Raw genomic sequence first — 114,582 nt, 5'->3', positions numbered from 1 at the left:
TTCGAACAGGATCGTCCCCGCCTGCTTCCTGATGAGACCAGACAACGCAAGCAGCGTCGTCGACTTGCCTGCGCCGTTGGCCCCCACGAGCGAGGTGATCTCGTGCTCACGCAACGAAAAGTCCACGCCCTTCACGGCCTCGATATGCCCGTAGGCGACCTTCAGGCCCTTCACTTCGAGCAGCGCGCTCATGCCTTGTCCTCCGCGCCGACTGCCAGTGCAGCCGCATCATCATCGTCGTCGCGGCCCAGATAGGCCTCGATCACCTGCGGGTTGTGCTTGATCTCGTCGGGCTTGCCCTCGGCAATGATCTTGCCGAAGTTCAGCACCGCGATCCGCTCGCACAGCCCCATCACGAAACGCATGTCGTGCTCGATCATGAAGATCGTGTACCCGCGCGCCTTGATGTTCTCGATCTCGCTCATGAGATCGACCTTCTCGCCGGTGTTCATGCCGGCGACGGGCTCGTCGAGCAACAGCAGCTTGGGCTCTGTCGCCAGCGCACGCGCGAGTTCGAGCTTGCGCTGATCGCCGTATGAGAGATTGTCGGCAATGTCATGTGCCTTGTGATCGAGCCTCACCCACGACAGCAGTTCGTGCGCGCGCTCGCGCGAGCGCTTCTCCATGTCGCGAAAACCCGGCAGCGAAAGCAGCAGGCCGGCCGGACCGTAGGTGAGATGACGATGCATGCCGACCACCACGTTCTCGATCAGCGTCATCTCCTTGAAGATGCGGATGTTCTGGAACGTGCGCGCGATGCCGCGCTGCGTGATCAGGTGTGGCTTCTGGCCCACGAGACTTTCGCCGTCGAACGTGATGCCGCCCCCGGTCGGCTGCAACAGGCCCGTGATCAGGTTGAATACGGTCGTCTTGCCGGCGCCGTTCGGGCCGATCAGCCCGAAAATCGTGCCCTGCGGCACTTCGATGTTTACGTCCTGCAGAACGTGCAGGCCGCCGAATCGCTTGGAAATATTGGAAAGCTTGAGCATGTCGTGTCCTCCTTCCGCTCACGAGGAAGAGGCCGAACGCGTCTTGCCGGCCCGGAACCAACGGCGAAAACGCATCGGGTCCCAGATGCCCTTGGGCAGGAACAGCACGATCAGCACGAGGATCAGGCCATTCACCACAAGACGGAAATCGTTGAACGCGCGCAGCAACTCGGGCAGCAACGTGAGAATCGTGCTGCCGAGCACCGGGCCCACCAGACCATTGATGCCGCCGAGAATCGCCATCGTCAGAATCTCGACGCCACGATCGAAACCGAACTCGTTCGGCCCGATGAAGAACGTCAGGTGAGCGTTGAGCGCGCCCGCCAGGCCGGCCAGCACGGCGCCCAGCACGAAGGCCAGCATCTTGTAGCCCGTGACGTTGATGCCCATGAGGCCGGCAGCCGTCTCGTCTTCCTTGATCGCCTCGAAAGCGCGGCCGATCTTGGAGCGGCGCATACGCCACAACACCGCCAGCACGATCACCACCGCACCGGCCACGTGCCACCACTGCGTGAGCTGCGGAATGCCGTTCAGGCCAAGCGCGCCGCCCGTGAGGTCTTCGGTGTTGAGAATCAGCACGCGCACGACCTCGCCGAAGCCGAGCGTCGCCATCGCGAGATACACGCCCGACAGCCGCAGCGTGGGCTTGCCGATGATGAACGCGATGAGCGCCGGGGCCGCCATGCCGCCCGCGAGCGACACGGCAAACGAAGTCTCGTAGTTCATCGTGAGCAGGGCCGCCGTGTAGGCGCCGATGCCCATGAACGCCGCATTGGCCATTGCCAGCATGCCGCACGAGAGCGTGAGATAAATCGACAGGGCCAGCAGCGCGTTGGTGCCGAGTGTGAGCACCAGGTTGCTGTAAACCGCCCAGAAATTAGTGAACCAGTCCATTGCGCCCCCGTGATTACGCTTTGCGTTCGAGCACTTTGCCGAACAACCCCTGCGGACGCACCAGCAGGATCAGAAACAGCAGGCCGAACGCCACGGCGTCGCGCATGTTCGAGCCGATGTAAGCCACCGACAGCACCTCGGCAAAGCCCAGGAACAGCCCGCCGATCATCGCGCCGCGAATATCGCCCATGCCGCCGAGAATGATCACGGCAATGCCCTTGTGCAGCATCGGCTGGCCCATGAGCGGGAACACGGCGTTGGAATACAGACCGATCAGCACACCTGCCATGCCGCCCAGACCCGCGGCCGCGAACGAGGTGGCGAGAAACAGCCCTTCGACGTTGATCCCGAGCAGATACGCCGCCTTGGGAGACTCGGCAACGGCGCGCAGCGCGCGGCCGAGTTGCGTCTTCTTGATCGTCGTGATGAGCACGGCCATCAGCGCGAACGAGATGAAGATGATCGCCATTTCGAGCGCCGTCATGTGTACGCCGGCCACGGTGATCGTGTCCTGCGAGACGACGTCGTATGGAAAGCGCAGGTTCTCGGCGCCGAAGATGCCTTGCACGCCGTTGTTGAGCAGAATGCCCACACCGATGGTCGCGATCATCGGAATCAGGTGAGGCGCGCCGCGTTTGCGCAGCGGCTTGAGCACCAGCACGTCGATGATGAGTCCGAGCAGGCCGGCCGCCACGACGGCCACGATGATAGCCGCCCACAGCGGCAGATGCAGACGGACGACGGCTTGCAAGGCGGCGTATGCGCCGACCATGAAGACCGCGCCGTGCGACAGATTGATGACGCCGAGAATGCCGAACACGAGTGTGAACCCGAGCGCGAACAAGGCGTACACGCACCCGAGGGAGAGCGCGTTGACGAGTTGCTGTTCCAGCATGGTGTGTATTCCAGCCTGAGGGACGGGGGCGCGCGCCGCGCGGGGGTGCGGCGTGCGCCAGAAACGCCGATGGGCGTAGCGCCTTTCGGCCCTACGCCCATGCGGACTTCTTCAAGTACTGCCGGGCTGCTTACTTCTCGATGACGTACTTGCCGCCCTTGGTTACGCTCACGATCGGCGCCTGCTGCGCGTCGTAGCCGGCCGGCTTGCCGTTCTTGCCCATCGCCTGACGGAAGGCGAACGCACCGGTCGCGCCGTCATGCTTGACCTTCGGCAGCGCGTCGCGCAGCGCCTTGCGGTCGGCTTCGAGGTTGCCCGAGATCTTCACGTTCTTGAGCGCGCTCGCGGCAATGTACATGGCGTCGTAGGCTTGCGCGGCGAACTGGTCCGGGGCCACGTTGTACTTCGCCTTGTAGGCGCCGATGAACTTCGTGTTGGCCGGCGTGTTGTTCTCGATCGACCAGGGGCTGCCCACCCACAGGCCGTCCGAGCTGCCCTTGGCCAGATCGAACACCTTGACCGAGTTCATGCCGTTGCCGCCGATGAACGGCACGTTGATACCCAGTTGGCGAGCCTGCACCATGATCGGCGCCCCTTCGGCGATCAGCGCCGACAGCACGATGGCGTCCGGGTTGGTCGCCTTGATCTTGGTGAGCTGCGCCTTGAAGTCCACGTCGCCCTTGGCGAACGTTTCCGTCGTCGTGACCGGGATCTTCAGGTCTTCGAGCGCCTTCTTGAAGTTGTCGTAGCCGCTTTTGGTAAACACGTCGTCGTTGCCGTACAGCACCGCGACCTTCTTGATGCCCGTGTGCTTGGCCGCGACCTTGATGGTCTCCGGCAGTACGTCGGCTTCGGTCACCGAGTTGCGGAAAATGAAGTCGCCGATCGACGTGATGCCGTCAGCCGTGTTCGACGTGCCGAACGCCACCGTCTTGCCGGCCTGGGCAATCGGGTCGGCCGCCTGGGCCGAGTTCGACAGCGTCGGGCCGAACACCATGAGCACCTTGTCCTGGAAGATCAACTTCTTGAAGACGTTGATCGCCTCTTCCTTCTTGCCCTGCTCGTCCTCGATCTGAAGCACGAGCTTGTTGCCGTTGATGCCGCCGGCGGCATTGATCTCGTCGGCCGCGAGCTGGAAACCGTTCTTGATGGCCGCGCCATACTGCGCGGCACCGCCCGACAGCGCCTCGGCCACGCCAATCTTCAGATCGGCCGCGTGAGCCGCAGCCACCATCCCCGTCGCGACAAGTGCGCACAGCAACTTGGTCATGGTGCTTTTCATGAGTCCTCTTCCTCCAATACCTAGTCTCTAGTTATGAGAAGGCGCGCCTTATGGGCGCGCCCATTACCCTAACTACCGTGTCGGTTCTCAAGCCGCGGCTTAAGAAAACTCCTAAGCATAACGCAAACTGCTGGCGACGGACACGACAAAAGGGGTTTTGCCCCGTTTTGGCGCATAAATGCAACGCACTTATGGCGCCATAACGGCTTTTTGCAGCATCAATGACCGGCGATGGTCATTTGTTCAATCAGGATTGACCCGACCTCCTTGGTGCCGCGCACGAGCGTGTCGGCGCCGATGGCGACGATCTGGCGGAACATGTCGTTCAGGTTGCCGGCGAGCGTGATTTCCTCCACCGGATACTGGATCTCGCCGTTTTCCACCCAGAAACCGGACGCGCCGCGAGAGTAGTCGCCCGTCACATAATTCACGCCCTGCCCCATCAGCTCCGTGACGAGCAGGCCTGTGCCGAGCTTGCGCAGCATGGCGCGGAAGTCGTCGTCCGGCGCGGTCAGCTTGCTGTACATGCGCAGGTTGTGCGAACCGCCGGCATTACCGGTCGTCTGCATGCCCAGCTTGCGCGCCGAGTAGGTGGAGAGGAAATAGCCCTGCACCACACCGTCGCTCACCACGTCACGCGCGCGCGTTTTCACGCCCTCTTCGTCATAGGGCGCACTGCCCATGGCGCGCGGCACGTGCGGGTCCTCGTGGATGCCGACGTGATCGGCGAAAACCGGCTTGCCGAGACTGTCGACCAGGAACGTCGCCTTGCGGTACAGCGCTCCGCCGCTCACGCCCTGCACGAAAGCGCCCAGAAGGCCGGCGGCGAGGGGCGCCTCGAAGAGCACGGCGCACTTGCGCGTGGACAGTTTGCGGGCATGCAGACGCGCCAGCGCGCGCTCGGCGGCGTAACGCCCGACCGCTTCGGGCGAGGCGAGGTCCTCGGACGCACGCTTGGACGAATACCAGTCGTCGCGCTGCATGTGGCTGCCCGAGCCCGCGATCGGCGAGACGGACAGGTAATGGCGGGAATACGGGTAGCCGGAGAGGAAGCCGCGTGTCGTGCCCAGCATGAACTGCGAGTGCTGCGCCGAGACGCTCGCCCCTTCCGAATTGCGGATGAGCGGACTCACGTCGAGCGCCGCCTTCTCGGCGCGGCGCGCCAGCTCGACCGCATCGTCCGCGCTGATGCGCCACGGATGGAACAGCGAGAGCTCCTGCGGGTGCATTTCGAGCAGTTCGGCCTCCGCCAGCCCCGCGCAATCGTCTTCCGCGGTGAAGCGGGCAATGTTGTAGGCGGCGTCGACGGTGTCATGCAGCGCCTTGCGCGAGAAATCGGACGTGCTGGCGTTACCGCGACGCTGACCGATGAAGACCGTCACGCCCACGAGCTTGTCGCGGTTGCGCTCGATCGTCTCGACTTTGCCGCGCCGCACCGAGACCGACAGTCCGTCGCCCTCCGAAATCTCGGCAGCGGCGTCGGTGGCGCCGAGCGAGCGGGCGTACTGCAATACGTCGCTGACGATTTCCTTGAGTTGGTCCTGAGTGTGCGTGAAGTGCTGGGTCGCTTGAGACATCGGCGCGATTGGGTCAGTAGCTGAATGGGAACCGCCATCTTAGCGCGACTTACTCTCCGTCGCGCGGCGGCCATGCAACTATTTGGCGGCCGCGCGCCGCGCTACAATAGCGCCCATGACGCACATTCAACGCTTTAACCGTATCGCCCACAGCGAGCTTTCCGAGCAAGGTCCGAGCAAATCCCAGCGCAAGCGCGAATCCCATGCCTTGCAGGACCTGGGCGAAGAACTGGTCAATCTGGCCAAGGACGCGCTCGCCCGCGTGCCGATGCCCGAAAACCTCGAGCAGGCCGTGCGCGAGTGCCGCAAGATCACCGCCCACGAAGGCCGGCGCCGCCAATTGCAGTATGTGGGCAAGCAAATGCGCTCGCTGCACGAATCCGAAGTCGAAGCGATTCGCCGCGCGCTCGACGCCATCAAGGGCGTCTCGAAGGCGGAAACCGCCAGGCTGCACTCGCTCGAGCGCTGGCGCGAACGCCTTCTGGCCAGGGACGAAGCCCTCACCGAGTTGCTGGCCCAGCACCCGCAGGCCGACGCCCAGCAATTGCGCACGCTCATTCGCAACGCACGTCGCGAGCAAGCGGCGCAAAAGCCGCCCAAGGCCTTTCGCGAGCTGTTCCAGGCGCTCAAGGATTTGCTCGTGAACAGCCCGGCCAGCCCCGAAACTTCGGAAGACGCCGATAGCCACCTGCCCGAATTCCCAACCCGCGAGGAAGACTGATGGTCGCGCGCTCACATCCGGACGAACTTCGCGTCGGCCTCGTATCGATCAGCGACCGCGCGAGCCAGGGCACCTACGAAGACCAGGGCATCCCGGCGCTGCAGACGTGGCTGGGCAGCGCGCTCACCTCGCCGTGGGTCGCCGAGACGCGCCTGATTCCCGATGACGCCGAAGGCATCACCGCGACACTGATCGAACTCGTCGACACGATGCAGTGCGACCTCGTGCTCACGACCGGCGGCACGGGCCCGGCGCGGCGGGACGTCACGCCCGAGGCCACGCTGCGCGCCGGCACCAGGGAGATGCCGGGGTTCGGTGAGCAGATGCGCCAGATCAGCCTGCGCTTCGTGCCGACGGCCATCCTGTCGCGGCAGGTGGCGGTCATTCGCGAAACCGCCGATCACGCGGCGCTCATCATCAACCTGCCGGGGCAGCCGAAGTCGATCAAGGAAACGCTGGAAGGCTTGCGCGACGCGGACGGAAAGTCCGTGGTGGCCGGAATTTTCGCCGCGGTGCCCTACTGCATCGATCTGATCGGCGGCCCGTACATCGAGACGAACGAGGCCGTGTGCAAGGCATTCCGTCCGAAGAGCGCCATTCGCGCGCCGAAATCCGTCTGACGGGATCTTCGCGGGCCCGGCGCGCTCGGCCTGCCAGCATGGCGCCATGAAAAACGCCAGCGTCATGCGCTGGCGTTTTTCCGGTGTTTCGCCGGGTGTTTCCGCATTAAGCGGCCGCGGCAGGCGCGACGCGCCTGAGCCAGCTCCCACGTCTGGCGGATCAGGCCGATCAGGCGGATCAGGCGGATCAGGCCGATACGATCGCCGCGCCGGACTCGGGGCCGCCAGGCACCGAGGTCCTCAGGAAGTGCTCGCGGTAGTACACGAGCTCGTCGATGGACTCGTGGATGTCGGCCAGCGCCGTGTGTGCGGCGCGCTTCGTGAACCCCTTGTAGACGGCCGGCTCCCAGCGGCGGCACAGTTCCTTGAGCGTGCTCACGTCCAGATTGCGATAGTGGAAAAACGCTTCGAGCTTGGGCATGTAGCGCGCCATGAAGCGGCGGTCCTGGCAAATCGAGTTACCGCACATCGGTGACTTGTTGGGCGGCACGTATTGGGAGAGAAACTCGATCAGCCGGGCTTCGGCCGTCGCTTCGTCGATCGTGGACGCCTTGACGCGATCGATGAGGCCCGAGCGGCCATGCGTCGACTTGTTCCAGTCGTCCATGCCGTCGAGTACCGCGTCCGATTGGTGGATGGCGAACACCGGGCCTTCGATACGACGTGTGAGCGCCGAGTCCGTGACGACCACCGCCACTTCGATGATCCGGTCGCTCTCAGGCTGCAGACCAGTCATTTCCATATCGAGCCAGACCAGATTGAACTCGGCGCGCGCAAGCGCCAGTTCGCTCTCGGCTGGCGTGGAATTTTGGGACGAAGTGGCGGACATGATCGGAGGACTCTGGAAAACGCGTCGGTGGACGGCCAGCCAGGCGCCTGGCCGGTCGAAAGAACTTATAATTCTCGCATACTTCGGATTCTTCTTAAGCGCATGTTCACCTATCTCTTCGTGATCTTCCTGCTGGCGATGGTCATGACCAAACTGTGGCTGGCCGCCCGCCAGATCCGCCATGTGGTCGCGCACCGGGCCGCCGTGCCCGCGCGGTTCGCCGATACGATCACGCTGACCGATCACCAGCGCGCCGCCGACTACACGGTCGCCCGCACCCGCCTGGGCATGGCGGAGATATTCGCGCAGGCCGTGCTGCTCGTGGCGTTCACGCTGCTCGGCGGGCTGAACGCGCTGCACATCGGCATTTCGGAATGGCTCGGGCAAGGTTACGTCGGCCAGATCGCGCTGATCGGCGCCGTGCTGCTCGTTTCCGGCATCGTGGACCTGCCGTTCACCTATATCCGCCAGTTCGTGATCGAGCAGCGCTTCGGCTTCAACCGGATGTCGCTCGGTCTGTTCATTGCCGATCTTCTCAAGGGCACGGCCGTGGGCATTGTGCTCGGCCTGCCGCTGCTCTTCGTCGTACTCTGGCTGATGGAGCGCGCCGGGACCCTGTGGTGGCTGTACGCATGGGTGGTCTGGGTCGCGTTCAACCTGTTCGTGCAGTTCATCTTCCCGCACGTCATTGCACCGATGTTCAACAAGTTCGAGCCGCTCTCGGACGCCTCGCTGGCGCAGCGCATCGAAGGCCTCATGCAACGTTGCGGCTTCGCGGCGCGCGGGCTGTTCGTGATGGACGGCTCCAAGCGCTCGGCGCACGGCAACGCGTATTTCAGCGGCTTCGGGCGCGCCAAGCGCATCGTGTTCTTTGACACGCTGATCGAGCGGCTCTCGCCCGCGGAAATCGAAGCCGTGCTCGCGCATGAGCTCGGCCATTTCAAGCGTCGCCACATTACCAAGCGGCTGGCCGTCGCTTTCGCGCTTTCGCTCGCGTTTCTCGCGTTGCTGGGCTGGCTCGCCGGCCGCACGTGGTTCTATACGGAGCTGGGCGTGATGCCGTCGATGACCGGCAGCAACAACGCACTGGCGCTGGTGCTGTTCTTCCTCGTGCTGCCGGTGTTCGGCTTCTTCGCCAGCCCGCTGAGCAGCCTGAGCTCGCGCAAGCACGAGTTCGAGGCCGACGCCTTCGCCGCGAGCCAGACCGAGGCCGGCGATCTGGTCAACGCGCTGGTCAAGCTGTACCAGGACAACGCCTCGACGCTCACGCCCGACCCGGTCTACACGGCGTTCTACTACTCGCATCCTCCGGCCTCCCAGCGCATCGACCGTTTGCTGGGGCACGCATGAAGCGCGGCGTGAAGGGCAAGGCTTCGCCGGTTGCCGTGACCGCGCAGCAGGCGCGCCGCCACGGACGCGTGACGGCGGCACACGGCCGCCACTACCTCGTGGAAGCCGACGATGGCGAGACGGTGCTGTGTTTTCCGCGCGGCAAAAAGAGCGAAATCGCCGTCGGCGACGAAGTGCAATGGGCGCGCACGGGCGACCAGGGCGTGATCGAGGAGATTCTGCCGCGGCGCAATCTGTTGTACCGGTCGGATCAATTCAAGAGCAAGCTGTTCGCGGCGAACATCGATCAGCTGGTCATCATGCTCGCGACCGAGCCGTATTTCAGCGAAGACCTGCTGGGCCGGGCGCTCGTTGCCGCCGAAGCCAACGAACTGCGCCCGCTCATCGTCCTGAACAAGACGGACGTCACGCACGCCGTACCGGCCGCCCGCGAACGACTGGCGCCGTACCGCGCGCTGGGCTACGAAGTGCTGGAACTGTCGGTGCGCGCCGATCCGAAAGCCGCGACGGCCTTGCTGCAGCCGCGGCTCGCGCACCAGGCCTCGCTGCTGCTCGGACAATCGGGGATGGGCAAATCGAGTCTCGTGAACCTGCTCGTCCCGGACGCCGACGCCGCGACGCGCGAGATCTCGACGGTGCTCAATTCCGGCAAGCATACGACGACCTTCACGCGCTGCTTCCATCTGCCTGAAGGCGGCTTGCTGATCGATTCGCCCGGGTTCCAGGAGTTTGGCTTGCACCATCTCAAGGAAGGTGCGCTGGAGAGGGCCTTTCCCGAGTTTCGTCCGCTGCTGACGGGTTGTCGGTTCTACAACTGTCACCACCTGAAGGAGCCGGGCTGCGCGATTCTCGAGGCCGTTGCGGCGGGCCGCGTCTCGGCACAGCGCCATGCGCTCTATGCGCAGCTCGTGCATGAGTCCGAGCAGCAGATTCCGTACTGAAACGGTCTTCGCATGTCGCGCCGGACATGAAAAAACCCCGCCTCGGCGGGGTTCTTGCCATCGAATGGCAGCGTATCTTGACGCGGCGCGTTCGCACCGCCAGCCGTCAACCGAGCCATACGGCCAGCGTGAGCAGCAAGAGGAGCAGCATCCACAACAAGACGGCGCGCCAGACCAGACCGACGGCCGCCTGAAGGGTACGCGGCGTGCACTCACTGCCGACGGGCAGGACGGCGTCGTCGCCTTGATTGAGGGCGTCGACACTCGACACCTCCGCCAGCGGCCCGGCGAGTCGCGCGCCTAACGCGCCGCTGCCCGCGGCAAGCAGAATCCCCTCGTTCTCGTTCGGCCATTGCTTGGCGTAATGACGCCATGCGTAGATCGCGTCCTCGAAGTTGCCGACGATCGCAAAACCGATTGCGGTGAGCCGCGCGGGAACCCAGTCGATCACATAGAACGCCTTGCGCGCGAACGCGCCGAAGCCCGGGCTGCGGTCCGGCGCCGCTTCCGTCCAGCGACGCGACAGATACTCGGCAAGGCGGTAGAGCACCGCGCCCGCCGGGCCTATTGGCATCAGGAACCAGAAGAACACGCCAAAGACGTGGCGATGCGACGCGATGACCGCATGCAGCAGCGTGTGGCGCACGATCTCGTCGACCGGCATGTCGACCGTGTCGACGCCGATCCACTGGCGCAGGATTTCGCGCGCCTCGTTTGCGTTGTCGTTGTTCAGGGCAACGTGGATATCGGTGAAATAGTGGCTGAACTGACGAAAGCCCATCGTCAGATAGACGATCAGCACGTTCCACGCGAAGCCCAGAAAAATATTGACCCGCATCAGCAGGTAATAGATGAGGCCGACGCCAAGCACGAACGGCAGGACCACGACGAGCCATGCCAGCACACCATGACGCGGCTGTCCGGCATCGAACGTTTGCGATGTATGGGCCGCGTGGGAGCGAATCAGGTTGTAGATCGGGTTCTGCGTGGAGAGGGCACGCACCTGCTCGAGGATCAGCGCGAGGAGTACCGAAAAGAATGTCATGCGTGCGATCAGATCATCGGACGGAATGGTGTAACGATAGCACAGCTTCTCGTGGATACCCGCCCTGCGCGCCGTCGCGGCGCGTGCGTCCGCCGGTTCGGGCAGACATCTTGCGCGATCGATCCGTTCGTCGCGTCAGGCCCGCAGCAGCTGGTAGAAATTCCGCAGCATGGCGGCCGTCGCCCCCCAGATGAAATACTCGCCGCCGGTCGCCTTCGGATAAGGCATCGAGTAGAAGCGGCGCTCGCCCATCTGATAGTTGAAGAGGCGTACCTGATGGTTCGTCGGGTTCATCAGGAACTCCAGCGGGACCTCGAAGATTTCCGCCACTTCGCCGGCGTCGGCCACGAGATCGAATGGCGGCTTGAGCAGGCCAATCACGGGTGCGATGCGAAAGCCGGTGCGCGTCACATAGTCGGGCAGACTGCCGATGACCTCCACCACGCCGGAGTCCAGGCCGATCTCTTCGCGCGATTCGCGCAGCGCGGTGGCAATCGGCGTCGGATCGTCAGGCTCTCGGCTGCCTCCGGGGAAACTGATCTGTCCCGCGTGCGTGCTCAGATGTTGTGTACGCTGTGTGAACAGAACCGTCGTACCCTGCGGGCGCATGACCAAGGGCACCAGCACCGCCGCGGCGCGCGGCGTAAAGCGTGCGGAGGGAGCGACCTCCACGATACTCGCGTCCGGCGTCCAGAGCGGCGGATGCGCGAGTCGGTCTCGCAGTGCGTCGGGCGCGAGCCGCTCCGCCGGCACCGAAGGCTCACCCTCGCCTGTCGAGACGATGGGCAACGCTTCAGGATGCAGGATAAGAGGTGGCGCCACGTAGACCTTGGAAGGAGGGAGAACTCCGCTATTTTAGCGAGGAAGACAAAAGTGCGTGCACGCGAAGAAAAACCGAATCCCATGGCAATTCGTGCGATACCGCGCGCATGATGCGGCGCCGCAAGACGCCGGTTTCGGAAAGCTCGTCCATACGAAAAAAGCACCCCGGAGGGTGCTTTTTCCATGCGGCTTTGGCTGCGCCCGGCCACGAGGTCGCCAGGCGTAGCGGCGTCCGACTTACTCGGCAGCAGCGGTCTTGCTCTTGAACGTGAGCTTTTCCTTGATACGTGCCGACTTGCCCGAACGCTCGCGCAGATAGTACAGCTTCGCGCGGCGAACGTCACCACGACGCTTGACTTCGATGCTGGCGATCAGCGGGGAGTACGTCTGGAACGTACGCTCGACGCCTTCACCCGACGAAATCTTGCGAACGATGAACGCCGAGTTCAGACCACGGTTACGCTTGGCGATCACGACGCCTTCGTAGGCCTGCACACGCTTGCGGTTACCTTCCACCACGTTCACGTTGACGATCACGGTGTCGCCCGGGGCGAATTCGGGAATCGTCTTGTTCGCGGTCAGACGCGCGATTTCTTCCTGCTCGATCTTTTGGATCAGATTCATTTACCACTCCTTGTGCCATCGTATCGGCGTTTCATACCGGCATGCCGGCCCCGACAGAGGATGGGTTCAAACCGAATGCCGTCCCCATGACGACACCCGCTGCCTTACTTGGCCGACGAGTCGGCCTTCAGGCTTGCCAGCCACGCCTCGTCGGCACGGCTGAGCAATCCGTTGGCGCGCGCGCTCTCGATCAGGTCGGGACGCTTGCGCCATGTGTTGGCCAACGCCTCGCGACGTCGCCATTTTTCGATCTCTGCATGGTGCCCGCCCAACAGCACGTCCGGCACCCGCACCCCTTCGTACTCTTCCGGCCGCGTGTAGTGCGGGCAGTCGAGCAGTCCGTTCACGAAGCTGTCCTGCTCGGCCGACTGCGCGTCGTTGAGCGCACCTGGCAATAGCCGGATCAACGAGTCCATCAACGCCATCGCGGGCAGTTCCCCACCCGAGAGCACGAAGTCGCCCACACTGATCTCTTCGTCGACGACACGATCAATGAGACGCTGGTCGATCGCCTCGTAACGCCCGCACAGCAGAATCAGTCCCTTCTCCTGCTGACTCAGTTCCACCACGCGACGATGCGTGAGCGGCTTGCCCTGCGGCGACATCAGCAGCACTCTGCCGCGTGCGACGCCCGCTTCGGCCTGCGCCGCTTTCGCCGCGGCGATCGCGTCGTCCAGCGGCTTGGCCAGCATGACCATGCCCGGACCACCACCGTAAGGACGATCGTCGACCGTACGATAGTTGTTGTGCGTGAAATCCCGAGGATTCCAGAACCGCACATCGTAGCGAGACTGCTTCAGCGCCCGGCTGGTGACGCCCCAATCGGTCAGCGCCCGAAACATCTCGGGAAAGAGCGTGACGACGTCAAACTGCATCAGACCGGATCCGTCCAGAGGTGCCCGGACATGCAACGGCCGGGCAATCAATCAGCAACAATCGGCAACTCAGTAATCGAGGCCCCAGTCGGCCACAATACGCCCCGCGTCGACGTCGACGGTCTGCACGTACCGCCCGACGAACGGGATCAGCCGCTCGGCCGTCTTCGCCGGCTTTCCGTCCACGGGCGCCGTCTCGTAGGCGACGCGCAACACGGTATGAACGCCGTTGTCGAGCAGTCCCACGACCTTGCCGAGGACTTCGTCCTGCAAATTCGTCACCTGGGCGCCAATGAGATCGACCCAGTAGAACTCGTCTTCACCCGCCGTCGGAAAGGCACTGCGCGGCACCCAGACCTGAAGGCCCTTGAGCGCCTCGGCCGCCGTCCGGTTCGCGCTGCCGCGCAGTTGCGCGACGACCGTTCCGGAATGCCCGCGGCTATGTAACACGTGAGCCATCGAATAAGTCGACTCACCGGGACGCCGAAAATACCAGCGGTCCGCAGACAGGAGCCCTTCGCCTTCGCCCGTGTGCGGTTGCACCTTGATCCAGCCGCGAATTCCATAGGCATCGCCGATATAGCCGAGTTCGACGAGATCGTCGGGCACCTCGGATATCGGAGCGAGCACCTGCTCCGCACGCTCACCGGCAGCGCCGGCTTTCAGCGGCGCCCGCGCACGTGTGGGTCGATCGGAACGAACCATGCCAATCCAACGTTGTGACGAACACACGGCGATGCCCGCTCCCGATCGCTCCGGAGCAGGCACCGCCGTTCGATTCTTGTGCTATCGGCAGACCGACAGCAATGCGTATCTGGCTAAACGCTCAGGCAGCAGCCTTGGCGCCTTGCTTGATCAGGCGAGCCACGGTCGGCGACAGTTGCGCGCCAACGCCTTGCCAGTACGTCAGACGGTCTTGAGCGATGCGCAGACCTTCCGTGCCTTCGGCAGCGACCGGGTTGTAGAAGCCAATACGCTCGATGAAGCGGCCATCGCGGCGGTTACGCGAGTCGGTTGCAACGATGTTGTAGAACGGGCGCTTCTTCGCGCCGCCGCGAGCCAGGCGGATAACGACCATAATAAATCCTTGTGAATCCAGAGGTGTTCGGACAGAAAACGCGTGATTATAGCGCAAAACCCCCGTCAAAACAAACACTTCGCCAGACCGCCGGCACACCCCGCCAAGCCGCGCCCGTATTGGCCCCCGCACCGCAGCAATCCGGGCACGGCAGCCACTGGTCTACAATGCACGAATCCTTTGTGTAAAGCGAGTCCTGCATGCGACGATTTGCCGATGGATGTCTGCTCCGCTCGCCGCCACGATGGGCCTTGCGGCCTGCCACACCCGGCGCCCGCCTGTGGCGTCGCACGCGATGGCTGGGCGGGTTGCGTTTCGCGGGCCTGCTTGCCGCATGTCTTGCCGCCGCGCCTGTACCGGCGGCCGCGCGAGACGCCCTGCCCATCGAACGTCTCTCGCTGCCTCCCGGTTTCCACGTCGAAGTGCTCTCCGATCAGGTCCCCGGCGCCCGGGGCATGGTACTCGGCCCCAGGGGCACACTGTTCGTGGGCAGCCGCGCGCAGGGGAACGTCTACGCCATCACGCTGGATCCCTCCCGCGCCTATGCGGCGAAGGTGCGCACCGTCGCGGCCGGTCTGAACATGCCCATCGGCGTGGCGATGCGCAATGGCAGCCTCTATATATCGGCCGTCTCTCACATTCTCAAACTCGACGACATCGAGAACCGGCTCGACAAGCCGGGCAAGCCTGTCGTCGTATACGACAGGCTTCCGGCCGAAAGCCACCACGGCGGTCGTTATATCGCCTTCGGCCCTGATCAGCGGCTCTACGTCGGGGTCGGCGCGCCGTGCAATGCCTGCAAGCGCGACGAAAACCGCTACGCCATGATCGGAAGCATGAAGCCGGACGGCAGCGACTGGCGGGTAGCGGCTCGCGGTGTACGCAACACCGTTGGCTTCGACTGGCAACCGGGCACCGGCACACTTTGGTTCACGGACAACGGCCGCGACCTCCTGGGCGACGACGTGCCGGACGACGAGCTCGACCGCCTGGCCCGCGCCGGCGAACATTTCGGATTTCCGTATTGCCACGCGGGCGACGTTGTCGACCCGGAGTTCGGCCAGGAGAAACCCTGCGCCGCCTTCTCTCCACCAATGACCAAGCTGGGCGCGCATGTCGCCGCACTAGGCATGCGGTTTTATACAGGCAAGCAATTCCCGGAAGACTATCGGGGCAGCATCTTCATCGCGGAACATGGGTCTTGGAACCGCGCCCGCAAGGTCGGCTATCGGGTAGTCCGCGCCGTGCTCGACGCCAAAGGCAATGTCACTCGACAGGAGGTTTTCGCACAGGGCTGGCTCGGCAGCGACGAGTCGGTCTGGGGACGTCCCGTCGACCTCCTCGCGCTCCCCGACGGTTCCTTGCTGATCAGCGACGACTACGCCGGCGCGATCTATCGCATCACGTACCGCAAACCGTGAAACATGGCCATGCAGGCGACTCACTGCGATTCCCACCGTCCATTGCCCTGCAAAGGGGAACCGGGACCGCGCACTGCCGGTCAACGCTTCACGGTATTCGCGGCACCATCAGGACATTCCACTCCCGGTTCATCGCAACCGCTTCGCCGGCCGCCCTCTTCGCCACTACGAGCCAATCCCATCATGACTCAACGCCGATTCTCGTTCCTGCCTTCGTCGCTTGCTTCCTATCTGGCGGCTCTGATCGTGCCGGCGGCCATGCTGGCCGGTTGCGCAGCGCCGTCCGGCGGGGGCGCCAATCCATCGTCGGCGTCGCCAGACGCGTCGGCCGCAGCCACCGCACCGGCCGACATTCTCGGCACCTGGCAGTTGATGAAGTGGGAAGGCCCCGGCGACATCCCGAGCCTGCCGGAAGGTCGCTCGATCAACCTGACGTTCAATGACAAGGACGCTTTTTCCGGCACCGGCGGCTGCAATCGCATCTTCGGCCAGTACAAGATCGGCCCGGGCAAAGGACAAGTGACTCTGCAGGCACCGGCCGCCACGCGCATGGCATGCCCGGATTCGATGGCGTTTGAAGACCGTTATCTGAGGACGCTGCCACGCGTAACGCGCTTCGAGCGCCGCGATACGCAGTTGATGCTCAGCACTGCGGACGGCGAGACGCTGACATACGCGTCGCAGACGTTGCTCAATCGCACCATTGCGGCCCCCGCCGGAAACCGGAAGACGGAGGACCGGATCCTCGACGTCGACTCGAAGATGGCGGACTGCGTCGGCGTCGCGCCGCGCAAATGTTTGCGGGTGCGCGATGCCGACGACTCGGGCAAGGCGCAGTGGGAACTCTGGTATGCCCACATCGATGGCTTCGAGTGGAAGCCCGGCGTAGAATACCGCGTGAAAATCCACGGTGAGCCGGTGGAAAATCCGCCCGCAGACGCGTCGAGCATGCGCTGGACGCTCGTCGAAGTCATTCGAGAAACGCCTTCCCGTTAACGCCTTCCGATGAACGCAGTCGCTTATAAATCCAAGACCCTGACCGCCGGACTCGCCATGCTGTTCGGAACGCTCGGACTGCACCGCTTTTACCTTTACGGTCTTCGCGACCGTTTTGGCTGGGCCCATGTCGTGGGCTCGGCATGCGGCGTTGCGGGCTGGGGACTGCTGGTGACGAGCGAGCTGCGTTCCCCCGCCGGCTGGGTGCTGGCGATCCTCGGCGCAATTTCGTTGTTCTCGGCCTTTCTTGCCGCCATCGTCTACGGTCTGCGTCCCGACGAGCGCTGGGACGCCCAATTCAATACGAGCGCGCACCGGAAGTCGCGCTCGGGGTGGACGGCGGTCATCATCGTGGCCGTCTCTCTGTTTGTCGGCGCCATGCTGATGATGGTCGGCCTTGCCGTGGCGTTCCAGACCTATTTCGAAACGCACGACACGCCCAACCGCCTGTCGCAATAACGTTTCGCCGTGACCACGACCTCCTTTCCTTTCCTCAAGCCGACGATCGGTTTCATCGGTGCGGGCCGCGTCGCGCGCGCCATGGCCGTTGCGGCATCGCGCGCCGGCTACCACGTCACGGCCGTCGCAAGCCGGCAACTCGACGCCGCGCAACGCATCGCGACAGCGCTGCGCGAGTGCGAAGCGATGCCAGTTGAACGAGCGCAGGACATGAACACGGTCTTCGGCCGCGCCGACCTGGTATTCCTGACGGTCCCGGACGACGCCATCGCCGCCTGCGCCGCCGCACTGTCCCCCAACGCCGGTCAGGCACTGGTCCATTGCAGCGGTGCGTCCGAAGTCAGTCTGCTCGCGCCAGCTACACGACGGGGCGCGCACATAGGTGGCTTCCACCCCCTCTTTCTCTTTGCCGGATCGGACAACGACGCCGAGCGCATGTCCGGCTGCTCGATCACGATCGAGGCGGACGCCCCGCTGAACGACACGCTGCAATCGCTCGCCCGTGACATGGGCTGCCGCGCCGTGTCGATTCCTGCCGGCGAGCGCATGCGCTACCACGCCGGGGCCAACTACGCGGCGAGCTTTCTGCTGTGCCTGCTCGATGAAGCGGCTGCGCTCTGGCGAGCCGCGGGCATGCCGGAGGCCGACGCGCAAGCCGCCGTGTGGCCGCTCGTCATGGGCACCCTCGACGCCGCCCGCGAACGCGGCCTGCCAGGCGCGCTCGCCGGTCCGGTGTCGAGGGGGGACGCCGGCATCGTAGCGCGACATACGGAGGCGCTGGCCGCCCTGGGCGGAAACCATGCGACGCTGTACTCCCTGTTGACGCTGCGTGCGATCCACCTGGCACGCCAGCGTCCGAACGTCGACAGCACCGCGCTCGACGCGATCGCCCGAACCATCGCCCCCTATCTGCCTCCCACCGTGTCTCCCGCCCCAGGCAGCGACGCATAACGCTGCGCAGTTCCACCAGGCCATTGCCATCCAGGCGGCCTCGCAAGGCCAGTCCGCCCATCCGCCCCATTGCCACCGTCGGACCGGCGGATCGGTTGCGTGGCGCTTCAGGTCCGTCACGCTCATCGCCCCTATCGTCCCTATCGCCCCTATCGCCCCTATCGCCCCTGCCACGCCTGTCATGCCTGTCATGCCTGTCATGCCTGCCTGTCTGCCATCGCACATGATTGCCCTCCCGTCCAAATACTGTACAAAAACACAGTATAATGAGGCACATTGCAAGCGGACGCCCGTTTTCTGTGTCCGGACTGTTTCAAAGGAGACGAGCCATGGCTTCCTCATTCGCGCCGCCCCCGTCGCGCAAGGGCCGCGGCGCTACCGCGAATCTCGAATCGCGCTTCTCGGCCTGGCATCGCGAGAGCGACGAAACGCGCCACGAATCGGACATGGCCCAGGAATGTGAGGTCAAGTTCGTGACACAGGTGGCCGTGGAGAACGCGCGCACCATCATTTCGCGCAATACATCGCCAGATATCCCCTTCGATCGCTCGATCAACCCCTATCGCGGGTGCGAACACGGTTGCACCTATTGCTTCGCGCGTCCGACGCACGCCTATCTTGGGCTGTCCCCCGGACTCGATTTCGAAACACGGCTCTACGCGAAGCTCAACGCGGCCGAACGGCTCGACGCGGAATTGCGCAAACGCGGCTATCAGCCTTCGCTGCTCGCCCTTGGCGCCAATACGGACCCTTACCAACCGATCGAGCGCGAATATCGCATCACGCGCAGCATCCTGGAAGTGCTCGAACGCTTCGGCCACCCCGTTGGCATCACTACGAAGTCTGCGTTGGTCACGCGCGACATCGACATTCTGTCCCGCATGGCCGAGCGGGGGCTCGCACGCGTGTTCATTTCAGTGGGAACGCTCGACGCCAAGATCGCAAGGAAGATGGAGCCGCGCGCGAATACACCGGCGCGTCGCATCGAGGCCATTCGCAGGCTGACGGCCGCCGGGATTCCGACGGGGGTGATCGTGGCGCCGATCGTGCCCGCCCTTACCGACTTCGACATCGAGCGGGTCCTGAGCACGGCGGCGGAAGCCGGTGCGACATACGCGGCTTACGTGATGTTGCGGCTGCCGCTGGAGGTTCACGACATCTTCGTAGCCTGGTTGGAAGAGCACTACCCGCTGCGGGCGCGTCACGTGATCAGCCTCATCGAGCAGGTTCGCGACGGCAAGCACAACAGCTCGGAGTTCGGCACCCGAATGAAGGGCACGGGTTTGCATGCGCAACTGATCCGCCAGCGTTTCCACCTCGCGGCGCGCAAGCTCGGACTCAACCAGGCGCGCCCGCCCCTGCGCAACGATCAGTTCAAAGTACCAGCCCCCGACCACCCGCAGTCCGCGCACCGCAGCCGCCACGCCCCGCGCGCAGACAGCCAAATGCCGAGGACGGAAAAATCCCGTACTGATGATGCGGCGGCCGACGCCAATCCGCAGATGCGCCTCTTCTAGTGCGTTGATCGGCGGCCTTGGCCGCCGGATCGGGCCGGGTCCTCGCGTATTCGCCCGCTCACACCCCGTGCGCGCCAAATGCGCCAAATGTGTCGAACGCATCAAACGCATCAAACGCGACGAACGCGCCCAGCGCGCCCAGCGCACCCAGCGCGCCAACGCGATCTGCCGCCACCGGCCTCACTCCTCGACGTGAATCGTGAGCGTCTCCTTGATCTCCTCCATCACGACGTAGCTCTTCGACTGCACGGCGCCCGGCAGCTGCAGGAGGATGTCGCCAAGCAGTTTCCGATACTCGGACATCTCGCGAATACGCGCTTTGATCAGGTAATCGAAGTCACCCGAGATCAGGTGGCACTCCATCACCTCGGGAATGCGCAGCACCTCGCGTCGGAACTGATCGAACATGTTGCCCGACTTGTGATCGAGCGTGATCTCGACAAACACAAGCAGCGCCGCGCCTAGCGCCGCGGGATTTACCCGGGCGAAATACCCCATGATCACGCCATCGCGCTCCATGCGCTTGACGCGCTCGATGCATGGCGTGATCGACAGACCGACCTGTTCCGAGAGGTCTTTCATCGACATCCGGCCGTCCTGCTGAAGCAGCGCGAGGATACGCCGGTCGAGCCGGTCGAGCGTGCGAATCGATTGCTGCTGAACTCTCATGATTTTTTCCTGAATTCAGGAGATATACATTAACTAAATCTACGAATCCGAGAATAGCATGCCAATTATTACTGGATAACTATGGTTTCACAGGAGTCAACGCAATGAAGGTCATCGTTCTCGGTAGCGGCGTCATTGGCGTCACCAGCGCCTACTATCTGGCGAAGGCCGGGCACGACGTCACGGTGCTCGATCGTCAGGCGGGTCCGGCGCTCGAGACCAGCTTCGGCAACGCCGGGCAGATTTCGCCGGGCTACGCCTCGCCGTGGGCGGCGCCGGGCATTCCGACGAAGGCCATCAAGTGGTTGTTCCAGAAGCACGCCCCGCTGGCCATTCGGCCGGACGGCACGCTCACGCAGCTCAAGTGGCTCTATCAGATGCTGCGCAACTGCACGCCCGAACGCTATGCCGTCAATAAGGAACGCATGGTGCGGATCGCCGAGTACAGCCGCGACTGCTTCCGCGCGCTGCGTGCAGAAACCGGTATCCCCTACGAAGGCCGTCAGGCCGGCACGCTGCAGCTCTTCCGCACGCAAGAGCAACTGGCCAACGCGGCGCGCGACATCGCCGTTCTGGAGGAAGCCGGCGTGCCGTTCGAACTGCTCGACAGCGCATCGCTCGCCACCGCCGAACCGGCACTCGCGGCCGTCTCGCACAAGCTCACGGGCGGTCTGCGCCTGCCAAACGACGAGACCGGCGACTGCCAGTTGTTCACCACGCGTCTGGCCGCCATGGCTGAAGCGCTGGGGGTGAAATTCCGTTACGACATGCCGATCGACGGCCTGCAATTGGCAGGCGACCGAATCGAAGGCGTGGTGTGCGCGGGCTCGATGCAACGCGCGGACGCCTATGTCGTCGCGCTCGGGTCCTATTCCACGCCGTTCCTGAAGGGCATCGTCGACATTCCGGTGTACCCGCTCAAGGGCTACTCGATCACCGTACCCATCGTGAACGCGGATCGCGCCCCTGTCTCGACCGTGCTCGACGAGACCTACAAGATCGCGGTCACGCGCTTTGACGATCGCATCCGCGTCGGCGGCATGGCCGAAGTGGTCGGCTACGACAAGTCGCTCAAGGCGGCGCGCCGCGCCACGCTCGAAATGGTCGTGAACGATCTGTATCCGGGTGCCGGCAACACGGCCGAAGCGACGTTCTGGACGGGGCTGCGCCCCATGACGCCGGACGGCACCCCGATCGTAGGCGCCACCGCATTGCGCAACCTGTTCCTGAATACCGGGCACGGCACGCTGGGCTGGACGATGTCGTGCGGCTCCGGCCAACTACTGGCCGATCTGATGTCGGGCCGGCGACCGGCGATCCTGGCCGATGATCTTTCGGTGGCGCGCTACAGCGGCGCCCTCGACGCGCAGGCCCAACCGGCCTTCGCCTGATGTTGAAAACGGCACCTTCGGGTGCCGTTTTTGCTTGCGCCGTCCATTGCTTTGGACAGCGCGTTCGCGTGACTGGCGGTGGCATAAGAACAGGAGACGCATCATGAAGATCGGTGTACCCAAGGAGATCAAGAACCACGAATATCGCGTAGGCATGACGCCCGCAGCCATACGCGAAGTGGTGGCACGCGGGCACGAGGTCTGGGTCGAGACGCAGGCCGGCGCCGGCATCGGCATGGACGATTCGGTCTATACCGCCGCCGGCGCCCGCATCGCCGCCAATGCCGCCGATGTCTTCGAGCGGGCCGAACTCATCGTGAAGGTCAAGGAGCCGCAGGCCGCCGAGCGCGCCCGATTACGCCCTCACCACACGCTATTCACGTACCTCCATCTCGCCCCTGACGCGCAGCAGACGCATGAGTTGATCAAGAGCGGCGCCACATGCATCGCTTATGAAACGGTGACGTCCGCCACTGGCGGCTTGCCGTTGCTCGCGCCCATGTCGGAAGTGGCCGGCCGCATGTCGATCCAGGCCGGCGCGGCCGCACTGGAGAAGACGCACGGCGGACTGGGCCTGTTGCTCTCGGGAGTACCCGGCGTGGAGGCGGGCAAAGTCGTCATCCTCGGCGGGGGTGTCGTCGGCACCAACGCGGCGACCATCGCCGTCGGCCTGGGCGCGCAGGTTACGGTCATCGACAAGTCGGTCGAAGCGCTGCGCCGCATCAGCGCGCAGTTCGGCGGCCGCGTGCAGACCGTCTACTCGACGCAGCACGCCATCGAAACGCATCTGCGCGACGCCGATCTGGTCATCGGCGGCGTACTGATTCCGGGCGCCGCGGCGCCCAAGCTCATCACGCGGGCCATGCTCGGACTGATGCGCAAGGGGGCGGTAATCGTCGACGTCGCGATCGACCAGGGCGGCTGCTGCGAGACGTCCCATCCGACGACGCACGCCGATCCCGTCTACATTGTCGAGGGCGTGGTGCACTATTGCGTCGCCAACATGCCCGGCGGTGTGCCACGCACGTCGACCTTCGCGCTCAACAACGTGACGCTGCCGTTCATTCTGCAACTGGCCGATCGCGGCCCGGTGGCGGCAATGCGCGCCGACCCGCACCTGTTGGCCGGTCTTAACGTCGCGCGCGGGATGGTGACCAATCATGGCGTGGCCGACGCCCTCGGACTCGCCTACCACGACCCACATACCGTGCTGGCGCATCTGCCGGCAGCCGCCTGAGCGCGGCATTGTCCGGAGGCTGCCGGACGACTTCCCGTCCGGCGCCTGTGCTGACGGCAACATCGGCGCGACATCGGCCGCATCGATTGACAGCGCTTCACCGTGATCGGCCCAAGGTCGTGCTTTGGACATGGGGACACTCCCTTCGTTATACTTCCCCCATTCTCGACGGCGCCTGCCGCTCTCCCCGGTCATCGGGCTCGCGCTGCCGCGCAGCAGCCTGCCTGCCCCAAGCCGTCAATGTCCATGATCAAGTGATGAACGCCGACCCCCAAGAACTCGACAAATTCAGTGAATTGGCCCACCGCTGGTGGGATCCGCACAGCGAATTCAAGCCGCTGCACGAAATCAATCCACTCCGCCTCGACTGGATCGAGCAGCACGTACCGTTGCAGGGCAAGCGTGTGCTCGATATCGGCTGCGGCGGCGGCATTCTCTCCGAATCCATGGCACGTCAGGGCGCTCGCGTCAAAGGGATCGACCTGTCGAAAAAGGCGCTCGGCGTTGCCGATCTGCACAGTCTCGAAGCCGGCCTTTCCATCGAATATGAAGAAATCTCGGCCGAAGCGCTCGCCGCGCGCGACGCCGGGACTTACGACGTGGTGACCTGCATGGAAATGCTCGAACACGTGCCCTCGCCCGCGTCGATCGTGGCGGCCTGCGCCACGCTCGTCAAACCGGGCGGCCATGTCTTCTTCTCGACGCTCAATCGCAATCCGAAAGCCTGGCTGCTGGCGGTCGTCGGCGCGGAGTACGTGCTGCGCATGCTGCCTCGCGGCACCCACGATTACGCCAAGTTCATCCGTCCGTCGGAACTTGCCTCGTTCGCCCGCGCCAGCGGTCTGACAGTCCGTGATCTGCGTGGCCTGACGTACAACCCGCTTACCAAGCGCTACGCGATCAATCGCGATACCGACGTCAACTACATGGTCGCGTGCACGCGCGATGCCTGATATGTTCGAGCCCCCTGCCGGAGTCCTTTTCGACGTTCGAAACGTGCCGCACCTGCTGGGCGGCCGGGTGCGCGCCGTGCTGTTCGATCTGGACGGCACGCTGGCCGACACGGCGCCCGACCTTGTCGCCGCCGTCAACAAGGTGCGCACCGATCGCGGCCTGCCGCCCGGTCCATACGAGACGCTTCGCCTGCAGGCGTCGCACGGCGCTCGCGGCCTGATCGGCAGCGCCTTTGGCGTGACGCCCGAAGACGCCGCGTTCCCCGAACTGCGAGACGCCTTCCTCGCCAACTACGAAGCCGCCCTGTGCGTGCAAAGCCGCCTGTTCGACGGCATTCCCGCCTTGCTTGCCGCGCTCGAGGCGCGGGGCATTCCGTGGGGTATCGTCACGAACAAGGCCGCGCGCCTGACCGCGCCGCTCGTCAAGCGGCTCGGCCTGGCAGACACCGCAGCCTGTGTAGTTTCGGGGGACACGACACCGCACAGCAAGCCGCACCCTGCGCCCCTGTTGTACGCAGCCGAGTGCATTGGCGTGGCGCCCGCCGACATCGTGTACGTAGGCGACGACCTGCGCGACGTCCAGGCCGGCAAAGCCGCCGGCATGGCGACCATCGCAGCAGCATACGGATATTGCGGCGATACGCTCGCGCCCACGCAGTGGCAGGCCGACGCGGTCGTCGAACGCGCGGGCGCGATCGCCCCGCTGGTGATGTCGCCGGCCTGACGCCGGTTTCCGTCATCTACCGGGAAGGGCCGCGGCGGTTGCCGCCGTTACGGCCGGTCCCGGGTCTGTCCCGCTGCGCATCTCAGGCGCGGCGTGCTTCACTGGCTGCTTACGGGAGACCGCATGGCCGAGCAAGCGAACGATCGCAATCCGAATTCGAATGTCGCCGCGGGCGGCCCCCGCCTGCAGCAGGGTCTGGCCCGCGCACAAGCGTTGGGCCGCGACCCCAACGTGCGCCGTCGTGCGCGCAAGACCGGCCTGTGGACCGTTGGCGTTATCGCCGTCTTCGGTGTGATCAGCTATTTCACGGTGCCGGCGGTGCTCAAGCACTACGCCGTCGACAAGCTCTCGGCCTACCTGGAACGGCCGGTGAGCGTGGGTGACGTCAGCTTCAATCCATACACGCTGCGTCTGGATCTGCGTCAGGTGCATATCGGCGACAGGACGCCCGGGCAACCGTTCGTGGACGTCGGCCTGCTGCGAGTCAACGTGTCGTGGGGGTCGCTGTTCCGCCTGGCGCCCGTCGTCGACGAGCTCTATCTCGAGACGCCGGTCGTCAACATCGTGCGCACGGCGCCACAACGCTTCAATTTCTCGGACATCATCGACCGCGCGACGTCCGGGCCGCCATCGCCCGAGCCCTCGAAGCCCGCCCGTTTCGCGCTGAACAACGTCCACATCAAGGACGGCACCCTCCGTTTCGACGATGCCGTGCAGAACGAAAAACACGTCATCGATCACCTGCAGGTCGGCGTGCCGTTCATCGCCAACCTGCCGGCCGACACCGATATCTTCGTACAGCCGCTGCTCCAGGCCTCCATCGACGGCTCGCCGCTGCATATCTCGGGTCAGACGAAACCGTTTGCCGATTCGCTCGAGTCGACGCTCGACATCAAGCTCGACCGGCTCGACGTGCCGAAATACCTCGGCTACTCGCCGGTCACGGTGCCGGCACAGATCAAGAGTGGCGCGCTCAGCACCGACCTGAAACTGCGCTTCACGCGCGACAGGAACGGCGCGCACGTATTGCTCACCGGCACGGCGCGGCTGTCCGACGCGGTTGTGAACGAGGCCGGCGGCGCGCCGCTCGTCTCGCTCAAGCAACTCGACGTGAAGCTGGGCAAGGTGGAGCCGCTCAGCAACGTCTACCACATCGACAGCGTGCGAATCGACGGTCTGGACCAGCGCGTCGTGCTGGAGAAGGACGGCTCGGTCAACGTGACGCGGGCATTGCTGCCCGAGCGCCCCGCCATCCGGGCGGTGAGCAAGGCAGTCAACCAGGCCGCCGCCTCGCCCAAGGCGAGCGAAGCCGCGAAAGCCGCCCCGAAGGTGCCCGCCGAACAGACCGCACGCCCCGCCACGCCGGCGTCGGCTGCCGAGGCTGAGCAAACCAGGGCCCTCGCCGCCGCGCAGCCCGCACCGCTCGACCTGTTGGTGAGCGACGTCTCGCTCGTGAACGGCAAGGCCCACCTCACCGACGAGCGCGGCGCCAAACCGGCGAGTGTCTCGCTGGAAAACATCGCCATCGGGGTGAAGCAGTTCTCGACGCTCGGCAAGACGCCGGCAACGTATGACGCGTCGATCGGCATTCAGAGCGGCGGTTCGGTCAAGGCGCGCGGCCAGTTCAGCCTCCCCGCGTACAACGCGAGCGGCGAACTGGATGCGCAGTCCATCGCCCTCGCGCCGCTGCTCCCGTTTGCGCAAGGCGCGCTCGCCGGCGACCTCAAGAGCGGCACGCTCGGCGTGCAGGCGAAGTTCAGCGCGGCCTTCGCGCCCGACAACCAGCCGAACGTCCAGATCGAGCCGGCGAGCGCAACGCTCGAGAAGATCGAGTGGCTCACGGGCCGCAAGGGTGACGCGCCGCTCAAGCTCGCCAAGGCCGAGGCGAAGCTCTCGCACTTCGATCTCGGGGCGCGCAAGGCGACGCTCGATGAACTCACCGTCACCGGGCTGGACGTGTCCGCACGGCGCGACAAGGACGGCACCATCAACCTGCTCGCGCTCGCCGGCAATGGCGAGCCCAGGGCGGGCGCGCCCAGGCGCGGCGACATCAACGCTCGTGTCGGCACCGAGCGCGGTCGACGCACGTCGGCACGGGCGACGACCGCACCGAAGGCGCAAGCCGCCAGCGACTGGCAGTGGAAGGTCGGCAAGGTGGCGATCGAGAATGCCAGCGTCGGCTTCGAAGATCGCGCGGTCAAAGGCCGGCCGATCAATGCGAAGTTCGCGCCGCTCAATGTGAAGGTGCAAGGCGCGTCGCAGGACATGGGCAAACCGTTGCAGCTCGAAGTGACCGGCACCCTCAACAGGAAGGGCACGCTCAACGCCACGGGCACCGTCACCCCGCAGCCGCTCTCGGGCGATTTGCAGCTCAAGACGCAACAACTCGACCTGGCCGCCTTCGATTCGTACATGAGCGACGAGTTGAACGCGAGCATCGCCAGCGCCCTGCTCTCGAGCAGCGGTCGCACGACCTTCGCGATGAAGGGCGATACACCGCAGGTCACGTACCGCGGCGACGCCACGCTGGGCAACGTGCGCCTGCTCGACAAGGTGACGGCAGACGACTTCGTGCGCTGGAACGCGCTGTCGGTGCAGCAGATCAATATGGCGATCGGCAGTGGCAAGCCGAACGTGCAACTGGGCAGCATCGCGCTCTCGCGCTTCTACGCGCGGATCATCGTGAACGCGAACGGGCGCCTGAACCTGGCGGACGTGGTCGGCAACAAGCAGGAGGCGCCCCGCTCGCTCACGCGCGCCAGCGAGGGCGTGCCGCTCGACGGGGCGCCGGCTAAACCCCCGCTGGATGCGGCTGCCTCGGCGGTGGAAGCGGGCCAGCCCACGGAGCTCGAGAAGAAGCAGCAAAAGCCGGGTGAGACGACCGTGCAGCGCGGCCCCGGCTACGGCACGGGCAAGGCGTTGCCGGCGGACGTGCACATCGGCCGGATCACGCTGCAAGGCGGCAACATCAACTTCACGGACAACTTCGTCAAGCCGAACTACTCGGCCAATCTGACAGGCATCGGGGGGCGCATCGGCGCCTTCGGCACCGCCACGACCGAACCGGCGGACGTGGCGCTGCAAGGCAAGGTCAACCGCAACGCACCGATCGACATCAACGGCAAGATCAACCCGCTCGCGCCGATGGCGTTCGTCGACCTGAGCGCGAAGGCCGACGGCATCGAACTGACCAACCTTACCCCTTATTCGACGAAATACACGGGTTACCCCATCGAAAAGGGCAAGCTCACGGTCGACGTGCACTATCTGCTCGATCAGGCGAAGCTCACGGCGAACAACCACATCTTCATCGATCAGCTGACGTTCGGCGATCACGTGGACAGCCCGACGGCGACCAACCTGCCCGTGCGGCTGGCGGTGTCGCTGCTGAAAAACTCGCGCGGCGAAATCGACGTGAGCATTCCGATTTCCGGCTCGCTCGACGACCCGCAGTTCAGTCTGGGCGGCGTGATCTTCCGTGCGGTGGTGAATCTCGTGGTCAAGGCGGTGACCGCGCCGTTCAGCCTGCTGGCCTCGGCCTTCGGCGGCGGCGAGGAGGAACTGGGCTACGTGGAATTCGCCCCCGGCAGCGCACGCCTGACGGCGGACGACGAGAAGCGTCTCGAGACGCTCGTCAAGGCGCTGAACGACCGTCCGTCGCTCAAGCTCGACATCGTGGGTCGCGTGGACCCGGCCAAGGACACCGACGGGCTGCGCCAGGTGGCAGTCGAGCGCGCGATCAAGGCGCAGAAGGTGAAAGCGATGGTCGGCAAGGGCGAGAGCATCGACGTCGACAGCGTGAAGGTGACGCCCGAGGAGCGCAGCAAGTACCTGACGGCCGCCTACAAGGCGGCGGACTTTGCGAAACCGCGCAACATGATCGGGTTCACCAAGTCGCTGCCGGACGACGAGATGGAAAAGCTCATGGAGACGAACATCAAGGTGAGCGACGACGATCTGCGAGCGCTGGCCGAGCGCCGGGCGCAGCAGGTGCGCTCGTGGCTGGACGGCAAGATCGCGGCCGACCGGCTCTTCGTGGTGGCGCCGAAGCTCAACGCCGACGGCATCAAGGACAAGGGGGCGACGACGCGGGTGGACTTCGCACTCAAATGAGCCATTTATGTCATAATTAACAATTCCACGGGGCCGACATGGTTTCGACGTGGGTAGCGAAGCGATTCAGGGCATACCGAGGACCCGTCACCTCGTTAATCAATGGGAAATTAAGTAACTGCTAACGACTCTCGTTACCAGCTGGCTGCCTAAGGGCGCCTCCCTCGCACTAGCTCTCTGACGGGCTAGGGTAGCAATACCAGGCGAGGTCATATACGTCAGATAATCTCCGGTGGTGCCATGACGCCGGGGCCGAAAACCAAGTGGATCGCCGTTGCGTAGCGTGTTCGTCCGCGACAAAACGGTTAAATCAAATGACTGAACTAAGTATGTAGAACTGGTCGTAGAGTACTTGCGGACGCGGGTTCGATCCCCGCCGGCTCCACCACCTTCCCGTAAAAAAACGGACCTTCGGGTCCGTTTTTTTTATGCCGACGCGAGGCTCGCACAGCCCCGTCCCGCCTCATCGGCCGAAGTAGCGAACCGACGCCCAAAGCGTCAGACCGACGCCCACGGCCCATACCATGGCAATCACCAGGACGGCCGCGCGGCTGACCGGCCGGTCGGCCGCGGCTGCCGCCGTCGCCCGGTGCTCCGCCATGATTGCGGGGGGCACGAGTTTCACCACCATCAGAATGCCCAGCGGCACGAGGATTACATCGTCCAGCAGACCGATCACCGGAATGAAATCGGGAATCAGATCGATGGGCGAAAGCGCGTAAGCCGCGACGAAAATCGCCAGCGCCTTGGCGTACCAAGGCACGCGCGGATCGCGCCCCGCCAGATACAGCGCGTGCGCGTCGCGCTTGACCGTCCGCGCCCACGTCTTCAGTGTCCCAAGCCGGCCGCTCACCGCCCCTTCCCCGCACTCGGCCCGAGAAACGGAAACGGCGCCGACACCTCGAACTCGCCCGAGACTTCTCCACTGAACGTGTTGCGCTGGTCCTTGCCCAGCGCGAGCTTCCTCACTGGCGCGCCGGCCGCGAAATCGAGCCGCTTCAAGTCGACCCAGAACGTGTTGGGCGTGAGCGCGGATTCGAAGAAATACAGCATCCGCTTGTGATCGACGACAGTACGCCAGCGCGTCGAGGAAATGTTGGGCTCATCCGGCGTCGTAATGCCGTATGGCACCGATGCGTTTCGAATCACGCCGAACACGCTCGCCAGCGCCTCGACCGGATCTTCCGCCTTCGGAATCGCATTGATGTAGAACGACGCGCGCGCGAACCGATCCGCCGACCGATTCGTCCCCGGCAGGAACGTCGTGCCGCCAACCTGCCTCCAGTACGCGCTCAACGCCAACTGTTCATCGAACGTGGGCGAATTCGTCATCACCTGGTACTGACGACCGTGGTGAATCACCTGCCGCCCCCCGATGTATTCGACGATGGCGCTGTCGCCCGTCCTGTCGGACATCGACAGATGCAGCGTCGCCAGCCGGCTCTCGCCCGGCACGTTGTCCGTGACGATCGTGAACGGCGTCTTCTCCAGCGCGGCGACCGCTTCGCTCACCGTCGCAAAGTTATCGAGCACGTACTGCGCCCACGCGGCGATCGTCAATCCCGGCCTGGCAGTGCCGTCGAACTTCGGATATTGCGATTCCACGAGCCACAGCAACTGAGCCGAAAGGCCCTTTTCGTTCACGCCGTCCGTCGTGGACACGTCGTAGCCGGTCGCTACCACGCTGCCGTACTTCGCCGTCCAGCGAATCGAGTTCGGCCCCGCCTCGCCGGCGCGGGCAATGCCCCGCGGCAGCACGTAGAGGTTGGTCGCCACGTCGAGCTTCCAGTCCATCGAACGAGCGGTGATCACGTCGCCGTTCGCGCCGAGATAGACGACGCGCGTGCAGGCGAAGGCCGGCATGGGAGACAATGCAAGCGTTGCCGCGGCTGCAACGAGACACGGCAGGGTTCTGGCAAGCAGGCGCGGCATGGCGAGTCCTCGGCGGGGAAAGGATGCACGGGAGCCGCCAGTATAACGATGCAATCGGCCGCCCCGTTCCGCCCGGGCCCGGACACGCCTCGCCAGTTCAGTCCACCACGATCGGATACAGCGACGCGACGAGCAACGCCGCCGCGACACCGTTGAAGATGCGAACCGAGCGCGCATCGGTGAGCACCCGGCGCATCGCCACGCCGAACCCCGCCCACAGCCCGATGCACGGTGCGCACAAGATGCCGTAGATCAACGCGAGCAGCATCACGTCCGGCAGGTGCGATGCGTTCGGCAAATAGGTGCTGATCGCGCCGACGGACATCACCCATGCCTTTGGATTGACCCACTGGAACGCCGCCGCCCCGACAAAGCGCATCGGGCGCTCGCGCCCGCCCCGCTCGCCGTCGATCGGTCCCGAGCGTGCGAGATGCCACGCCAGCCACAGCAGATAGGCTGCGCCCACGTACTTGAGCACGGTATGAATCACCGGAAAGCGGGCAAAAACGGAGTGCAGCCCGGCGCCCGTCAGGAAAACCATCAATGCGAATCCGAACGCAATGCCCGCCAAATGCGGCAGCGTGCGCACGAATCCGTAGTTCAGGCCCGAGGTAAGGATCATCATGTTGTTCGGCCCGGGCGTCACCAGTGTGATGACGGCGAAAGCGCAGAAGGCGAGCAGTTGTTCAGTGGACATGTTCGAGTGGCATCAAACCGCGCCGGCGCTGCATCGATGCAGACGCCCGGCGTTCGCGGAGTGACAGCATAGACAGGCCCCGCCCAGGAATCCCGGTACAGTCCGCCAAAAGCGGACAGGCCTGTACCGGTCGCCGACCATGACAGTTTCCGCACGGTCGGCAAGGCGGACTGGACGAGGCCACCGGGTCGCCGGCGGTGCCGACGGTGCCGACGGTGCCGGGACGAAAACCGCCGTCACGGCGCCGGCACCTTGGCGGCCGCTCCCGAGCGTTCCACGGCAAAACGCCCGGCCTCATGCGAGAATTGACGGCGTCCGAACCAAGCCGTCGATTCCGGCGCCACGTTCTGCGCACGCTCGACATTCCACCGATGCCGCCCCGTCTGCCACCGCTCTCCGCCCTGCGGCTGTTCGAAGCCGCCGGACGCCACCAAAGCTTCAAGCGCGCCGCCGCGGAGCTGCACCTCACGCCGAGCGCCGTCAGCCACGGCATCGTCGGTCTCGAGCAGACGCTCGGTGTCGCGCTTTTCGCCCGCTCGCCGCAAGGCCTCACGCTCACGCCCGAAGGCGTGGACTACCTCGCCTACGTGACGGAAGCCTTCTCGCTATTGCTCACCGGCACCCGACGGCTGCCCACACCGGACGCCTCGCGCGCCATCGCGCTCACCTGCGCCCCAACGCTCGCCTTGCGCTGGCTGCTGCCGCGCCTGGGCGAATTCCTCGCCCGCATGCCGAACGTCGACATCACCGTCGACACTTCGCGCCGCCAGGTCGGCTTTCCGACGGACGGCTTCGACTTCGCCATCCGCCTGTCGCGCGCCCCCGTCGCCAGCGATCGCTGGCACCGGCTGTTCGGCGAGCGCTTCGTGCCCGCCTGCAGTCCGGCCTTTCTCGCCGAACATGGCGACGCCGACGGGCGCCTCGACCTGCGCGCCGCCACGCGCATTCACGTGAGCAGCGCCAGCGAGGACTGGCAGGGATGGATCGAAGGCGCCGCGATCGAGGACTTCGATGCGCGCGGCGGGCTGAGCTTCGACAGTATCCAGATGGGTCTCGACGCTGCCATGGCCGGCCTCGGCGTGGTCATCGCCCGCCGTCCGCTGGCCGATACGTATTTCGAGAGCGGCGCCCTCGTGCCGGCCCACGACATCGTCACCCAGGCCCAGAGCGCCTACTGGCTGATCTGCGCGGATGACATCGAGCCGCATCCCGAATGCGTGGCGTTCCGTGACTGGCTCATCGAACAGGCCGCGGCATCGGTGCCTGTCGAAACCGCTTCAGGTGAATAAAATTCACCTGCATGCACGCATTACTCCTTTGCCAGCCGGGGGATGCACTGCAACACTATGGTGAGGAGGACTCACCATCATGACGAAAGTTGCCGTTCCCGCATCGCCCTCGCTGCAAGGCCGCGTCACGCTCATCATCCTGGCCGGCGCACTCGTGCTGAGCGCCGCCATGGGCACCCGCCAGACATTCGGGCTGTTCATCAATCCGTTTTCCTACGACCGCGGCGTGCCCGTTACCCTCGTCGCGTTCGCCATCGCGCTGCATAACCTGGTGTGGGGGTTCGCCCAACCGTTCGCCGGCGCAATGGCCGACCGCTACGGCCCGGCGCCCGTGGTGGCCTTCGGCGCCTTCGCCTTCGCGGGCGGGCTTGCGATGGCCGCGCTCGCGCCCTCCGGCGTGTGGCTCGTCATCGGGCTTGGCGTGCTCGTCGGGCTCGGCATCAGTTGCACGACGTTCGGCGTGGTGCTGCCGGCCGTCAGTCGCGCCGTATCGCCCGAAAAGCGCACCATGGCCATGGGCCTCGTGAGCGCCGGCGGCTCGCTCGGACAGGTGGCGCTGGTGCCCGTGGCACAAGGGTTGCGCTCGGCCTTCGGCGTCTCGACGTCGCTCTTCGTGCTCGCGCTGATCCTGTGTTGCGCCGCGCCGCTCGGATTGCTGATGACGTTGCGCCGCCGCGGCAGGGCACCGGAGTTTGTCGCCATGACGCCGCCCGCGGCGCCGTCCACGATGGCGCGCGAACATGCCGCCAACAGCACGCCGGCCGCCAACGACAGCGACTCGGTGACGTTGCGCCACGTTTTGCGCGAGGCGCGCGCGCATCGCGGCTATCAACTGCTCACGCTCGGTTTCTTCACCTGCGGCTTCCAATTGGCCTTCATCGGCACTCACCTGCCCGGCTACTTGCTGATGTGTCACATGCCGATCGGACTGGGCGCCACCGCGCTTGCCCTGATCGGGCTGTTCAACATGGCGGGGAGCTGGGCCTGCGGCTGGCTGGGCGGACGCTACCGTCAACATCACGTGCTCGGCTGGCTTTATCTCGTGCGCGGCGCCGCCATCGCGCTTTTCTTCCTGTCACCCAAGTCGAGTGCCAGCGTGGTCGTCTTTGCGGCCGTGATGGGCCTCACGTGGCTCGGCACGGTGCCGCTCACGAGCGGGCTGGTCGCGAAGGTCTTCGGCACCCAGCATCTGGGCACGCTGTTCGGCGTGTGTTTCATGAGCCATCAGGTCGGCTCGTTCCTCGGTGCGTGGCTTGGCGGCTACGTGCTGGACGTCACCGGCTCCTACAACCTGATCTGGGCCGCTACCGCGATTCTTGGCGTCGTCGCTGCCGCGCTCCATTTCCCGATCGACGACGCCAGCATCGTCCGCCCCACGCGCGAGCCGGTGCCTGCCGGCGTCTGACCGATGCGCCGACACACGAGTACGGCCGATGACAGGTGATCACGGACGTTCACCACGGTCCAGTCGATCAAAGGCGGTGGGCGCTGGCGAGCCGGAAGATTTTCGTCCAGCGCCTGGCCATCGCGCGATCCGCCATGGGTACGCACCACTCGGCCTGCGCGTGGTGGGCAAGCGTCATCGCAAGAGACCAGCGGCCCCCCTCGCTCATGGGGCGCGCCGACGTCACGTCGGAAAAGACGAAGCGCACCTCACGGCCGTCCACGCGCAGCGCGCCCATCTTGCGATCGGCATCGAGCGCGAGTTCACCCCACTCGCCCGCCACGCGCACCAGCCGCTTGCCGTCGCGCCGCACGCCATGCACGGCGCGGTACCGGCGAACCGCATCGGCCGCGAGCCCGGCGACGCCGAGCCCACACGCCACGATCGCCGCCACGGCAGCGAGCGTGCCGAAGTGCGCCGCAACGACCCCATAAAGCCGCACCGCGCCATAGGCAATGCCCGCCAGAATGACGAGCCCCAGCAGAATGAATGGCACGACGGCCCTCCTCGCAATTGCGTTCACCGAATGACAAACCCCGCCGGTGGAACCACCCGGCGGGGCTACATTTCACCACAGGTCGGCAACAGGCGCCGCTGCACCGGACACGCCCGGCATCACGGCCGGGCAGGCGCCGGAACAGTGTCCGAGCAGTGCCGGAGCAGCGCCGGAGCAATACCGACGCATACCGATGCAATACCGACGCCAGACCGGCACGATACGGGTGCGGCGGCCTCGCGTCCTACGTCACCCCCGCACCCCGGCACGTCGCGACATCACCGCTGTGGCTGCGGCGCGGCGCCCACCTCCTTGCGCACCTTGGCGACTTGCGCCGCCGTCACCGCGGGCGCCTTGTTGCCCCAACTCGTGCGCACGAACGTCAGCACGTCCGCCACGTCCTGATCGGTCAGACGATCGTCGAAGCCGGGCATCGCGTAGTACGTCGGCGCCGAGCGCGTCGAGGGCATCTGCGCGCCGCGCAGCACGATGTGGATGAGCGAGGTCGGGTCGGCCGAGTTCACCGTGGAGCTCAACGCCAGCGTCGGGAACGTCTGCGTGTAGCCCTTGCCCGTGCTGCGGTGACATGCCGCACAGTTGTCGATGAACGTGAGCGCGCCGTTGCTCCTGTCGGAGCCCGCACGCAAGGCCCTGGCCGCCGTCTCGTCGTAGGCCAGCGCCCTGGCGTTCGGGTCGACCGGCCTGAGCGTCTTCAGATACTTCGCCACGGCCGCGAGATCGTCGTCGTTCATGTGCTGCGTGCTGTGCTGCACGACGTCCGACATACCGCCGAAGGCGGCCGAATGGTCGTTGCGCCCGCCCTTGAGGAACGCCACGATGTCACCCTCGCTCCAGTTGCCGAGGCCGTCGGTCGGATCGCCGCGCAGGTTCTTCGCGAGGAAATTGTCGACCACCCCGCCGGACAGGAACACGGTGCTGTCGTCCGTGAGCGCCTTCTCCTGCAACGCGAAGCCGCGCGGCGTATGGCACGCGCTGCAGTGGCCCAGCCCCTCGACGAGGTAGCGTCCGCGCGAGACCGGATCGTTGTCGGTCGAGGCCGCGTCGCCCACCACCGGCGGCGCGAACATCTTGCGCCAGAGCGACAGCGGCCAGCGCATGGACATCGGCCACGGAATGTCGGTGGCCTTGTTCGCCTGCGCGACCGGCTGCACGCCGTGCATGAAGTACGCGTAAAGCGCCTTCACGTCGGCCGGACGCACCTTCGCGTAGGACGTGTAGGGCATGGCCGGATAGAGCGTCGAACCGTTCCTGGCAATGCCGTGACGCACCGCCTTGTCGAAGTCCTCGAGGCTGTAGCTGCCGATGCCGGTGTCCTTGTCCGGCGTGATGTTGGTCGAGTAGATCGTACCGATGGGCGACGCGATCGGCAGGCCGCCCGCGAACGGCTTGCCCTTGGGCGCCGTGTGACAGGCCGCGCAGTCGGCGGCGCGTGCGAGGTATTCGCCCTGCCGGACGAGTTGCGCCTGCGGATCGTTGGCTGCGCTCGCCTGCCCGCCGGCAGCGCTCACCGCGGAGGCCGCGACCGAAGGCGTGGGCACCGGCGAGACGGCCGCGCCCGCAGGCTGTGCGGCACTCTGCGCCCACACGGCGAACGCCGCGAGAGCGAGCGCTCCCGTGGCGCAGACGGCAGCGGAGCGTTTCATCATCGTTTTGCGGATCATGGGGCGCTCCTCAAGCTTGCACCAGCGGGCCGGCGTTCTTGAGGTACTGCTCGCGAATCGCCTTCGCGGACCAGTACGCCAGCGCCGCCACCACGCCCGTGGGGTTGTAACCCATGTTCTGCGGGAACGCGGACGCCCCCATCACGAACACGTTTGACACGTCCCAGCTCTGCAGATACTTGTTGACCACGCTGTTCGACGGGTTCGTGCCCATGATGGCGCCGCCCGTGGTGTGCGTGCTCTGATAGATCCGCGTGTCGTAGTGCGTGCTTTTCTTGCGAATCGCGCGGAACACCTTCTCCGGGTTCATCGCGCGACCGACCTCCTCCATCCGGTCGCCCATGTAGCCGAGCATCGCGTACTCGTTGTCGTGCCAGTCGAACGTCATGCGCAGCAGCGGCAGCCCATACGCGTCGCGGTACGTCGGATCGAGGTCGAGGCAGGCGTCGCGATACGACATGACCGAGCCGGAAATGCCGATGGTCATGTAGCGCTGATACGCGTCGGCAATGCCTGCCTTCCACTGACTGCCCCACGACGGCGTACCGGGCACCGTCGGCGTCATCTTGATCGGGCGGCCGCCGTAGCGCACATGGCGGATGCTCGCGCCCCCGATGAAGCCGAGCGGTCCATGATCGAACTGGTCGCCGTTCAGGTCGTCCATCGACACGCCGCCCGCGCCCGTGCCGATGAACGGATTGAGCTGCGTGCCCTTGGGCAGCAGCACGTTGATCGCGCCATTCATCTGGTAGGCGTAGTTCTTGCCGACAACGCCCTCGCCGGTCTTCGGATCGTATGGCTTGCCGATGCCCGAGAGCAGCAGCAAACGCACGTTGTGCAACTGGTACGCGGCCATGATGACGATGTCGGCCGGTTGTTCGACTTCGCGCCCCTGCGCATCGATATAGGTCACGCCGGTGGCCTTCTTGCCGTCGCCGTCGAGGTTGACCTTGGTGACATACGAGTGCGTGCGCAGTTCGAAGTTGGGCTTCTTGAGCAGTACCGGCAGGATGGTCGTCTGCGGCGAGGCCTTCGAATACATGTAGCAGCCGTAGTTCTCGCAAAAGCCGCAGAAGTTGCACGGCCCGAGGCGCACGCCGTATGGATTCGTGTACGGCTGCGACGTGTTGGCCGCCGGCGCCGGATACGGATTGAAGCCCACTTCCCGTGCGGCCTTCTCGAACAGCGTTGCGCCATAGGTGTTCTGCAGCGGCGGGGTCGGATACTCGCTCGAGCGCGCGCCTTCGCGCGGATTGCCGCCCGGCACGATCTTGCCGTTCAGATTGCCCGCCTTGCCCGACGTGCCGAACACTTTCTCGGCGAAGTCGAAATGCGGCTCCAGTTCCTCGTAGCTCACGCCGAAGTCCTGAATCGTCATGCCCTCGGGGATGAATTTCTTGCCGTAACGCTCCTCGTAGTGGCTGCGCAGCCTGAGCTCCTCGGGCAGGATCCGGTAGTGCATGCCGTTCCAGTGAAAACCCGCCCCGCCCACGCCGTTGCCGAGCAGGAACGAGCCGTTCTGGCGATACGGCACGGCGAGATCGTCAGGCGTGTGGCGAATCGTCACCGTCTCGCGCGCGAGTTCCTGAAAGAGCTTGCCGCGCACGGAATATTCGAGTTCGTCGATGACCTTCGGATACTGCGCGTCGGTGGGTGTGTCGCGCATGGCGCCGCGCTCGAGCGCCACCACGTTCAGTCCCGCGTCGGTGAGTTCCTGGCCGAGGATGGCCCCGGTCCAGCCGAAGCCCACGATGACGGCATCGACCTTGTCTTTCTTGATTGCCATGGTTCAGCCCCGCTTTCCGGAAATCGACACGGGCCCGTATGGGTACTTGACGTTAGGCTGGTCCACCCAGTCCATGAAGTCGGCGCGTGCGCCCGGAAAGCCCACGAGCTTCCAGCCGACCATGTCCTTGTTGCCGCCGTGAATCGGATCGGACAGGAAGCCTTCCTTCGTATTGCCGAGCAGGTACGAGAAGAAGGTGCGCGCGGGCACGCTGTCGAATTCGATCTTGCCGTGCTCCAGATCGCCAAGCACGGCCTCCTGCGTCGCATGGTCGAGATCGGCGAACACCTTGCCGTGCTGCTTCTTGCAGTAGGCGTCGCAGGCGGCGATGCCGTGGCGGTAGATGTCGCGCGGCACGAGGCTCAGCTGATACCCCATCTCGGGCGGCTGATCGGTGTGGAACGGTCCCTGCATATACCAGAGCTTGCCGTGGCCGAACGGCGTTTCCATCTGGCGGTCGATGAACTGCGGGACGTCGGCGGCCAGCGCGCCGGGGCCGAGATCGTCGGCGGGAATCAGACGATCGACCGCGGCGTTGACGAAACGCCATTCGTCGGCAGTGAAGTACTTGGGTTCATACGAGGTGTTCGAAGCGGCGGGGGCAGCGGGTTTGTCGCTGCTACAGGCGGACTGCGTAAGCGTCGCGCCGGTGGCAAGAGTCGTGGCAGGCACGATCGCCAGCACCTGGCGCAAAAAGCGCCGGCGCGGTTCCTTGTCCTGTGACATGGAGTTCTCCGTTTTTTGGGGGGACGGGACGAATCACGCATGACAGTCAGGCAGTGGCTCGCCATGCGTGAAGAAAACCTGACAGGCTATTCACCTCGCGTAGCGCAAAATAACGCGGCCATTCTACTTACAAGTTCCCTACATGGCAAAGTCGTGTTTGTTGCGAATGTTGCGCAAGTCTTTGACGGAAAAGGCTTGCAAATAATTAAAATATTTACTATGACGCGCGCGCGACGTGTTCTGGCACACACAACGACAGCGGTGGACTCAGCGGTGATTTTTCGACATTGCGCGCCATCCGATCATGCGCGGTTGCCGCTCGCCAATGCCGGGCGACAGGGTGAGGCATGAAAAACGCCGTCCCACGACAACGGGGGACGGCGTCTCGAAACTCGCCGCTTTCGATGCGAGCATCGTGCCTCGCAATCGAAATCGCAGCGCCTGACTTCCCTGACGCTTCCTGACTCCCACTTACTCCCTGATGGGCGGCATCGGCCGCATCGACGACGGCCTGGAGCGCGCAGGCGAGACGGGTGAGACCGTGGACACCAATGTGGGCGATGTGGGCGATGTGGCCGATGTGGCCGATGTGGCCGATGTGGACGGGGTAGCGGCATGCCTGGGCGATGGCGTCAGCGGCGTCGGCACCGACATGACCCGCGCACGCTGACTCGCCCGTTTGCCGGCTTCGGCGTGCCATGCAAGCACACGATCGGCCTCTTCCTCGAACTTGTCCGGACGGCGGGTTTGCTGCATGTCGCCAACGCTGCGAAGCCCAGGCAGCGCGCGCGGCCGCGCAGACGGCGGGCCGTCGCGGTGCCGGCCGCTTCGCGCCGGGCCAGACCGCGGTTGCGCCTCGTCGACGGGCGAGGACTGCGCCACCGGCGGTCCCAGCGGCGGCGTAAGCGCTTCCGGCGTCAGGTCGTCAACGCACGAGGCACGGCGATGCGTGCCTTCCGATGGCATCATCGCCTCGCGAGGCGCCGCGCGCGCCGGCTCGTGCGCGTCTCGCGACAACGACGGCTCCGCGGGGCCGGCGAGCGGCGTTTGCGCCACTGCATCGGGCGCGCTGTCGTCGACGGCGAGCGCCGGCGCCGCTGCCCGGTACGATCGGGCCACGCTTTCACGCATCGTTTCGAGCAGACCGAGCCCCACGCGTTTCGCGTTTTCCAGTTCGCGGATACGGCCGCACAGCCACGATTCGTCCCGCGCCGTCTCGAGCGGGCCAGCCCAGCGCGCGTCACCGAGCAGCACCGTGCTTTCATGACGGCCGAAGCCCTGATCGCGCAGGGTCTGCAGCGTGACGGGCTCGTTCGGCGAGTGCCCCAGCATCATCGCCAGGGCGGCCGCTTCGCGACGCGCGCGCCGCACGCACGCCGGAAACATCGAGCGCGACTTCGCCGGCTTCAACATGCACTTGTCGCCGCGCAGCGCAAGACGCAACGGCACCCGCTCGCCCGCCCTGCCGACGATGTCCTCGGCCTCACGCGTCATGTCGTTGAGCAAGAACAGGTCCCGCCGCTCGCAGGTCAGTTGCGCAATGCGGTTGCTGATCGATTTCGCGGTGTGGACGAACATCGTGTCGCGCAGATCCGTCGCGTGTGCCAGCATCGCCAGCCTGGCGGCGATCTGGGCGATCGTCCTGCCTGCGGCTTCCGGGGCGGCGTCGTTTGCCGGGTCCCCCGGCGAAAGCGCGGAAGTCGCCCTCGACGCAGACTGCCGTGCGAGCCAGGTGCTCAATCCGGCGATGGCCTTCACCTGTACCTGACACGCCCCCATGGGGAACGCGCGCAGGTGCGGGGCATCGGAAACGCGGCCTGCCCGGCCGATGTCGTGCAGCGCATCGTGACGATCGCCTTCGAAGCGCCGCCTGGCATCGATATCGGTCAGGAATGACTTCTGCCAATTCCGCAGCCTGCCGCTCACCGCGTCGCAGGCCGCCGGCCCCGCCTTCATGGCCATGGCCGCATGGCAATCGCGTCCCAGGTCGGCGAGCCACGCGTGGTACGACACCTGCATCGTCCCGCCGGGCGTGCTTCGGCGGCGCACGGGACACGCGCCCCACGGACGCGTCGGCGACTTCGAGGCGAGCGGGCTCGTCTGACCCAGCCGTTCGAAATCCGAACCGAAGCTGTCGTGCAGGTCGCCGGACTTCGCACGATGGTTGAGTGTCACGACAGGCGGTGTCACCTGCGAAGAAAAAATTCTTGGAAATCCCATAACGTCGTCTCCTGATCGCAAGACCACCGGGTCTTGGCGCGAGGAGACTAGTCGCGCGTCGCGTCATGGGATGTCGAATGTGGCGGAAGGCTTCTGATTGTGGAATCGCTCGATGGCTTTCCCATACGAGCGTTGCGCCCCGCACACGGCGCAGCGCCGCGCGTCGAACGACGCGCGCCTCAGAAGCGCGCCAGCAGTTGTCCGAGCAACGCCGCGCCTTCCTTGCCCTTGGCCGAGTCCGCCCACAGGCGGTCGATCATGGCCCGGTACATGCCCACGCCGTCGGGCGACGTCGTGATGGTGGCGATGCCCGTGCGCAGATTCGGCAGCTCGCCCAGGCGAAACGGCGACACGGCGACATAGGCTTCGCCCTGCGCTTCGAAGATCTGAAAGGTCTCGTTGGGCATGTTGTCGCTCACGATGCCGATCTGCACGCCTGTCGTATCCGCTTCAAGAAATTCGACGATGCGCGCCACTTCGCGGCGCGCAGCCATCTTGCGCTCGAGCTGCACGCCGGGCGGCAGGCCCAGACGTCCGACCAGTCCGTGATGCAGGAACTGCTCGATCTGGCGCAGTCCGATGAGGCTCGTCACCGCGAGACGCTGACGCGAAAAGCTCGACTTGCGCTCCTGCAGGATGCCGAGCACGCGATCCATCGTATTGGTCCAGTGGCGATCGGCCAGCCGCGGCGGAATGCTCTCCTCGAGCATGTGGCGCAACCACATGTCGTAATCGTCGGACGTCAGCAGGAAGGAAATCGGGTCGAAGTGCGCGACGATACGCTCCGAGCGGCTCTCGAGCTGCCGCATGCGCTCGAAGTAACTCACCGCGGAGTCGTGGTACTCGACTTCCACGCCGAGCAGGTTGGCGAGCGACACGCCGAGCAATGCCGCGAGCCGCTCCAGCGTATCGATCTTGACGATCTCGCCGCGCTCGAGCTTGTAGATGGCCGCGCGCGAGATGTCGAGCTGCTCCGCCACATCGTCGCTGCGCAACTCCGCGGCCAGCCGATAGGCGCGCAAGCGCTCGCCGATGGCGCGAAAGTTGAAGCGCGGGCCCCTCAGCGCCCGGGATGTCGTCGCAGCTCGATTCAAATCGCCTCCTGTTGGATACCTGTTGCACGCGGCATGCCGGTGCATGCGCCCGGTGACGGCGCCCGCGCATGACGGTGCCGGGATTATACCGGGGCATCGGAGCCCCGGACGGGGGCGCGCGTCGCGCCGCACGCGCGGCCGACTGTCGCGCGCACCCCACAACGGTCTGTCGAATATTTTTTCGATTGTCTATTTTTTTAGACACCGGCACGATCGCGATCACGGATTCCCCCATCCGATGGGAATACCCTGCACCACGGGGGCGTTCCGCCCCTTTCGGGGATGACCGCGTGCGCCGGCAGTGGTAGCCTGCGCGCCGTCCACAAATTTGTACAAAACATAGAGGGAATGATGAAAACCTGGCACAAGGTGGCTGGCGCCGCCGCGATGGGCGCCGCGGCGCTTGCCTCCCCGGCGCACGCGCAGTCGAGCGTGAGCTTCTATGGGCTTGCCGACGCCTACGTCGGCTCGGTGAAAAACCCTGGCGGCAACGCCGCCGTGGTGCAGCAAGGCGGTGGCATGACCACTTCCTACTGGGGCCTGTCCGGCACGGAAGACCTGGGCGGCGGCAACAGTGCGCTGTTCGTGCTGGAGAGCTACTTCCAGCCGAACAACGGCACGTATGGCCGCTTTGCCGGCGACAGCTTCTTCTCGCGCAACGCCTACGTCGGGCTGTCGAACACCACGCTCGGCACGCTGCGCATCGGGCGCATCACCACCCCGCTCTATCTCGCGACGATCCAGTTCAACCCGTTCAACAACTCGTACACGTTCTCGCCGATGATCTTCCACACCTACAAGGGTCTGGGCACGCAGGGCGTGGTCGGCGACTCGGCGTGGAACAACGCGGTGGCGTACACGTCGCCGGGCTATGCCGGCTTCGCCGGCACGCTCATCTATGCCACGGGGAACAGCGCCGCGGACCATAGCGCGAAGAAATGGGGCGCGGCGATCACCTACGCCAATGGACCGTTCGCCGCCGCAGCGAACTACCAGTACGTGAACTTCAGCAACACGCCGGGCGACTTCGGCACGCAATTGCCGGGGGTCGTCGGGCTCACGAATCAGAACACCGCGCAACTCGGTCTCTCCTACGACTTCGCGGTCGTGAAGGTCTTCGCGCAGTACATGCTCGTGGCGAGCCAGGCGGCGAGCGGCAACTTCCACGCCAACACGGGGCAGCTCGGCGCCTCGGTGCCGCTTGGCCGCGGCAGCGTGCTCGCATCGGTGGCCTACACCGGCTCGAGCGGCTCGGGCGACAACCAGCGTCGCACTACGTGGGCGCTCGGCTATGACTACCCGCTGTCCAAGCGCACGGACATCTACGCGGCGTACAAGTACGACCACATGAGCGACCTGTCGACCGGGCAGACATACGGCGCCGGTCTGCGCATGAAGTTCTGAACACGCGCGGCAGCGCGATGGCGAGATGGCGAGATGGTGCGATGGCAGCACCCGTCGCCCGCGCGCCCGGCGGCACGGCCGCGTCGCAGACCGACGCAACCATGCATCCGCACGCACGAACGTGCCTCCGGATACGTTGCGGGAGCCGGCGAACGCATTGCGTTCGCCACGCTCGCCGTCGATTCGCCTCAGGGTTAGCCCCGATAATTTTCGCCTTGCCCGCCTCGCCGGGTTCGTTTAGTCTAAATATTTAGACACATGGAGAGCATGATGGATCTGCAGCTTGCATGCGCCTGGTTGCAGCGCGACACGGCCGGCCTGTCCGACATCGAGGATTTCGCGGCGCGTTGTCTGCACGCGTCCCGCACGGCAACGCGGGAGTCCGCCGCGCTGTTGCTGCTGGCGCAAGCGGCCCAGACGTTCGCGGAACGTCAGTCCGGCGTCGCCGCGAACGGCGAAACGTTCCATGCGTTTCTCGCCCGCTGCAAGGGCCACGCCACGATGTTGCGCGACGCGGCCGCCGCCTCGGACGCCAGTTTCCTCGCGGCGCTCAATGCTTTTGCGGCCCAACTTTCCTCCGAGGTCTACGCGTGAGTTCGCAGGCGGCGGAAAATGGGTGCGGGACGGTGCCGCGGGCGCGCGAGGGCGCTCGATTCTGCGCAGTGCAACGGCGCGCCATGCTTTCTGTCCGGCACGGCGATGTCGCCGGGCTGGCCAGCGCGGACCATTCGTTGAATTTTTTTATCTTGTTTGTCTAAAAATTTAGACATTTTTATTGCAGGCACCTGAGCACCACAGCCCGTTCGGCTTTGTCGAGGGCTGCGCCGACGGCTTCATCGCTGCACACGCGCCAGCGCGTCCGATTCAGCGTTCGTATCCCTCGGCAACCGCCTCACCGCCCAATCCGAACCGACACAGGAACGACCATGGAAGCCAAGCTCAACACGCCGAGCGCGCAACGCGCCAATACGGCCAGTGCCGACACCGTTACGCCGTATGCGTGGAAAGCGCTCGCCGGCTCCGCCATCGGCTATGCGATGGACGGCTTCGATCTGCTGATCCTCGGCTTCATGTTGCCGGCGATTACGGCCGGGTTGCAGCTCTCGCCCGGACAGGCCGGCGCGCTCGTGACCTGGACGCTCATCGGCGCCGTCGCCGGGGGCATTCTCTTCGGCGCACTATCGGACCGCTATGGCCGCGTGCGCATGCTCACGTGGACGATTCTCCTCTTCGCGGTGTTTACGGGGCTGTGCGCGCTCGCGCAGGGGTTCTGGGACTTGCTGGTGTATCGAACGATCACCGGCATCGGTCTTGGCGGCGAGTTCGGCATCGGCATGGCACTTGCCGCCGAAGCGTGGCCTGCCGCAAAACGCGCGCGCGTATCGTCGTATGTGGCGCTGGGCTGGCAGACGGGCGTGCTCGCCGCCGCGCTCCTCACGCCGCTGCTGCTCGCGCACATCGGCTGGCGCGGCATGTTCTTGGTGGGCGTGCTGCCGGCGCTCGTGGCCTGGGTGCTGCGCAACAAGCTGCACGAGCCGGAAGTCTTCGTGCGGCGCACGGGCGGCGTGAGCGGCGGCCACGGCAGCGCCAACGCCTTCCGGCTGCTGGTCAGGGACGCGCGCACGACCCGCGTGAGCCTTGGCATCGTGATCCTGTGCTCGGTCCAGAACTTCGGTTACTACGGCATCATGATCTGGCTGCCGACGTTCCTGTCGCAGAAGCTCGGCTTCTCGCTGACGAAGTCGGGCCTGTGGACGGCCGCGACCGTGCTCGGAATGATGTTCGGCGTGTGGGCCTTCGGGCAATTGGCCGATCGCATCGGCCGACGTCCGACCTTCCTGCTCTATCAGGCCGGCGCGGTGGTCATGGTGATCGCATACGCCCAGTTGACCGATCCGACGGTGATGCTATTCGCGGGCGCGCTCATGGGGATGTTCGTCAACGGCATGGTCGGCGGGTACGGCACGCTGATGTCCGAAGCCTATCCCACGGCGGCACGCGCCACGGCGCAGAACGTGTTGTGGAACATCGGGCGCGCCATCGGCGGACTTGGCCCCCTCGTGGTCGGCGCGCTCGCCGCCCGCTACTCGTTCCAGATCGCCATCGCGCTGCTCGCCAGCCTCTACGTGCTCGACATGCTCGCCACGCGCTTCCTGATTCCCGAACTCAAGGGCGCCGAACTCGAGTGACGCAACGACGCCCATCGCCGTCCCCTCGGCGCCCTTCACACCTTGATACCGTTTTCCCCCGGAGCTTTCCCATGTCAGTTGCCACACTGACGCGCCTCGACACCGCCCGCCCGGCGGACCGAGATGCGTCGAGCGCCCCCGAAGTGCGTGCCACGCGCAAGGTGGCCACGCACCGTTGCCGGGTGCTGGCGCACCACGCGGTGAATGCGCGTTACCGCTATCTCCGTCTGCAGGCCGAGGCGCCCGTCGCGCTTGCCACGCAGCCGGGTCAGTTCTATCAGCTCAAATGCCCGGTGACCGAGAGCGACGCCCCGTTCCTGCTGCGCCCGATGAGCGTCTACGGGACCGGCCCCGAGCCCGATACGATCGAGTTTCTCTACAACGTGACGGGCGTGGGCACGCGCGCGCTCGCCACGCTGGGCGAAGACGCGTCGCTCGACATCGTCGGCCCGCTCGGCAACACGTTCACGTTCGATCCGCGCTGGCAGCGCGTAATGGTCGTGGCGCGCGGCGTGGGTCTGGCCACCATGGCCCCGCTCGTGCAACGCGCGGCGGCGGCCGGTGTGGCACTGACCGTGATCATGTCCGCACGCCGCCAGTCCGATCTGATGCGCGACGAGTTCCTGCGCTCGCCCGAAGCCCGTGCGCTTGCCGACGTGCATTGTGTGTTCGACAGCGACGGCTCGTCGGCCGTCGACGCGCTCGAGCCGCGTGTACGTGCGCTGCTCGACGCCGCGCCTCACGACGCCGTCTACACCTGCGGCTCGCATCGCGTGCTGATGCTGCTCCAGCGCGTGCTCGCGAATCGGCCGCAGATCACTGCCGAAGTGGCGATGGAGCAGCGCATGGCGTGCGGCATGGGCGTATGCCTGTCGTGCGTGCGGCTGTTCGAGTGCGGTGGCGACAAGCAATTCCTGCGCGTGTGCCGCGAGGGCCCCGTGTTTCCGATTCGCGACGTCGTCGGGGAGGTGGACTTTGGCTGATCTTTCCGTGCGCCTCGGTGCGCTCACGCTGCGCAATCCCGTCATGCCGGCCTCGGGCTGCTTCGCTGTCGAATATGCCGAAGCGCTCGACCTGAACCGGCTCGGTGCGCTCGTCGTCAAGAGCGTCTCGCCCGCGACACGTGCGGGCAACCCCACGCCACGCGTGGCGGAGACCGCCAGCGGCATTCTCAATTCCATCGGGATTCCGAGCAAGGGGCTCGACGTCTACCGGCGCGAAGTGCTGCCCGCCTACACGCGTTTCGATACGCCGGTCGTGGTCTCGGTATCGGCCGATACCGCGGAATCGTTCGGCGAGGCCTGCGCCGCGCTGTCGCTGCCCGAGGTCGCGGCCATCGAGGCGAATATCTCCTGCCCCAATCTCGAGGCCGACGGCATGGCGTTCGCGATGCAGCCCGAGAGCACCTACAAGGCCGTGAGCGCCATTCGCCGCCGCACGTCGCATCCGCTGTGGGTCAAGCTCACGCCCAATGCGGGGCAGATCGCGCCCATCGCCCGCGCCGCCGAGGACGCCGGCGCCGACGCCATCGTCATGGGCAACACGGTACTCGGCATGGCGATCGACGTGCGCACGCGCAAGCCCAAGCTCGGCAACGTGATGGGCGGCCTGTCGGGCCCCGCGATCAAGCCGCTCGCCATCCGTCTGGTGCATCAGTGCCATCGCGCGGTGCGCATTCCGATCATCGGTTGCGGCGGCATTGCAACGGCCGACGATGCCATCGAATTTCTGCTCGCGGGCGCGAGCGCGGTGCAGGTCGGCACGGCGTCGTTTCGCGACCCGGCCGTCATGGGGCGCATCGTCGACGGGCTCGCCGCATATTGCGATGCGCAGGCCATCGAGCGGATCGCCGCACTCACCGGCGCCGTGGCGCTCGACGCACAGCTCACCGACCGCTGGCTGCGCTTCGCGCAACAGTCGGGATGACGACCGGCCGCACCGCCGCAACGCCACATCACAGCAACGCTACGCGTCGACAAAAACGCAACCCTCGCGACCGACGTCGCGAAAAGAAGCACAGTCATGGAACTCACCGCGCTGGCCCCACTGGCCGAGCAACTCTTCTCCGACCTGCGCCGCCTCGGCAGCGACGGCGTCGGCATCACGCGCGACAGCTACGGCGAAGGCGAGAACGCCGCCGCGTCGTATCTCACCGATTGGGCAGGTCACCAGGGGCTGACGGTCACCCGTGATCGCGCCGCCAACCTCGTCTTCACGCTGCCCGACGACACGGGCGACGCCCCCGCCACGTGGATCGGCTCGCATCTCGATTCGGTGCCGCAAGGCGGGAACTACGACGGGCTCGCCGGCATTGTCGCGGGCCTGCTCTGTCTCGTGGAGCAGCAACGCAGCGGACGCCGCTGCGGCACACCGGCGCGGGTACTCGCACTGCGCGGCGAAGAGAGCGCATGGTTCGGCAAGGCCTACATGGGATCGAGTGCGCTCTTCGGCAAGCTCAACGACGCCGACCTCGCCATGCCCCATCGCACCCACGGCCGCACGCTCGCGCAATGCATGGCACAGGCCGGCGCCGATGTCGAGGCGATTCGCAGCGGCGCCGTGCTGTTCGACGCGGCGCGCGCGAAGGCCTGGCTGGAGTTGCACATCGAGCAGGGCCCGGTCATGATCGCGCGCGGCATGCCTGTCGCGATCGTGCCGGGCATTCGCGGCAATGTGCGGCATAACCGCGTGTCATGCGTTGGCGAAGCGGGTCACTCGGGGGCAGTGCCGCGCTGGCTGCGCCACGATGCCATGTTCGCCGTGGCGGATCTCATCACGCGTCTGGACGAACATTGGCGCGCGCTGCTCGAGCGTGGCGTCGATCTCGTGGTGACGACCGGCATCGTCGGCACGGACCCCGCGGAGCACGCCATCTCGCGCATTCCGGGCAAGGTGGACTTCAGCCTGGAAGTGCGCAGCCAGAGTCCGGATACGCTCGATGTGTTCTACGAGCTCATGCGCACCGAGTGCCGCGCCATCGAGCGCGATCGCGGCGTGCGGTTCGTCTTCGACCGGCGTCTGTCGTCCGCGCCCGCGACCATGGACGCTCATGTATCGTCGCTGCTGGCCGAAGCTTGCCGCGCCCTCGATTTGCCGCAGGAACGCGTGCCGAGCGGCGCGGGCCACGACGCGGCGATCTTCGCCAACGCGGGCATTCCCAGCGGCATGGTGTTCGTGCGCAACGCGAACGGTTCGCACAACCCGCTGGAGCACATGGAAATGGAGGATTTTCTGCGCGGCGTCCAAGTGCTCGCGGCCGTCACGCATCGCCTGTGACCGCATTGCGCGGCATGCGGCGCAGGAAAACCGAACGGGCCGCACCGATGCGGCCCGTCCGACCCGACTCGTCCCGCGGAGCGATCAGGGCGCGAGCGCGATGACTTCCGCGACGGCGGCCGTGAGCTTCTTCGCGTATGGCACATGCAGAAATTCGTTCGGGCCGTGCGCGTTGGATTTCGGACCGAGCACGCCGCACACCATGAACTGCGCCGTCGGGAAACCGGCCTGCAACGTATTCATCAACGGGATCGTGCCGCCTTGCCCGATGTAGGCCACGTCCGCGCCGTAGTGGCGCTGCGACGCCGCATTGAGCGCCGCGGTGAGCCACGGCGCCACGTCCGGCGCGTTCCATCCCGACGCTGCGCCGGCATCCGGCTTGAACGTCACCTTCGCGTTGTACGGCGGGTCGACTTCGAGCAGCGACTTGAGCTCGGCCACGGCCTGCGCGGCGTCGACCAGCGGCGGCAGACGCAGCGAGAGCTTGAACGCGGTACGCGGACGCAGTACGTTGCCAGCATCGGCCAGCGCCGGCAGCCCCGCCGCGCCCGTCACTGACAACGACGGACGCCACGTCGAATTGAGCAGCGCCTCCTTCGGATCGGTCGTGGTCGGAAGAACAGACAGGCCGTCCTGGCCGCAGGCCCACGGCACCTTCTTCCAGACGTCGTCGCCCAGGATCCGAGCGGTCGCCTCGGCTTCCTTCAGGCGCTGCAGCGGGATCGGGCTGTGAAAACCCTCGGGCAGCACATTGCCGCTGCCCGCGTCTTCCAGCCGCTCGAACAACTGCCGCATGATCCGGAAGCTCGACGGCGCAATGCCGCCATAGCCGCCCGAGTGGATGCCCTCGTCGAGCACCTGCACCTCGAGGCTGCCCGAGATCAGGCCGCGCAGCGAGGTCGTCAGCCAGAGCTGATCGTAATTGCCGGCGCCCGAGTCCAGACAGACGACCAGACCGACGCGGCCCAGCCGATCGCGCAGCGCATCGACGTAGGGCAGCAGGTCGTAGCTGCCCGATTCTTCGCAGGTCTCGATCAGCCCCACGCAGCGCGGGCGCGCCACGCCCTGCGCATCGAGCGCCGCGAGCGCCGTCACGCTCGAATAGATGGCATAGCCGTCGTCGGCGCCACCGCGGCCATACAGCTTGCCGTCTTCGAATTTGGGCGTCCATGGCCCGAGATCCTTGCGCCAGCCGTCGAACTCGGGCTGTTTGTCCAGGTGGCCGTACAGCACGATCGTCTCAGTGCTGCCCGAGCGCGTGGCCGGCGCCTCGAAAAAGATCACCGGCGTGCGGCCTTCGAGACGAATCACCTCGAGCTTCAGTCCCTTGACCGGCTGGCGCTCGGCCCACTGGGCCGCGTCGCGCACCACGCGGTCGATATAGCCGTTGCGCGCCCAGTCGGCGTCGAAGCCAGGGCTCTTGGCGGGCACGGCAATGTAGTCGGTCAGCGCGTGGAGAATCTCATCGTTCCATTTCCGTTCGACGAATTCGCGCAACGTCGCGGTGTCGAGCGACGGCTGGGTCGGGGTGACGATATCGTTCATGGGGATCCTTGGAGGCTGTGTCGGCGTTCTCGACGCGACGTCGGGGACCAAAGCGCGCCGGCGGTTCGCGACAGCGTGGCAGCATGAGAGCGCGAGAGCGGCGCGCCGTATGGCGTCATGATAGCCATTTCCGCGCGCTCATGGCGACCGGGCAACGCTCTGGCCGGAACTGCCGGAGGAATGCGGCGGCCGATGCAGGGATCCGCCGGCCGCGGCAGCGAGCCGCGCCGGTCGGGACGCAGGAAACGGGCAACGGGAACAACGGGGACAACGGGGACAACGGGGGCACGGGAGTCAGTCGCCCGTGCCCGGTGGCCCGAAACGGAATACGATCTCCCCGGCCGCCCCGCTCGCCTTGACGCAGGTGGCGAGCTGGGTGCCCTTGCCGGCTACGTCCAGAGACTGCTCGGCCTGCGTGCTATTGCACCGCCAGGAAAAAGTGATCTGGCGGGCGCAGAGGTTGGTCACCTCGTAGCGATAATGGGTGACGTCGGCCGGCAGCGCCCGGATAGCCCCGCACGCGCGCCCTGACGCGTCGACCGGTTCCGCCGGCGCCGTGGCAGAAGGCGTTTGCGCGTGCACGAACGCACTCAGCGCCACGCCGGACAGCCCCAGCGCGACCACGCGAACATGCCGCATTCCGGACATCAGATCCAGCGCCATGCGATCGCGATGGCGCCAATGACAACCCCGATCGAAATGACGCCGCCGAACCATGCCAGTTGTGCGCGCCGTGCCCGACGGCGGCTCGACTCCGAAGTGTCGTAGAAACGACCCAATCCGCCCGAGTACAGCTTCTCCCAGCGAATTTCCATGACGCACCTCACAAAACAATCAAAGCGGCCCGCGTGACTGATCTTTTTTCTTCTTTATCGAAACTTCCGAGACGCAAGACAATCCGGAGCATCCGGCGATTTCCGATACCGGAAATACCTGAAATTCCGACATAGCGCCGTCGCTTCAAGATGTCACTATTCTTGTGGAATTGCAATAGCGTGAACTTGCCGAATGGTGCGGAGAAACCACGAGAAAGACGTCGTCATTGGCGATGGATATCGACGCAACCGACGCACGATAAACGGATTTAACATCCGTCTGCCCGGGACTTTAACGGCATTTCACGCGAAAACATGGAAAACGGGCGCTGCCCAACATTTCCCGACGCTGCAACGGCTGTAACAAAACGTTTCAATTCCGTGCGCGAGCCGGTTTGAAATGATCCAGGCAAAGCGCTCAAGGCAGAGCGGGCGCCGAAACGCCGCCGGCCCGGACGGGTCCGAGCGGGCGCGCCGATCCGGGCACGAGGTGAGGAGGTAAATGAGGCAACGTGGTGCGGCAATCCGCCGGAGGCGGCGCCGCACACGAAAAGGAAGATGGGTGACTTAGCGTCCCAGGAAGGCCGCGCCTACTGACAAGAGGACGAAGCCGCCGACACTACAGGCGATCGCGATTGCCAACAGACGTTGAAAGAGTTGCTCGCGCTCGGTCGCGCTGCGATGGGAACGGGGTGCTTCGTGATGAATCGTTCCCCAACCACTCGAATACACTTTTTTCCAACGGATGTGCATAAGTTACCTCGCGTTGTTTAGTGTTCGTAGCCTTGCCGGTCATCGACTCACGCTATCGGAATCGACGAGACGCATGAGTAGTATGCGCTTCGCTGACTTGCCGTAAACCCCTCATCCGTGCTGCGTCGCGGCATGTCATGCGCGGACTTCGCGCCGAATTCGAGACAATTCGAGGCGGGACAAGTCGCCCCGGAAAACCGTCACCGTGACGCGATTGCCAATTTATGCGCGAGCGTGTCAATGCGACAGAATGTCGCAGGTGCGACAAGTTGTCGCGCAACCCGCATGAACCGTGGAATTCACCGGTCCGGCGCCGGTGGCGGTGCGACGCACGTCGCACCCGAGGCAATGGCCCTGTGCGGCCCGTCGGGGGCGGCCCGAAGGACAGCGCAGCCCGCACGAAACGCCGTCGTGCACCGCAACATCGATTCTTCAAATATTCGGCCAATCGCGGGTAAATCCGGGGGGGCGGCGCATTCCTTGCCAACGCGGCAAGCGCCGCCGAGCCCCTGAACTCCCCTCCGAGGCCTCTCATGCAGCCGCAGCGGTCCGATCGACGCCGCTACGATTCGAACGGATTGTCGACCCGCCGTGCCGTCGCGCGGCCGGCCGGTGGCGCATGCTCGGGCAGATCGGCGCCGGCCAGCTCGGTCACCACCGCGTCGAGCACGGCCTTGAGTGCCTGGGCGCGGCGCAGGCCTTCGGCGTCGCGGCGGATCTCGAGGTTGCCGAATACGGCCACGTGATCGGCATGATTTTCGACGTTCAGTTCGCCGATCGAGAGCGCGTCGGCGTCGTTGGCGAATGGGGTGAACGTGGCGTTGGCTGATGGCGATGCGGACATCGGTGACTCCTGAATCGGGGGAAATCAGTCGCGGCAGTCGCGGGTTCGGGCAGTGCGGCCGGGCCGCCCTCCGCTTAGCGGAGGATCGCACGCAAGACGTCGAGCACCGTCTGCACTTCGCGATACGTCGGCACGTCCGGCTCGCGGCGGCGCTTACCGCCACCGCCCGCTGCCTTGGGCGCCGGCAGCCGCATCGCGGTGTTCTTCACCTCGGCGGGCATGCCGGGGAAGAAATCGATGCCGGCCAGCTTTTCGAGTGCCGCTACGCTCACCACAGAATAATCGCCGGTCGCTTCGTTGGCCACGAGATACGCGCCGGCCTGCTCGCGCTTCGGATCGTAGACGACTTTGAACAGTTGTGTGGGCACCATGACGCGATCGCCGATCTGCGCGATCGTCTTGCCCTTGAAAAGCGGCCCCGTGATCACGAACAGTTCACCGCGCTGCTGTGCGAGCCGGCGCACGCTCGCTTCGATGCCGGCCCACAGATAGCGGTTGTTCTCGCGGTTCTGCGGCACCATGTTGGACAGCGAAAAGCTCTCGGCCTGCGCCTGCGCATCCGGCATGTCGGCCGAGGGCGCCATGTGTCCGCGGTCGTAGCCGGAGCGCACGTAATCTCGCAATTCGGCCCGCTCGTCGGGCGGCAGACGCGACTCGGCGTGAAAGTTGTCCACGCGCCCGATCTCGCGCGCGTCGTTCAGACTCGCTCGCGTCAGGCGTTCTGCGGACCACAGCGGCGTGCGCGTCACGCCGGAGTGCATGACGGCGAACGCGCTGAAGCACACCTCGCGCGCCTGGCGGGCCACCGCCGCGTTGGTGATGTCGGGCGCCGCGCCGGCCCAGTAGTGATCGCCGCACGCCGTGGTTGCGGCGACGGCCTGACTCGCCAACGGCGGGAGAACCGAGAAGGCGGTGAACGCGACGAGCGAAATGGTGGAAAAGGGGGAGGCGGAGGCGACCGCCAGCGAGATTGCCAACTGCCCGGCCATCGCGCGCAAGCGGCTTGCGCGCACTGCGGTGGCCGTCCATCGAGACTGCTTCATCGCACTGCTGAGGGTAAGACTTGAGGGGGTGCGATTGTAGCGGATGAACGGCTATTCGGGGACGACGTTCGCCGCGCCGTAAGCCGCGCATTGCAACGTTTGCGAGGGGCCGAGATTGTCGCACTCGTCTGCCTGCGCGCTCGGCGCCCACGCCTGCGCAAGAAGGAGCAGACACAGCGCCACTACAAGCATGACGAGCAACGTTTTCATCACGGCGTCCGGGTCGGAATGCCGCATTGTATGCGCGGACGCGGCGGTGCGCCCCGCTTGCCCGCCCACGGAATTGTTTCGTTTCGTTACCGGCGAATCGACTCAGCTTTTAGGAACGTCCCCTCGTTCGGCGACGAGCGCCGCCAGCGGCTCGCTGTACGCGCCGCGCGCGCGCAGACCCTCGACCACGCCGATACGGTCCGGCATCGCCCGGTTCTGCGACATCTTGAACTTGCCTTCGATGCGCCGGATCGGGATCTCCACGCCGACGATCGCGCGCAGCATGCCGGCAATGAAGTCGGCCGGCGCGTCGCCCACCGCCCACGGCGCCGGCAGCGATTGTTCCTGCGAGTGTGTAAGGGCCTCCAGAAAACGCCGCAGCCATGCGGGGTCGTCGATCACGCGCGGCTTGCCCCACGCGTGCACGGCGGCGTAGTTCCATGTCGGCACCACCTTGCCGTGCTCGGCCTTGGCCGCGTACCAGGACGGCGAGATGTAGCCCTGCGGCCCCGTGAACGCGACCAGGCACTCTTGCGCCTCATGCAGGCACGCGACATGCGGATTGGCCCGCGCCAGGTGCGCGCGCAGCGTCCCGAATTCCCCTTCGGCCGGATCGATCAGGAACGGAATCGGATCGGCGCTCAGCCCCGCTGCGCCGGCGCTCACGAGCAGGCCGAGCGGGTGGGCGCGAATGAGGTCATGCAAGACCTCGGGGCGTTCCTCGGTAAAGGCGGCGGGCTGGTACATCTGCGACTCCGGACAAGGGTGGCGGGCATGGCGGGCATGGCGGAAATAACGCGTAGGGTACGTCCGCCCCTGGCCCTCGGCAAAGACCCAAAACAGATGATTATTTTGGAGCCACCGGCCATGCGGCCGCCCGGCGCATGGCCCGCGAATCAGGAAAGCGTCAAAGGAAGGATTTGGCCTGATCGAGAATCCTGCCGCAGACCTGCCGCGTGATCTGCTCCTTGAGTCCGCCGCCATTCAGATCGACGGTCTTGCCGTCGGGCGACGACAACAGTCCCTTGGCGCCGTCGAGATAGCCGGGGCTCGCGGCGGGCGAGCCGGACTGCGCACCGATCTTGCCGAGGAGCTTGTCCTTGACGTCGGTGGCCGAGCTCAGATTGGCCCCGTTGAGATAGTTGTTCTTGATGCAGAACTGCAGCACGCCGGTAGCGTTGCCGATGCTGCCCGAGGTGAGCGACCCGGTCGAGCCCAGTGCGCCGAGGCTGCCGGCCAGCCCGCCGGCACTACCGCCGGCACTACCGCCCGCACTACCGCCCGCATTACCGCCGCTGCCGCCCCCGCCAATGGCGTTCTTGAGCATGTCGAGCTGCGCGTTCGCCGGCAGCGGCGTGGCCAGCGTCAGCATGAATGCGAGCCCTGCCGCGCTCGCGAGCCCCATGCGGGATCTCCGGGTGGCGCCAACCTTGACCGAACCTTTCATGCGTCGCGACATACGAACCTCCGTGATATGGATGTGGATGTGGCGTGGGCGGGGTGGACCCACTATAGCAGGACACCACGTCACTCCCTTCACATTGCCCTCGCGCCGTCGGCGCGCCGGCGTGTCAGACGCGTCGGAACAACGGCGCAGCCGTCTACGCCATCCTTGCCGTCTCCACCGTCTCTGTCGTCTCCGGCACGTCGACGCTCGCGTCGACGCCCGCGTTCTCCCCGAGCAGGAATACGAGATGATGCCCGGCAAGCAGTTCGATACGGCGCTCGCGCGCGAACTCCTCGACACCGTCTTCGAACGTCCCCGTCGTGATCAGCATGCCGCGCGCCGCGCCGATCTGCTGCATTTCGGCGAGCATCGCGCGCGCGGCGCCCATGCCCAGACGGTGGCGGTGGCCCGTCGCCCGGTGAATGTGCACGACCACGTCGCCGCCGAAGATCGGGTGCGGGTCCCATGCCCGACAGCTCAGCATGCCATTCTCGCCCGGCAGCAGCGGCGGGCCCTCGAAACCATGCGAGCGCAGCAGGTGGAACATGACCTGCGTGAAGTCCTTGTCGGAGAGCGTCGCCAGGTTAAAGCGCCGATCGACGGCGACCTTCTCGTCCGTGATCGCCTGCGTCATGTCGACGCCGGCCACGGGCGTGACCGGCTGCAGCGCCTCGGGCCGCGGCGAAAGGCGCGCTCCCAGCGCGGCGAGATGCGCTGCGGGGTCGCCCTCGGCCAGCGCGAGCGCGGCGAAGTCCGCGCGCGCCGCGTGTACGCTCGCCAGACATGCGCGCGCCTCGCCCTCGCCGGCGTATATGTTGAAGACGATGGCGCTCACCTGCCGCAGCGGTTGCGCCGAGAACAATTCGTGCAGCGAGCGAAGCAGGATCTGGCGCAGTGCGCTGGCGTATACCTGGGCGCGCATGGCCTCGCCGGCCGGCACGCCATGCACCGCGCCCTCGGCGGCGTTGTAGTGATAATCGAGCGCGGTAGGCACCATGGCGTCGATGGTCGGGACGTCATAGCCCACGGCGAGCAGCTTGAGGTTCTCGACGTAGTGCGCGGCCAGCGTCTGCGTGAACGCTTCGGGATACGGACTGCGGCTCAGCACGATACGCGCGTAACCGGTGATGGCGGCCGCCTCGCCTCGTAACAATGCGCCCTCGAACTCGGCCACGGCGGCGTTGTGACGCGCGCTCTCGGCGCGCGCCGCTTCGGTCGCCTTTTGCTGCGCGATCTGTAGAATCATCGAGCCTTGCGCGCGACGTATCTTCGACGCTTCGTACTCGCGCTCGGCGTGTACGAACTCGCTGCGCGCCTTCGCCACGGCCTGCTCGTAACGCGCCGACGCGCCGGGCATGGCCAGCGCGAGTCGTCCCGGCTTCTCGGGCGCGAAGGTCTCCCATTCGGGCTTGGCGAGGATCTTGGGCAGGCGACGGGTGTCGAGCACCGGCGGCGTGTTGCTGGCGCGCAGGTCGGCTGGCGGGATACGCAGATCGCGCGCAAGGCCGTCGGCGAGCAGGCGCTCGAGACGCGCCACTTCGTAGCGCGCCCGTGCGCTTCGGGCGGCCGCATCGGCCTGCCCCACGGCGAGTTGCAGACGCTCGCGCGCGGCGGCGTCGACAACGCCTGCCTCGTCGAGGGCGCGCTGCGCCTGATCCAGAGCCCGCACCGGCGCCAGCGAGCGCGCCTCCGATGCGGCGCGTTGTTGTTCGCGCGTGTGTGCGGCGCGCCAGAATTCGCGCGCCAGACGGTCGATGACGACCTCGAATCCCCGATCCACTACTGCCCCCGCATGCGATATTGGTATTGTTTTGCCCAACGAAAAACGATCTCGGAGCGACGCCGCCGGGCGGCACGTCATACTCGACGTCAATACCCGACGCAAACTTCCGACGCTTACATCGGCCCCGTATCTCCGACGATGACGTAGGGGACGATTGTAGGACGATGCCGCCTCAACGAGCAAAGAAATCTTTCCGTCCCTTGCGACCCGAGCATGTCACGAACGCAACGCCGGCGCCCTGATCGTCATCAAATCGCCACGGGACGGGGGCAGTCTGCGGGGCGGCGGCATTGGGGCGCATCCCGGCGCATCCCGGCGCATCCCGGTGCTCCCCCGGTGCTCTTCGGTGCTTGTCAGCGTTTCCCCGGGGTTTCCGGACATTTCCGGGCGTTCACCTTCTCCTTCGGCTCTGCGGCGCCTGCGCCCCCATACCTGCCATGACTCGATCCGTTCCGGACCCGCGTGCCACCGCGTCTTCCCCGCCCCGCCCTCCCGGCGCTTGCGTCGCGTGCCTGCGCGCCGCCCTCGCGTGCCTGCTGCTCGCGCTCGCCGCCATTGCCTGGATCGACCGTCCGGTGGTGGACGCCGCACACGTCTACACGCAAGGCACGCGCTGGATCGAGCGCATTGCCGAGCTGCCCTCGCCGCTTTTCGTGCTGGCATGGCCGACGTTCGCCGTTGGCGCAGCGGTGCTGCTCCGGCGTCGCATGTTGCCCGGATGGGCCGCCACGCTGTGGCTCGCCGGCGGCGCGGTGGGCGTCGGCAGCGTGCTCAAGCAAGTGCTGAAGTTCCTGTTCGGACGCACATGGCCCGCCACTTGGATTCGCGACAACCCGTCGTATCTGCGCGACGGCGTCTTCGCGTTCAACTGGTTCGGCGGCGACGGTGCGGCCTACGCCTCGTTTCCCTCCGGGCATCTCACGGTGATGCTCGCCTTCGCCACGGTCGTGGCGCTGCGGCATCGGGTGCTGCGCTGGCCCTGCGCCATCGCCGTCGCCATGACGGGGTTCGGCCAGATCGCGGCGGCCTACCATTGGGTCAGCGATGCATTGGCCGGCGCGGCGCTCGGCATCGCGGTCGGCACGGCCTTCGTCGCCGCATGGGAGCGGTGGGGGCCGCAAGGGCAGCGCGCGGCATGAGGCGCACGGTCGCCGAGCGTCCCACAACAGCCGGTTCCCTATTGCCAGCAGGCGCGATCACCGGATAATGGCGAATTCAGAATCCAGAACCCGATAACAAAAGCCGTGGGCGGCTCACCGCCCACGCAACAACACCGAGACCGCCCCGCGACGGCCCCATCCGCGCCCTCGCCTTGCCAAGCCCTGCGGACCCGCATCCGGCGACGCAGCGCGCCGTCCAAGTCGCTCCCACGCCCGTTCGGCCCATGTGGCCGCGCGCCGCGCGGATTCGCCGACATGACGCCGCTCCTCTGGCCGCAATGTGCGTTGCAAGATGGGTCCGCCGCGCCCGATTCATGACTGTCGACACGTTGCTCCCTCTCATTGCCGGCGCCTGCATCGCCGGCTTCGTCCAAGGCCTGTCCGGCTTCGCGTTCAGCCTCGTCGCCCTGTCGTTCTGGGCCTGGTCGCTGCCGCCCACGCTGGCCGGCCCGCTCGCGGCATTCTGTTCGCTCGTCGGCCAGATTCTCGGCCTGCGCGCGGCACGACGCGCCGTGCCGCTCGGGCGCCTCGCCCCGTTCGTGCTGTGCGGGCTGTTCGGCGTGCCGGTCGGGGTGTGGATTCTCCGTTACCTCGACCCGGTGTGGTTCCGGGCCGGCATCGGCGCGGTGCTCGTCGTCTACTGCTCGATCCTCCTGCTCTGCGCCCATCTGCCGCGCATCTCGCACGGCGGGCGCGCGGCAGATGGCGTTGTCGGCTTCATCGGCGGCGTGATGGGCGGCATCGGCGGTCTCGTGGGCGTGGTGCCCACGCTGTGGTGCACGCTGCGCGGATGGGACAAGGACATGCAGCGCGCCGTGATGCAGATCTTCTTCATCGTCATGCACACGCTGACCATCACGCTGTACGCCGTACACGGCGTGATTACGACCGAGACGCTGCATGTCTTCGCGATCGCGGTGCCGGCGATGATCGTGCCGACGCTGCTCGGTGCGTGGGCCTACCGGTTCCTCTCCGACCATGTGTTCCGGCGCATGGTGCTCGCCCTGCTCGCCTGCTCGGGCGTGACGCTGCTCGTCGGCACCGTACCGGAACTGCTCGCGCGCTAAGGGGTGCGCCGACCTGGCCGCCACGCCCACCCCGGCCGTCACAAACGGATACACTTCGGCGCATACGGACGGCGGCAAGCGGCGGTACGATGAGGAATCTCCCCCCACACCGCTGCCATGCCTGCCGTTGCCTCGTTTCTCGATCGTGCCGCCGCGGGCAACGCGCTGGCCGAAGTGCTCGCCTCGCACGAGTTGCTCGCGCGTTGCGCGCCGCCGCTCGTGCTCGCCATTCCGCGCGGCGGCGTCCCTGTCGCACTGCCCGTCGCACGTCAGTTGAACGGCACGCTCGACGTGCTGCTCGCCCACAAGCTGCGTGCGCCACACCAGCCCGAGCTCGCCATCGGCGCGGTCGACGAGTTCGGCGGCATCTTTCTCGCCGACCACGCCCTCTCGCTCGGCGCCACCGGCGTGTACCTCTCGCATGAAACGGCACGGCAGCGCGCGCTCATCACGCAGCGGCGCCAGGCCTACACGCCGGGCCGCGGCGCGCCCAACGTCCATGGGCGTCCCGTGGTGCTGGTCGATGACGGCATTGCCACCGGCGCGACCATGATTGCCGCCTTGCGTGCGATGCGGCGTCTTGGCGCAACGCCGCTCATCGCGTGCGCGCCGGTCGGCGCCCGCGACGCGATCGCGCGACTGGCCACGCTCGCCGACGCCGTCGTGTGTCTCGAGACGCCGCAGCCGTTCTACGCGGTGAGCCTCGCCTACGACGATTTCGTGCAAACCGACGACGCGACCGTCATCGCCCTGCTCGGCATGGCGGCCGACCGTTCCTGATCGCCACCGACTGCCCTGATCGCTCTCATCGCTCTCGTCGCCCTCTGCGCCCTCGGTGCCCTCGGTGCCCTCGGTGCGCTCAGTGCGCTCAGTGCCAGGCACGTCCGGCCCCGGCCGTAGCGGCGGCCCCCGCGATTGCACTACACTTGAGCCTGATGCGCGCCACGGTCCATTGCATGAACACGCGGGCCCGGCGTGTCGCCTGCGCCGCCTCTTGCCCCTCAGTGTCGATGGAGCCTGTGATGACGACGTCCCTGATTCTGAACGTGATCGGCCCGGACCGTCCGGGGCTGGTCAACGCGATCGCCGATCGCGCCACCGCCGCAGGCGCCAACTGGCTCGAGAGCCGTCTCGCCAATCTGGCCGGCCAGTTCGCCGGCATCATCCATCTGCAGGTTCCCGACGATCAGGCCGAGCCGCTCACGAAGGCGCTGCATGCGCTGCAGACACACGGCCTGCGCATCGCCGTCACGCACGCGCAAAGCGCCGCCGAAGACCCCGCCGCGCGCACGCTGCAACTCGATCTGGTGGGGCAGGACCATCCGGGCATCGTCAAGGAAATCTCGCATGTGCTTTTCTCGCGCGGCGTGAGCATCGACGAGCTCGCGACCGAGTGCGTCGAGGGGTCGATGTCGGGAGGCACGCTGTTTCGCGCCACGGCGCGGCTTCGCGTGCCGGCGAGCGTGACGACCGAGGCGCTGCGCGACGTTCTGGAGAGCCTGGCCGACGACCTCATGGTCGATGTCGAACTCGATTCGCCTGCCGGTGCGTGAGCGCGCACCGATGAAGCGCGCCTTCCTGTTCGTCCTCGGGGCGGTGGCGGTGATGGCCCTGCTCTCGCTGCTGCCACTGCCGTTCGAGCGCCAGACGCATGTCGTCACCGTGGTGACGCTGCGCGCGCCGCCGCAGGCGGTCTACGACTATGTGACGACGCCCGCGAACTGGCCGGCCTGGCATCCGGCATCGCTCGCGGTGCAAGGCACGACGGACCGCCCGCTCGCGCTCGGCGACGAGGTGGCCGAGGAATTCCGCCTCGCCGGCCGGCACGGCATCCTCCATTGGCGAGTGATCGAAGCGAAGCCGCCGCTGACCTGGCGGGCCGAGGCAGAAGTCAATCGGCGCCCCTCGGCACAAGTGCGTTACACGCTGACGCCCGACGGCTCCGGCACGCGCTTCGAGCGCGACTTTATCTATCGCACGCCGAATCTGCTGTTCCTGATACTCGACCCGCTCTTCGTCGGTCCGCGCATGCGCGCCGAATCGGCGCAAGGCGCCCGGCAACTGGCCAGGGTGCTCGGCGCTTCGGCCTCTGCGGCCTCTGCGGCCTCCGCGGCCGCGCCGGCGGCGAGTCCGGCAAATCCGGCAAGCCCGGCCATCCCGGCCATCCCGGCCACGGCCGCCAGCGCAGCGCGGGCGCAGTGACGCGGCGCACGTTCGCCAGCCTTCGTCCGCCGGTTGTCCTTTGGTTGCCCCTTCGGGATTTGCCCGTCGCGCTCGGCGAGCCCTTCGGCGCGGAGCGCCGCGCGCCTTACTCGTTGAACGTTGCCGCCATGGTCTCGGCCGCTTCCTGAAGGTCGGGAAGATACGTCATGAGCTTTTCGAGCGTGGTGTGCTGCGCGCTCGCCTGTACGGCGATGGCCGCGCATGCACGGTTGCGATCGAGCATCACCGGCACGGCCACGGCGATCATGCCCGGCACGTGCTCTTCGTTGTTGGTCCCGATGCGGCGCTTGCGAGTGTCTGCCAGCTCGTTGCGAAGATCTTCGAGATCGGTGATCGTGTTCTCCGCACGCGGGCGCAGCGGCAGGTGCGCAATGAGCTTTTCTCGACGCGCGCGCGGCAGGTACGCCAGCAGCAGCTTGCCGCTCGCCGTGCAATGCAGCGGCACGCGTGAGCCCGGCGAGAGCTTGAGCTGGCGCGACCATTCGGTCTCCACACGGTCCAGGTAGACGAGGTCGTCGCCCGAGAGCATCGACAGGTTGCACGTCTCGCCGAGCTTGTCGACGAGTTGCTGCAAAATCGCGTGGCGCGCGGCCGCGGGCCCGGCGTGCATGAGCGCGTTGACGGCCATGGCCCGCACGCGCGACGACGGCTCGTAGTGACGGCTGCCCGCCTGGCGCGTCACCAGCCACGCGGCTTCGAGCTGCTTGAGAATGCGATGGACGGTCTGCTTGGGCAGACCGATGGCGGCCACGATCTGCGCCAGTGTCATCGGGGCGCCCGCGGCGCTGAGGATTTCGAGAATGCGAAATGCGCGGACGGCCGCGGCGTTCGACTGATTACTCATGTCGGTGTCGGATATCGGGGTCGAGTTGTCTTCTAGGTCGTTATCGCTCGCGGCGGTCTCCCTTGGCCCAGGCATTCTCGGGCACTTCGAACGCCACCGCTCCAGCCCGCTCCCGCGCTGCTACGTCAACGTACCGCCGTGCCGTCGCGCCGCGACGTCCCGTTTTCCGAATTCTAGTGCCAATTGCCAAACCCTGACGATGCGTGCTATCCCCGGGGTTTCCCCGATATCCAAAACGTATCCAACGCCCGCCGACGCCCGCCGACGGCCGGACGCCGGACCGGCGCGCGTCAGGCCTTGCCGCAGAGCACGCGCAGACGATGGATCAGGCTCGACGTATCCCAGCGCGAGCCGCCCAGCGCCTGGACCTCGCCGTAGAACTGATCGACCAGTGCCGTCACCGGCAGCGACACGCCGTTACGCTGGGCTTCGGCCAGACACAGGCCGAGGTCCTTGCGCATCCAGTCGACCGCAAAGCCGAAGTCGAACTTGCCGTCGATCATCGTCTGACCGCGGTTGTCCATCTGCCAGCTCGCCGCAGCGCCCTTGTTGATCACGTCGAGCACCAGCGGCATGTCGAGGCCGGCGCGCTGCCCGAAGTTGATCGCTTCGGACAACCCCTGCACGAGCCCCGCGATGCAGATCTGATTGACCATCTTGGCGAGTTGGCCGGCGCCGGCCTCGCCGATGCGCGTCACGGCGCGCCCATAGGCGCCCAGCGTGGGGGCGACGCGCTCGAATGCCGGCGCGTCGCCGCCGCACATGATGGTGAGCACGCCGTTCCTGGCGCCGGCTTCGCCGCCCGAGACAGGGGCGTCGACGAAGTGCAGCCCCTTCTCGCGCGCGGCGGCGTAGAGTTCGCGCGCCACGTCCGCCGAGGCCGTGGTGTGGTCGACGAAGACCGCGTCGGCCTTCATGCCGGCGAAGGCGCCCTGCTCGCCGAGCACGATACTGCGCAGGTCGTTGTCGTTGCCGACGCAGGCGGCCACGATGTCGGCGTCGCGGACCGCCGCGGCCGGAGTGGCCGCGCAGGCGCCGCCGTACTCCTTGACCCATTGCTGCGCCTTCGCGGCGGTCCGGTTATAGACCGTGACCGTGTGGCCGGCGCGCAGCAGGTGGCCGGCCATGGGATAGCCCATTACGCCCAGGCCGAGGAAGGCGACACGCAAAGCAGGAGTCGGGGAAGTGGGGGAAGTCAATTCGAGGGCCTCGCAGGTGGTTTCGCTTGGTGAGGACCGAAAGGCGCGCGCGAACAGGCGTGCGCGCCCGGGTCGCATGGGAATTTCAGGGGGCTTGCGAGCCGTCATTATAGAGACGGGCGACGCGCCCACGCCAGCGCCGTCGCCCGTCACACGGGGCATTGCCGCCCGTTTGCCCCAATTTGGTGCACCCTCTCGCCATCAAAAACACACCGTAAGCGCTCGATCGTTGCCGAGGTTTGAAAAATTGTGTTTCCGTGACTGGCGTTGTTGCCCGGTTCCGATACAATGCGCGGCATGGCTGATTTTGATACCAGTTGGTCAATTCGCGTTTACTACGAGGACACGGACGCCGGAGGCGTCGTCTTCTACGCCAACTACTTAAAATTCTTTGAACGGGCCCGCACCGAGTGGCTCCGTTCGCTTGGTATCGAGCAATACGAACTGGCCCGCCATACCGGCATGATCTTCATCGTGCGCGCCACTGCCCTCGACTACCTGAGCCCCGCCCGGCTCGACGATCTTCTCGACATCCGAAGCCGCATCGACCGCGTTGGCGGGGCTTCGGTGGACTTTCACCAGGAAGCCTGGCGTCACGCGCCGGACGGCACCAGCGAACTGTTGGCGCGCGGCACCATCAAAATCGGCTGCGTAGCCGCCCGCACGCTGCGCCCTGGAAAGATTCCGGCGCACGTGCGCCTTGCCATGCAGTCGGCGGCGACAACGGCCAATGCCGCGGCGAACGCCTGATTCCAAGAACAAGCATTCCGGTCAGTCAATCACCACACCATGCCCGATCAAGACCTTTCCATCATTTCGCTGGTCATGCATGCCAGCGTGCTTGCCCAGGCCGTCATGGGCCTGCTGCTGCTGCTCTCGCTGCTGTCGTGGACGCACATCTTCCGCAAGATCTTTGCGGTGCGCCGCGCCCGCACCCAGACGGAGCGCTTCGAGCGCGATTTCTGGTCCGGCGGCGATCTGCAGGCGCTTTATCAAAGCGCGCTGAACAACCGCCATCAGACCGGCGCGCTGGAACGAATCTTCGAATCGGGCATGCGCGAATACATCAAGGCGAGCGAGAAGGGCCTGAGCGATCCGCACGCGATCCTCGACGGCGCGCGCCGTGCCATGCGAGCTTGCTATCAACGTGAAATGGACTCGCTCGAGGCCAACCTGCCGTTCCTCGCGTCGGTCGGTTCGGTCAGCCCGTACATTGGCCTGTTCGGGACCGTGTGGGGTATCATGAACGCATTCCGCGGCCTGTCGAACGTCCAGCAAGCCACGCTCGCCAACGTGGCACCGGGCATCGCGGAGGCGCTGGTGGCCACGGCCATCGGTCTGTTCGCCGCGATCCCCGCCGTGGTCGCCTACAACCGCTTCGCTACCGACATCGACCGGCTGTCGATCCGCTTCGAGAGCTTCATCGAAGAATTCTCCAACATCCTGCAACGGCAGATTCACTAAGCACTCCGGGAGCGCCGAGACATGGCAGGTTCTATGCGCAACGCTCGCCGCGGCCGTCGCGCCATGGCGGACATCAACGTCGTGCCCTACATCGACGTGATGCTGGTGCTGCTCGTCATCTTCATGGTGGCCGCCCCGCTGGTGGCGCCGTCGATCGTCAATCTGCCGAGCGTCGCCAACGCGAGCCCACAGCAGCAGACGCCGCCGGTGGTCGTCAACATCGAAGCGGACAATCGCATGCTCGTGCGCTACAAGGATGGTCAGAACACCATCGAGCAGCGCATGAGCGCCGGCGACCTGACCGGCTTCCTGCAAGGCCGCCAGGCGGCCAATCCGGACCAGCCGGTCGTCATCGCCGCCGACAAGTCGGTGCGCTATGAAAGCGTCATGAACGTGATGTCCGATCTCAAGGCCCAAGGCGTCAAGCGTGTGGGCCTGCTCGTCAAGCAGAAATGAGCACCACCGTAGGCCGTTCCGACCGTCCCATCGGTCCGCGCAAGGATGAGCGCGGCACGGGGCGGGCATTTCTTCTCGCGCTGCTCATGCACGCGCTGCTATTCGCGCTGCTCTTCTATGGCATGCGCTGGCAGAACAGTTCCCCCGCCGGCTCCGAAGCCGAATTATGGACGCCGGAAGAGCTCGCGCAGCCCACACCGCAGGTCGTAACGCCGCCGCCGACGCCCGCACCTCCGGCCGTTGCCGTGCCGGCGCCGCGCCCCGAAGAGGACGCCGACATCGCGCTGCAGCAGAAAAAACGCAAGCAGGAGCAGGAAGCGGCCGAACAGGCGCGCCTGCTCGAGGCCGAGCGGCAAAAAGAAAAAGCGCGCCAGGAAGCGCTCAGGCAAAAGCAGCTGGCCGAACAGCAGGCCGCCGCCGAGCTCGCCCGCAAGAAAGCGGCGGACGAGGCGGCGCGCCAGCAGAAGCTCGCCGAACAGAAGAAGGCCGACGAGCTCAAGCAGCAGCAACTGGCCGAGGCGCAGAAGAAGGCCGACGCCGAGAAGAAGGCCGACGCCGAGAAGAAGGCCGACGCCGAGAAGAAGGCCGCCGAAGAGAAGGCAGCCAAGGCCAAGGCCGCGCAACAGGCGGCGGCGCAAAAGGCGGCCGAGGCCGCGCGCAACGAACGTCTGGCCGCGCTGCGCGGCATGGCCAACGGCACGCCGGGCGCCAACGGCAACGGTCTGGGCACGCAAGCGGGCGGCACGGGCGCAGGCGGCGGCGGCACGTCGACGGCCGGCTACGCCGAGCGCGTGCGCGCCAAGGTCATGCCGAATATCGCCTACGCCGGCGACACCACCGGTAATCCGCTGGCGATCGTCGCGGTGCGCATCGCCCCGGACGGCAGCATTCTGTCGATGACGCTCACCAAGTCGAGCGGCAACCCCGCCTGGGACGCCGCGGCCATGGCCGCCATCAAGAAATCAGACCCCTTGCCGCGCGGCGTCGACGGCAAGGCTCCGCCCCCGAACCTCGACATCCGCCTCCGCCCCAAGGGGTGAGCTGTTGCCAAACGGGAACGAAAACCGAGCGATGCGAGTCCATTTTCATCCGGATGTGGTAAAAATGCCTCTTGCACCGCGTCAACTGACCAATCGAACGCATGCGAATTTCCAGTAAATATGCATGGCGTGCGCTGGTGGCCACCTGGCTCACCGCGGCTTGCACGATCGCCCATGCGCAGACCCCGCTTACCGTCGAGATCAACGGCGTCGGTACCAACCGATACCCGATTGCCGTGTCGAACTTCAAGGGCACCGCGCCGACGGACGTCGTCTCGGTCGTCAAGGCCGACCTGACGAACAGCGGACGCTTCAACCAGATCGACACGGGCGGCGCATCGGTCGGTGTGGACGATTCGGTCGATCTCGGCACATGGCGCGCCAAGGGCGCCAACGCATTCGTCTCGGGCACCATCGCACCGGCCGGCAACGGCAACTTCCAGGTCAGCTTCCGTCTGTACGACGCCGTCAACGGGCAGCCCCTGGGCGGTCTGGCGCTCACGTCCTCGGCGGCCAACCTGCGCCTGACGGCGCACAAGATCGCCGACTACATCTATCAGAAGCTGCTGGGCGATCGCGGCGTGTTCGCCACGCGCCTGTCTTACGTGCTGCACACCGGCAACACGTACCAGTTGCAGATCTCCGACTCCGACGGCCAGGACGCCCGCGTGGCGCTCAACAGCCGCGAACCGATCATCTCGCCGGCATGGTCGCCGGACGGCACGAAGGTCGCCTACGTCTCGTTCGAGAGGCGCAAGCCGGTGGTGTACATCCACGACCTGCCCTCGGGCCGGCGCGCGGTGCTCGCCAACGAGCGCGGCAACAACTCGGCACCGTCGTGGTCGCCGGATGGCAGCAAGCTCGCCGTGGCGCTCTCGCGCGATGGCAACACCCAGATCTATCAGGTCAACGCCAATGGCGGCGGCCTCAAGCGTCTGTCGCGCAGCGGCGCGATCGACACCGAACCGCAGTATTCCCCGGACGGCAAATGGATCTACTTCACGAGCGATCGTGGCGGTGGTCCGCAGATCTACAAGATGCCGGCCGGCGGCGAAGGCGAAGGCGGCGCGCAGCGCGTGACCTTCAAGGGGAGTTACAACGTCAGCCCGCGAATCAGCCCCGACGGCAAGTTGCTCGCGTTCATCTCGCGTCAGGGTGGCGGATTCAAGCTGTGCGTGCAGGATATGAGTACTGGCGATGTTACGGCTCTGACCGACACCGGCCACGACGAGTCACCGAGTTTCGCCGCGAACGGCAAATACATTCTTTATGCAACGCAGTCGGGAGGCCGCAAGGTTCTCGCGGCAGTCTCGGTGGACGGGCAAACCCGGCAGATTCTTCAGGTCCGGGGAGGGGAAGTTCGCGAACCCTCCTGGGGCCCCTTCATGCAATAACATCAACAGCAACATCAATCGGAGGCTCATATGAGTTCCCTGCTTCGTAGCATCTTCGCCATCTCCTCGCTGGCCGCTCTGGCCGCTTGCTCCTCGGGTGTGAAGCTCGACGACCAGGCTAACGCCAACAAGGGTCAGACCACGACCGACGCGCGCGCCGTCACCCCCGTCGACGCCTCGGCCGCCGAACTGAACAACCCGAACGGCCCGCTCGCCAAGCGCAGCGTGTACTTCGGCTTCGACAGCTATGCCGTCGACAGCCAGTACTCGCCGATGCTCCAGGCGCACGCCAACTTCCTGAACAAGTACTCGCAACGCAAGGTGCTGCTCCAGGGCAACACCGACCCGCGCGGTACGAGCGAGTACAACCTGGCGCTGGGTCAGAAGCGTGCCGAAGCCGTCCTGAAGACCATGACGGCCCTGGGCGCCAACGCCAGCCAGATGGAAGCCGTTTCGCTCGGCAAGGAAAAGGCCACCGGCACCGACGAAGCGACCTGGGCACAGGATCGTCGCGTCGATCTGGCTTATTGATTGAATCGTCATGACGTCTCGTTTGCTTAAAAACCTGATTTGCGCGGCGACGCTCGGCACTGCGGTGCTGAGCCCGCTCGCGCATGCCGGATTGTTCGACGACGACGAGGCGCGCAAAGCGATCCTCGATATCCGTAGCCGTCTGGATGCGGACAAGCAACGGATCGAGGGGCTCACGCGCAACGTGCTGGATTTGAACAACCAGATCCAGCAGTTGCAGCGTGATCTGGCCGACCAGCGCGGCCAGAACGAAGATCTGAAAAACCAGCTTGCGAACCTGCAGCAAAGTCAAAAGGACTTCTACACCGATCTCGATGGTCGTCTGAAGAAGTTCGAACCGCAGCAGATGACCGTCGGCGGTGTCACGGGCACCGTCCAGCCGGGCGAAAAAGACGTCTTTGACGCCGCGCTGACGAAATTCCGCAACGGTGACTACAAGGGGGCGCAAACGGCATTCCGGACCTTCGCAGCCAAGTACCCTGACAGCCCGTATCAACCCGAAGCGCAGTTCTGGCTTGGCAATGCGCAGTACGCCAACAAGGATCTGAAGGGTTCGACCGCGACGCTGCAGGCGATCGTGACGAAGTACCCGACGAGCCCGAAGGCCGCCGAGGCCATGCTGGCGATTGCCAGCAACCAGGCGGAATCCGGGCAGACTGCGGCAGCGAAAAAAACGTTGCAGGAATTGATGGCCAAGTACCCGGACACCGAATCCGCAGCGGAGGCCAAGAAACGTGCGGCCAAGCTGAAGTAGAACGCCCCTCGGCCGGCTGCGCGAACCAGCCTGCCGTGTGAGGACACTCGTCAAACGAACGACGCCGCCTTCAGGGCGGCGTTGTCGTTTCCGGGCGTCGGGCGAGACCTCAAGTAGAATACGGACTTTCCAAGCGTTCGAGGCGCGGCGCCTGAAGGGGATGCGCGCGGGCCGATGGCTCGCGTGGCATGGCGAGCGCGCCCATGACGGGTCCGCGCAAGGCCTGCGCGGCGCGTCCGACAATAACAAAGCGACCACGCCCCGTGGCTCGCACAAATGCACCGAACGGCCGGTCGCGGCCGATACGTCTCTTTGCCTCCAGTCTCATGACCGACGTCGATCTCACCGCCCTCTCCCACACCGTCGTGTGGCTCACCTTTGGTCTTGCCTTCGTGTTCGGCGCCGTACTGCAGCGCACGCATTTCTGCACGATGGGCGCGCTCTCCGACATTGTGAACATCGGCGACTGGAACCGCATGCGCATGTGGTGGCTTGCCATCGGCGTGGCGACCATCGGCACCGGCGTGCTCGCCTCGCAAGGCGTCATCGATCCCGTGAAGGCCATCTACACGACGCCGCGCTTCACATGGCTGTCGTATCTGGTGGGCGGCTGGTTCTTCGGCTTCGGCATGGTGCTCGCGTCGGGTTGCGGGAGCAAGACGCTCGTGCGCATCGGCGGAGGCAACCTCAAGTCGCTGCTCGTTTTCGTGATGATCGCGGTGTCTGCCTACATGACGCTCAAGGGTGTCTTCGCGGTCCTGCGTGTGGCCGCCATCGACAGTGTGCAAACGACGTTTGCCACCTCGCAGGATCTGCCGACCCTGCTCGGCGGCGCCTTCGGCGGCGACGTGCATCGCGCGCAACTCATTCTGGGCCTGATCGTCGGCGGCGCCTTCGTCGCGGCGGCCGTGGCCCGGCGCGAATTCTGGACGTTCGACCACCTGCTCGGCGGCCTGGTCGTGGGCGCGATCATCGTGGCGCTGTGGTACGTATCGGGCAAGGTCGGCTACGTCGCCGAGAATCCGAACACGCTCGAGGAGAGTTTCGTCGCGACGAACTCCGGCAAGATGGAAGCGCTCTCGTTCGTGTCGCCGCTCGCGTACACGATGTACTGGCTGATGATGTGGAGCGACACGAGCAACGTGATCACGCTGGGCATTGCGAGTGTACTGGGCGTGATCGCGGGGTCGTTCGTTTATGCGCTGGTCTCGCGCACGTTCCGCTGGGAGGGTTTCCAGGGAACGGAAGACACGGCGAACCACATGGTCGGGGGCGTGCTGATGGGCTTTGGCGGCGTGACGGCGCTGGGCTGCACGGTCGGCCAAGGCCTGTCCGGCGTGTCGACGCTGGCGCTCGGCTCGTTCGTCGCGATCGCCGCGATTCTCGTGGGCGGCGTCTGCGCATTCAAGTACCAGATGTGGCGCATTGAACGCAGCGTTTGACCGGATATTGCGCATCGCGCGGGAAATTGCGTCGAAACGGACATATCTGAGTCGCACACATCTTGACACTATAACGAGCACGACGCTATAATCTTTTTCTTCGTTGGGTCGTTAGCTCAGTTGGTAGAGCAGCGGACTTTTAATCCGTTGGTCGCAGGTTCGAATCCTGCACGGCCTACCAGAATACGTAAGGGGTTGCGAGAAATCGCAGCCCTTTTTTGTTTTCCGCCCTTTCCCCCATTCTTGCAACTGCCCTTTGGGGCCCATTTGGGTCGCGGGCCCCGATCGTGCGGGTGACGACGAAGTCCGCCTTCGATGGCCGCCGCAACCCGCCGCTCAGGCTTTGGGCCGACGCAGATCGAACATCGGTCCGATCTCGGCATAATCGCCGAGGTAGCCCGCCCGCATGACGGGATGCGCCTTCGCCGTATCGAACAGGCCGTCCTCGCCCAGGTATTCGCGGCGGATATGCACACCGACCACTTGCCCCAGCGCCAGCCAGTTGTTCATCGGTTTGCCCTCCAGGTCGTGCATGCGCACGATTTGCAGCAGCCTGCACTCGAGTGACGCCGGCGATTCGGCCACGTGCGGTACGGCGACATTCACGCCGGGCGCCTTCGTGAGGCCGGCCAGTTCGAACTCGTCGATCTCGGGCCCCGCCGGCGCGGACGTGCGGTTCATCTGCCCGACGAGCGACTTGCTCGTGAGATTCCAGACGAACTCGCGCGTGGCTTCGATGTTGGCGATCGAATCCTTGTAGCCTTCGCTGCAAAAGCCGATGATCGGCGGGAATGTCGCGAACGCGCCGAAGAAGCTGTACGGCGCGAGGTTGACCCGGCCCTCGGCGTCGCGGCTCGAGATCCAGCCGATCACGCGCGGCGCGACAATGGCCTTGAACGGATCGTGCGACAGGCCGTGGCCCTTGGCGGGGTCGTAAAAGTGAACGTCGTCGTTGGACATGGCAGAAAGCATGAAAAGAGATGCGCGACAGATGTAGGCGAAAAATTCAAGCGAGATGATGCCAGGGTTCGCGGCGCGGCTCGCCCGTGCAGGCCGCGAATATCAGCGTGCCGCCCCGCGCCCGAGGCGCAAAATCAGATCGCGGTGCGCGGGCCACCGTGCGGCCAGCGCCGCCGGGTCCGCCATCTCGAAATCCTCGAATGCGAAGCCCGGCGCCACCGTACAGCCAACTAGCGAAAAGCGCGACGCCGGTGCCGGCTGCGCGGCAAACCAGTGACCGGCACGCACCACATGCTGCAAACGTTCGCCCGCCGAAATGCGGCTGCCGAGCGCCGTCGTCGTCAGTGCGCCATGAGCGTCGATCTCGTGGACCCAAAGCGCGTCGCCGAGATGGAAGTGCCATATCTCGTCGCTGCGAATACGATGAAACGCCGAGAAGTCGCCCGCTTCCAGCAGATAGAGAATCGCGGTGCTGACGCTGCGCGGGCCCGAAAAGCCCGGCGGCAACGCGTTCGCCTCGATCGTATCGGCCGAGCGATACGTCTCCCGATAAAAGCCGCCCTCGGGGTGCGGTTGCAATGCGAGTGAAACAACGAGCTCGGCGGCAGGCGTCATGGGCACTCCAGAGTCGATGCGAAAAACGGCAGCAAACACCCCACACGATAGCGCATTGCCGCCGGACTCTGCTGATCGACCCGGCGCATACGCGGCGCGGTTCATTGAACAAAACAGAGATTCCGACACGTAAAACCGCGTGCGGCGTCGGGCAGCGGCACCAATGCGCGCCAGACCCGCGCAAATCAAGGGGCGGACGCCGGCGCTCCCACGGCCCGACGCGAATCGTCGATTTGTGCGACGATTCGCTTGTTGCGTCGCGTCAGGGCGGCGCGTTTTTCATTGTCCGCGCCGCAACGGCGCCGTCCGACCATGCCCGCCAAGCTCAAGATTGATTTTGTCTCCGACGTCGCCTGCCCGTGGTGCGCGATCGGCCTTGCCTCACTGAAGACCGCGCTCGGGCGCCTGGGCGACGAGGTCGACGCCGACCTGAGTTTCAGTCCGTTCGAACTCAATCCCGACATGCCCGTCGACGGCGTGCCGCTCGCCGACTACATGGCGCGCAAGTACGGCCTCTCGCCAGAGCAGATGGCGCAGAACCGCGCGAACATCAGCGCCCGCGCGGCCGCCGAAGGCTTCCCGATGCGCCTCGATCTGCGCACGCACGCCTACAACACGTTCGACGCGCACCGCCTGCTGCACTGGGCCCAGACGATCGGCAACGACAAGCAGCTCGCACTCAAGGAAGCGCTGTTGCGCGCCTATTTCGTCGAAGGCAAGCGCACGAGCGATCCGGAAGTGCTGGTCGAGGCCGTGCAACGAGCCGGGCTGGACGCGGCCCGTGCGCGCGAGATCCTGGCCTCGCACGAGTACGCCGAGCAGGTGCGAGCGCTGGAGCGCCACTACCAGAATCTCGGCATCCGTTCGGTGCCCGCCATCATTTTCAACAATCGTCATCTCGTGAGCGGCGGCCAACCGCCGGAAGTCTTCGAGCAGGCCATCCGCCAGATTCTGGCCGAGGGCTGATCGCCATGTCGTCGCATCCTCCAACCGCCGACGCAACGGCGGCCGGCGCGCCGCTGTCGGTGCAGCCCCACGAGCCGCCGGCCGCCGGCCGCGGCCTGGCCATGACGGCGATTCTGCTCGCCGTCTCCCTCGCCAGTCTCGACACGGCCATCGCCAATACGGCGCTGCCACAAATGGCGCTCGATCTGAAGACCACGCCGTCGGCGTCGGTGTGGATCGTCAACGCGTACCAGCTCGCGATGGTGGCAACGCTGCTGCCGTTCGCCTCGCTCGGCGAGCGCGTCGGCCACAAGCGGGTGTTCATGGCGGGCGTGGCGGTGTTCCTCGTGGCGTCGCTGCTGTGCGCGCTCTCGCCGACGCTCGGCTTTTTGGCAACGGCGCGCCTGCTGCAAGGCGTGGGCGCGGCCGCCGTGATGAGCGTAAACATCGCGCTCATCCGCTTTCTCTATCCGGCGCACCAGCTCGGACGCGGCGTGGGCCTGAACGCGCTCATCGTCGGCATCTCGTTCGCGGTGGGGCCGACGATCGCATCGCTCGTGCTGGCGTTCGCGAGTTGGCCGTGGCTGTTCCTGATCAACGTGCCGACGGGGCTGCTGGCGCTGGCGTTCTCGCGACGCAATCTGCCCGACACGCCGCGCAGCGAGCACCGGCCCGACATGGTGGCGGCCCTGCTCAACGTGGGGACGTTTGCGCTGCTGATCTTCGCGCTGAGCCAGAGCGCACAGCAAGCCGACTGGCATCTCACGCTCGCATGCTTCGTGGGCGCGCTCGTGTTCGGCTGGGCGCTGATCCGGCGCGAGCGCGGGCATCGCGCGCCGATGCTGCCGGTCGACCTGCTGCGCCTGCCGGCCTTCGCGCTCTCGACCGTGACGGCCATCTGTGCGTTTGCGACGCAGGGCCTCGGTCTGGTGTCGCTGCCGTTCTATTTCGAGAACGTGCTGCATCGCAGCCCGATCGAGACCGGCTTCCTGATGACGCCATGGCCGTTCTTCGTGGCGGCGATCGCGCCGGTGGCGGGACGTCTCTCCGATCGCTACCCACCCGGCGCACTCGGCGCCATCGGTCTGGCCATGCTCAGTGCGGGCATGGCCTTGCTGGCCATCATGCCGGAGCACGCACAGCTGTGGGATATCGGCTGGCGCATGGCGTTGTGCGGTCTGGGCTTCGGCTTCTTCCAGTCGCCGAACCTGAAGGCGTTCATGCACAGCGCGCCGCCCGAGCGCAGCGGTGGCGCGAGCGGCATGGTGGGCACCTCGCGACTGCTCGGCCAGGCGACGGGCGCCGCGCTGGTCGCCCTGGCGCTCGGTCTGGCGGGCACGCACGGCTCGACCTGGGCACTGGCGTGGGGAGCCGTGTTTTCCGCGGCGGGGTGTATTGCGAGCGCAATGCGGTTGATGGGCAAGCGCGCGCATTGATCCCGTCCGGCGTCAGTGGGATGCAAAGCGCCGCCGGGTGCGGGGCTTTGCCGGGGGCCTTTGGGAAAACGTGGCGGCCAGTCGCGTTGGGGCAGTTCACGACGGGCAGCGCTCGACAACGCCGGTATTTCGTGGCGCGCTCGCCGTCGGAATGTCATTCAGACGAACATCGAACCGGGACACGGGTAACACGCCGTTTTTTGCGGCGATGAGCTCCGCCAAAATCGACACCGCGATCTCCGGGGGCGTTTTGCTACCGATGCCAATGCCCGCGGGCCCTCGAAGTCGCTGTATTTGTTCTGCCGACAGGTCAAACTCTCGCAGGCGTTCGCGCCGCGCAGCATTGTTCCGCCGTGAACCAAGCGCTGCGACGTAAAACGCGGGGCTCCGGAGTGCTTCCATTAGCGCCAGGTCATCCAGCTTTGGGTCGTGGGTCAACGCGATGACTGCCGTTCGGACTCGTGATGGGCGCTACCTTGGCCTGTGTGATGTATGCCTTCGGCGTCACGGGCGACATTGTTTTCCTGTGCGCGGCGTTGCTGGGAATGGTGCTGGGCGCCGAGTTCGACGTATTGCGTTTTTTACTGAAACGCTATTTCGGAATGAAAGCGGCGCCCAGCCAGTGATATTGCCGCTTCGGACGTTCAACATTCGCACGTCTAGGCTGGCCTTGGCGATGAGGCAAGCCATGTCGGTCTGAAAGGGTCGTTACGCACAAAGCGATGCTCGTGCAGTTTCAGAGCGACACATGGCAAGGCAGCCGCTGGGGCATCCAGGGCTTGGAAGAGCCGGGTGGCGGATTGAAGGCCCTGTTCCGTCACGAGAATGGCTTCACGGTCAGGGCGGGAGCTCGACCTCTGGACACCGTTACGTCATGACGGCGCAAGGGATGGCGATGCCGACAACGACACCGATGGCTGCGCGTTCGTCCTGCGATTACGCCGCCTGCGCAGGCAGTGCGGGCACGTGCATCACGCGCGGTGGCGGCAGCCTCGTGACGGCGTGCATCTGCGCACGCAGCCAGTCGCGTGGACTGGCGCCGGTCTTGCGCCGGAACGCCCGCGCCAGCGCCGACGCACTGTCATAGCCCACTTCCTCGGCCACGCGTGCGATCGGCTGACCGTCGCGCAAGCGCTTCTGCGCGAGCCCGATACGCCAGTCGAGCAGATAGTCCGCAGGCGACTGCCCCACGATTTCGCGGAACTGCGCCGCGAAGTTGGCGCGTGACATGTTGGCGGTGCTCGCCAGCGATTCGACGGTCCAGGGCTCGCCCGGCTGGTTATGGATGACGTGCAGCGCACGTGCAAGACGCGGATCAGCGAGCCCGGCGAGCATGCCGTGGCTCACGATACGCTGCTCCAGCACATGGCGCAGCAGTTGGATGACCAGCAGCTCGAACAGCCGGTCCATCACCGCGAGACGTCCGCACTGGGCGCCGAACGCCTCGGTGAACAGCCAGTTCAGCGTGAGCTCCAGCGTGGAGACCGATTGGGTCGGAAGCACGAGATACTCGGGCAGCGCGGCCACGAGCGGATTGTTGTGGCCGCCGTCGAACGACAGCGACCCGCACACGAGCTCGGCGCGCTCGCCTTCGCCGGCCAGCAGTTGGTGACGGTTGCGGCGAGGAAAGAAGATGAGCGACGGCTCGAGGATGTCCTGCCGCGAGCCGTCTTCGAGAACCAGTTCGACTTCGCCGGCACGCAGCAAATGCAGATGCCCGCCGTCGTGGGCGTCGACACCATAGCTCACAAGGCCGCACAGGCCGCCGCTGTGGAATACGCCGGCGCGAACGCCGAAATTCGAAATCAGGGTGGAGAGCCGATCCATGACGCACTCATGACGTTAACCCGGTGCGCCAATTATGGAGGATTTATCCAGGCTTTGCTGCGACCGGCTCCGCCCTGCGGCACCCCTCATGTATCCCTCATGCGTCCCTCATGTGCGCCTGCGCACCTCTTATGCAGCCCTTGCGGCTGCCTTATGCGCGGCCATCGTTCGCATCCACCGCCGTACCGATCTCCGAGCGGACATCCGCACGCGAGCGGCCTACCGACGTGCGCTGCTGCAGTAGCGAGGGATAGGTGTCGAGCGACTGGTCGAGCCGGCCGGACGCGCGGGCCTGGCGCAGTTCCTCGCGCACCTGCGCGCGCGTGAGCCCCTGCGAGGCAGAGGGTTGGCCGGCATCGGCCACCTGCGTTTGGGCAAACGCCGGCGCGCAGGCGAGCGTGGCGGTAGCAATGAGGGCAGCGGCAAAAAGACGAGCGTTCATGATGATTCTCCTTTCCGTCGGCGTTTCGCGCTTAGCGAATGCCGGGTGTCATTCCGTCGGGCGCCGGTTCCTGGCGTTGGGTTCGGCGCCGCTTGGCATGATTGAAGATTACGAAAGGACCGCTCTGATTTCGCGGCAGCGCGTCTGCAAGATGCAACCGATCGTCCAGAAGTCGCCGTCGCCATTGGCCTACCCTATCGGCACGATAGAGAACGCCGATGCCACCCGTTGCGGGAGGGGAAATTGGCTGAGAAGATGGCAACGCCGGCGCGCCGACGCCGGAGTCGATGGAAAGCCGCCCGATCAGGTCGTGGCCGTGCGCCGCTTGACCTTGATGTCGGTGATCGGAATGGCCGCCGCAGCGTCGCCGAGCAGGCGGCGTAACACACCGGGTCTGTCGACCAGATCGGCCAGCGTGTATCGATCGAGTACGTCGAAGTAGGCGCGCAGCGCCTCGCCGAGCACGCCGCGCAGGTTGCACGCCGAGGTGATGACGCAGGCGTTCTCGCCCTGATGAAAGCACTCGACCATGGCAAAGTCGGGCTCCATCGCCCGCACCACTTCGCCCAGCCCGATGCGCTCGGGCGGCCGCCCCAGGCGAATGCCGCCCGAACGGCCGCGCACGGTATGCAGGAAACCCAGCTGACCGAGCTTCTGCACGATCTTGACAAGGTGATTCTTGGGAATGTCGAAGGCGTCGGCCACCGCCTGCACGTGCACCAGCTCGTCGGGATGTACCGCAACGTAGATCAAGGTGCGCAGGCTGTAATCAGTGTGGTCGGTGAGTCGCATGTCACGGCCCAGACATCGGCGGGAACGGGCGGGCGGCATACCGGTGCGCCGCTCAGCATAAGGATGCGAGGCAGTTTAACATGGCCCGCGCAGGCATCTTATCGCCGGGCGGCGCCGGCGAGCGCGGCCGGGAGCACGAACGCAGGCGGTTGGGAGAGTCGGAGCCGGTCGGCCTCGTCGCCCGGCGCGAGGCCGGGCTATGGAACGAACGCCGCTCACCAGCGCACCGTCACACCCCCCATCCAGGAATTGTCATACGTCTGTGGATTGAGGCCGCGCCGGTAGCCAGCGTCCAGGTCCAGCCAAGGCTTCGGGCTGTAGATGGCTCCGACGATCATGAACGCCGGATGGGTGCGTTGCGAGAAATCGGGATTCTGCTGCGTGCCGACGTCGACGATCAGTTGCGTCGAGGGCAGCACCCGGTAGAGCACCGCGCCCGACACCTTCCACAACGATTGACGCTGCCCCTGGCGATTCGGCTGATAGGCAGCGCCCGCGTTGAAAAGAAAGGTCCAGTCGTCGAGCACGTACTGGGTGAGGAGCGTGGCGCCGCCATTGACGCGGCCGCTGCCGAGGCCCCGCTGGTCGTTGCCGGTCGGGAACGTGAGATACGGCTTGAGACCGATGCTCAACGCGCCGTCGTCGTAGACGCGCCATTTCGCGCCGGCCTCCACGTCGCCGAAGCCGCTGCCGGCCGAATCGGAGCGGGTCTGGACATTGGTGTACGGCGCGTTCACGTACAGATCCAGCGTCTCGCCCACGCCGCGCGTGAGCGTGCTGTTCCACAACGTCTGACGCCCGGTGTCGGGCTGCTTCGACGTGACTTCGCCGTTCGATTCGAATTGCCAGCGGCCGTTGCCTTGCGTGCCGGTGTCGTCGGTCACTAGCGGATGGGCGGCGAAGGCGCTGAGCGGACAGAACAGCGCAAGGCAGGCCAGACGGGTCATTGCTTTCATCATGAGTCGTTCTCTGTCTTGACTTGTGCCACCCGGGGCGTGATTTGCCCCCGGGTCGCGTGTGAGTGGGATGCCCCCGGGAAGGCAGGGCGTCATGGATGGCTTCTTCGAGAGGCGGGAGTCGGCGACGACTCAGAACCAGCGGCCGAAGCGGCGGATGTAGATCGTCTTCACGGTCTGTGCGAGCGCGATGTAGCCGAACATGGTCGCCACCAGCCAGTAGAAGTACGAGTACGGCAGGCTGACGAAACCCAGCGCGCTTGCGAACGGCGAATACGGCAGCCAGCACGCGATGGCGATTGCCACCGTGGTCGAGAGCATGATCGGCAACGCCGGCGTGCTCTGCAGGAACGGGATCTTCTGCGTGCGCAGCAGATGCACGACCAGCGTCTGCGAGACCAGTCCCTCGATGAACCAGCCGGAGTTCATGATCACCTGACCGGCATCGCCGCCATGGGCGTGATACAGCGCGCCGGCGCCGAAGACCGTCCACATCAGCGCATAGGTCGTGATGTCGAACACCGACGAGGTGGGGCCCAGCCACAGCATGAAGCGGCGGATGTTGCCCGCATCCCACTTGCGCGGTTTCTTCAGGAACTCCGGATCCATGCGGTCCCACGGCAGGAACATCTGCGAGATGTCGTACACGAGGTTCTGGATGAGCAACTGCATGGCGAGCATCGGCTCCCAGGGCAGGAACGCGCTCGCCACCAGGACCGAGAACACGTTGCCGAAGTTCGAGCTGGCCGTCATGTTCAGGTACTTGAGGATGTTCCCGAACGTCTCGCGGCCCTTGATCACGCCTGCTTCCAGCACCATCAGGCTCTTCTCGAGCAGGATGATGTCGGCGGTTTCCTTGGCGATGTCGGCGCCGGTGTCCACCGAGATGCCCACGTCGGCGTCGCGCAACGCGGGGGCGTCGTTGATGCCGTCGCCCAGAAAGCCCACGGTGTGGCCGTTGGCCTGCAGCGCCTTGACCACGCGTGCCTTGTGCAGCGGTGCGAGCTTGGCGAAGACGGTCGTGCGTCCGACCGCCTCGCGCAGCGCCTCGTCGCTCATCGGCTCGATGTCGCTGCCGAGAAGCGGCGTGCCCGGCTCCAGTCCGACCTGACGGCAAACCTTCATCGTGACGATAGGGTTGTCGCCGGTGAGCACCTTCACGCTCACGCCGTGATCGCGCAGCGCGGCGATGGCCGGTGCGGCCGAGTCCTTCGGGGGATCGAGGAAGGTGAGAAAGCCGCATACGGTGAGCCCGGCCTCGTCGGACGTCTGGTATTGCGCCTTGGTCTGGCCAGCCGGAATGTCGCGCGTGGCCACGACAAGCACGCGAAAGCCGTCTTCGTTGTATGCCTCGGCGCGCGCGAGCAGCATGGCGCGCGCCGTGTCGTCGAGCACGCGCACGCCCTGGGGCGTTCTCACGTGCGTCGACACCGAGAGCATTTCCTCGACGGCGCCCTTGGTGACCATCAGGTGCTCACCGCGCTCGTTGGCGACCACGACCGACAGACGGCGACGCTCGAAGTCGAACGGCAGTTCGTCGATCTTCGCGAACGTGCGCGGCTGCACCGACTCACCGATCTCGTTGGCGCGGCGGATGATGGCCACGTCGATCAGATTGCGCTGACCGCTCTGGTGATAGCTGTTGAGCCAGCCCAGACGCAACACGTCTTCGTGCTCGTCGCCCGTCACGTCGAGATGCTGCTCCAGAATGATGCGGTCCTGCGTGAGCGTGCCCGTCTTGTCGGTGCACAGCACGTCCATCGCGCCGAAGTTCTGTACGGAGTTCAGCCGCTTGACCACCACCTTGCGGCGCGACATCGCCAGTGCCCCACGCGCGAGGTTGGCGCTCACGATCATCGGCAGCATCTCCGGCGTGAGACCCACGGCCACGGCCAGCGCGAAGGTCAGCGCGCTCAGCCAGTCGCCCTTGGTCAGGCCGTTGATCATGAACACGACCGGCACCATCACGAGCATGAAGCGGATGAGCAGCCAGCTCACGCTGTTCACGCCGCGATCGAAGCTCGTCTCCACGCGCTTGTGGCTGACCACGTTCCTGGCCAGTGCGCCGAAATAGGTGTCGCCGGCAGTCGCGACGACCACGCCCGTGGCCGTGCCGCTCACCACGTTCGTGCCCATGAAGCAGATGTTCGAGAGATCGAGCAGGCTGGCGTTGCCTGCCTTGCCGGCGCTCGCGGCCGAGATTTCGGCGGACTTCTGTGCGACGGCGCCCAGCGTGTCGTACTTCTCGACAGGCAGCGCCTCGCCGGTCAGCACGGCCTGGCTGATGAAGAGGTCGCGCGACTCGATCAAACGCAGGTCGGCCGGGATCATGTCGCCGGCCTGCAGCGTCACGATGTCGCCCACGACCAGCTCGCGCATGGCGACTTCGTGACGCTCCGGCTTGCCCGATACGGTCACGCGGCGGCGCACGCTCGCGGTCGTGCGCACCATCGCCTTGAGCTTCTCGGCCGCACGCAGCGAACGAAACTCGGAGAAGAAGCGCAGCAGTCCGCTGATCGTCACCATCGTGAGCAGGATGATGATGCCCTTGTAGTCGTGATCGTCGGGCGCGGCGAAATAGACGTCGGTGAAAAAACTGATGACGGCCAGCACGAGCAGCACCATCACGAACGGATTGCGGAAAGCGCCGAAGAGCTGCACGATCCAGTGCGGTGGCTTGTCGTGGGCGATTTCGTTGGGGCCGTAGCGAGTCTGCCGCTGGCCGACTTCGGCGAGCGGGAGGCCACGCAGATCGGTGCCCAGTGTGTGGAAGACGTCGTGCAGCGGCTGGGCGGCCAGCCGGGTGACGGCGTCCGGGCCCGAGAGCGGGCGGTCTGCCTGTGTCGAGTGTTCGACGAAGCCACGTTGCTTGTGGCGCGAACGAAGGTTCTTGGTCATGACGATTTCCTGGCGCGGCTTATGCTGGCATGGCGGCCGGCCGGCATCGTCAGGCGCTACCGAAAATCGTCTCTCCGGAAATAAGCGCGAACGCACCCAGCCGCGCCGCGCGGCGCGCGGTCGGTGAAAACGGAACGGCAAAGGATTGGCATTGGATTGCCCGCCGGAGAGTCGTGCGTCGCGCGCACGATTCCGGCGGGCCACATTCGGCTACTGTCGTCGTCCATATCGGCTCCTTGTGGTATTCGGTTACGCTCGTTCGGCAGCGGCAAGCGCCCTGCCCCGGCTAGCGCTCGGCGCCGGTGTCGCGCCGCTCAGGCGTGCGCGGCCGTGGCGGCTGCGCACGCGCTGCACTGGCCATCGTCGGACCAGAACACGCGGCGCACGCTGCGCTCACCCGACAGACGCATGACGAGAGACGTGAGCGAGGCGCGCGAGGCCTGCGGGCAATCGAGCGTGACCGTGGCCGAGGCCACGTCGCGATCGCTCCAGTGCGTAATGCTCACGTGCGTGGCGCGCAGGCCGAGTGCGGTGAGATCGATGAACATCTGCTTGCGCAAGGCGCCGAGCGCCTCGGCCAGACAGACGATGGTCAGACGCGACACCGGCGTGGTGCGCGTCGGGTGGCTCTGGAAAGCCTGGAACGTTTGAAAAGCACGCATGGTTTCCTCGCATGGCAGCGAATCGCCCAACCGCGGGGGGATGGACGGCCGGCGCGTACCTGCGCGTCGTGGCATGCGGGAAAACGCACGCGCAACGACAGCGCCCGTTACGGGCACGGCGGTGGAAATTTCTGCGGGAATGACGCCGGGAAGATTACGCTCGGGCGAGCGTTCGGGTGGCGCAAGACACCGCATCCTGCTTGAGGACGCGGCACAGGGAATGGCTGTGGATCCTCAGGCAATCAGTCGATCAACGGTCGACTACAACTGGCATCGGTATTCACGGACAAACCCCTCGAATGAAGACAGGGCGGATGGTAACTGAGCCGAATTTGAAGCGTCAAGCGGAAATTGCTGCGCCGCAACCAGTGCGGTGCCATGGTTTGCGCATCGCCCTCGCCGCCCGCACCGGCCCGTTGCGAGGCCCATCGCGAGGCCCGGCGCGAGATTCAGCGAGATTTAGCGGGACTCAGTGGGATTGGCGGGACGGGTGCGGCGAAGGCAAAGCGCAATGCGATATCGGCCATCTCCCAAAACCGATATGGCGCCGACGGGACATTTCACGGCGTCGCCGCGGCGCTCACTCGTTCTCTTCGAAGTAGTGGCCGAACTTGCGCTGCTTGGTGCGGATGTAGCGTTCGTTTTCCTCGCGCATCGGGATATCGAGCGCGACGCGCTCGCACACCGGGATGCCGTGCTTGGCAAGGGTGTCGAACTTCTTCGGATTGTTGCTCATGAGGCGCACCGAGCTTACGCCGAGAATGCGCAGGATAGCGGCGGCGGAGTCGTATTCGCGGGCGTCGTCGGGCAGGCCCAGATCGAGGTTCGCCTCGACGGTGTCCCGCCCCTGCTCCTGGAGCAGATACGCCCGGATCTTGTTGCTCAGGCCGATGCCGCGCCCTTCGTGACCGCGCAGATACAGCATCACGCCGCGCCCGGCCTCGGCGATCTTGCGCATGCCGGCGTCGAGCTGTTCGCCGCAATCGCAGCGGTAGGAGCCGAAGACGTCCCCCGTCAGGCACTCCGAATGCAGACGCACGAGCGTGGGCGTGTCGCCGGCGACGTCGCCCATCACCAGTGCCAGATGTTCGTTATCGCTGCCTTTGACGCGAAACGCGTGAGAGGTGAAGGTGCCGTAGCGGGTCGGCAGCGTCGCCGATGCGACGAGCTCGACACACTCGCCGGCGTCGCGCGCGGTCGTGGCGGAGGCAGTACCAGGGGACTTCATGATGACGTTCAAACGGGCCGAAATTGGGAATGGCGAGCCACCGGGCAGCGGTGGCGTGCGCTAGGAGTGTACCGCCATTTCGGTTTTTCGGCCGGCCGCGCCATGCAACACACTGTTGCATGCGGCCAGCGGCGCGTGCGCGTATTGCGCAAAAGCGCGGTGGCGGAGGGCAGCCGGAGTCGAACCGACCTGGGAGCGGCTGACGCCCCCAACCGGGTTTGAAGCCCGGCCGCATCACCGGATACGGATGCCTTCCCTGGGATGAAGCATGAACGATACTTTCGAGACCTACACGACGCCCCACACGACACCGGGGCGCTGAACGTGCAGATCGCCAACGCGGCGAGTATAGCCCGCACGATCGAAGAACTCCAGAATCTGAATGGCGCGCTTGCGCCCGAGCCCGGTGGCATCGCGAAACGCCCCCGCCTCCACCTTGCCGTCGGCCTGCACGATCAGGTCGGCGAGCGCTCGCACACACGCGTCGTCGTAGAACAGGTCCTTCACGATCTGATGAACGCGTCCCTGGCGCGCCAGCTTGCGCAGCACCGAGCGCACCCGGTCTTCATGCACGTTCAGCTCGCGCCCCATGTCGCGCACCCACGGCGGATCGAAGCGCCCCTGCGCCACCCGCGGCAAGAGCGCCTGCGCCAGTACCGTCTCCTCGTCCGTCATCTCGACGCGGTGCGACGGCAGGTGCAGCCATGCGCCCGTTCGCGCCAGCGCGCCGTCGGTCAAGAGCGCCTGCACGATCACGCGCCAGCGCGACGCCTCCAACGTCGGCCACGTCATTCGCCCCAAGCGAGCCACGTCCAGGCCCGGCTCGTCCGGCACGCGTGCGTGGTAGTCGCGCAGCGCCTCGAGCACGCGCGCACGCAACGTTTGCCACGCCGGCGGCGCGAACGCGAGTGACTGGCTCTCGGCGCCGGCAAGCACCACGGCACTCGACGGCCACCGCCATTGCCCAGGCGGCAAGCCGGTAATCGCCACCACCTGTGCGCTCGTCAGGCCAAACGCCGACTGCGCCAGCAAGGCATCGAGCCCGCCGTCGTCGAGAAACGCCGCCATGGCATCGAGCCACGCCAGCCGCGCTGGCGAGCGCCGCTTGCGCTCCGGCGCCGCCGGATCGAGCACACGCCCGCCGCCAACGGTCGCCGTCGCCTGCGGATTGCGCACGATGAAGCGATCGCCCGGCATCGTGCAGACCGGTGTGTCGAACACCAGTTGCACGCGCATCTTGCCGCCAGGCGAGAGCGTGTCGCCGTCGAGCAGCACCGTGCGGGCCTGCACGTGCGTCGTGCCCAGATGCACGTGCAGCGGAAACCATTGCGAGAGCGGCGCATTGCCGTCGAGCCAATGCAGTTCGACGTCGACATGCCTGGCGGGCTTCGATAGTCCGGCCGCGACGATCCAGTCGCCGCGCCCGAGCTGATCACGCTCCACGCCCACGAGGTTCAACGCGCACCGCTCGCCCGCGCGCCCGGCCTCCACCGGCCGGTTCTGCGCATGAATGCTGCGCACGCGAGCGGGCAGCCCCTGCGGCATCACCGTCAGCGTATCGCCCACGCGAACCGTGCCCGCAAAGGCCGTGCCTGTCACCACGGTGCCGTGACCGGCCAACGTGAAAACCCGATCGACGGCAAGACGAAACACGGCGTCTTCACGACGCGCGACGTGAGCGGCACGGTCCGCCGTCCCCTCGCCTTGCATCGCCAGCGCCGCCTGCACCAGATGCTCGCGCAGCGCCGCAGTGCCCGCGTCCCCCGGCGTCGTCGCCGACACCGGCACGATGGCTGCCTGCGCCAGCGGCGTGCCCGCGAGGAACTGCGCGATGTCCCGCGCCACCTGCGCGAGCCGAGTCGCGTCCACGCGATCGGCCTTGGAGAGCGCCACCACGCCGCGCCGCACGCCGAGCATCGTGAGAATGGCCAGGTGCTCGCGCGTTTGCGGCATGATGCCGTCGTCGGCGGCGATCACCAGCAACGCATAGTCGATGCCGACCGCGCCGGCCGCCATCGTGTGAATCAATTTCTCGTGCCCCGGCACGTCGATGAAGCCGAGCACCTCGCCGTCGGGCAACGGCGTGTATGCATAGCCGAGTTCGATCGAAATGCCGCGCGCCTTCTCTTCCTTGAGACGGTCCGTGTCGACGCCGGTCAGCGCACGAACGAGACTCGTCTTGCCGTGATCGATGTGCCCCGCCGTACCGACGATCATGCCCGCAACTCCGCAAATTGCAGCGCGAGACGCGCTTCGTTGTCGGGCGCCAGGCAACGCAGGTCGAGCCACAGCGTCTGATCGGCGATGCGGCCGATGACCGGATACGGCAACGCACGCAGCGCCGCTTCGAGCTTCGCCAGCGCACGTCCGCCGCCGCGCTTGCCCCCGCCCGCCGGTGCGATCGCCAGCCCGTAGCTCGGCAACTGCTCGACGGGCAGCGCGCCGCTGCCGATCTGGCTGACCATCGGCGCCGGGGCGACGGTATAAGCCTCGCCCAGCGCTTTCGCGAGTACCGGCGCAAGGCGCTCCGCCTGGGCGGCCATCTCGGCGCGCGAGCGCGTGAGCAGGCGCAGCGTGGTGAGCCGCTCCGGCAGATGCTCGGGATCGCGGTAAAGGCGCAGCACCGGCTCCAGGGCGGCCAGCGTGAGCTTGCCCACGCGCAGCGCGCGCTTTAGCGGATGCCTCTTGATCTTGGCGATGAGCGCCTTGCGGCCCACGATCATGCCCGCCTGCGGGCCGCCCAGCAGCTTGTCGCCCGAGAACGTGACGAGGTCCGCCCCGGCGGCGATCGTCTCTTGCACGGTCGTCTCGTGCGGGAGTCCCCAGCGCTCGAGCGGCGCGAGCGTGCCGCTGCCGAGGTCGACCGCTACGGGAACGCCGTGCGGCTTCGCAATCTGCACGACCTCCGCCACGCTCACACTTTTCGTGAAGCCCGTGACTTCGTAGTTGCTGCAATGCACCTTCATGAGCAGCGCCGTCTTCTCGCCGATGGCATCGCGATAGTCGGCCGCGTGCGTGCGATTGGTCGTGCCGACTTCGACGAGCTTCGCTCCCGCGTGCGTCATGATGTCGGGAATGCGAAACGCGCCGCCGATCTCCACCAGCTCGCCGCGCGAGACCACGACTTCGCGGCGTTTCGCGAGCGTCGCCAGCATCAGGAGCACGGCTGCGGCATTGTTGTTCACGACGGTCGCGGCCTCGCCGCCGGTCAGCTCGCACAGCAAGGGCGCGATGAGATCGTCGCGGTCGCCCCGCCCGCCCGTGGCGAGATCGAACTCCAGATTCGCCGGCGACGTGAGCGCCTGCATGACGGCTTCGAGCGCCGAGTCGGGCAGCAACGCCCGGCCGAGATTCGTGTGGAGCACCGTTCCCGTGAGGTTGAACACCGGGCGCAGAGCGCTCCGGTTGCGCGCCGCGAGCGATTGCGAAACACGCCCCGCGAAGGCCGCGGATGTCACCGCCTCACGCGCCAGCGCGCCGGCCAGCGCAGCGGCGCGGCACTCGTCGAGATCGCCGCGCAATGCGGCGGTCACTTGTGTGCGGCCAAACTCGGCGAGCAGCGCCTGGAACTCGGGCATGCCCAGCAGCCGGTCCAGCGACGGCAGATCCGACGCCCTGGCCAGCTCACGATCATGCTCGACCATTCGCTTACTCCTCGGCGCTTTGCCAGAGCAACGGATTGCCGTTGGCCCGGGCATACCCCGCTTCCCCCATCAGCACGTCGAGGGCGAGGCTCGCGAGATCGTCGGCAACGGGCTCGACGAACGGGTCCTTGTCCTGGTAGAAGATCTTGCGATAGCTATGGCAGTCGTCGCACGATTCGGCGCGAATCGGCGAGGACGCCACGCGCCTGGCCGCCTCATCGAGTCCATGGCGCTTAGTGCGCCCCTCGGCGGGCGCTTCGCCTTCGTCCGCCGGCGCTGATTGCGCCGATTGCCCGGATGACGCCGGTTGCCCGGATTCCACATCAAGCGCCTTAGCGACCTTAGCGGCCTTGGCGTCGAGCGCCGCGGTGTCGCCGGCCGCGTCGACGACGTGATAGGCGACATGCTCGCTCGCTTCGCAATGCGAGCACTTCACGCGCACCATGTGCCACTCGGTCGAGCACAGACCGCACGCGAGATAGCGATAGCCCTCGTGTGGGCCGCCAATGCGCACCACGCTGGCCACCGGCAGCGTGCCGCACACCGGGCACACGTTGGGGACGTCGAGCATCGGCACTTCGCCCGCGTCGAAACGGCTCGCCACGCCCGTCCACAGCACTTGCAGCGCCGCCATCAGGAATGGCGCGCTGGCCGGGTCCACGCCCTTGCCGTGGCCGGCGAGCAGCGACTGCGCCGACGCGTCGAGCGCCGCGGGATCCGCGTTGCGAATCCTGTCGAGCACGCCGCGCACGCCGGCCGGAACGCCCGACTGGGCCACCACGGCGTCGAGCAACGGCACGAGCAGCGGCTGCCAGCGGCCGGCTTCGTAGCCGCCTGTCGCCGGCACGAGCGGCATGCAATGTTGCTGTGCCCGGGCAATGGCTTCGGGCGAGGGGCGCGGCGCATCCAGCGTATCGACCAACCGCTGCTGGGCGTCGGCCACTGCGGCCATGAGGCGCAGATAGTCGCCGAGCGGATGGCCGTCGGCGAGCTGGCGCAAACGCCCCGCCCGCGCCGAGAAGACCTCGGCGCGTTGCGGCATGCGCAGACGGGGAATGGCAGTGCGATCGAGGGACTCGATCTGTCCGGGTTGGAGAATGCGTTGCAAGGTGGCCGGCCTCGTCAGAGTGTCCGGCCGCCGGGGCCGGACTTATTTGTTGAGCTGCTTGTACCAGGCGCGGTGGTGTTTCCACGCCCAGCCGCGGGTGACGGTTCCGCGCGTCATGGCGCGCACGGAGCCCTTGATCCAGATCGCCGCGTAGATGTGCGTAATGATGCCGCAAATCAATACGAATGCACACACCGCGTGCACATCCGAGGCGAGACGGATTACCCAGATCGGGAAGTAGAACGCGAAGTACGCGCGCCAGATCACGATGCCCGAGAGCAGCAGCCCGATCATGCACAACACCATCACGTAGAAAAGCAGCTTCTGTCCGGCGTTGTAGCGCCCGACTTCCGGCAGATTTTCCTCACGGTTGCCGAGCACGTCGCCGATCTTCTTCATCCATTCGGTGTCGCGCGGCTCGAACTTGTTGTAGCGGGCGAGCCGCAACGCAAGCCAGATGAACGCGACGAACATCACCAGGCCGATGAACGGATGCAGAATGCGCGTCCACGGCCCGCCGCCGAAGAGATTGGTAAGCCAGAACATCGACGGGTGGAACAGCGCCAGACCAGAGAGCGCGAGCAGAATGAACGTGCCCGCGACGATCCAGTGGTTGATGCGCTCGGCCGCGTTGTAGCGCTCGATCAGATCGCCGTCGACACGCTTGCGATCGCTGTGTTCCTGCGACATGGTCAGACCTCCTCGTACGTGACAACGCCTTTCTGGCCGTCGGGGCCGCCCTTGCGGGAGGCGTCGTAGCGGCGGGCTTGCTCTTCGTCTTCCTCGGTCGTCTCGTTCGGACCGGACTTGATGTAATGGAAGAAGCCGGCCAGCGCGGTGAGCGCCATCGCGGCCACGCCAAGCGGTTTGGCAATGCCCTTCCAGAACGTCACCATCGGGCTGATGCGCGGATTGTCCGGCAGGCCGTGATACAGCGACGGCTTGTCGGCATGGTGCAGTACGTACATCACGTGCGTGCCGCCCACGCCGGCCGGGTCGTACAGCCCCGCGTTATCGAAGCCGCGCGACTTCAGGTCCTCGATGCGCTCGGCCGCCTGATCCTTCATGGCGTCCTTCGTGCCGAACATGATCGCGCCGGTCGGACACGTCTTCACGCAGGCCGGCTCCAACCCGACGGACACGCGGTCCGAACACAGCGTGCACTTGTACGCCTTGTGATCCTTCTGCGAAATGCGCGGAATGTTGAACGGGCACCCGGTGATGCAGTACCCGCAGCCGATGCAGGCTTCCTCGTGGAAGTCGACGATGCCGTTCGCATACTGCACGATGGCCCCCGGCGACGGGCACGCCTTCAGGCAGCCCGGGTCCTCGCAATGCATGCAGCCGTCCTTGCGGATGAGCCACTCGAGGTCGCCCTTCGGGTTCTCGTACTCGGTAAAGCGCATGAGCGTCCACGAGTCCGCCGTGAGATCGGCCGGGTTGTCGTACACGCCGACGGTCGTACCGACCTCGTCGCGCAGATCGTTCCATTCCATGCACGCCGTCTGGCACGCCTTGCAGCCGATGCACTTCGACGTATCGATGAGCTTGGCGACGTCGCCCGTATGCGCTTCACGCACGGAGGGCGACGGCAGCGTGGTAGCCGAGCGCCGTTTGATATCCAGTGATTGCAATGCCATGGCGCCCCCTTATGCCTTCTCGACCTTCACCAGGAATGACTTGAACTCGGGCGTCTGCGAGTTGCCGTCGCCCACGATGGGCGTGAGCGTGTTCGCGAGGAATCCGGGTTTGGTCAGCCCCTTGAAGCCCCAGTGGATCGGAATGCCCACGTGGTGAATCGTCTTGCCGTCCACCTTGAGCGCACGAATGCGCTTGGTCACGACCGCCTTGGCCTTGATGAAGCCGCGGTTGGACGAGACCTTGACCGTGTCGCCCGCCACAATGCCGATCTCCTTCGCGAGCGCTTCGCCGATCTCGACGAACTGCTCGGGCTGGATGATCGAGTTGAGCAACGCGTGCTTGGTCCAGTAGTGGAAATGCTCGGTCAGACGGTAGGTCGTGGCCACGTAAGGGAACTTGTCTACCGTGCCCATCGCGGCCAGGTCGTCCGGAAACACGCGGGCGCCCGGGTTGCTCGTGGCCTTGGGCTGCTTCGGATGCAGCGGGTTGTAGCCCAGCGGCGTCTCGAACGGCTCGTAATGCTCCGGGAACGGGCCTTCGGCCATGGCGCCCTTCGCGAAGAAGCGCGCCACGCCCTCGGGGTTCATGATGAACGGGTTCATGCCGCCGGCCGGATCTTCGTCGAGCTTGAAGTCGGGCACGTCGGCGCCGGTCCAGGTCTTGCCGTTCCACCAGACCAGCTTGCGGTTCGGGTTGAACGGCTTGCCCGCGGGGTCGGACGAGGCGCGGTTGTACAGAATGCGCCGGTTCGCCGGCCACGCCCACGCCCAGTTCAGCGTCTGGCCGATGCCGGTCGGGTCGCTGTTGTCGCGGCGCGCCATCTGGTTGCCCGCCTGCGTCCATGCGCCCGCGAAGATCCAGCAGCCCGACGACGTGCTGCCATCGTCCTTGAGTTCCGCAAAACCCGCCAACTGCTCGCCGGCCTTGCGCGTGACCTTGGTCGGGTCCTTCGGATCGACGAGGTCCTTGAGCGCGCGGCCGTTGTATTCCTTGGCGATTTCTTCCGGCGTCGGGCTCTCCGGGCGCGCATAGGGCCACGACAGATTGACGATCGGATCGGGGAACTTGCCGCCCTGCGTCTTGTACATCTCGCGCAGACGCAGGAACAACCCGGTCATGATCTCGATGTCCGTGCGAGCCTCGCCCGGCGGCTCGGCGCCCTTCCAGTGCCATTGCAGCCAGCGGCCCGAGTTGACCAGGGCGCCGTCTTCCTCGGCGAAGCAGGTCGTCGGCAGGCGGAACACTTCCGTCTGGATCTTGCTGGAATCCACATTGTTGTGCTCGCCGAAGTTGCGCCAGAACTCCGACGTCTCCGTGGCCAGCGGGTCCATGATCACGAGGAACTTGAGCTTGGCGAGCGCCTGGTCCCACTTGAACTTGGCCGGCGCCGCCGCGATCGGGTTGAAGCCCTGGGCGATATAGCCGGTCATCTTGCCCTGATTCATCAGCTCGAGCACCTGCAGCAGGTCATACGGCTTGTCGAGCTTGGGCAGATAGTCGTAGGCCCAGTGGTTCTCGGCGGTGGCCGCATCTCCCCACCACGCCTTCATCAGGCTCACGTAGAACTTCGGATAGTTCTGCCAGTAGCTGAGCTGGTTCGGACGCAGCGGCTTTTGCGTGCGCGCCGCGAGGTACTGCTCGACGGTCTGCTCGGCCTGCTTGGGCAAGGTCATGTAGCCCGGCAGCAGATCGGTCATCAGCCCCAGGTCGGTCAGGCCCTGGATGTTCGAGTGACCGCGCAGCGCGTTCATGCCGCCGCCGGCCACGCCGATGTTGCCCAGCAGCAGTTGCACCATCGCGCCGGTACGGATCATCTGCGAGCCGATCGAGTGCTGCGTCCAGCCGAGCGCATACATGATCGTCATGTTGCGCGTGGGCGAGGCGCACTCGGCAATCTGCTTGTAGATGTACTCGACCTTGTCGGCCGGCGTGCCGCACACGCGCTCGACCATCTCGATCGTGTAGCGCGAATAGTGCTGCTTCATCAGCTGGTACACCGTGCGCGGATGCTGCAGCGTCGGATCGGTCAGGACATAACCGTCCGGGCCCTTCTGGTAGTCCCAGGAGCTCTTGTCGTAGGTGCGCTTCTCGGCGTTGTAGCCCGAGTAGATGCCGTCCTCGAACGTGAACTCGTCCTTCACCAGGAACGTGAAGTCCGTGTAGTTCTTGACGTATTCGTGCTGAATCTTGTCGTTCGTGAGCAGGTAGTTGATCAACCCGCCGAGGAAGACGATATCCGTGCCGGTGCGGATCGGGGCGTAATAGTCCGCGACCGATGCCGAACGGTTGAAGCGCGGGTCGACGACGATCAGGCGCGCCTTGTTGTGCGCCTTCGCCTCGGTCACCCACTTGAAACCGCACGGGTGCGCCTCGGCTGCGTTGCCGCCCATGATGAGCACCAGATCCGCGTTCTTGATGTCGACCCAATGGTTCGTCATCGCACCACGGCCAAACGTCGGGGCAAGACCTGCCACCGTCGGGCCGTGTCAGACACGCGCCTGGTTGTCGAATCCCAGCATCCCGGTACTGCGGATGACCTTGTGCGTGATGTAACCGACTTCGTTGCTCGATGCCGAGGCGGCCAGCATGCCCGTGGTGAGCCAGCGGTTGACCGTCAGGCCGTCGTCCGTCTTCTCGACGAAGTTCGCGTCGCGGTCTTCCTTCATCAGCTTGGCGATGCGATCGAGCGCGTCGTCCCACGAAATGCGCTCCCACTTGTCCGAGCCCGGCTTGCGGTACTCCGGATACATGAGGCGGTTCGGGCTGTGGATGAAGTCGATCAGGCTCGCGCCCTTGGGGCAAAGGGTGCCGCGGTTGACCGGGTGGTCCGGATCGCCCTCGATGTGAAAGACGCTCTTCTTGGCGTTCTTGGCGCCGTCGCCGTAGCTATACATCAGAATGCCGCACGCCACGGAGCAATACGGGCAGGTGTTGCGCGTCTCGGTCGCTCGCGCGAGCTTGAACTGGCGCACCTCCGCCAGTGCCGCCTCGGGCGCGAACCCGAGCATTGCCAGGCTCGACCCGGCAAGCGTGGCTCCGCTCACCTTGAGGAACTGGCGCCTCGACATGTTTAGCATGGGGGATTTCTCCTCAATTCTTTTGAAACTTTGCGGGAGTCTGTTGAGTATAGAGCAAAGACGGCGGATTTTTCGTGACTTAGCACAAACCATGCCGAAAGTTCCGTTGCGTCGCAACATATAGGAACTAAGCTGATGATTTGGTATTCTGAGCGTCACTTGGTCAGCGCCTCCCTGGTAATGGACACATTGCCCCCAGAAGACGACGTGGCGAACCTGATTGCCTGCCCGAACTGCGACACGCTGCATCGTCGCCGCGAGCTGCCGCCGCATGAAACCGCCCGATGCGTGCGCTGCCACTCGGTGCTCTACCGCCCACCGGACCTGCGTCTGTCGCGCGTGCTTGCGCTCACCGTGACCTGCCTGATCGTGTTTGCCATCGCGAACGCTTTCCCCATCGTGGAAATCGAGGTGCAGGGCATCTACACCGAGACCACGCTCGTGGGCGCGGCGTGGGCGCTGTATCGCGAAGGCATGTGGCTCGTCGCGCTGCTGGTCTTCGCCACCACCGTACTGTTTCCCCTGTCCCAACTGCTCGCGCTCGTTCACCTGATCGGCCCGCTCTCCCTTGGCCGTCGCCCCTATGGTGTTTTCGCGGTCATGCGCGCCATCGAGCTCTGCCGCCCTTGGGGCATGATCGAAGTGTTCATGCTCGGCGTGCTTGTTTCGCTGGTCAAGCTATCGGCCATGGCAAGCGTGCTGCCCGGCGTCGCCCTGTGGGCGTTCGGTGCGCTCACCGTCCTGCTTGCCATGGTCCTCTCCTACGATCTGCGCAACCTGTGGCTCGTGATCGACCGCACGCCGGCGCCGGGCGTGTCGCCTGCCTCCCGAACGGCCTCCCGATGAAATACCTCTCCGCCAAGGACGCCGGCCTCGTCGCCTGCACGGTGTGCGGGCGGCTCGCGCGCGCAGTGCGCACGGTGGAGAAGGCGCGCTGCCCGCGGTGCGGCACGGTCCTGCATCAGCGCAAGGTCGACAGCCTCGCGCGCACCTGGGCCTTGCTCATCGCCGCGGCGATCCTGTACATTCCCGCCAACGTATTGCCCATGATGCAGACCCGTTCCCTGCTCGGCAATTCCAGCGACACGATCATGAGCGGCGTGATCTACTTCTGGACCAGCGGCGAATATGATCTTGCCATCGTGGTCTTCACGGCGAGCATTCTCGTCCCGATGCTCAAGCTCATCGCGCTGTCGCTGCTGTGCGTCACCGCACAGCGTGGCGTGCGCTGGAAGCCGCATCAGCGCACCCGGCTGTATCACATGGTCGAGTTCATCGGCCGCTGGTCGATGCTCGACGTCTTCGTTGTCGCGCTGATGGTAGCGCTCGTGAACATTCAGTCGCTGGCCGTGATTCAGGCCGGCCCCGGCATCGTGGCGTTCGGCTCGGTGGTCGTGCTCACGATGCTTGCCTCGATGCAGTTCGACCCTCGGCTGATCTGGGATCAGATCCGCGACGACGACACCGAACAGGACGACCATGACTGATCCGAACGACAAGCAAGAGCCCAAGGCCACGCCCCCGCTCAGCCCCGACGAGCTGCCCACGCCCGCCATCGAGCCCCGCAAGCGCTGGGCGCCCTCGCTGGTCTGGCTGATCCCGCTGGTGGCCGCCGTCATCGGGCTGTCGCTCGTGGCCAAGGCGCTCATCGAGCGCGGGCCGAGCATCGTCATCGACTTCAAGACCGCCGAAGGGCTCGAGGCCGGCAAGACGAAGGTCAAGTACAAGGAAGTCGACATCGGCACGGTCAAGAGCATCGAGCTCTCCGACGACCTCTCGCACGTTCGGGTGAGCGTCGATCTCACGAAGAACGCCAAGAAGTTCGCGGTGAAGGGCTCGCGCTGGTGGGTGGTGCGCCCGCGCGTGGCCGGCGGCAGCGTGTCGGGCCTGTCGACGCTGCTCTCGGGCGCGTACATCGGCGCCGACGCCGGCAAGTCGACGGAATCGTCCAACCATTTCCAGGGACTCGAAGTGCCGCCGGTGGTCTCCAGCGGTCAGCCGGGCAAGCCGTTCGTGCTGCATGCGACCGACATCGGCTCGCTCGACATCGGCTCGCCCGTCTACTACCGGCGCATTCAGGTCGGTCAGGTCGAAGCGTTCTCGCTCGATCCCGACGGCAAGGGCGTGACGCTGCGGGTGTTCGTGCAAGCGCCGTATGACCAGTACGTGGGCAGCAACACCCGTTTCTGGCATGCGAGCGGCATCGATTTACGGCTCGACTCGAGCGGTTTCCAGGTCAATACGCAGTCGCTCGCCTCGGTGGTGATCGGCGGCATCGCCTTCCAGGCGCCCAACGACGCCGGCGCCGGCGTAATGGCCAAGGCCGGACAGGAGTTCCGCCTCGCGCCGGACGAAGCCTCCGCGATGAAGTCGCCGGACACGCACCCGGTGACCGTCGTGTTCCGCTTCCAGCAATCGCTGCGCGGCCTGGTCGTGGGCGCACCGGTGGATTTCCGGGGCATCACGCTCGGCGAGGTGACGTCGATCGGCGTGGAGTTCGACCGGGCGACCAAGCAGATCAACATGCCGGTCACGGTGCAGCTCTATCCGGACCGCCTGCGCCGGCGCGACCCGAAGAGCGACGTTCCGTCCAACAGGGCCGTGAGTCGTCAGATTCTGGATGCGCTCGTCGCCAACGGGCTGCGCGGCCAGTTGCGCACCGGCAACCTGCTGACCGGACAGTTGTACGTTGCGCTCGACTTCTTCCCGAACGCCAAGCCTGCGAAGGCCGAGGAAGTCGACAGCGTGGTGTACCTGCCGACCGTGCCCAATACGCTCGACCAGTTGCAGTTGCAGATCGCCGACATCGCGACCAAGCTCGACAAGATTCCGTTCGACAGCATCGGGCAGAACCTCGACGCGTCGCTGCGCAAGCTCGACAAGACGCTCGAGAGCGCGCAGGGCCTGTTCCGTCAGCTCGACGCGGAAATTGCGCCGGAAGCGAAGGCCACGCTGGGCGAGGCGAAAAAGAGCTTCGGCGCCGCCGAGCGCACGCTCTCCGAAGACGCGCCGGTGCAGCAGGACGTCCGCCAGGCGATGCAGGAGCTGACCAGGACCCTGCGCTCGCTCAACACGCTCGCCGAATACCTGCAGATGCATCCCGAGGCGCTATTGCGCGGCAAACCGAAGGATCCGCAACCATGACGAGACCGACTGCCATGACTCGCCGTTCGCGCCCCGGCGCCCTGCACACCGCGCTTGCGGCACTCGCTGCGGCCGCACTGGCCGGCTGCGCCTCGCCGCCGTCGCGCTTCTACACGCTGAGCGACACGCTGGCTTCCTCTTCCGCCTCGTCCGCGTCATCGCCGCAAGCCCCCATGGCCGCGGCTACCGCAGCGACCACGGCGTCCCCAGCGATCCCAGCCGGCGCCCCCGCCGCCCCGTATGCGCTGGAGGTCTCGCCCGTCAGCGTGCCGGAGCAGGTCGATCGGCCTCAGATCGTGGTCACACGCGGCGGCGGGCGTGTCGACATTCTGGAGGAATCGCGCTGGGCCGCGCCGCTCAAGACGGAGCTGACGTCGGCCATCTCGCGGGATCTGACGCAGCGTCTCGGCGCCATGGATGTGTACGGCCTGCCGCGCGCGGATGGCCTCGCGGTGTATCGCGTCGCGACGTCGGTGCAGCGCTTCGAATCCGTGCCGGGCGAGCAGGCCGCGCTCACGGCCGTCTGGTCGGTGCGCCGCGTGCCGGGCGACTTGGTGCTCACCTGCCGCTTCAACGCGACGGAGCCGGCCGCGGGCGACATCGACGGCGTCGTGGCCGCACAACGCCGGCTCGTCGAGCGCCTGGCGCGGGGCATCGGCGACGCCATCGCCGTCAGCGCCCAGGGTGCGGCAACGCCACGCTGCCAGAACTGAATCGCGGCAGCCGGCGTGCCCGATGCGGCGCCGCGACGCACGGCGGCGCCCTCAAGAACCGCCGGCCCTGCCCCCCGACAGGACCGGCCCGTTCCCGGCGGGTCGCAGGCCATCTTCGCCGGAAGACCCGCCCCCCCGCGCTCCTCACGCTCACATCGATAACGCAAGCCGCCCACGGGCTCGGGGCATGCGTCGACCGTCCCTTGCGAGTGTGTGGAGCCATGACAACGATAGCGTCTCGAAGGCCCCCGCGCATTGGACTAAAGTCCCATGCACGGCGGTTTTTTCTGTGGGAGACTCGGGGCCATCACGCATTCGCCCGACTGCCCGGCATTCGGCCCGCATTCGGCCCGCTCACGCCCTCACTCCGCTGCCTCGTGACGCCACACGTCCCTGACGCTCCCGGTCCCGCCGAGACACCTGACAGGCGGGACACGCCCGCCGCGCCGTCGTCTTCTTCATCCTCGCCTTCGTCCCCACCGCGCGCGGCGACGCCGCGGCAAGACCGCCGGGCGGCTGCCAGCGCGACGCACGCACGCGACATTTATGTGGCGCGGCTCGCCGCCCTGCGCGCCAACCTGCCGGTCTCCCTGGCAGGCTCCTTCCTCACTGTCTGGCTCATCGTCGCGGTACTGCGGGAGGTGTTCCCCCTTCGCGACCTGCTCGTCTGGGGTGGCGCTCAGGCCCTGCTCACGCTTTGCCGAACGGCGTCGCTCCTCACGTATCCGGGCCCCGCCCGGCAACGCGCCAGGCCGGCGGCATCGGAGCGAGAACGCTTGCGCGACACCGATATCGAAGCCCTGCGCCGTTGGGACCGGCGAACGCGCGTCGGCGCGTTCGCCGCCGGCCTGCTCTGGGGCATCCCGTATGCGTTCTGGCTCTGGCACGCCCCGGCGGCGCAGCAGATGTTCATGATCGTTGGCCTGCTCACGCTGGGCACCGGCGCGATCTACGCGTATTGCATCCATCCGCCGGTGCTGTGGGCGTTCGAAGTCCCGTACTACGCACCGAGCTTCATCGCGCTCGCCTCGCTCGGCGGCACCATCCCGACCACGCTCGCCGCGGCCGGTGTCGTGTACCTGGCGGTGACGCTCGCGTTCGCCCACCGCATGTACCGCACGCAGATCGATTCGCTGGCCATGCGGTTCGAGAACGACGAGCTGATGGCGAGACTCGCCGTGGAGCGCGACACGGCCGAGCGCAGCAACGTGGCGAAATCGCGCTTTCTCGCCGCCGCCAGCCACGACCTGCGTCAGCCCGTGCATGCGCTGAGCCTGTATGTCGGCGTACTGCGCGAGCAACAGCTCAACGCACGCAGCCGTCAACTCGTCGAGCACATCGGCCGTGCCACCGCGGCAATGGGGCAGTTGTTCGACGGGCTGCTCAACATCTCCCGTCTGGACGCCGGCGTGATCCAGCCCAAGCCTCGCGCACTGCGCCTGGCGCCGCTCATCGATCAGTTGCAGCTCGAATACGCACCGCAGGCGGCCGCCAAGGGCCTGATTCTGCGAGTTCACGGCATGCGCGCTTCGCCCGAGCGCAGCGACGCGATCACGGTGTACTCCGATCCGGTGCTGCTCGAGCGCATCCTGCGCAACCTGATCGACAACGCCATCCGGCACACCGACCGGGGCGGCATATTGATTGGCTGGCGCCGCCGTGGGCGCTCGGTGCGCATCGAAGTGTGGGACACCGGCGTGGGCATCGCGGACGGTGATCTCGACAAGATCTTCCTGGAATTCCATCAGGTCGGAAATCCGGAACGCGACCGCTCGAAGGGGCTCGGCCTCGGGCTTGCCATCGTGCGTCGCACGGCCGACCTGCTCGGCCATTCGCTCACGCTGCGCTCCGCGCCCGGACGCGGCAGCGTGTTCGCATTGACGGTCCCCATCGCCGAGGAGGCGACGGCGCGCGTTTCGGCGGCGCCTGCCCATACCGCATCGCCTTGCGTATGTTCCGGCGGCGCCAATGCCGCCTCGGCGTCGCTCGTTTGCGTGATCGAAGACGACGCCGAGAACCTCAACGGCCTTCGTCTATTGCTCGACGCGTGGGGCTATCGCACCGTGGGAGGCGGCAGCGGCGACGAGATCGTGCTCGCGGCCGTGGCGGCCGGGGTCAAGCCGGCGCTGATTCTGAGCGACTTTCGGCTGCGCGAGCACGAGACGGGCATCGACGCCATCGACCGCCTCCACGAGGAATTCGCCGACGACTCGATCCCGGCCGTGCTGATCAGCGGGGACACCGATCCGCAGCGCATCGTCGAAGCGTCTGCACGCGCATGGCCGTTGCTGCACAAGCCTGTCGACGCGCTGCTGCTAAGACGCACGATCGAGCGGGCACTGGCCGGGCCGGCCGGCGGCACGAGCGACGCGGCCGGTATCGATTGAGGGCGGCCCACCGTTGCATGGCAGCCGATTGCGCGTCAGGCCGGCTTGCCGAGCAGTCCGCCGCGCCGCGCGAGCGCGGCTGCCTGCGTGCGGTTGAGCGCACCAAGCGCGGCGAGCACGGCCGACACGTGAGCCTTGACGGTTTTCTCCGTCATGCCGAGTCGGGCGGCGATTTCGCTATTGCGCAGGCCCTCGCAGACGAGCATGAGCACCTCGCGCTGACGCGGCGTGAGCGCGGCGAGACGTTGCGAGAGGGAAATGTCGCTGCCCGGAAGACCGGACGAGTCACCGATTCGCGCCGCGCCGATCCCGCCGCCGGCGTCGGTGTCGCCGTCGCCGTCGCCATAGCGCCCGCCGCGCAGCACCGTCTGCAAGGCATGGAGCAGCGTGCGGCTGTCCGCCGACTTGTGAACGAAGCCATGTGCGCCGGCGGCGAGCGCCGACCGAACGTCCGCCGGGTCCTCCGACGCGGAAATCACGAGCAGCCGCAGATCCGGGCGCACGGCGCGCAGCCGGCCAAGCAGCGCCGCCCCCGCCAGATCGGGCAAATAGAAATCCGCCATCACCGCCCGCACGTCGGGACGCCCGGCTAACGCCGCGATCGCCGCCTCGCCGCCGGCGAACGCCTCGAACTCCAGCTCCGGCGCGGCCGCGCGCAAGGCGAGCAGCAAGCCCTCTCGGAACATCGCATGGTCGTCGATGAGGAAAACGGTCGGCACAGGCAGCGGCACGCGCGTAAGGAACGCGCGATGCGGTGGTGAATCGGTGCGGGCGATTATGTCGTATTGCTGATCGAAAGTCGCGTACTAAAAATTCCTCGACCGACCTTCCCACCAGACGAAAATCGCCCCCCGGGCCGCTGCACACGCACGCTTTGCGCGCCTACCGCGTCTCGCGCGAACGCGAAAGGGCAGGAAAATCCCGATGCCGCCTCGCGACATTACGAATTGCGCAATCGATTACGGGATGTTTAAGATGTTCGGGCCCCGGGGGAGTGCCGGCCGCGCGGATGCCGCTGCCGGGCCACTTCCAGTCGCTTCCGGTCGCCATAATTCGAAACACAGGAGACAACTCATGCCCAGCTTCAGCGCACACCTGCGCCGCACGATTGCCGTCGCCGCTTCGGCCTTTGCCCTGGCCACGCTCGGCCCCGCCCTGCCCGCCGCCCATGCCGCGCCAGGAGCGGCCATCTCCGACGGCGTGGTGAAGATCGGCGTGCTGACCGACCTGTCCGGCGTCTCCAGCGACAATGCCGGCAAAGGCAGCGTGCTCGCCGCCAACATGGCCATCGACGATTTTTCGCGCGAGCGCAAGGTGCTGGGCGCATCCATCGAGCTGGTTTCCGCCGACTCGCAGGGCAAGACCGACACGGGTGCCACCATCGCGCGCGAGTGGTACGACCGCGGCAAGGTCGACATGATCACGGACCTCACGTTCTCGAACGTGGCGCTCGCCGTCGATCGCATCGCCGACGAAAAGAAGAAGATCGCGCTCGTGACCGGCGCCGGCTCGTCGGCCATCAGCAACGAGCAGTGCACGGCGCACAGCGTGCAATGGATGTACGACACCTACGCGCTGGCGAACTCGACCTCGCAGGCGCTGCTGCGCCGCGGCCTGAAGTCGTGGTACTTCATCACCGCCGACTATGCGTTCGGTCAGGCGCTGGAGAAGGACGCGAGCGAAATCCTCACGCGTCAGGGCGGCAAGGTGCTGGGCTCGGTCAAGCATCCGGTGAACTCGCCCGACCTGTCGTCCTATCTGCTGCGGGCACAAACCTCCGGCGCACAGGTCATCGCACTGGCGAACTCGGGCACCGACACCCTCAACACGGTCAAGCAGGCCTCGCAGTTCAACATCATCCAGGGCGGCAAGCAGGTCTTCACGCCGCTGCTCTCGCTCATCACCGAAGTGCACGGCATGGGTCTGAAAAACGCCCAGGGCATGGTGCTGACCAACGGCTTCTACTGGGACCAGGACGATCGTTCGCGCGCCTTCGCGCAGCGCTTTTACGCGCAGCACAAGAAAATGCCGACGATGATGCAGGCCGCCGTGTACTCGGCGGTGCTCAACTACCTGAAGGCGATCCAGGCGGCCGGCACCGACGAGGCCGACGCCGTGATGGCCAAGCTCAAGTCGATGAAGATCGACGATCCGGTCATTCGCAACGGCCAGATCCGCGCCGACGGCAAGCTCGTGCACGACATGCTGCTCGTGCAGGTCAAGACGCCGGCCGAGTCGAAGTCGGAGTGGGATCTGTACAAGATCCTCGAGACGATTCCGGCCGACAAGGCGTTCGCCCCGCTGGCCGAGTCGAAGTGCGCGCTGGTGAAGAAGTAAATCTGGCGCTCACGGCTTGAGGTCGGTGGCGGAGGCGCCCGACGCCCCGCCACTGCGCCGCGCCGCCGCCGCATCCTCCACGCGCCGGAACACCAGCGCCGAAGCCAGCGTGATCAGCCCGACGCACACGAACGTCAACCGGAAACCGGCGACGGCGCCGCTCGCGCCCGCCTCGCCGGCCCGCCCCGCCAGATGACCGAACAGGGCAAGCAATTGCCCGCCGATCGTCACCCCGAGCCCCAGCGCCAGCATCTGCGCCATCGAGAAAAGACCATTGCCGGCGCTCGCGCGGCGCGCGCCGAGATCCTTCAGGGTGACACTGTTCATCGCCGCGAACTGCATCGAGTTCGCGCCGCCGAAGACAGCCAGTTGCACGAGCCCCAGCCACACCGGCCAGCCGGGGCCGAACAGCGCGAAGCTCGCGATCGAGGCGCCGACCACCACCGTATTCACGATCAGGAAACGCGTGTAGCCGTAGCGCTGCACGAGCGGCGTGACCATGCGCTTGACCACCACGCCGGACAGCGCCACGGGAAGCATCATCAGCCCCGAGGCGAGGGGGCTGTAGCCCATGGCCACCTGCAGCAGCAGCGGCAACAGGAACGGCACGGCGCTGCTGCCGATGCGCGCGACCAGATTACCCAGCAGGCCGAGGCTGAAGCTGCGCGTCTCGAAGAGTTCCAGCGGAAACAGCGGCGCCGCGCAGCGGCGCGCATAAGGCCAGTAGCCGAGCGTCGTCGCCACGCACAGCAGTGCCAGCCCGACAGACACGTCCCACCCCGTGTCGGAGAACGGATGGTCGAGCGCGAGCGTGAACGACACCATCGCGGCCGAGAGCAGGGCGAAGCCAGGCCAGTCGAAACCGGTGTGGGTGAGTTCGTCCTTGGCCGGGCGCGGCAGATAGCGCCGCACGGCGAGACTGCCGACGACGCCGATCGGCACGTTGATGAGGAAGATCCAGTGCCACGACGCGACCTGCACGAGCCAGCCGCCGAGCACCGGGCCGATCATCGGGCCGACCTGTCCGGCAATCGACACGAAGGCGAGCGCCGCCAGATAGCGCTCGGCGGGAAACGTGCGCAGCACCGCGAGGCGGCCGACGGGCAGGAGCATGGAGCCGCCCGCGCCCTGCAGCACGCGCGCGAGCACCAGCTGCGCCAGCGTATGCGCCATCGCACAGCAGATCGAGCCGAGCACGAAGAGCAGGATCGCGACGAAATACACGCGCTGCGTGCCGAACCGGTCGGCAAGCCACCCCGAAGCCGGCGTGAGCATGGCCATGGTCAGCGAATACGCGACGACGACAGGCTGCATGCGCAACGGGTTCTCGCCGAGGCTCGCGGCCATGGCCGGCAGTGCCGTGTTGACGATGGTGGTGTCGAGCGCCTGCATGAAAAAACCCGCCGCAACGATCCATAGCAGAGCGGTGAGTGTCGTGTCTTGCTTCATGCGGCGCGAGGATGAGGCGGCGGGACGTCGTCGCCTCCGAGAAGAATTAAGCGAAAGCAGGATTCTAGCGCGCTTCGCCGGAGTCGGCGCAGGTCGATGCAGGCGGTCCGGCCGGTAAAACGCGGCTCAGGCCGTGGTGTCGACGCGCGCGCCCTTCGTTTTGGTCGGATCCATCAGCGCCTGAATCTGGGCCTGTATCGTCATGGCCTGGGCAGAGAGCACGGTGGTCTGCTGCAGCTTCTCGTCCGGCGGCATGGTGTCGTTGCTGCGCACCGCTTCGAGCTGCGCCATGACCTTGGCGAGCATCTGCTTGAGCTTCTCGATCGTCTGGCTGACGATCGGGCTGAGCCCGCCGCTGTCCGAGGTCCCGCCTGCCCCGCCAGCGCCGCCCTCTGCTCCGGCAATCGATTGCCCGACGCGCCTGGCGGTTTCGTTTGCCTCGCGCAGACTGTTGACGCGATCGGTATCGACGACGGCCGCGCCATTGCCGACATTGCTGCCATCGGCGGACGCAGCGCCGGCCGCGCCCGCGTTGCCGGCGGCCGCGCTCGAGGCGCTCGAGGCGCTCGAGGCGCTCGAGGCACTCGAAGCGCTCGAAGCTGTCTGAGCGGCCGAAGCGCCGGGAGCCTCCCCGGCCGCCGTGGCGTGTCGCGCGCCGGCGGCGGACGATGGCGCCCGCTCGGCCTGCTGTTGTTGGATGTGGGCCTGCCAGACGTCGAGCAGACGCGACGTGGCACTCCCCCTGATCGGGATGATGGTCGTCATGGACAGGGGCGCCGGGGGCATGCCCCGGCACGTAAGGGGCTGAAAGATGCAAGGAACTGAAAGATACTACGGCATCCTTCACGTTTTCTTTAGCAGCCCTGCGAGATTGACTCCGTGGGCGCCCGCCTCGGCGCGAAGCCCGGCCCGCCGGTACGCCGGTACACCGGTACGCCGATAAGCCGATAAGCCGACGTCGGTACGTCGATACGCCGATAAGTCGCCACGCCGCCACGCCGGGCGTTGAAGGCGCCTTCCCGGGCCGATCGCTCCGGCCTCAGGCCCGGATCGCCCGGTAGCTCACGTGCTCCAGGCTCGGGTCGTCGACGGCGTCGTCGGCCTCACCGTCGGCGCGATCGTCGTTGGCGAGGGCGTCGAGCCGGATGGCCGCGTGCACGAGCGCGATGTGCGAGAACGCCTGGGGAAAATTGCCGACCTGACGCGAGTGATGCGTGTCGTACTCCTCGGCGAGCAGGCCCACGTCGTTGCGCAGCGCCAGCAGGCGCTCGAACAGCGCCCGGGCGTCGCGCTGGCGACCAATCATGACCAGGCAGTCGACCATCCAGAAGCTGCACGCGAGAAACGCGCCCTCGCCCGCCGGCAGCCCGTCGTCCACACGACTCGTGCGATAGCGCTGCACGAGACCGTCATGCATGAGCTCGCGCTCGACGGCCTCCACGGTGCCGATCACGCGCGGATCCTCGGGCGGCAGGAAGCCGACGAGCGGAATCATGAGCGCGCTCGCATCCATCTCCGACGAACCGTAAGCCTGCATGAACGCATTGCGCTCAGGGTCGTAGCCATGCGCACAGACGTCCGCGTGGATCTCCTTGCACAGCTGCCGCCAGTGCGCGAGCGGCCCCGGCAGGCCGAAACGCTCGGCCGTCTTGATCGCGCGGTCGAACGCGACCCACGCCATCACTTTCGAATACGTGAAGTGCTGACGCCCGCCGCGCACTTCCCATATGCCCTCGTCGGGCTGACGCCAGACGGTCTCGAGGTGCGCCACGAGCTTCGTCTGCACTTCCCATGTGGCGTCATCGGGCGGCAGACCGCCCAGGCGCGCCTGATGCAGCGCGTCCATGACTTCGCCGTAGACGTCGAGCTGCAACTGCCCGACCGCACCGTTGCCCACGCGCACCGGCCGGGCTCCCTCGTATCCGGGCAACCAGCCGACTTCCCACTCGGGCAGACGCCGCTCGCCGGCCAGACCGTACATGATCTGCACCTGCGACGGCGCACCCGCCACCGCGCGCACCAGCCATTGCGTCCAGTCGCTCGCCTCGGTGTAGTAGCCGCCGAGCATGAGCGCCTGCAAGGTGAGCGTGGCATCGCGCAGCCAGCAATATCGATAATCCCAGTTGCGCTCGCCGCCGAGCTGTTCCGGCAGCGAGGTGGTGGGTGCTGCGACCACGCCGCCCGTCGGCACGAACGTGAGCGCCTTGAGCACGATGAGCGAGCGCCGGATGGCCTCGGCCCAGCGGCCGTTGAGCTGGCAGCGGCTCGCCCAGGTGCGCCAGTAGCGCTCGGTGTCGGTCAGCGCGGCGTGAGGGTCGATCTCGCGCGGGTCCGCATGATGCGACGGCACGCGCGAGAGCACGAACGGCACGGTGTCGCCGGCGCCCACCTCGAAGCGCGCGCGCAGGCTGCCCGGCACGTCCTGGATGGGCACAGGCGTGCGCACCACGACCTTGTCCGGGCCGGCGATGAGGCGCATGCCGGGGCCGGTGGCGTCGTCCTCGGCAAGGGCGCGCGCCCACGGCACCGACGCCCCGTAGTCGAAGCGCAGAATCAGCTCCATCGACATCGTGACCTTGCCGTGGATGCCCTTGACGAGCCGCACCAGCTCGGCCGCACCGTCGCGCAGCGGCATGAAGTCGATCACCGCGACACAGCCTTCCACGGTTTCGAAACGCGTCTCCAGAATGAGGGTGTCGTCGTGGTAGCGCCGGCTGACGGTGGCGTTCGGATCGTCGGGCGCGATTTTCCAGCGGCCGTGCTCCGGGCCGCCGAGCAAGGCGGCGAAGCAGGCGGGGGAGTCGAAATACGGCCAGCAGAGCCAGTCGATGGAGCCGTCGCGCGCGACCAGCGCGGCGCTGCGGCAGTCGCCGATCATTGCGTAATCTTCAATTCGTGCCGGCATGCTCACCTCGCGAAACGGAGAGGAACGACGCGTCGCGCCCGCCGGCACGACACGCGATCGCGTGAAGCCCTATGGTACGCGCGTCGTCCGCACGCGGCCATGGGGCCGGCGCTGAAGTGAGACATCTGCCGCGGCATCTGCGAATGGTCATGCTTTCCCTCCTTGCGACGTGATGACCGGGGCGGCGTCGCCGATGGCCGGCCGCGCCCGCTCAAACAGCGACCGGCCACCGCCAAGGAAGTTCGCGCGAGTTTTATCGTTGGGCGGCAACTCGCGGTGAAACCGCGTTATCGCCGCCGCCCGTACATCAAACGTTCGCCGGCGCCTCCTCCAGCACGTGTACCGCTCCTTGATCGATCAGTTCGCGAATGTGGCGCGCATCGAAACCGTACTCTCGCAGCACCTCGCTGGTGTGCTCGCCCAAGCGGGGCGCGGGGCCGCCGATGCATTTCGGCGTCTCGGAGAAACGGATCGGCAGGCCGATGCTGCGCGTGGGCCCATCGAGCGGATGATCGGTTTGCACGACCATCTCGCGCGCGACGATCTGCGGGTGCGAAACCGCCTCGGAGATCGACAGCACCGGGCCGACCGGCAAGCCCACGGCGTCGAGGCGCTCGACCCAGTTCTGCGTGGTGTCGCGCACGAGGTAGGCCGTGAGCCGCTCGACGAGCTCGGCGCGGTGCGCGGTGCGTCCGGCATTGGTGGCGAAGCGCTCGTCGCCGGCAATCTCCGGGGCGCCGAGCACCTGCAGCAGCCGTTCGTAGTTCGCCTGATTGGCCGCGCCGATGTTGATCCAGCCGTCCTTCGTGCGAAACGCCTGATAGGGCGTGCTGGTGGGATTCGCGGAACCGAGCTTCGGCGGATTCTCCCCGCTGGCGAAGAAATTGGCCGCCGCCCAGTACATCTGCTGGAAGCCGGCCTCGAGCAGCGACGTGTCGACGATCTGCCCCTGCCCCGTGCGCAGACGATGCGCATACGCGGCCGAAATGCCGAGCGCGGCCAGAATGCCCGCGTTGATGTCGGCGATCGGCGAGCCGGCCTTGATCGGGGCCTGGCCCGGCTCGCCGGTCACGCTCATCAGGCCCGAGAGGCCCTGCGCGATCAGATCGAAACCGCCCTTGTCGGCATAGGGCCCGGTGCGGCCGTAGCCGGAGATCGCGCAATAGATAAGCCCGGGGTTGGTCTCGCGCAGCGTCTCGTAGCCGAGCCCGAGCTTCTCCATCGTGCCCTTGCGATAGTTTTCGGTGACGACGTCCGCACTCGCGAGCATCTTGCGCAGCACCGCCTTGCCGCCCTCGGTCTTCAGGTTCAGCGCAATGCCGCGCTTGTTGCGATTGAGCATCATGAACGACGCCGACTCGCCGTGCGCGAGGATCGGCGCAAAGCGACGCGCGTCGTCGCCTTCCATCTTCTCGACCTTGATGACGTCCGCGCCCATGTCCGCGAGCATCATGCCGCACACCGGTCCCGACATGATGTGCGAGAGCTCGATCACCTTCACGCCCTGGAGCGGGCCGCTCGCGCGCGTAGCCTTGCCGTGGCTCGTGCTCATGTCAGCGCCCCTCGAATACCGGCGTCGTCTTCGCGAGGAAGGCGCGATAGCCGGTCTGAAAGTCGGCCGTGCCGAAGCACGCGAAGCCTTCGTCGATCTGCTCGGCGGTGAGCGGCCGGCCGCTTGCCAGCTCGCGCACGAAGCGCTTGTGCCAGCGCGCGACGAGCGGCGCGCCGGCGGCGATGCGCTGAGCGCTTTGCATCGCCTCGCGCGTCACGTCGGCGTCGGCCACCACGCGCGTGACGAGTCCGATGCGCAGCGCCTCCTGCGCGTCGAAGATCCGTCCTTCGAGCAGGATCTCCAGCGCTCGCGACGGCCCCAGCAGGCGCACCAGCCCGGACAGTTCGGCATGCGCCATCACGAGGCCGAGCTTGTTGATGGGCGCGCCGAAGCGGCTCGACTCGCCGCACACGCGCACGTCGCACGCTGAGGCGATCTCCATGCCGCCGCCCACGCAGATGCCGTGAATCATCGCGACGAGCGGTACCGGGCAGTTCGCGAGCGCGTCGAGCGTGCGATGCATGAGCGCGCCGTAGGCGCGCGCCTGCGCGACATTGGCACGATCGGTCTCGAACTCGGCGATGTCGTTGCCCGGGGCAAACGACTTTTCACCGGCGCCGCGCAGCACGATGCAGCGCACCTCGGGCGTCTCGGACAACGCCAGGATCGTGTCGCCCAGCGCCTGCCACATCGGCTTGGTGAGCGCGTTGAGCTTCTCGGGACGGTTGAGCGTGACCAGCGCAATCGCGCCGTCTCGCTCGGTCAGAACGGTCGATGTCACATTGCCTCCTTCAAACGCCAGCGCACCCGATGTGGGCCGGACTCGATTTTTTGGTATACCAATTTTTCGTAAACGATAGTTTTCCGAGCCCCTCGGGCGCAAGCAGAATTCGTATAAATTCGTAAAAATCAGGGTTAACGTTGAATCCGCCGCCGCTATCGATTGACGTTTTCGACAATCATCGCCAAAATTGGCATCCCAATTGCGAACATTCTTTCCTCATGACCACGCCGGCCTCGCTGAACGCCTCCGCCTACGAAGCTCTCAAGGCGCGCATCGTGCGCGGCGATCTGCGGCCTGGTGCGCCGCTGTCCGAGCGCGCGCTGTGCGACGAGCTGTCGGTCTCGCGCACGCCGTTGCGCGAGGCGCTCAAACGGCTGGCCAACGAAGGGCTGGTGGAGATCTCGCAGACGCGACGCGCGCGCGTGGCGCGCGTGAGTGTGGACGAGGTGGTGAACCTGCTGGCCGTGATGGCCGTGCTCGAGGGGCTGTCGGGCGAGCAGGCCTGCGAAAAGGCGTCAGACGCCGATCTGGACGAGTTGGCGAAGCTGCAGGCGGAAATGGAAGCCGCGTACTCGCGCACCGATCACGCCGCGTATTTCGCGCTGAACCAACAGATTCACCTGTGCATTCTGCGCATGGCCGACAACGGCCCGCTCGCGGAGTATTTCCACAATCTCAATGCCCGCCTGCGCTACGTTCGCGAACGACTGACGCCCACGCCCGAGCGTTGGCGGCAAGCGGTCGACGAACATGCCGAAATGCTTGCGCTACTGCGCCGGCGCGATGGCAAACGCCTGCGCACGTTGATGGAAGCGCACCTGCGCAGCAAGACCGACGCCTATGTGGCGGCCATGCTCAACGAGGGGCTGGTGAGCACGCATCGTGCGGCGTGATGCACAAGGCCGGAAGATGGCCGGAAGATGGCCGGCCGATGGCAGGAGCGTGCGCGGCACCGTGCAGGGCGGCCGGCGCTGAAGCCTCGTCATGTACGGTCATGTACCGTCATGCAGCCGCGCGCACGTTGGCCAGCACCGTGGCGCACTTGGCCATCAGGTGCCCGCGCAGCAAACGCGAGAGCGCACCGCCATCACGCTGACGCAGCGCACGCAGCATGGCAACGTGCTCTTCGATCGCCTGCTCCCATTTGCCGGCGTGCAAGTTGGAGCGAAAGCGCAGCGCCTGAAGTCGCCGATTGACGGACTGGTACATCTGCGTGAGCGCGGGGTTGCGCGCCGCGGCGTTGATGCGATCGTGAATGCGTTGATTGCAGTCGAAATAGCCGGACAGGTCCCCATTGGCATGGCAGGCGTCCATGGCCGAATGCAGCGCCTGGATCTCGTCGATTTCCGCCTGCGTGATGCGCTCGCACGCGAGTTCGCCGGCGAGCGCCTCCAGACCGCTGAGCAGCTCGAACGCATCGGCGATATCGCGCGCCGACAGCGTGACAACGCGCGCGCCGCGGTTCGGCAGCAGTTCGATCAACTGCTCCACCGCGAGCATTTTGAGCGCTTCGCGAAGCGGCGTGCGAGAGACGCCGAGCTGTTCGCACAGCGCCCGTTCGTTCAGATGCTCGCCCGGCGGCAGGATACCTTCGGCGATCATCCTGCGCAGGCGGTCCATGACCGCGTGATGCAGCGCCTGACGGCTGATGGGTTGCGCCGCGCCGCCATCCGGCGGCGGATGCATGGCGTGTTCTCTTACGGCGTTCAGGGTCACGGAGTGCATAGGCTCGGCAAGGGTGTTCGCTCGAAGAAGGGAAACATCGACTGCAGGCACCGCACTTTCATGGGCATCCATCGATCCGCGTCGCGCCCGACCGTCGCCATGCCGCACGAAATATTACGAAATATTACGTATTCCGATTCTCGCAGATCAATGTCCTTTTGACTACGTTCGGTGTGGTTTTCACTGAGTAGACGGCACGTTCGCTGCAGTGCGCAACGAAGATCGGATTTTGTATACGATGTGGCTGCATCGCGGCCGCCCGAGGCCGCCGCCACGCCGATGTTCCTTCCCCGTTTTCCGGAGACACCCCTTATGTCCGAGACCCAAGCCGCCATCGAATCGCTGGCGCAGTTGCTGGCCGATACCCGCCGCGGCGACACGCCGATCGACGCCCCCGCACAGGCACTGCTTCCCGTGGACGCCGATGCCGCCTACGCCGTGCAACTGCGCACGCTCGATCTGCTCGGCGAGACAATCGCGGCGTGGAAAGTGGGCGCGAAGCACCCGACGGATCTGCCGAACTGCGCGCCGATCCCGGCCTCGGCGGTGAGCAACGCCGGCGGTGCGCTCGCCCTGCGCGCGTTTTTCCGCCCGGGCCTCGAACTGGAAATCGCCTTTCGCCTGTCGCGCGACATCAAGCCGGGCCGCTACGACGAGCGCGAAGCATTCATGTTCGTTGGCGAGACCCTCGTCACCATCGAGATTACCGACAGCCGGTTCGCGTCGACCGATCTCGACAAGCGCTTCGCCCTGGCCGATCTGCAGAACAACGGCGCGCTGGTGCTCGGCAGTGGTCGCGACTACGATGCGTCGCTCGATTACCTCACGCCGAAGGTCGCGTTCTCGCTCGACGGCCACGACATCACGCCGGCGCGCACCGGCAACCCGGCGGGTGATCCGCGCGCGCTGCTCACATGGCTCGTCAATCACAACGGCAAGCGCGGCATCACGATGCGAGCCGGCGCCATCGTCACGTGCGGTTCCTACGTCGGCATGATTCCGGCCACGGCAAGGGGTGTGCTGCGCGGCGCCATCGACGGCATTGGCGAGGCGTCGGTCACGCTCACGTGAGGCGCCCGGACGCCCCGAGCAGGCATCCTCTTCCCGTCGCCCGCCCGCTCGGGCGATTGCCCGCGCCTTCGCCTTGCCGCGTCGCGGCACTCAGCGCTGCGGCGTGCGCCCGTCCGCGCCCGCGAGCATCCTCGGCGCGAGCAGCGCGATGGGCACGATGCACAGCAGTCCTGCACCGAGCGCCACGGGCAGACTGATGCCGTGCGCGATGGCGCCGATCACCACAGGGCCGACGAGCAATCCGAGATACGCCAGGCGCGCCATGACCGCGATGGCTTCGGCGCTGGCCATGCCCGCGCCGCGCGCCACTTCGCCCGATGCGGCAAACATCACCGGCATGACGTTCGACAGGCCAAGCCCGGCGAGCGCGAAGCCCGCGACGGCGGCCGCCGGGGCGCGCCACAGCAGCGCGAGCAGCACCCCGCCCACGCACAGCAGGCTGCTCAGGCGCAACAGACGCGCGCCGCCCATGCGCGCACGCACGGGATCGCCGCCGAAGCGTCCGCCGGCCATGCCGAGCGAGAACGCGGCGTAGCCCGCGCCGATCCACGCGCCTTGCGCGGCCACCACCTCGCGCATGTACACAGCCGTCCAGTCGTACATCGCCCCTTCGACCACGAGCCCGAGGAATGCGAGAACGCCGAAGCCCGTCAGGCGGCGATGCAGCCTGCGCCGCCCGGCTTCGTCCAATGCCCGCGCAGACGCTTTGCTCGCCGGGGTTTGCGGCGCACTGACCGTCGGCTCATCGGCGCCGGCGCCCGCCGTCACCGGCGCTTCGCCCGGCAGCATGTCCGGCTGCATGAAACGCGCCCCGATGACGATGACCATCGCGCAACCAAGCGCGGCCAGACCGACGTGCCACTGCGGCGAACCGTGATGCGCGAGCCACGCGCCGCCCACCAGCGCCCCGGCCATGCCGCCAAGGCTGAAGCAACCGTGCAGCGAGGCCATGATCGGCCGGCGATAGCGCGCCTCGAGCGTGGCGGCCTGTGCATTGACGGCCACGTCGTAGGTGGCGTTTGCGGCGCCGTACAGCGCCAGCCAGCCCACCAGCGCCCAGTAGTTCGGCATCGAGAGAATGAACGCGCTCGTGACTGCCAGCGCGATGCCCGATTGCAGGCTCGCACGCTGGCTGCCGGAGCGGCCCACCCAGCGCGCCATGCGCGACATCGTGACGATGGCGCCGCCCGCGATGGCGAACATGGCCACCGAAAGATTGGCATCGTTCAGATCGAACATTGCCTTGACCGTCGGCACGTGCACGCCCCAGGTCGCATACAGAAAGCCGCTGCAGAACAGCAAGGCCATGGTCGCCGCGCGCGCGGGCCAAAAGCCGCTGCGAGGCTTCACAGGTTGAGAAGTCATGGATTTCGAAACAGATGAGGACGATGGCGCAGCGCAGGCGTGCGCGTCGTCGTTGGGGGAGACCATCGACGGATTGCCGGCGCGGGGCGCCATCCGCGAATAGACAGATTCTAGCGCAGCCGGCGTGTCATTGCAGGCAACGACCGGCGCAATGCGGGCCCGGCGCGCGTCAACGCGGCATTGAAAAAAGCCGGCCGCCAGTCAGGGGTAACCGGCGCGGCACCGCCTGGCCACCGCAGCCCCCCCGGGGCGAGAGTGGCAAGAGAATCGGAAGAGAGTCGGAGGAGAGTCGGAGGAGAGTCGAAAGGGAGCGATCCCGACGGCGTCGTGCCGGCATCAGGCGCGCCAAAGTTATCCACCGTTTTTGTTCACAACGCTGTGGACAACGAATTGAGCAATTTCGCCAAGCGACTGATCGATATGGCGTTTTTGGCGAAAGGCGTCAGTCGCGCGCCGCCGCGGGCAGTCGCCGCGCAACGCTCGCCGATTTATCCACAGATTTTGTGTTCAAGTCTGTGGATAAGCCTTTGAAGATGCTGCCAAGCCCTTGATTCGAATGCGGATTCAGCTAACGGAAACCGTTGTGGCAGCCATCAGGCGTTCGGCGTCGAGCGCGAAGCCCTTGTTGCGCTCGCGCACCACGCGGTGAATCAGCTCCCAGACAGTATGCGCAACGGGCGAGAGCGAACGGTTCTTGCGGCGCACGAGCACGATGGTGCGCTCGAACGCGGGCAGCAGCGGCCGCACGGCGAGCGTGGAATTTTCCGGCAGCGGCAAGGCAAGCGGCGGGAGCACGCTCACGCCCAGTCCTTCCTGCACCATGCGGAAGATCGTGCTCACGTGGCCCAGCTCCTGCGTGATGTTGCCCTGCACTCGCTGCGTGGTAAGCGCACGATCGATCAACGGGCGGCTGCCCGAACTCTGGTTGAGCAGCACGAGGTTCTCGCCGGACAGCTCGGACCAATGCACCGCGCCCTGCGAGGCCAGCGGGTGGTCGCTGCGACACACGAGGCAGAAGGGCTCGCTCATGAGTGTCTCGGTCGTGAGGTCGTCGGCCCCCTGCGGGGCGACCACGATGCCGAAGTCCACGTCGCCCGCGCGAACGCTGTCGAGCACCGCCCGCTGCATCTGGTCCACGAGCGCGAGCGCAATGTCCGGATAAGTGGCATGCGAGGCGAGCAGCACGCGCGGCATGAGCGTGGCCGAGATGGTCGGCGCCGCGCCGATGCGCACGCGCCCGGTCGTGCGCGCTTCGGCCCCATGCGTCTGGAGCAGCGCGATCTCGAGCTCGTCGAGCACGCGATCGAGGTTGCCCGCGAGCGTGACGCCGGCATCCGTGAGCGCGACTTCGCGCGTGGTGCGATCGACCAGACGCAGCCCCAGCTGGCCTTCCAGTTCGTTGATGCAGCGGCTGATGGCCGGTTGTGTCAGGCCGATTTCGGCGCCCGCGCGGCTGAAGTTCTTGCTGCGCGCCACGACCATGAAGACCTTGAGTTGTCTCAGCGATACGTTCATGTGCTTAGTGCCCTGCAGAAGTGAGCGAACGAGCCGCCGGAACCGCTCGGCTGGCCCTGGTGCGCCGCTCCCGGCGGCGCACCGCGTGACACACCGGTCAGGCCGCGGCCTTGACCATCTCCTCGACGACCTTCTTCGCGTCGCCGAAGACCATCATCGTCTTGTCGAGATAGAAGAGTTCG

105 protein-coding genes, 2 tRNA genes, 1 other RNA gene and 2 pseudogenes (1 of these 110 only partly in view) are annotated in these 114,582 nt (G+C 66.1%); 49 read left to right on the top strand and 61 right to left on the bottom strand.

Annotated elements, in window-relative coordinates; all coding sequences use genetic code 11:
* From PNO31109_RS07315 to pmbA, 6 genes are all read right to left on the bottom strand, one after another.
* Positions 1-192, bottom strand: partial view of an ABC transporter ATP-binding protein gene (locus tag PNO31109_RS07315; RefSeq protein WP_150554948.1) — the beginning only. Its footprint begins 522 nt before the window's first position; only the first 192 of its 714 coding nucleotides appear in the window; it begins with the start codon at positions 190-192; the stop codon falls past the left edge of the window.
* Positions 189-989: an ABC transporter ATP-binding protein gene (locus tag PNO31109_RS07310; protein WP_150554947.1), complete on the bottom strand. Its 801-nt coding sequence runs from the start codon at positions 987-989 to the stop codon at positions 189-191. Before PNO31109_RS07310 ends, PNO31109_RS07315 begins: the two co-directional genes overlap by 4 nt.
* 18 nt (positions 990-1,007) lie before the next feature.
* A complete protein-coding gene (locus PNO31109_RS07305; protein WP_150554946.1) occupies positions 1,008-1,883 on the bottom strand; it encodes a branched-chain amino acid ABC transporter permease in 876 nt (291 codons plus the stop codon).
* Between the two features lie 13 nt (positions 1,884-1,896).
* The gene (locus tag PNO31109_RS07300) at positions 1,897-2,778 is read right to left on the bottom strand and encodes a branched-chain amino acid ABC transporter permease (RefSeq protein ID WP_150554945.1); all 882 of its coding nucleotides are present in this window, start codon (positions 2,776-2,778) and stop codon (positions 1,897-1,899) included.
* Between the two features lie 130 nt (positions 2,779-2,908).
* The gene (locus tag PNO31109_RS07295; RefSeq protein WP_150554944.1) at positions 2,909-4,060 is read right to left on the bottom strand and encodes an ABC transporter substrate-binding protein; all 1,152 of its coding nucleotides are present in this window, start codon (positions 4,058-4,060) and stop codon (positions 2,909-2,911) included.
* A gap of 218 nt (positions 4,061-4,278) precedes the next feature.
* Positions 4,279-5,637, bottom strand: a complete 1,359-nt coding sequence (gene pmbA / locus PNO31109_RS07290) for a metalloprotease PmbA (RefSeq protein ID WP_150554943.1) — start codon at positions 5,635-5,637, stop codon at positions 4,279-4,281.
* Between the two features lie 115 nt (positions 5,638-5,752).
* Between pmbA and yjgA the strand changes: the two genes are divergently transcribed.
* Together yjgA and mog are read left to right on the top strand one after the other, a co-directional pair.
* Positions 5,753-6,358, top strand: coding sequence for a ribosome biogenesis factor YjgA (yjgA, locus tag PNO31109_RS07285; RefSeq protein WP_150554942.1), 606 nt, complete (start codon positions 5,753-5,755; stop codon positions 6,356-6,358).
* Entirely contained in the window at positions 6,358-6,978 is a 621-nt protein-coding gene (gene mog / locus PNO31109_RS07280; protein ID WP_150554941.1) for a molybdopterin adenylyltransferase, read from the top strand. The genes yjgA and mog overlap by 1 nt, the downstream gene beginning before the upstream one ends.
* A gap of 187 nt (positions 6,979-7,165) precedes the next feature.
* Here mog and orn read toward each other — a convergent pair whose 3' ends face one another.
* A complete protein-coding gene (orn, locus tag PNO31109_RS07275) occupies positions 7,166-7,807 on the bottom strand; it encodes an oligoribonuclease (protein WP_150554940.1) in 642 nt (213 codons plus the stop codon).
* A gap of 102 nt (positions 7,808-7,909) precedes the next feature.
* On the opposite strand from orn, the gene PNO31109_RS07270 reads away from it, so the two are divergent.
* The gene (locus PNO31109_RS07270; RefSeq protein ID WP_150554939.1) at positions 7,910-9,157 is read left to right on the top strand and encodes a M48 family metallopeptidase; all 1,248 of its coding nucleotides are present in this window, start codon (positions 7,910-7,912) and stop codon (positions 9,155-9,157) included.
* Positions 9,154-10,098, top strand: a complete 945-nt coding sequence (gene rsgA, locus PNO31109_RS07265; protein WP_150554938.1) for a ribosome small subunit-dependent GTPase A — start codon at positions 9,154-9,156, stop codon at positions 10,096-10,098. The genes PNO31109_RS07270 and rsgA overlap by 4 nt, the downstream gene beginning before the upstream one ends.
* Before the next feature lie 106 nt (positions 10,099-10,204).
* On the opposite strand, the gene PNO31109_RS07260 is transcribed toward rsgA, so the two are convergent.
* The 6 genes from PNO31109_RS07260 to rpsP all read right to left on the bottom strand — a co-directional run bounded on the left by PNO31109_RS07260 (position 10,205) and on the right by rpsP (position 14,542).
* Positions 10,205-11,143 carry a CobD/CbiB family protein gene (locus tag PNO31109_RS07260; RefSeq protein WP_150554937.1) on the bottom strand — a complete coding sequence of 313 codons (939 nt, stop codon included), beginning with the start codon at positions 11,141-11,143 and terminating at the stop codon, positions 10,205-10,207.
* 135 nt (positions 11,144-11,278) lie between these two features.
* Positions 11,279-11,965 carry a CoA pyrophosphatase gene (locus tag PNO31109_RS07255; RefSeq protein ID WP_244958142.1) on the bottom strand — a complete coding sequence of 229 codons (687 nt, stop codon included), beginning with the start codon at positions 11,963-11,965 and terminating at the stop codon, positions 11,279-11,281.
* Between the two features lie 237 nt (positions 11,966-12,202).
* Positions 12,203-12,589: a 50S ribosomal protein L19 gene (gene rplS / locus PNO31109_RS07250; RefSeq protein ID WP_150554936.1), complete on the bottom strand. Its 387-nt coding sequence runs from the start codon at positions 12,587-12,589 to the stop codon at positions 12,203-12,205.
* 104 nt (positions 12,590-12,693) lie between these two features.
* A complete protein-coding gene (trmD, locus tag PNO31109_RS07245; RefSeq protein WP_150554935.1) occupies positions 12,694-13,464 on the bottom strand; it encodes a tRNA (guanosine(37)-N1)-methyltransferase TrmD in 771 nt (256 codons plus the stop codon).
* A 69-nt stretch (positions 13,465-13,533) separates the two neighbouring features.
* Positions 13,534-14,169, bottom strand: coding sequence for a ribosome maturation factor RimM (gene rimM / locus PNO31109_RS07240; protein ID WP_150554934.1), 636 nt, complete (start codon positions 14,167-14,169; stop codon positions 13,534-13,536).
* Between the two features lie 121 nt (positions 14,170-14,290).
* Positions 14,291-14,542, bottom strand: coding sequence for a 30S ribosomal protein S16 (gene rpsP / locus PNO31109_RS07235; protein ID WP_017234865.1), 252 nt, complete (start codon positions 14,540-14,542; stop codon positions 14,291-14,293).
* Positions 14,543-14,742: 200 nt separating this feature from the next.
* Here rpsP and PNO31109_RS07230 point away from each other — a divergent pair, with 200 nt between their 5' ends.
* The 5 genes from PNO31109_RS07230 to PNO31109_RS07205 all read left to right on the top strand — a co-directional run bounded on the left by PNO31109_RS07230 (position 14,743) and on the right by PNO31109_RS07205 (position 19,886).
* Positions 14,743-15,963 (top strand): PQQ-dependent sugar dehydrogenase, encoded by a 1,221-nt coding sequence (locus tag PNO31109_RS07230; protein WP_150554933.1) that lies wholly within the window; start codon positions 14,743-14,745, stop codon positions 15,961-15,963.
* A gap of 183 nt (positions 15,964-16,146) precedes the next feature.
* Positions 16,147-16,959 carry an META and DUF4377 domain-containing protein gene (locus PNO31109_RS07225; protein WP_174966315.1) on the top strand — a complete coding sequence of 271 codons (813 nt, stop codon included), beginning with the start codon at positions 16,147-16,149 and terminating at the stop codon, positions 16,957-16,959.
* 9 nt (positions 16,960-16,968) lie between these two features.
* Positions 16,969-17,418, top strand: coding sequence for a TM2 domain-containing protein (locus tag PNO31109_RS07220; protein ID WP_150554931.1), 450 nt, complete (start codon positions 16,969-16,971; stop codon positions 17,416-17,418).
* A gap of 9 nt (positions 17,419-17,427) precedes the next feature.
* Positions 17,428-18,369, top strand: a complete 942-nt coding sequence (locus PNO31109_RS07215) for a Rossmann-like and DUF2520 domain-containing protein (RefSeq protein WP_244958141.1) — start codon at positions 17,428-17,430, stop codon at positions 18,367-18,369.
* 329 nt (positions 18,370-18,698) lie between these two features.
* Entirely contained in the window at positions 18,699-19,886 is a 1,188-nt protein-coding gene (locus tag PNO31109_RS07205) for a PA0069 family radical SAM protein (RefSeq protein ID WP_244958140.1), read from the top strand.
* Between the two features lie 180 nt (positions 19,887-20,066).
* Here PNO31109_RS07205 and PNO31109_RS07200 read toward each other — a convergent pair whose 3' ends face one another.
* Positions 20,067-20,555 carry an Lrp/AsnC ligand binding domain-containing protein gene (locus tag PNO31109_RS07200; RefSeq protein ID WP_150554930.1) on the bottom strand — a complete coding sequence of 163 codons (489 nt, stop codon included), beginning with the start codon at positions 20,553-20,555 and terminating at the stop codon, positions 20,067-20,069.
* Between the two features lie 104 nt (positions 20,556-20,659).
* Here PNO31109_RS07200 and PNO31109_RS07195 point away from each other — a divergent pair, with 104 nt between their 5' ends.
* From PNO31109_RS07195 to ssrA, 6 genes are all read left to right on the top strand, one after another.
* Complete coding sequence (locus PNO31109_RS07195) at positions 20,660-21,946, top strand: D-amino acid dehydrogenase (protein WP_150554929.1); 1,287 nt, start codon at positions 20,660-20,662, stop codon at positions 21,944-21,946.
* Between the two features lie 103 nt (positions 21,947-22,049).
* Entirely contained in the window at positions 22,050-23,183 is a 1,134-nt protein-coding gene (gene ald, locus PNO31109_RS07190; RefSeq protein WP_150554928.1) for an alanine dehydrogenase, read from the top strand.
* A 257-nt stretch (positions 23,184-23,440) separates the two neighbouring features.
* Positions 23,441-24,136 carry a bifunctional 2-polyprenyl-6-hydroxyphenol methylase/3-demethylubiquinol 3-O-methyltransferase UbiG gene (gene ubiG / locus PNO31109_RS07185; protein ID WP_150554927.1) on the top strand — a complete coding sequence of 232 codons (696 nt, stop codon included), beginning with the start codon at positions 23,441-23,443 and terminating at the stop codon, positions 24,134-24,136.
* 1 nt (position 24,137) lies between these two features.
* A complete protein-coding gene (gene gph, locus PNO31109_RS07180) occupies positions 24,138-24,860 on the top strand; it encodes a phosphoglycolate phosphatase (RefSeq protein ID WP_150554926.1) in 723 nt (240 codons plus the stop codon).
* Positions 24,861-24,983: 123 nt separating this feature from the next.
* A complete protein-coding gene (locus tag PNO31109_RS07175; RefSeq protein WP_150554925.1) occupies positions 24,984-28,973 on the top strand; it encodes a DUF748 domain-containing protein in 3,990 nt (1,329 codons plus the stop codon).
* Between the two features lie 29 nt (positions 28,974-29,002).
* Positions 29,003-29,361, top strand: a transfer-messenger RNA (tmRNA) gene (gene ssrA, locus PNO31109_RS07170).
* A 75-nt stretch (positions 29,362-29,436) separates the two neighbouring features.
* Here ssrA and PNO31109_RS07165 read toward each other — a convergent pair.
* The 3 genes and pseudogenes from PNO31109_RS07165 to PNO31109_RS07155 form a co-directional block, all read right to left on the bottom strand.
* Positions 29,437-29,802, bottom strand: a pseudogene (locus PNO31109_RS07165) (YkvA family protein); the annotation flags it as partial.
* A 20-nt stretch (positions 29,803-29,822) separates the two neighbouring features.
* A complete protein-coding gene (locus PNO31109_RS07160; RefSeq protein ID WP_174966314.1) occupies positions 29,823-30,905 on the bottom strand; it encodes a linear amide C-N hydrolase in 1,083 nt (360 codons plus the stop codon).
* Positions 30,906-31,002: 97 nt separating this feature from the next.
* The gene (locus tag PNO31109_RS07155) at positions 31,003-31,602 is read right to left on the bottom strand and encodes a LysE family translocator (RefSeq protein WP_150554923.1); all 600 of its coding nucleotides are present in this window, start codon (positions 31,600-31,602) and stop codon (positions 31,003-31,005) included.
* 371 nt (positions 31,603-31,973) lie between these two features.
* Between PNO31109_RS07155 and PNO31109_RS07150 the strand changes: the two genes are divergently transcribed.
* On the top strand, positions 31,974-32,891 hold the full coding sequence (locus PNO31109_RS07150; RefSeq protein WP_150554922.1) for a LysR substrate-binding domain-containing protein: 918 nt from the start codon (positions 31,974-31,976) through the stop codon (positions 32,889-32,891).
* Positions 32,892-32,970: 79 nt separating this feature from the next.
* Complete coding sequence (locus PNO31109_RS07145) at positions 32,971-34,296, top strand: MFS transporter (RefSeq protein WP_150554921.1); 1,326 nt, start codon at positions 32,971-32,973, stop codon at positions 34,294-34,296.
* A 67-nt stretch (positions 34,297-34,363) separates the two neighbouring features.
* Here the strand turns inward: PNO31109_RS07145 and PNO31109_RS07140 are convergent, their stop codons facing one another.
* From PNO31109_RS07140 to PNO31109_RS07125, 4 genes are all read right to left on the bottom strand, one after another.
* Positions 34,364-34,831, bottom strand: coding sequence for a hypothetical protein (locus tag PNO31109_RS07140; protein ID WP_150554920.1), 468 nt, complete (start codon positions 34,829-34,831; stop codon positions 34,364-34,366).
* 278 nt (positions 34,832-35,109) lie between these two features.
* Complete coding sequence (locus PNO31109_RS07135) at positions 35,110-36,513, bottom strand: cytochrome c (protein ID WP_241013818.1); 1,404 nt, start codon at positions 36,511-36,513, stop codon at positions 35,110-35,112.
* A 10-nt stretch (positions 36,514-36,523) separates the two neighbouring features.
* Positions 36,524-38,299: a GMC family oxidoreductase gene (locus PNO31109_RS07130; protein WP_150554919.1), complete on the bottom strand. Its 1,776-nt coding sequence runs from the start codon at positions 38,297-38,299 to the stop codon at positions 36,524-36,526.
* Between the two features lie 3 nt (positions 38,300-38,302).
* Positions 38,303-39,025 (bottom strand): gluconate 2-dehydrogenase subunit 3 family protein, encoded by a 723-nt coding sequence (locus PNO31109_RS07125; RefSeq protein WP_150554918.1) that lies wholly within the window; start codon positions 39,023-39,025, stop codon positions 38,303-38,305.
* Between the two features lie 39 nt (positions 39,026-39,064).
* Between PNO31109_RS07125 and PNO31109_RS07120 the strand changes: the two genes are divergently transcribed.
* Complete coding sequence (locus PNO31109_RS07120) at positions 39,065-39,376, top strand: hypothetical protein (protein ID WP_150554917.1); 312 nt, start codon at positions 39,065-39,067, stop codon at positions 39,374-39,376.
* Between the two features lie 120 nt (positions 39,377-39,496).
* Here PNO31109_RS07120 and PNO31109_RS07115 read toward each other — a convergent pair whose 3' ends face one another.
* Together PNO31109_RS07115 and PNO31109_RS07110 are read right to left on the bottom strand one after the other, a co-directional pair.
* The gene (locus tag PNO31109_RS07115) at positions 39,497-41,200 is read right to left on the bottom strand and encodes a hypothetical protein (RefSeq protein WP_150554916.1); all 1,704 of its coding nucleotides are present in this window, start codon (positions 41,198-41,200) and stop codon (positions 39,497-39,499) included.
* Positions 41,201-41,424: 224 nt separating this feature from the next.
* Entirely contained in the window at positions 41,425-42,339 is a 915-nt protein-coding gene (locus tag PNO31109_RS07110) for a helix-turn-helix domain-containing protein (RefSeq protein WP_241013817.1), read from the bottom strand.
* A 348-nt stretch (positions 42,340-42,687) separates the two neighbouring features.
* Between PNO31109_RS07110 and PNO31109_RS07105 the strand changes: the two genes are divergently transcribed.
* The 6 genes from PNO31109_RS07105 to PNO31109_RS07080 all read left to right on the top strand — a co-directional run bounded on the left by PNO31109_RS07105 (position 42,688) and on the right by PNO31109_RS07080 (position 49,208).
* Positions 42,688-43,743, top strand: a complete 1,056-nt coding sequence (locus tag PNO31109_RS07105; protein ID WP_150554915.1) for a porin — start codon at positions 42,688-42,690, stop codon at positions 43,741-43,743.
* A 267-nt stretch (positions 43,744-44,010) separates the two neighbouring features.
* On the top strand, positions 44,011-44,337 hold the full coding sequence (locus PNO31109_RS07100; protein ID WP_241013816.1) for a hypothetical protein: 327 nt from the start codon (positions 44,011-44,013) through the stop codon (positions 44,335-44,337).
* 332 nt (positions 44,338-44,669) lie between these two features.
* Entirely contained in the window at positions 44,670-45,932 is a 1,263-nt protein-coding gene (locus PNO31109_RS07095) for an MFS transporter (protein WP_150554914.1), read from the top strand.
* Positions 45,933-46,003: 71 nt separating this feature from the next.
* Entirely contained in the window at positions 46,004-46,915 is a 912-nt protein-coding gene (locus PNO31109_RS07090) for a dihydroorotate dehydrogenase electron transfer subunit (RefSeq protein WP_150554913.1), read from the top strand.
* Positions 46,908-47,858 carry a dihydroorotate dehydrogenase gene (locus PNO31109_RS07085; RefSeq protein ID WP_150554912.1) on the top strand — a complete coding sequence of 317 codons (951 nt, stop codon included), beginning with the start codon at positions 46,908-46,910 and terminating at the stop codon, positions 47,856-47,858. The genes PNO31109_RS07090 and PNO31109_RS07085 overlap by 8 nt, the downstream gene beginning before the upstream one ends.
* Positions 47,859-47,954: 96 nt before the next feature.
* Positions 47,955-49,208 (top strand): hydantoinase/carbamoylase family amidase, encoded by a 1,254-nt coding sequence (locus tag PNO31109_RS07080; protein ID WP_150554911.1) that lies wholly within the window; start codon positions 47,955-47,957, stop codon positions 49,206-49,208.
* An 84-nt stretch (positions 49,209-49,292) separates the two neighbouring features.
* On the opposite strand, the gene PNO31109_RS07075 is transcribed toward PNO31109_RS07080, so the two are convergent.
* The 9 genes from PNO31109_RS07075 to PNO31109_RS07045 form a co-directional block, all read right to left on the bottom strand.
* Entirely contained in the window at positions 49,293-50,753 is a 1,461-nt protein-coding gene (locus tag PNO31109_RS07075; RefSeq protein WP_150554910.1) for a M20 family metallopeptidase, read from the bottom strand.
* A 294-nt stretch (positions 50,754-51,047) separates the two neighbouring features.
* Positions 51,048-51,416 (bottom strand): hypothetical protein, encoded by a 369-nt coding sequence (locus PNO31109_RS07070; RefSeq protein WP_150554909.1) that lies wholly within the window; start codon positions 51,414-51,416, stop codon positions 51,048-51,050.
* Positions 51,401-51,568 carry a hypothetical protein gene (locus PNO31109_RS21885; protein ID WP_174966313.1) on the bottom strand — a complete coding sequence of 56 codons (168 nt, stop codon included), beginning with the start codon at positions 51,566-51,568 and terminating at the stop codon, positions 51,401-51,403. The genes PNO31109_RS07070 and PNO31109_RS21885 overlap by 16 nt, the downstream gene beginning before the upstream one ends.
* Before the next feature lie 1,315 nt (positions 51,569-52,883).
* On the bottom strand, positions 52,884-53,165 hold the full coding sequence (locus PNO31109_RS07065) for a hypothetical protein (RefSeq protein WP_150554908.1): 282 nt from the start codon (positions 53,163-53,165) through the stop codon (positions 52,884-52,886).
* Between the two features lie 74 nt (positions 53,166-53,239).
* Positions 53,240-54,208, bottom strand: a complete 969-nt coding sequence (locus PNO31109_RS07060) for a DNA/RNA non-specific endonuclease (RefSeq protein WP_241013815.1) — start codon at positions 54,206-54,208, stop codon at positions 53,240-53,242.
* Between the two features lie 51 nt (positions 54,209-54,259).
* Positions 54,260-54,418: a hypothetical protein gene (locus PNO31109_RS21880; RefSeq protein WP_174966312.1), complete on the bottom strand. Its 159-nt coding sequence runs from the start codon at positions 54,416-54,418 to the stop codon at positions 54,260-54,262.
* Between the two features lie 102 nt (positions 54,419-54,520).
* Positions 54,521-55,165: an FMN-binding negative transcriptional regulator gene (locus PNO31109_RS07055; protein WP_150554907.1), complete on the bottom strand. Its 645-nt coding sequence runs from the start codon at positions 55,163-55,165 to the stop codon at positions 54,521-54,523.
* 160 nt (positions 55,166-55,325) lie between these two features.
* Positions 55,326-55,877, bottom strand: coding sequence for a DUF2501 domain-containing protein (locus PNO31109_RS07050; protein WP_244958139.1), 552 nt, complete (start codon positions 55,875-55,877; stop codon positions 55,326-55,328).
* A 142-nt stretch (positions 55,878-56,019) separates the two neighbouring features.
* Positions 56,020-57,645 (bottom strand): restriction endonuclease, encoded by a 1,626-nt coding sequence (locus PNO31109_RS07045; RefSeq protein ID WP_174966311.1) that lies wholly within the window; start codon positions 57,643-57,645, stop codon positions 56,020-56,022.
* Between the two features lie 440 nt (positions 57,646-58,085).
* Here PNO31109_RS07045 and PNO31109_RS07040 point away from each other — a divergent pair, with 440 nt between their 5' ends.
* The 5 genes from PNO31109_RS07040 (at position 58,086) to PNO31109_RS07020 (ending at position 62,077) form a co-directional block, all read left to right on the top strand.
* Complete coding sequence (locus PNO31109_RS07040; RefSeq protein ID WP_150554905.1) at positions 58,086-58,787, top strand: phosphatase PAP2 family protein; 702 nt, start codon at positions 58,086-58,088, stop codon at positions 58,785-58,787.
* A gap of 335 nt (positions 58,788-59,122) precedes the next feature.
* Positions 59,123-59,875 (top strand): sulfite exporter TauE/SafE family protein, encoded by a 753-nt coding sequence (locus PNO31109_RS07035; protein WP_150554904.1) that lies wholly within the window; start codon positions 59,123-59,125, stop codon positions 59,873-59,875.
* A gap of 117 nt (positions 59,876-59,992) precedes the next feature.
* On the top strand, positions 59,993-60,655 hold the full coding sequence (locus PNO31109_RS07030) for a phosphoribosyltransferase (protein WP_150554903.1): 663 nt from the start codon (positions 59,993-59,995) through the stop codon (positions 60,653-60,655).
* A gap of 242 nt (positions 60,656-60,897) precedes the next feature.
* Positions 60,898-61,428, top strand: coding sequence for a glycine cleavage system transcriptional repressor (locus PNO31109_RS07025; RefSeq protein ID WP_150554902.1), 531 nt, complete (start codon positions 60,898-60,900; stop codon positions 61,426-61,428).
* Positions 61,397-62,077 carry an SRPBCC family protein gene (locus PNO31109_RS07020; RefSeq protein ID WP_241013813.1) on the top strand — a complete coding sequence of 227 codons (681 nt, stop codon included), beginning with the start codon at positions 61,397-61,399 and terminating at the stop codon, positions 62,075-62,077. Before PNO31109_RS07025 ends, PNO31109_RS07020 begins: the two co-directional genes overlap by 32 nt.
* Before the next feature lie 106 nt (positions 62,078-62,183).
* Here PNO31109_RS07020 and PNO31109_RS07010 read toward each other — a convergent pair whose 3' ends face one another.
* Positions 62,184-62,942, bottom strand: coding sequence for an IclR family transcriptional regulator (locus PNO31109_RS07010; protein ID WP_150554901.1), 759 nt, complete (start codon positions 62,940-62,942; stop codon positions 62,184-62,186).
* A 290-nt stretch (positions 62,943-63,232) separates the two neighbouring features.
* Entirely contained in the window at positions 63,233-64,111 is an 879-nt protein-coding gene (locus PNO31109_RS07005; protein ID WP_370749901.1) for an NAD(P)-dependent oxidoreductase, read from the bottom strand.
* A 327-nt stretch (positions 64,112-64,438) separates the two neighbouring features.
* On the opposite strand from PNO31109_RS07005, the gene ybgC reads away from it, so the two are divergent.
* From ybgC to PNO31109_RS06960, 9 genes are all read left to right on the top strand, one after another.
* The gene (gene ybgC / locus PNO31109_RS07000) at positions 64,439-64,891 is read left to right on the top strand and encodes a tol-pal system-associated acyl-CoA thioesterase (protein ID WP_150554899.1); all 453 of its coding nucleotides are present in this window, start codon (positions 64,439-64,441) and stop codon (positions 64,889-64,891) included.
* A 39-nt stretch (positions 64,892-64,930) separates the two neighbouring features.
* Complete coding sequence (gene tolQ, locus PNO31109_RS06995) at positions 64,931-65,605, top strand: protein TolQ (RefSeq protein ID WP_039409859.1); 675 nt, start codon at positions 64,931-64,933, stop codon at positions 65,603-65,605.
* Between the two features lie 21 nt (positions 65,606-65,626).
* Positions 65,627-66,061, top strand: a complete 435-nt coding sequence (gene tolR / locus PNO31109_RS06990) for a protein TolR (RefSeq protein WP_150554898.1) — start codon at positions 65,627-65,629, stop codon at positions 66,059-66,061.
* Positions 66,058-67,101, top strand: a complete 1,044-nt coding sequence (gene tolA / locus PNO31109_RS06985; protein ID WP_150554897.1) for a cell envelope integrity protein TolA — start codon at positions 66,058-66,060, stop codon at positions 67,099-67,101. Before tolR ends, tolA begins: the two co-directional genes overlap by 4 nt.
* Positions 67,102-67,202: 101 nt before the next feature.
* The gene (tolB, locus tag PNO31109_RS06980) at positions 67,203-68,495 is read left to right on the top strand and encodes a Tol-Pal system beta propeller repeat protein TolB (RefSeq protein ID WP_150554896.1); all 1,293 of its coding nucleotides are present in this window, start codon (positions 67,203-67,205) and stop codon (positions 68,493-68,495) included.
* 30 nt (positions 68,496-68,525) lie between these two features.
* Positions 68,526-69,026 carry an OmpA family protein gene (locus tag PNO31109_RS06975; protein WP_150554895.1) on the top strand — a complete coding sequence of 167 codons (501 nt, stop codon included), beginning with the start codon at positions 68,526-68,528 and terminating at the stop codon, positions 69,024-69,026.
* Positions 69,027-69,036: 10 nt separating this feature from the next.
* Entirely contained in the window at positions 69,037-69,780 is a 744-nt protein-coding gene (gene ybgF, locus PNO31109_RS06970) for a tol-pal system protein YbgF (protein WP_174966309.1), read from the top strand.
* 326 nt (positions 69,781-70,106) lie between these two features.
* Complete coding sequence (locus PNO31109_RS06965) at positions 70,107-71,222, top strand: YeeE/YedE family protein (RefSeq protein ID WP_150554894.1); 1,116 nt, start codon at positions 70,107-70,109, stop codon at positions 71,220-71,222.
* Positions 71,223-71,327: 105 nt separating this feature from the next.
* Positions 71,328-71,403 (top strand) — tRNA-Lys (locus PNO31109_RS06960).
* Positions 71,404-71,558: 155 nt separating this feature from the next.
* Here the strand turns inward: PNO31109_RS06960 and PNO31109_RS06955 are convergent.
* Positions 71,559-72,182, bottom strand: coding sequence for a flavin reductase family protein (locus PNO31109_RS06955; RefSeq protein WP_150554893.1), 624 nt, complete (start codon positions 72,180-72,182; stop codon positions 71,559-71,561).
* 102 nt (positions 72,183-72,284) lie between these two features.
* Positions 72,285-72,803 carry a cupin domain-containing protein gene (locus PNO31109_RS06950; RefSeq protein ID WP_206111156.1) on the bottom strand — a complete coding sequence of 173 codons (519 nt, stop codon included), beginning with the start codon at positions 72,801-72,803 and terminating at the stop codon, positions 72,285-72,287.
* A gap of 306 nt (positions 72,804-73,109) precedes the next feature.
* On the opposite strand from PNO31109_RS06950, the gene PNO31109_RS06945 reads away from it, so the two are divergent.
* Positions 73,110-73,763, top strand: a complete 654-nt coding sequence (locus PNO31109_RS06945) for a DsbA family oxidoreductase (protein WP_150554891.1) — start codon at positions 73,110-73,112, stop codon at positions 73,761-73,763.
* A 5-nt stretch (positions 73,764-73,768) separates the two neighbouring features.
* The gene (locus PNO31109_RS06940; RefSeq protein ID WP_150554890.1) at positions 73,769-75,178 is read left to right on the top strand and encodes an MFS transporter; all 1,410 of its coding nucleotides are present in this window, start codon (positions 73,769-73,771) and stop codon (positions 75,176-75,178) included.
* A gap of 189 nt (positions 75,179-75,367) precedes the next feature.
* Here the strand turns inward: PNO31109_RS06940 and PNO31109_RS06935 are convergent.
* Positions 75,368-75,634 (bottom strand): annotated as a pseudogene (locus PNO31109_RS06935) (XdhC family protein); the annotation flags it as partial.
* 8 nt (positions 75,635-75,642) lie between these two features.
* On the opposite strand from PNO31109_RS06935, the gene PNO31109_RS21875 reads away from it, so the two are divergent.
* A complete protein-coding gene (locus PNO31109_RS21875; RefSeq protein ID WP_174966308.1) occupies positions 75,643-75,804 on the top strand; it encodes a hypothetical protein in 162 nt (53 codons plus the stop codon).
* A 310-nt stretch (positions 75,805-76,114) separates the two neighbouring features.
* Here PNO31109_RS21875 and PNO31109_RS06930 read toward each other — a convergent pair whose 3' ends face one another.
* The 14 genes from PNO31109_RS06930 to fdnG all read right to left on the bottom strand — a co-directional run bounded on the left by PNO31109_RS06930 (position 76,115) and on the right by fdnG (position 93,453).
* Positions 76,115-77,005 carry an AraC family transcriptional regulator gene (locus PNO31109_RS06930; RefSeq protein WP_150554889.1) on the bottom strand — a complete coding sequence of 297 codons (891 nt, stop codon included), beginning with the start codon at positions 77,003-77,005 and terminating at the stop codon, positions 76,115-76,117.
* Between the two features lie 151 nt (positions 77,006-77,156).
* Positions 77,157-77,447: a DUF4148 domain-containing protein gene (locus PNO31109_RS06925; protein WP_150554888.1), complete on the bottom strand. Its 291-nt coding sequence runs from the start codon at positions 77,445-77,447 to the stop codon at positions 77,157-77,159.
* A gap of 303 nt (positions 77,448-77,750) precedes the next feature.
* Positions 77,751-78,239: an Rrf2 family transcriptional regulator gene (locus PNO31109_RS06920; RefSeq protein ID WP_150554887.1), complete on the bottom strand. Its 489-nt coding sequence runs from the start codon at positions 78,237-78,239 to the stop codon at positions 77,751-77,753.
* A gap of 215 nt (positions 78,240-78,454) precedes the next feature.
* The gene (locus tag PNO31109_RS06915) at positions 78,455-79,195 is read right to left on the bottom strand and encodes a transporter (protein ID WP_150555132.1); all 741 of its coding nucleotides are present in this window, start codon (positions 79,193-79,195) and stop codon (positions 78,455-78,457) included.
* Positions 79,196-79,327: 132 nt separating this feature from the next.
* A complete protein-coding gene (gene mgtA, locus PNO31109_RS06910) occupies positions 79,328-82,093 on the bottom strand; it encodes a magnesium-translocating P-type ATPase (protein ID WP_150554886.1) in 2,766 nt (921 codons plus the stop codon).
* Positions 82,094-82,407: 314 nt separating this feature from the next.
* On the bottom strand, positions 82,408-82,755 hold the full coding sequence (locus tag PNO31109_RS06905) for a hypothetical protein (protein ID WP_150554885.1): 348 nt from the start codon (positions 82,753-82,755) through the stop codon (positions 82,408-82,410).
* 580 nt (positions 82,756-83,335) lie between these two features.
* Complete coding sequence (gene ribA / locus PNO31109_RS06900) at positions 83,336-83,983, bottom strand: GTP cyclohydrolase II (protein ID WP_150554884.1); 648 nt, start codon at positions 83,981-83,983, stop codon at positions 83,336-83,338.
* A 160-nt stretch (positions 83,984-84,143) separates the two neighbouring features.
* Positions 84,144-84,239 (bottom strand) — tRNA-Sec (locus PNO31109_RS06895).
* 32 nt (positions 84,240-84,271) lie between these two features.
* Complete coding sequence (selB, locus tag PNO31109_RS06890; protein ID WP_150554883.1) at positions 84,272-86,200, bottom strand: selenocysteine-specific translation elongation factor; 1,929 nt, start codon at positions 86,198-86,200, stop codon at positions 84,272-84,274.
* Positions 86,197-87,627: an L-seryl-tRNA(Sec) selenium transferase gene (gene selA / locus PNO31109_RS06885; RefSeq protein WP_150554882.1), complete on the bottom strand. Its 1,431-nt coding sequence runs from the start codon at positions 87,625-87,627 to the stop codon at positions 86,197-86,199. The genes selB and selA overlap by 4 nt, the downstream gene beginning before the upstream one ends.
* 4 nt (positions 87,628-87,631) lie before the next feature.
* Positions 87,632-88,726, bottom strand: a complete 1,095-nt coding sequence (fdhE, locus tag PNO31109_RS06880; RefSeq protein WP_150555131.1) for a formate dehydrogenase accessory protein FdhE — start codon at positions 88,724-88,726, stop codon at positions 87,632-87,634.
* 51 nt (positions 88,727-88,777) lie between these two features.
* A complete protein-coding gene (locus tag PNO31109_RS06875) occupies positions 88,778-89,425 on the bottom strand; it encodes a formate dehydrogenase subunit gamma (RefSeq protein WP_150554881.1) in 648 nt (215 codons plus the stop codon).
* A gap of 2 nt (positions 89,426-89,427) precedes the next feature.
* Complete coding sequence (gene fdxH / locus PNO31109_RS06870; RefSeq protein ID WP_150554880.1) at positions 89,428-90,375, bottom strand: formate dehydrogenase subunit beta; 948 nt, start codon at positions 90,373-90,375, stop codon at positions 89,428-89,430.
* Between the two features lie 9 nt (positions 90,376-90,384).
* On the bottom strand, positions 90,385-93,453 hold the full coding sequence (fdnG, locus tag PNO31109_RS06865; RefSeq protein WP_150554879.1) for a formate dehydrogenase-N subunit alpha: 3,069 nt from the start codon (positions 93,451-93,453) through the stop codon (positions 90,385-90,387).
* A gap of 207 nt (positions 93,454-93,660) precedes the next feature.
* Between fdnG and PNO31109_RS06860 the strand changes: the two genes are divergently transcribed.
* The 5 genes from PNO31109_RS06860 to PNO31109_RS06840 all read left to right on the top strand — a co-directional run bounded on the left by PNO31109_RS06860 (position 93,661) and on the right by PNO31109_RS06840 (position 99,697).
* On the top strand, positions 93,661-94,299 hold the full coding sequence (locus PNO31109_RS06860) for a paraquat-inducible protein A (protein ID WP_244958138.1): 639 nt from the start codon (positions 93,661-93,663) through the stop codon (positions 94,297-94,299).
* Positions 94,296-94,940, top strand: a complete 645-nt coding sequence (locus PNO31109_RS06855; protein ID WP_150554878.1) for a paraquat-inducible protein A — start codon at positions 94,296-94,298, stop codon at positions 94,938-94,940. Before PNO31109_RS06860 ends, PNO31109_RS06855 begins: the two co-directional genes overlap by 4 nt.
* Entirely contained in the window at positions 94,933-96,597 is a 1,665-nt protein-coding gene (locus PNO31109_RS06850) for a PqiB family protein (RefSeq protein ID WP_150554877.1), read from the top strand. The genes PNO31109_RS06855 and PNO31109_RS06850 overlap by 8 nt, the downstream gene beginning before the upstream one ends.
* Before the next feature lie 14 nt (positions 96,598-96,611).
* Positions 96,612-97,310: a PqiC family protein gene (locus tag PNO31109_RS06845; RefSeq protein ID WP_150554876.1), complete on the top strand. Its 699-nt coding sequence runs from the start codon at positions 96,612-96,614 to the stop codon at positions 97,308-97,310.
* A gap of 548 nt (positions 97,311-97,858) precedes the next feature.
* Positions 97,859-99,697: an ATP-binding response regulator gene (locus PNO31109_RS06840; protein ID WP_174966307.1), complete on the top strand. Its 1,839-nt coding sequence runs from the start codon at positions 97,859-97,861 to the stop codon at positions 99,695-99,697.
* A gap of 35 nt (positions 99,698-99,732) precedes the next feature.
* On the opposite strand, the gene PNO31109_RS06835 is transcribed toward PNO31109_RS06840, so the two are convergent.
* Complete coding sequence (locus PNO31109_RS06835) at positions 99,733-100,416, bottom strand: response regulator transcription factor (RefSeq protein ID WP_150554874.1); 684 nt, start codon at positions 100,414-100,416, stop codon at positions 99,733-99,735.
* Positions 100,417-100,771: 355 nt separating this feature from the next.
* Between PNO31109_RS06835 and PNO31109_RS06830 the strand changes: the two genes are divergently transcribed.
* The gene (locus tag PNO31109_RS06830; protein WP_150554873.1) at positions 100,772-102,034 is read left to right on the top strand and encodes an ABC transporter substrate-binding protein; all 1,263 of its coding nucleotides are present in this window, start codon (positions 100,772-100,774) and stop codon (positions 102,032-102,034) included.
* 9 nt (positions 102,035-102,043) lie between these two features.
* Here PNO31109_RS06830 and mdtD read toward each other — a convergent pair whose 3' ends face one another.
* From mdtD to PNO31109_RS06805, 5 genes are all read right to left on the bottom strand, one after another.
* Positions 102,044-103,543 (bottom strand): multidrug transporter subunit MdtD, encoded by a 1,500-nt coding sequence (mdtD, locus tag PNO31109_RS06825; RefSeq protein WP_150554872.1) that lies wholly within the window; start codon positions 103,541-103,543, stop codon positions 102,044-102,046.
* A 66-nt stretch (positions 103,544-103,609) separates the two neighbouring features.
* Positions 103,610-104,248 carry a FlxA-like family protein gene (locus tag PNO31109_RS06820; protein ID WP_150554871.1) on the bottom strand — a complete coding sequence of 213 codons (639 nt, stop codon included), beginning with the start codon at positions 104,246-104,248 and terminating at the stop codon, positions 103,610-103,612.
* Positions 104,249-104,522: 274 nt separating this feature from the next.
* Positions 104,523-106,388: a glycoside hydrolase family 15 protein gene (locus tag PNO31109_RS06815; RefSeq protein WP_150554870.1), complete on the bottom strand. Its 1,866-nt coding sequence runs from the start codon at positions 106,386-106,388 to the stop codon at positions 104,523-104,525.
* Positions 106,389-106,695: 307 nt separating this feature from the next.
* Positions 106,696-107,940 carry a CaiB/BaiF CoA transferase family protein gene (locus PNO31109_RS06810; RefSeq protein ID WP_150554869.1) on the bottom strand — a complete coding sequence of 415 codons (1,245 nt, stop codon included), beginning with the start codon at positions 107,938-107,940 and terminating at the stop codon, positions 106,696-106,698.
* A 1-nt stretch (position 107,941) separates the two neighbouring features.
* Positions 107,942-108,721, bottom strand: coding sequence for an enoyl-CoA hydratase-related protein (locus PNO31109_RS06805; protein ID WP_150554868.1), 780 nt, complete (start codon positions 108,719-108,721; stop codon positions 107,942-107,944).
* 221 nt (positions 108,722-108,942) lie between these two features.
* On the opposite strand from PNO31109_RS06805, the gene PNO31109_RS06800 reads away from it, so the two are divergent.
* Positions 108,943-109,617 carry a GntR family transcriptional regulator gene (locus tag PNO31109_RS06800; protein ID WP_150554867.1) on the top strand — a complete coding sequence of 225 codons (675 nt, stop codon included), beginning with the start codon at positions 108,943-108,945 and terminating at the stop codon, positions 109,615-109,617.
* A 109-nt stretch (positions 109,618-109,726) separates the two neighbouring features.
* On the opposite strand, the gene PNO31109_RS06795 is transcribed toward PNO31109_RS06800, so the two are convergent.
* Positions 109,727-110,410 (bottom strand): GntR family transcriptional regulator, encoded by a 684-nt coding sequence (locus PNO31109_RS06795; RefSeq protein WP_241013805.1) that lies wholly within the window; start codon positions 110,408-110,410, stop codon positions 109,727-109,729.
* Positions 110,411-110,761: 351 nt separating this feature from the next.
* Here PNO31109_RS06795 and PNO31109_RS06790 point away from each other — a divergent pair, with 351 nt between their 5' ends.
* Positions 110,762-111,520 carry a 2-keto-4-pentenoate hydratase gene (locus PNO31109_RS06790; RefSeq protein WP_150554865.1) on the top strand — a complete coding sequence of 253 codons (759 nt, stop codon included), beginning with the start codon at positions 110,762-110,764 and terminating at the stop codon, positions 111,518-111,520.
* Between the two features lie 90 nt (positions 111,521-111,610).
* Here PNO31109_RS06790 and PNO31109_RS06785 read toward each other — a convergent pair whose 3' ends face one another.
* The 3 genes from PNO31109_RS06785 to PNO31109_RS06775 all read right to left on the bottom strand — a co-directional run.
* The gene (locus tag PNO31109_RS06785) at positions 111,611-112,885 is read right to left on the bottom strand and encodes an MFS transporter (RefSeq protein ID WP_150554864.1); all 1,275 of its coding nucleotides are present in this window, start codon (positions 112,883-112,885) and stop codon (positions 111,611-111,613) included.
* A gap of 564 nt (positions 112,886-113,449) precedes the next feature.
* Positions 113,450-114,400 (bottom strand): LysR family transcriptional regulator, encoded by a 951-nt coding sequence (locus tag PNO31109_RS06780; RefSeq protein ID WP_150554863.1) that lies wholly within the window; start codon positions 114,398-114,400, stop codon positions 113,450-113,452.
* 97 nt (positions 114,401-114,497) lie between these two features.
* A partial coding sequence (locus tag PNO31109_RS06775; protein ID WP_150555129.1) for an NAD(P)(+) transhydrogenase (Re/Si-specific) subunit beta occupies positions 114,498-114,582 on the bottom strand: 85 nt, incomplete at its 5' end.

It is taken from the genome of Pandoraea nosoerga (assembly GCF_902459585.1).
GTDB classification, from domain to species: domain Bacteria; phylum Pseudomonadota; class Gammaproteobacteria; order Burkholderiales; family Burkholderiaceae; genus Pandoraea; species Pandoraea nosoerga.
The sequence above is the reverse complement of the archived record's forward strand: the minus strand, read 5'-3'. Positions and strand labels throughout refer to the sequence as shown.

Coding starts and splice junctions, on each gene's coding strand:
- PNO31109_RS07310 (WP_150554947.1), bottom strand. CDS start 989: ATGCTCAAGCTTTCCAATATTTCCAAGCGATTCGGCGGCCTGCACGTT.
- PNO31109_RS07305 (WP_150554946.1), bottom strand. CDS start 1,883: ATGGACTGGTTCACTAATTTCTGGGCGGTTTACAGCAACCTGGTGCTC.
- PNO31109_RS07300 (WP_150554945.1), bottom strand. CDS start 2,778: ATGCTGGAACAGCAACTCGTCAACGCGCTCTCCCTCGGGTGCGTGTAC.
- PNO31109_RS07295 (WP_150554944.1), bottom strand. CDS start 4,060: ATGAAAAGCACCATGACCAAGTTGCTGTGCGCACTTGTCGCGACGGGG.
- pmbA (WP_150554943.1), bottom strand. CDS start 5,637: ATGTCTCAAGCGACCCAGCACTTCACGCACACTCAGGACCAACTCAAG.
- yjgA (WP_150554942.1), top strand. CDS start 5,753: ATGACGCACATTCAACGCTTTAACCGTATCGCCCACAGCGAGCTTTCC.
- mog (WP_150554941.1), top strand. CDS start 6,358: ATGGTCGCGCGCTCACATCCGGACGAACTTCGCGTCGGCCTCGTATCG.
- orn (WP_150554940.1), bottom strand. CDS start 7,807: ATGTCCGCCACTTCGTCCCAAAATTCCACGCCAGCCGAGAGCGAACTG.
- PNO31109_RS07270 (WP_150554939.1), top strand. CDS start 7,910: ATGTTCACCTATCTCTTCGTGATCTTCCTGCTGGCGATGGTCATGACC.
- rsgA (WP_150554938.1), top strand. CDS start 9,154: ATGAAGCGCGGCGTGAAGGGCAAGGCTTCGCCGGTTGCCGTGACCGCG.
- PNO31109_RS07260 (WP_150554937.1), bottom strand. CDS start 11,143: ATGACATTCTTTTCGGTACTCCTCGCGCTGATCCTCGAGCAGGTGCGT.
- rplS (WP_150554936.1), bottom strand. CDS start 12,589: ATGAATCTGATCCAAAAGATCGAGCAGGAAGAAATCGCGCGTCTGACC.
- trmD (WP_150554935.1), bottom strand. CDS start 13,464: ATGCAGTTTGACGTCGTCACGCTCTTTCCCGAGATGTTTCGGGCGCTG.
- rimM (WP_150554934.1), bottom strand. CDS start 14,169: ATGGTTCGTTCCGATCGACCCACACGTGCGCGGGCGCCGCTGAAAGCC.
- rpsP (WP_017234865.1), bottom strand. CDS start 14,542: ATGGTCGTTATCCGCCTGGCTCGCGGCGGCGCGAAGAAGCGCCCGTTC.
- PNO31109_RS07230 (WP_150554933.1), top strand. CDS start 14,743: ATGCGACGATTTGCCGATGGATGTCTGCTCCGCTCGCCGCCACGATGG.
- PNO31109_RS07225 (WP_174966315.1), top strand. CDS start 16,147: ATGACTCAACGCCGATTCTCGTTCCTGCCTTCGTCGCTTGCTTCCTAT.
- PNO31109_RS07220 (WP_150554931.1), top strand. CDS start 16,969: ATGAACGCAGTCGCTTATAAATCCAAGACCCTGACCGCCGGACTCGCC.
- PNO31109_RS07205 (WP_244958140.1), top strand. CDS start 18,699: ATGGCTTCCTCATTCGCGCCGCCCCCGTCGCGCAAGGGCCGCGGCGCT.
- PNO31109_RS07200 (WP_150554930.1), bottom strand. CDS start 20,555: ATGAGAGTTCAGCAGCAATCGATTCGCACGCTCGACCGGCTCGACCGG.
- PNO31109_RS07195 (WP_150554929.1), top strand. CDS start 20,660: ATGAAGGTCATCGTTCTCGGTAGCGGCGTCATTGGCGTCACCAGCGCC.
- ald (WP_150554928.1), top strand. CDS start 22,050: ATGAAGATCGGTGTACCCAAGGAGATCAAGAACCACGAATATCGCGTA.
- ubiG (WP_150554927.1), top strand. CDS start 23,441: ATGAACGCCGACCCCCAAGAACTCGACAAATTCAGTGAATTGGCCCAC.
- gph (WP_150554926.1), top strand. CDS start 24,138: ATGTTCGAGCCCCCTGCCGGAGTCCTTTTCGACGTTCGAAACGTGCCG.
- PNO31109_RS07175 (WP_150554925.1), top strand. CDS start 24,984: ATGGCCGAGCAAGCGAACGATCGCAATCCGAATTCGAATGTCGCCGCG.
- PNO31109_RS07160 (WP_174966314.1), bottom strand. CDS start 30,905: ATGCCGCGCCTGCTTGCCAGAACCCTGCCGTGTCTCGTTGCAGCCGCG.
- PNO31109_RS07155 (WP_150554923.1), bottom strand. CDS start 31,602: ATGTCCACTGAACAACTGCTCGCCTTCTGCGCTTTCGCCGTCATCACA.
- PNO31109_RS07150 (WP_150554922.1), top strand. CDS start 31,974: ATGCCGCCCCGTCTGCCACCGCTCTCCGCCCTGCGGCTGTTCGAAGCC.
- PNO31109_RS07145 (WP_150554921.1), top strand. CDS start 32,971: ATGACGAAAGTTGCCGTTCCCGCATCGCCCTCGCTGCAAGGCCGCGTC.
- PNO31109_RS07135 (WP_241013818.1), bottom strand. CDS start 36,513: ATGATCCGCAAAACGATGATGAAACGCTCCGCTGCCGTCTGCGCCACG.
- PNO31109_RS07130 (WP_150554919.1), bottom strand. CDS start 38,299: ATGGCAATCAAGAAAGACAAGGTCGATGCCGTCATCGTGGGCTTCGGC.
- PNO31109_RS07125 (WP_150554918.1), bottom strand. CDS start 39,025: ATGTCACAGGACAAGGAACCGCGCCGGCGCTTTTTGCGCCAGGTGCTG.
- PNO31109_RS07120 (WP_150554917.1), top strand. CDS start 39,065: ATGACAGTCAGGCAGTGGCTCGCCATGCGTGAAGAAAACCTGACAGGC.
- PNO31109_RS07105 (WP_150554915.1), top strand. CDS start 42,688: ATGATGAAAACCTGGCACAAGGTGGCTGGCGCCGCCGCGATGGGCGCC.
- PNO31109_RS07100 (WP_241013816.1), top strand. CDS start 44,011: ATGATGGATCTGCAGCTTGCATGCGCCTGGTTGCAGCGCGACACGGCC.
- PNO31109_RS07095 (WP_150554914.1), top strand. CDS start 44,670: ATGGAAGCCAAGCTCAACACGCCGAGCGCGCAACGCGCCAATACGGCC.
- PNO31109_RS07090 (WP_150554913.1), top strand. CDS start 46,004: ATGTCAGTTGCCACACTGACGCGCCTCGACACCGCCCGCCCGGCGGAC.
- PNO31109_RS07080 (WP_150554911.1), top strand. CDS start 47,955: ATGGAACTCACCGCGCTGGCCCCACTGGCCGAGCAACTCTTCTCCGAC.
- PNO31109_RS07075 (WP_150554910.1), bottom strand. CDS start 50,753: ATGAACGATATCGTCACCCCGACCCAGCCGTCGCTCGACACCGCGACG.
- PNO31109_RS07070 (WP_150554909.1), bottom strand. CDS start 51,416: ATGGCGCTGGATCTGATGTCCGGAATGCGGCATGTTCGCGTGGTCGCG.
- PNO31109_RS21885 (WP_174966313.1), bottom strand. CDS start 51,568: ATGGAAATTCGCTGGGAGAAGCTGTACTCGGGCGGATTGGGTCGTTTC.
- PNO31109_RS07065 (WP_150554908.1), bottom strand. CDS start 53,165: ATGTCCGCATCGCCATCAGCCAACGCCACGTTCACCCCATTCGCCAAC.
- PNO31109_RS07060 (WP_241013815.1), bottom strand. CDS start 54,208: ATGAAGCAGTCTCGATGGACGGCCACCGCAGTGCGCGCAAGCCGCTTG.
- PNO31109_RS21880 (WP_174966312.1), bottom strand. CDS start 54,418: ATGAAAACGTTGCTCGTCATGCTTGTAGTGGCGCTGTGTCTGCTCCTT.
- PNO31109_RS07055 (WP_150554907.1), bottom strand. CDS start 55,165: ATGTACCAGCCCGCCGCCTTTACCGAGGAACGCCCCGAGGTCTTGCAT.
- PNO31109_RS07050 (WP_244958139.1), bottom strand. CDS start 55,877: ATGTCGCGACGCATGAAAGGTTCGGTCAAGGTTGGCGCCACCCGGAGA.
- PNO31109_RS07040 (WP_150554905.1), top strand. CDS start 58,086: ATGACTCGATCCGTTCCGGACCCGCGTGCCACCGCGTCTTCCCCGCCC.
- PNO31109_RS07035 (WP_150554904.1), top strand. CDS start 59,123: ATGACTGTCGACACGTTGCTCCCTCTCATTGCCGGCGCCTGCATCGCC.
- PNO31109_RS07030 (WP_150554903.1), top strand. CDS start 59,993: ATGCCTGCCGTTGCCTCGTTTCTCGATCGTGCCGCCGCGGGCAACGCG.
- PNO31109_RS07025 (WP_150554902.1), top strand. CDS start 60,898: ATGACGACGTCCCTGATTCTGAACGTGATCGGCCCGGACCGTCCGGGG.
- PNO31109_RS07020 (WP_241013813.1), top strand. CDS start 61,397: ATGTCGAACTCGATTCGCCTGCCGGTGCGTGAGCGCGCACCGATGAAG.
- PNO31109_RS07010 (WP_150554901.1), bottom strand. CDS start 62,942: ATGAGTAATCAGTCGAACGCCGCGGCCGTCCGCGCATTTCGCATTCTC.
- ybgC (WP_150554899.1), top strand. CDS start 64,439: ATGGCTGATTTTGATACCAGTTGGTCAATTCGCGTTTACTACGAGGAC.
- tolQ (WP_039409859.1), top strand. CDS start 64,931: ATGCCCGATCAAGACCTTTCCATCATTTCGCTGGTCATGCATGCCAGC.
- tolR (WP_150554898.1), top strand. CDS start 65,627: ATGGCAGGTTCTATGCGCAACGCTCGCCGCGGCCGTCGCGCCATGGCG.
- tolA (WP_150554897.1), top strand. CDS start 66,058: ATGAGCACCACCGTAGGCCGTTCCGACCGTCCCATCGGTCCGCGCAAG.
- tolB (WP_150554896.1), top strand. CDS start 67,203: ATGCGAATTTCCAGTAAATATGCATGGCGTGCGCTGGTGGCCACCTGG.
- PNO31109_RS06975 (WP_150554895.1), top strand. CDS start 68,526: ATGAGTTCCCTGCTTCGTAGCATCTTCGCCATCTCCTCGCTGGCCGCT.
- ybgF (WP_174966309.1), top strand. CDS start 69,037: ATGACGTCTCGTTTGCTTAAAAACCTGATTTGCGCGGCGACGCTCGGC.
- PNO31109_RS06965 (WP_150554894.1), top strand. CDS start 70,107: ATGACCGACGTCGATCTCACCGCCCTCTCCCACACCGTCGTGTGGCTC.
- PNO31109_RS06955 (WP_150554893.1), bottom strand. CDS start 72,182: ATGTCCAACGACGACGTTCACTTTTACGACCCCGCCAAGGGCCACGGC.
- PNO31109_RS06945 (WP_150554891.1), top strand. CDS start 73,110: ATGCCCGCCAAGCTCAAGATTGATTTTGTCTCCGACGTCGCCTGCCCG.
- PNO31109_RS06940 (WP_150554890.1), top strand. CDS start 73,769: ATGTCGTCGCATCCTCCAACCGCCGACGCAACGGCGGCCGGCGCGCCG.
- PNO31109_RS21875 (WP_174966308.1), top strand. CDS start 75,643: ATGGGCGCTACCTTGGCCTGTGTGATGTATGCCTTCGGCGTCACGGGC.
- PNO31109_RS06930 (WP_150554889.1), bottom strand. CDS start 77,005: ATGGATCGGCTCTCCACCCTGATTTCGAATTTCGGCGTTCGCGCCGGC.
- PNO31109_RS06925 (WP_150554888.1), bottom strand. CDS start 77,447: ATGAACGCTCGTCTTTTTGCCGCTGCCCTCATTGCTACCGCCACGCTC.
- PNO31109_RS06920 (WP_150554887.1), bottom strand. CDS start 78,239: ATGCGACTCACCGACCACACTGATTACAGCCTGCGCACCTTGATCTAC.
- PNO31109_RS06915 (WP_150555132.1), bottom strand. CDS start 79,195: ATGAAAGCAATGACCCGTCTGGCCTGCCTTGCGCTGTTCTGTCCGCTC.
- mgtA (WP_150554886.1), bottom strand. CDS start 82,093: ATGACCAAGAACCTTCGTTCGCGCCACAAGCAACGTGGCTTCGTCGAA.
- PNO31109_RS06905 (WP_150554885.1), bottom strand. CDS start 82,755: ATGCGTGCTTTTCAAACGTTCCAGGCTTTCCAGAGCCACCCGACGCGC.
- ribA (WP_150554884.1), bottom strand. CDS start 83,983: ATGAAGTCCCCTGGTACTGCCTCCGCCACGACCGCGCGCGACGCCGGC.
- selB (WP_150554883.1), bottom strand. CDS start 86,200: ATGATCGTCGGTACGGCGGGGCACATCGATCACGGCAAGACGAGTCTC.
- selA (WP_150554882.1), bottom strand. CDS start 87,627: ATGGTCGAGCATGATCGTGAGCTGGCCAGGGCGTCGGATCTGCCGTCG.
- PNO31109_RS06875 (WP_150554881.1), bottom strand. CDS start 89,425: ATGTCGCAGGAACACAGCGATCGCAAGCGTGTCGACGGCGATCTGATC.
- fdxH (WP_150554880.1), bottom strand. CDS start 90,375: ATGGCATTGCAATCACTGGATATCAAACGGCGCTCGGCTACCACGCTG.
- PNO31109_RS06855 (WP_150554878.1), top strand. CDS start 94,296: ATGAAATACCTCTCCGCCAAGGACGCCGGCCTCGTCGCCTGCACGGTG.
- PNO31109_RS06850 (WP_150554877.1), top strand. CDS start 94,933: ATGACTGATCCGAACGACAAGCAAGAGCCCAAGGCCACGCCCCCGCTC.
- PNO31109_RS06845 (WP_150554876.1), top strand. CDS start 96,612: ATGACTCGCCGTTCGCGCCCCGGCGCCCTGCACACCGCGCTTGCGGCA.
- PNO31109_RS06830 (WP_150554873.1), top strand. CDS start 100,772: ATGCCCAGCTTCAGCGCACACCTGCGCCGCACGATTGCCGTCGCCGCT.
- PNO31109_RS06820 (WP_150554871.1), bottom strand. CDS start 104,248: ATGACGACCATCATCCCGATCAGGGGGAGTGCCACGTCGCGTCTGCTC.
- PNO31109_RS06815 (WP_150554870.1), bottom strand. CDS start 106,388: ATGCCGGCACGAATTGAAGATTACGCAATGATCGGCGACTGCCGCAGC.
- PNO31109_RS06810 (WP_150554869.1), bottom strand. CDS start 107,940: ATGAGCACGAGCCACGGCAAGGCTACGCGCGCGAGCGGCCCGCTCCAG.
- PNO31109_RS06800 (WP_150554867.1), top strand. CDS start 108,943: ATGACCACGCCGGCCTCGCTGAACGCCTCCGCCTACGAAGCTCTCAAG.
- PNO31109_RS06795 (WP_241013805.1), bottom strand. CDS start 110,410: ATGCATCCGCCGCCGGATGGCGGCGCGGCGCAACCCATCAGCCGTCAG.
- PNO31109_RS06790 (WP_150554865.1), top strand. CDS start 110,762: ATGTCCGAGACCCAAGCCGCCATCGAATCGCTGGCGCAGTTGCTGGCC.
- PNO31109_RS06785 (WP_150554864.1), bottom strand. CDS start 112,885: ATGACTTCTCAACCTGTGAAGCCTCGCAGCGGCTTTTGGCCCGCGCGC.
- PNO31109_RS06780 (WP_150554863.1), bottom strand. CDS start 114,400: ATGAACGTATCGCTGAGACAACTCAAGGTCTTCATGGTCGTGGCGCGC.